100 protein-coding genes and 9 pseudogenes (2 of these 109 only partly in view) are annotated in these 113,675 nt (G+C 63.4%); 57 read left to right on the top strand and 52 right to left on the bottom strand.

Annotation, left to right across the window (positions count from 1 at the left end; genetic code table 11):
• Positions 1-669 carry the beginning of an SLC13 family permease gene (locus B0G77_RS35210; protein WP_133666380.1) on the bottom strand. The gene continues 819 nt to the left of window position 1, outside the view, so 669 of the gene's 1,488 nt are visible here — the first part of the coding sequence; its start codon is at positions 667-669; its stop codon lies off the left edge, out of view.
• 2 nt (positions 670-671) lie between these two features.
• Positions 672-1,658: a patatin-like phospholipase family protein gene (locus B0G77_RS35205; RefSeq protein ID WP_133667010.1), complete on the bottom strand. Its 987-nt coding sequence runs from the start codon at positions 1,656-1,658 to the stop codon at positions 672-674.
• Positions 1,659-2,132: 474 nt separating this feature from the next.
• Here B0G77_RS35205 and B0G77_RS35200 point away from each other — a divergent pair.
• Positions 2,133-2,602 (top strand): annotated as a pseudogene (locus tag B0G77_RS35200) (GGDEF domain-containing protein); the annotation flags it as partial.
• Between the two features lie 66 nt (positions 2,603-2,668).
• Here B0G77_RS35200 and B0G77_RS35195 read toward each other — a convergent pair.
• From B0G77_RS35195 to B0G77_RS35185, 3 genes are all read right to left on the bottom strand, one after another.
• Positions 2,669-2,971 (bottom strand): antibiotic biosynthesis monooxygenase, encoded by a 303-nt coding sequence (locus B0G77_RS35195; RefSeq protein WP_133666379.1) that lies wholly within the window; start codon positions 2,969-2,971, stop codon positions 2,669-2,671.
• A 264-nt stretch (positions 2,972-3,235) separates the two neighbouring features.
• Entirely contained in the window at positions 3,236-3,577 is a 342-nt protein-coding gene (locus B0G77_RS35190; RefSeq protein ID WP_133666378.1) for a hypothetical protein, read from the bottom strand.
• A 129-nt stretch (positions 3,578-3,706) separates the two neighbouring features.
• Positions 3,707-4,675, bottom strand: a complete 969-nt coding sequence (locus tag B0G77_RS35185) for an AraC family transcriptional regulator (RefSeq protein ID WP_133666377.1) — start codon at positions 4,673-4,675, stop codon at positions 3,707-3,709.
• A 241-nt stretch (positions 4,676-4,916) separates the two neighbouring features.
• Between B0G77_RS35185 and B0G77_RS35180 the strand changes: the two genes are divergently transcribed.
• Together B0G77_RS35180 and B0G77_RS35175 are read left to right on the top strand one after the other, a co-directional pair.
• A complete protein-coding gene (locus B0G77_RS35180; RefSeq protein ID WP_133666376.1) occupies positions 4,917-5,969 on the top strand; it encodes an NAD(P)-dependent alcohol dehydrogenase in 1,053 nt (350 codons plus the stop codon).
• 292 nt (positions 5,970-6,261) lie between these two features.
• A complete protein-coding gene (locus B0G77_RS35175; RefSeq protein ID WP_166656329.1) occupies positions 6,262-7,227 on the top strand; it encodes a LysR family transcriptional regulator in 966 nt (321 codons plus the stop codon).
• A 21-nt stretch (positions 7,228-7,248) separates the two neighbouring features.
• Here B0G77_RS35175 and B0G77_RS35170 read toward each other — a convergent pair whose 3' ends face one another.
• The 7 genes from B0G77_RS35170 to B0G77_RS35140 are packed head-to-tail and all read right to left on the bottom strand — an operon-like array spanning position 7,249 to position 14,675.
• The gene (locus tag B0G77_RS35170; RefSeq protein WP_133666375.1) at positions 7,249-7,566 is read right to left on the bottom strand and encodes a hypothetical protein; all 318 of its coding nucleotides are present in this window, start codon (positions 7,564-7,566) and stop codon (positions 7,249-7,251) included.
• Positions 7,567-7,591: 25 nt separating this feature from the next.
• Positions 7,592-8,053: a dihydroneopterin aldolase gene (locus tag B0G77_RS35165; RefSeq protein ID WP_243751342.1), complete on the bottom strand. Its 462-nt coding sequence runs from the start codon at positions 8,051-8,053 to the stop codon at positions 7,592-7,594.
• On the bottom strand, positions 8,050-8,700 hold the full coding sequence (locus tag B0G77_RS44895) for a sarcosine oxidase subunit gamma (protein WP_133666373.1): 651 nt from the start codon (positions 8,698-8,700) through the stop codon (positions 8,050-8,052). The genes B0G77_RS35165 and B0G77_RS44895 overlap by 4 nt, the downstream gene beginning before the upstream one ends.
• Positions 8,690-11,689, bottom strand: a complete 3,000-nt coding sequence (locus tag B0G77_RS35155) for a sarcosine oxidase subunit alpha family protein (RefSeq protein WP_133666372.1) — start codon at positions 11,687-11,689, stop codon at positions 8,690-8,692. The genes B0G77_RS44895 and B0G77_RS35155 overlap by 11 nt, the downstream gene beginning before the upstream one ends.
• Positions 11,686-12,003 (bottom strand): sarcosine oxidase subunit delta, encoded by a 318-nt coding sequence (locus B0G77_RS35150; protein ID WP_133666371.1) that lies wholly within the window; start codon positions 12,001-12,003, stop codon positions 11,686-11,688. Before B0G77_RS35150 ends, B0G77_RS35155 begins: the two co-directional genes overlap by 4 nt.
• Positions 12,004-12,028: 25 nt before the next feature.
• Positions 12,029-13,273, bottom strand: coding sequence for a sarcosine oxidase subunit beta family protein (locus tag B0G77_RS35145; RefSeq protein ID WP_133666370.1), 1,245 nt, complete (start codon positions 13,271-13,273; stop codon positions 12,029-12,031).
• A 16-nt stretch (positions 13,274-13,289) separates the two neighbouring features.
• Positions 13,290-14,675: an L-serine ammonia-lyase gene (locus B0G77_RS35140; protein ID WP_133666369.1), complete on the bottom strand. Its 1,386-nt coding sequence runs from the start codon at positions 14,673-14,675 to the stop codon at positions 13,290-13,292.
• A 358-nt stretch (positions 14,676-15,033) separates the two neighbouring features.
• On the opposite strand from B0G77_RS35140, the gene B0G77_RS35135 reads away from it, so the two are divergent.
• Complete coding sequence (locus B0G77_RS35135) at positions 15,034-16,113, top strand: GlxA family transcriptional regulator (RefSeq protein WP_133666368.1); 1,080 nt, start codon at positions 15,034-15,036, stop codon at positions 16,111-16,113.
• A 60-nt stretch (positions 16,114-16,173) separates the two neighbouring features.
• On the opposite strand, the gene zwf is transcribed toward B0G77_RS35135, so the two are convergent.
• The 3 genes from zwf to lhpH all read right to left on the bottom strand — a co-directional run bounded on the left by zwf (position 16,174) and on the right by lhpH (position 19,794).
• Positions 16,174-17,649: a glucose-6-phosphate dehydrogenase gene (zwf, locus tag B0G77_RS35130; RefSeq protein WP_133666367.1), complete on the bottom strand. Its 1,476-nt coding sequence runs from the start codon at positions 17,647-17,649 to the stop codon at positions 16,174-16,176.
• 157 nt (positions 17,650-17,806) lie between these two features.
• On the bottom strand, positions 17,807-18,730 hold the full coding sequence (lhpI, locus tag B0G77_RS35125) for a bifunctional Delta(1)-pyrroline-2-carboxylate/Delta(1)-piperideine-2-carboxylate reductase (RefSeq protein ID WP_133666366.1): 924 nt from the start codon (positions 18,728-18,730) through the stop codon (positions 17,807-17,809).
• A gap of 56 nt (positions 18,731-18,786) precedes the next feature.
• Entirely contained in the window at positions 18,787-19,794 is a 1,008-nt protein-coding gene (lhpH, locus tag B0G77_RS35120; RefSeq protein ID WP_133666365.1) for a trans-3-hydroxy-L-proline dehydratase, read from the bottom strand.
• 195 nt (positions 19,795-19,989) lie between these two features.
• Between lhpH and B0G77_RS35115 the strand changes: the two genes are divergently transcribed.
• Complete coding sequence (locus tag B0G77_RS35115) at positions 19,990-20,709, top strand: GntR family transcriptional regulator (protein WP_133666364.1); 720 nt, start codon at positions 19,990-19,992, stop codon at positions 20,707-20,709.
• 144 nt (positions 20,710-20,853) lie between these two features.
• On the top strand, positions 20,854-21,066 hold the full coding sequence (locus B0G77_RS35110; RefSeq protein ID WP_133666363.1) for a hypothetical protein: 213 nt from the start codon (positions 20,854-20,856) through the stop codon (positions 21,064-21,066).
• 67 nt (positions 21,067-21,133) lie between these two features.
• Here B0G77_RS35110 and B0G77_RS35105 read toward each other — a convergent pair.
• Positions 21,134-21,774: pseudogene (locus B0G77_RS35105) on the bottom strand (C39 family peptidase).
• 511 nt (positions 21,775-22,285) lie between these two features.
• Between B0G77_RS35105 and B0G77_RS35100 the strand changes: the two are divergent.
• The 3 genes and pseudogenes from B0G77_RS35100 to B0G77_RS44890 all read left to right on the top strand — a co-directional run.
• Positions 22,286-22,648: a CHAP domain-containing protein gene (locus B0G77_RS35100; RefSeq protein ID WP_133666362.1), complete on the top strand. Its 363-nt coding sequence runs from the start codon at positions 22,286-22,288 to the stop codon at positions 22,646-22,648.
• Between the two features lie 8 nt (positions 22,649-22,656).
• The gene (locus B0G77_RS35095) at positions 22,657-23,118 is read left to right on the top strand and encodes a DUF3828 domain-containing protein (protein ID WP_133666361.1); all 462 of its coding nucleotides are present in this window, start codon (positions 22,657-22,659) and stop codon (positions 23,116-23,118) included.
• An 89-nt stretch (positions 23,119-23,207) separates the two neighbouring features.
• A pseudogene (locus B0G77_RS44890) lies at positions 23,208-23,449 on the top strand (porin); the annotation flags it as partial.
• 93 nt (positions 23,450-23,542) lie between these two features.
• Here the strand turns inward: B0G77_RS44890 and B0G77_RS35085 are convergent.
• Genes B0G77_RS35085 through B0G77_RS35075 form a run of 3 tightly spaced genes read right to left on the bottom strand, consistent with a single transcriptional unit; the run spans position 23,543 to position 26,944 of the window.
• Entirely contained in the window at positions 23,543-24,883 is a 1,341-nt protein-coding gene (locus B0G77_RS35085) for an FAD-binding oxidoreductase (RefSeq protein WP_133666360.1), read from the bottom strand.
• Positions 24,837-26,285 carry an ATP-binding protein gene (locus tag B0G77_RS35080; RefSeq protein ID WP_133666359.1) on the bottom strand — a complete coding sequence of 483 codons (1,449 nt, stop codon included), beginning with the start codon at positions 26,283-26,285 and terminating at the stop codon, positions 24,837-24,839. Before B0G77_RS35080 ends, B0G77_RS35085 begins: the two co-directional genes overlap by 47 nt.
• Complete coding sequence (locus B0G77_RS35075) at positions 26,282-26,944, bottom strand: response regulator (protein ID WP_133666358.1); 663 nt, start codon at positions 26,942-26,944, stop codon at positions 26,282-26,284. The genes B0G77_RS35080 and B0G77_RS35075 overlap by 4 nt, the downstream gene beginning before the upstream one ends.
• 159 nt (positions 26,945-27,103) lie before the next feature.
• On the opposite strand from B0G77_RS35075, the gene B0G77_RS35070 reads away from it, so the two are divergent.
• From B0G77_RS35070 to B0G77_RS35050, 5 genes are all read left to right on the top strand, one after another.
• Positions 27,104-28,546, top strand: a complete 1,443-nt coding sequence (locus B0G77_RS35070; RefSeq protein WP_243751341.1) for a TolC family protein — start codon at positions 27,104-27,106, stop codon at positions 28,544-28,546.
• A complete protein-coding gene (locus B0G77_RS35065; RefSeq protein ID WP_133666357.1) occupies positions 28,536-29,624 on the top strand; it encodes an efflux RND transporter periplasmic adaptor subunit in 1,089 nt (362 codons plus the stop codon). Before B0G77_RS35070 ends, B0G77_RS35065 begins: the two co-directional genes overlap by 11 nt.
• Positions 29,621-32,695, top strand: a complete 3,075-nt coding sequence (locus tag B0G77_RS35060) for an efflux RND transporter permease subunit (protein ID WP_133666356.1) — start codon at positions 29,621-29,623, stop codon at positions 32,693-32,695. Before B0G77_RS35065 ends, B0G77_RS35060 begins: the two co-directional genes overlap by 4 nt.
• A 291-nt stretch (positions 32,696-32,986) precedes the next feature.
• A complete protein-coding gene (locus tag B0G77_RS35055; RefSeq protein WP_133666355.1) occupies positions 32,987-34,798 on the top strand; it encodes a glycosyl transferase in 1,812 nt (603 codons plus the stop codon).
• A gap of 278 nt (positions 34,799-35,076) precedes the next feature.
• The gene (locus B0G77_RS35050) at positions 35,077-35,931 is read left to right on the top strand and encodes a helix-turn-helix domain-containing protein (RefSeq protein ID WP_133666354.1); all 855 of its coding nucleotides are present in this window, start codon (positions 35,077-35,079) and stop codon (positions 35,929-35,931) included.
• A 65-nt stretch (positions 35,932-35,996) separates the two neighbouring features.
• Here the strand turns inward: B0G77_RS35050 and B0G77_RS35045 are convergent, their stop codons facing one another.
• Complete coding sequence (locus B0G77_RS35045; protein WP_133666353.1) at positions 35,997-37,829, bottom strand: ATP-binding protein; 1,833 nt, start codon at positions 37,827-37,829, stop codon at positions 35,997-35,999.
• Positions 37,799-38,254, bottom strand: coding sequence for a molybdopterin-dependent oxidoreductase (locus tag B0G77_RS35040; RefSeq protein ID WP_243751425.1), 456 nt, complete (start codon positions 38,252-38,254; stop codon positions 37,799-37,801). The genes B0G77_RS35045 and B0G77_RS35040 overlap by 31 nt, the downstream gene beginning before the upstream one ends.
• Before the next feature lie 198 nt (positions 38,255-38,452).
• On the opposite strand from B0G77_RS35040, the gene B0G77_RS35035 reads away from it, so the two are divergent.
• A complete protein-coding gene (locus B0G77_RS35035; RefSeq protein WP_133666351.1) occupies positions 38,453-39,400 on the top strand; it encodes a phosphoribosyltransferase family protein in 948 nt (315 codons plus the stop codon).
• Positions 39,401-39,439: 39 nt separating this feature from the next.
• Here B0G77_RS35035 and B0G77_RS35030 read toward each other — a convergent pair whose 3' ends face one another.
• Complete coding sequence (locus B0G77_RS35030) at positions 39,440-41,095, bottom strand: ATP-binding domain-containing protein (RefSeq protein ID WP_133666350.1); 1,656 nt, start codon at positions 41,093-41,095, stop codon at positions 39,440-39,442.
• Between the two features lie 140 nt (positions 41,096-41,235).
• Here B0G77_RS35030 and B0G77_RS35025 point away from each other — a divergent pair, with 140 nt between their 5' ends.
• The 4 genes and pseudogenes from B0G77_RS35025 to B0G77_RS35010 form a co-directional block, all read left to right on the top strand.
• Complete coding sequence (locus tag B0G77_RS35025; RefSeq protein ID WP_133666349.1) at positions 41,236-41,865, top strand: glutathione S-transferase; 630 nt, start codon at positions 41,236-41,238, stop codon at positions 41,863-41,865.
• A 69-nt stretch (positions 41,866-41,934) separates the two neighbouring features.
• Positions 41,935-42,561 carry a glutathione binding-like protein gene (locus tag B0G77_RS35020; RefSeq protein WP_133666348.1) on the top strand — a complete coding sequence of 209 codons (627 nt, stop codon included), beginning with the start codon at positions 41,935-41,937 and terminating at the stop codon, positions 42,559-42,561.
• 12 nt (positions 42,562-42,573) lie between these two features.
• A complete protein-coding gene (locus B0G77_RS35015; protein ID WP_133666347.1) occupies positions 42,574-44,151 on the top strand; it encodes a tetratricopeptide repeat-containing glycosyltransferase family protein in 1,578 nt (525 codons plus the stop codon).
• 167 nt (positions 44,152-44,318) lie between these two features.
• Positions 44,319-44,765, top strand: a pseudogene (locus B0G77_RS35010) (Fur family transcriptional regulator); the annotation flags it as partial.
• Between the two features lie 70 nt (positions 44,766-44,835).
• Here the strand turns inward: B0G77_RS35010 and B0G77_RS35005 are convergent.
• The 3 genes and pseudogenes from B0G77_RS35005 to B0G77_RS34995 all read right to left on the bottom strand — a co-directional run bounded on the left by B0G77_RS35005 (position 44,836) and on the right by B0G77_RS34995 (position 46,686).
• Positions 44,836-45,304 (bottom strand): annotated as a pseudogene (locus tag B0G77_RS35005) (response regulator).
• Between the two features lie 259 nt (positions 45,305-45,563).
• Positions 45,564-45,819 (bottom strand): annotated as a pseudogene (locus tag B0G77_RS35000) (IclR family transcriptional regulator C-terminal domain-containing protein); the annotation flags it as partial.
• Positions 45,820-45,927: 108 nt separating this feature from the next.
• Entirely contained in the window at positions 45,928-46,686 is a 759-nt protein-coding gene (locus B0G77_RS34995; RefSeq protein ID WP_133666345.1) for a TetR/AcrR family transcriptional regulator, read from the bottom strand.
• 69 nt (positions 46,687-46,755) lie between these two features.
• Here B0G77_RS34995 and B0G77_RS34990 point away from each other — a divergent pair, with 69 nt between their 5' ends.
• The 3 genes from B0G77_RS34990 (at position 46,756) to B0G77_RS34980 (ending at position 51,120) form a co-directional block, all read left to right on the top strand.
• Positions 46,756-48,291, top strand: a complete 1,536-nt coding sequence (locus B0G77_RS34990) for an MDR family MFS transporter (protein ID WP_133666344.1) — start codon at positions 46,756-46,758, stop codon at positions 48,289-48,291.
• A gap of 312 nt (positions 48,292-48,603) precedes the next feature.
• Positions 48,604-49,872 carry a zinc ribbon domain-containing protein gene (locus B0G77_RS34985; protein ID WP_133666343.1) on the top strand — a complete coding sequence of 423 codons (1,269 nt, stop codon included), beginning with the start codon at positions 48,604-48,606 and terminating at the stop codon, positions 49,870-49,872.
• Positions 49,873-50,031: 159 nt separating this feature from the next.
• Positions 50,032-51,120: a TAXI family TRAP transporter solute-binding subunit gene (locus B0G77_RS34980; RefSeq protein ID WP_133666342.1), complete on the top strand. Its 1,089-nt coding sequence runs from the start codon at positions 50,032-50,034 to the stop codon at positions 51,118-51,120.
• Positions 51,121-51,199: 79 nt separating this feature from the next.
• Here the strand turns inward: B0G77_RS34980 and B0G77_RS34975 are convergent, their stop codons facing one another.
• Positions 51,200-52,615: a PLP-dependent aminotransferase family protein gene (locus tag B0G77_RS34975; RefSeq protein ID WP_133666341.1), complete on the bottom strand. Its 1,416-nt coding sequence runs from the start codon at positions 52,613-52,615 to the stop codon at positions 51,200-51,202.
• A 114-nt stretch (positions 52,616-52,729) separates the two neighbouring features.
• Here B0G77_RS34975 and B0G77_RS34970 point away from each other — a divergent pair, with 114 nt between their 5' ends.
• The 4 genes from B0G77_RS34970 to B0G77_RS34955 all read left to right on the top strand — a co-directional run bounded on the left by B0G77_RS34970 (position 52,730) and on the right by B0G77_RS34955 (position 55,326).
• Entirely contained in the window at positions 52,730-53,620 is an 891-nt protein-coding gene (locus B0G77_RS34970; RefSeq protein WP_133666340.1) for a DMT family transporter, read from the top strand.
• 239 nt (positions 53,621-53,859) lie between these two features.
• A complete protein-coding gene (locus B0G77_RS34965; protein WP_347814201.1) occupies positions 53,860-54,072 on the top strand; it encodes a hypothetical protein in 213 nt (70 codons plus the stop codon).
• A 71-nt stretch (positions 54,073-54,143) separates the two neighbouring features.
• Complete coding sequence (locus B0G77_RS34960; protein ID WP_133666338.1) at positions 54,144-54,455, top strand: flagellar transcriptional regulator FlhD; 312 nt, start codon at positions 54,144-54,146, stop codon at positions 54,453-54,455.
• 28 nt (positions 54,456-54,483) lie between these two features.
• Positions 54,484-55,326 (top strand): transposase, encoded by an 843-nt coding sequence (locus B0G77_RS34955; RefSeq protein WP_243751340.1) that lies wholly within the window; start codon positions 54,484-54,486, stop codon positions 55,324-55,326.
• Positions 55,327-55,417: 91 nt separating this feature from the next.
• Here B0G77_RS34955 and B0G77_RS34950 read toward each other — a convergent pair whose 3' ends face one another.
• The 7 genes from B0G77_RS34950 to B0G77_RS34920 form a co-directional block, all read right to left on the bottom strand.
• Positions 55,418-56,290 (bottom strand): hypothetical protein, encoded by an 873-nt coding sequence (locus B0G77_RS34950; protein WP_133666337.1) that lies wholly within the window; start codon positions 56,288-56,290, stop codon positions 55,418-55,420.
• A gap of 146 nt (positions 56,291-56,436) precedes the next feature.
• Positions 56,437-56,646, bottom strand: coding sequence for a hypothetical protein (locus tag B0G77_RS34945; RefSeq protein ID WP_133666336.1), 210 nt, complete (start codon positions 56,644-56,646; stop codon positions 56,437-56,439).
• Positions 56,647-56,675: 29 nt separating this feature from the next.
• On the bottom strand, positions 56,676-56,921 hold the full coding sequence (locus tag B0G77_RS34940; protein WP_133666335.1) for a hypothetical protein: 246 nt from the start codon (positions 56,919-56,921) through the stop codon (positions 56,676-56,678).
• Between the two features lie 134 nt (positions 56,922-57,055).
• Entirely contained in the window at positions 57,056-57,688 is a 633-nt protein-coding gene (locus tag B0G77_RS34935; RefSeq protein ID WP_133666334.1) for a response regulator transcription factor, read from the bottom strand.
• Positions 57,663-59,315, bottom strand: a complete 1,653-nt coding sequence (locus B0G77_RS34930) for a response regulator (protein WP_133666333.1) — start codon at positions 59,313-59,315, stop codon at positions 57,663-57,665. Before B0G77_RS34930 ends, B0G77_RS34935 begins: the two co-directional genes overlap by 26 nt.
• Complete coding sequence (locus tag B0G77_RS34925) at positions 59,312-61,462, bottom strand: ATP-binding protein (RefSeq protein WP_243751339.1); 2,151 nt, start codon at positions 61,460-61,462, stop codon at positions 59,312-59,314. The genes B0G77_RS34930 and B0G77_RS34925 overlap by 4 nt, the downstream gene beginning before the upstream one ends.
• 212 nt (positions 61,463-61,674) lie before the next feature.
• Complete coding sequence (locus tag B0G77_RS34920; protein WP_133666331.1) at positions 61,675-61,983, bottom strand: hypothetical protein; 309 nt, start codon at positions 61,981-61,983, stop codon at positions 61,675-61,677.
• A gap of 272 nt (positions 61,984-62,255) precedes the next feature.
• Here B0G77_RS34920 and B0G77_RS34915 point away from each other — a divergent pair, with 272 nt between their 5' ends.
• The 8 genes from B0G77_RS34915 to B0G77_RS34880 all read left to right on the top strand — a co-directional run bounded on the left by B0G77_RS34915 (position 62,256) and on the right by B0G77_RS34880 (position 69,710).
• A complete protein-coding gene (locus tag B0G77_RS34915; protein ID WP_133666330.1) occupies positions 62,256-63,152 on the top strand; it encodes a MurR/RpiR family transcriptional regulator in 897 nt (298 codons plus the stop codon).
• Positions 63,153-63,209: 57 nt separating this feature from the next.
• Positions 63,210-63,776 carry a D-alanyl-D-alanine dipeptidase gene (ddpX, locus tag B0G77_RS34910; RefSeq protein ID WP_133666329.1) on the top strand — a complete coding sequence of 189 codons (567 nt, stop codon included), beginning with the start codon at positions 63,210-63,212 and terminating at the stop codon, positions 63,774-63,776.
• A gap of 65 nt (positions 63,777-63,841) precedes the next feature.
• Positions 63,842-65,449 (top strand): ABC transporter substrate-binding protein, encoded by a 1,608-nt coding sequence (locus B0G77_RS34905; protein ID WP_133666328.1) that lies wholly within the window; start codon positions 63,842-63,844, stop codon positions 65,447-65,449.
• A gap of 55 nt (positions 65,450-65,504) precedes the next feature.
• Positions 65,505-66,575, top strand: coding sequence for an ABC transporter permease (locus tag B0G77_RS34900; protein ID WP_133667006.1), 1,071 nt, complete (start codon positions 65,505-65,507; stop codon positions 66,573-66,575).
• A 91-nt stretch (positions 66,576-66,666) separates the two neighbouring features.
• Positions 66,667-67,581, top strand: a complete 915-nt coding sequence (nikC, locus tag B0G77_RS34895) for a nickel transporter permease (RefSeq protein ID WP_133667007.1) — start codon at positions 66,667-66,669, stop codon at positions 67,579-67,581.
• A gap of 1 nt (position 67,582) precedes the next feature.
• Complete coding sequence (locus tag B0G77_RS34890; protein WP_133666327.1) at positions 67,583-68,461, top strand: ABC transporter ATP-binding protein; 879 nt, start codon at positions 67,583-67,585, stop codon at positions 68,459-68,461.
• Positions 68,458-69,240, top strand: a complete 783-nt coding sequence (locus tag B0G77_RS34885) for an ABC transporter ATP-binding protein (RefSeq protein ID WP_133666326.1) — start codon at positions 68,458-68,460, stop codon at positions 69,238-69,240. The genes B0G77_RS34890 and B0G77_RS34885 overlap by 4 nt, the downstream gene beginning before the upstream one ends.
• A 206-nt stretch (positions 69,241-69,446) precedes the next feature.
• Positions 69,447-69,710 (top strand): hypothetical protein, encoded by a 264-nt coding sequence (locus tag B0G77_RS34880; protein ID WP_133666325.1) that lies wholly within the window; start codon positions 69,447-69,449, stop codon positions 69,708-69,710.
• A gap of 34 nt (positions 69,711-69,744) precedes the next feature.
• On the opposite strand, the gene B0G77_RS34875 is transcribed toward B0G77_RS34880, so the two are convergent.
• The 3 genes from B0G77_RS34875 to B0G77_RS34865 all read right to left on the bottom strand — a co-directional run bounded on the left by B0G77_RS34875 (position 69,745) and on the right by B0G77_RS34865 (position 71,788).
• The gene (locus B0G77_RS34875) at positions 69,745-70,071 is read right to left on the bottom strand and encodes a hypothetical protein (RefSeq protein WP_133666324.1); all 327 of its coding nucleotides are present in this window, start codon (positions 70,069-70,071) and stop codon (positions 69,745-69,747) included.
• A gap of 83 nt (positions 70,072-70,154) precedes the next feature.
• Positions 70,155-70,628, bottom strand: coding sequence for a Spy/CpxP family protein refolding chaperone (locus B0G77_RS34870; protein ID WP_133666323.1), 474 nt, complete (start codon positions 70,626-70,628; stop codon positions 70,155-70,157).
• A gap of 173 nt (positions 70,629-70,801) precedes the next feature.
• On the bottom strand, positions 70,802-71,788 hold the full coding sequence (locus B0G77_RS34865) for a quinone oxidoreductase (RefSeq protein WP_133666322.1): 987 nt from the start codon (positions 71,786-71,788) through the stop codon (positions 70,802-70,804).
• Between the two features lie 81 nt (positions 71,789-71,869).
• Between B0G77_RS34865 and B0G77_RS34860 the strand changes: the two genes are divergently transcribed.
• The 3 genes and pseudogenes from B0G77_RS34860 (at position 71,870) to B0G77_RS34850 (ending at position 74,740) form a co-directional block, all read left to right on the top strand.
• A complete protein-coding gene (locus tag B0G77_RS34860; protein ID WP_133666321.1) occupies positions 71,870-72,760 on the top strand; it encodes a LysR family transcriptional regulator in 891 nt (296 codons plus the stop codon).
• 103 nt (positions 72,761-72,863) lie between these two features.
• Entirely contained in the window at positions 72,864-73,454 is a 591-nt protein-coding gene (locus B0G77_RS34855) for a GNAT family N-acetyltransferase (protein ID WP_133666320.1), read from the top strand.
• Positions 73,455-73,784: 330 nt separating this feature from the next.
• Positions 73,785-74,740 (top strand): annotated as a pseudogene (locus B0G77_RS34850) (aliphatic sulfonate ABC transporter substrate-binding protein).
• Between the two features lie 4 nt (positions 74,741-74,744).
• Here the strand turns inward: B0G77_RS34850 and B0G77_RS34845 are convergent.
• Positions 74,745-75,299 (bottom strand): putative glycolipid-binding domain-containing protein, encoded by a 555-nt coding sequence (locus B0G77_RS34845; protein ID WP_133666319.1) that lies wholly within the window; start codon positions 75,297-75,299, stop codon positions 74,745-74,747.
• A 210-nt stretch (positions 75,300-75,509) separates the two neighbouring features.
• Here B0G77_RS34845 and B0G77_RS34840 point away from each other — a divergent pair, with 210 nt between their 5' ends.
• From B0G77_RS34840 to cydB, 5 genes are all read left to right on the top strand, one after another.
• Entirely contained in the window at positions 75,510-75,779 is a 270-nt protein-coding gene (locus B0G77_RS34840; protein WP_133666318.1) for a hypothetical protein, read from the top strand.
• Between the two features lie 12 nt (positions 75,780-75,791).
• A complete protein-coding gene (locus B0G77_RS34835; protein WP_133666317.1) occupies positions 75,792-76,568 on the top strand; it encodes a class II aldolase/adducin family protein in 777 nt (258 codons plus the stop codon).
• A gap of 51 nt (positions 76,569-76,619) precedes the next feature.
• The gene (locus B0G77_RS34830; protein ID WP_133666316.1) at positions 76,620-76,805 is read left to right on the top strand and encodes a 4-oxalocrotonate tautomerase; all 186 of its coding nucleotides are present in this window, start codon (positions 76,620-76,622) and stop codon (positions 76,803-76,805) included.
• 494 nt (positions 76,806-77,299) lie between these two features.
• On the top strand, positions 77,300-78,709 hold the full coding sequence (locus tag B0G77_RS34825) for a cytochrome ubiquinol oxidase subunit I (RefSeq protein ID WP_133666315.1): 1,410 nt from the start codon (positions 77,300-77,302) through the stop codon (positions 78,707-78,709).
• Between the two features lie 33 nt (positions 78,710-78,742).
• Complete coding sequence (gene cydB / locus B0G77_RS34820) at positions 78,743-79,744, top strand: cytochrome d ubiquinol oxidase subunit II (RefSeq protein WP_133666314.1); 1,002 nt, start codon at positions 78,743-78,745, stop codon at positions 79,742-79,744.
• A gap of 222 nt (positions 79,745-79,966) precedes the next feature.
• Here the strand turns inward: cydB and B0G77_RS34815 are convergent, their stop codons facing one another.
• Together B0G77_RS34815 and B0G77_RS34810 are read right to left on the bottom strand one after the other, a co-directional pair.
• Positions 79,967-81,193 carry a Xaa-Pro peptidase family protein gene (locus B0G77_RS34815; RefSeq protein WP_133666313.1) on the bottom strand — a complete coding sequence of 409 codons (1,227 nt, stop codon included), beginning with the start codon at positions 81,191-81,193 and terminating at the stop codon, positions 79,967-79,969.
• Between the two features lie 34 nt (positions 81,194-81,227).
• Complete coding sequence (locus tag B0G77_RS34810; RefSeq protein ID WP_133666312.1) at positions 81,228-82,115, bottom strand: hypothetical protein; 888 nt, start codon at positions 82,113-82,115, stop codon at positions 81,228-81,230.
• 119 nt (positions 82,116-82,234) lie between these two features.
• Here B0G77_RS34810 and B0G77_RS34805 point away from each other — a divergent pair, with 119 nt between their 5' ends.
• A complete protein-coding gene (locus B0G77_RS34805) occupies positions 82,235-83,149 on the top strand; it encodes a LysR substrate-binding domain-containing protein (RefSeq protein ID WP_133666311.1) in 915 nt (304 codons plus the stop codon).
• A gap of 172 nt (positions 83,150-83,321) precedes the next feature.
• Entirely contained in the window at positions 83,322-84,182 is an 861-nt protein-coding gene (locus B0G77_RS34800; RefSeq protein ID WP_133666310.1) for a glycine betaine ABC transporter substrate-binding protein, read from the top strand.
• A 328-nt stretch (positions 84,183-84,510) separates the two neighbouring features.
• On the opposite strand, the gene B0G77_RS43605 is transcribed toward B0G77_RS34800, so the two are convergent.
• Positions 84,511-84,969, bottom strand: a complete 459-nt coding sequence (locus tag B0G77_RS43605) for a hypothetical protein (protein ID WP_166656328.1) — start codon at positions 84,967-84,969, stop codon at positions 84,511-84,513.
• Between B0G77_RS43605 and B0G77_RS34790 the strand changes: the two genes are divergently transcribed.
• Positions 84,943-85,677 (top strand): response regulator transcription factor, encoded by a 735-nt coding sequence (locus B0G77_RS34790; RefSeq protein ID WP_133666308.1) that lies wholly within the window; start codon positions 84,943-84,945, stop codon positions 85,675-85,677. The two genes, B0G77_RS43605 and B0G77_RS34790, sit on opposite strands and share 27 nt — an antisense overlap.
• 104 nt (positions 85,678-85,781) lie before the next feature.
• Here B0G77_RS34790 and B0G77_RS34785 read toward each other — a convergent pair.
• Positions 85,782-87,639 (bottom strand): annotated as a pseudogene (locus B0G77_RS34785) (hybrid sensor histidine kinase/response regulator).
• Between the two features lie 357 nt (positions 87,640-87,996).
• On the opposite strand from B0G77_RS34785, the gene B0G77_RS34780 reads away from it, so the two are divergent.
• Positions 87,997-88,785 (top strand): hypothetical protein, encoded by a 789-nt coding sequence (locus B0G77_RS34780; RefSeq protein WP_133666307.1) that lies wholly within the window; start codon positions 87,997-87,999, stop codon positions 88,783-88,785.
• 179 nt (positions 88,786-88,964) lie between these two features.
• Positions 88,965-92,459: an alpha/beta fold hydrolase gene (locus tag B0G77_RS34775; RefSeq protein ID WP_133666306.1), complete on the top strand. Its 3,495-nt coding sequence runs from the start codon at positions 88,965-88,967 to the stop codon at positions 92,457-92,459.
• On the opposite strand, the gene B0G77_RS34770 is transcribed toward B0G77_RS34775, so the two are convergent.
• On the bottom strand, positions 92,437-93,840 hold the full coding sequence (locus B0G77_RS34770) for an FAD-binding oxidoreductase (protein ID WP_133666305.1): 1,404 nt from the start codon (positions 93,838-93,840) through the stop codon (positions 92,437-92,439). The two genes, B0G77_RS34775 and B0G77_RS34770, sit on opposite strands and share 23 nt — an antisense overlap.
• On the bottom strand, positions 93,837-94,820 hold the full coding sequence (locus B0G77_RS34765) for a 2-oxoglutarate and iron-dependent oxygenase domain-containing protein (RefSeq protein ID WP_133666304.1): 984 nt from the start codon (positions 94,818-94,820) through the stop codon (positions 93,837-93,839). The genes B0G77_RS34770 and B0G77_RS34765 overlap by 4 nt, the downstream gene beginning before the upstream one ends.
• Before the next feature lie 298 nt (positions 94,821-95,118).
• On the opposite strand from B0G77_RS34765, the gene B0G77_RS34760 reads away from it, so the two are divergent.
• The 5 genes from B0G77_RS34760 to hutC (B0G77_RS34740) all read left to right on the top strand — a co-directional run bounded on the left by B0G77_RS34760 (position 95,119) and on the right by hutC (B0G77_RS34740) (position 99,193).
• Complete coding sequence (locus B0G77_RS34760) at positions 95,119-95,949, top strand: transporter substrate-binding domain-containing protein (protein ID WP_133666303.1); 831 nt, start codon at positions 95,119-95,121, stop codon at positions 95,947-95,949.
• 118 nt (positions 95,950-96,067) lie between these two features.
• A complete protein-coding gene (locus B0G77_RS34755; RefSeq protein ID WP_133666302.1) occupies positions 96,068-96,718 on the top strand; it encodes an amino acid ABC transporter permease in 651 nt (216 codons plus the stop codon).
• 10 nt (positions 96,719-96,728) lie between these two features.
• A complete protein-coding gene (locus B0G77_RS34750) occupies positions 96,729-97,391 on the top strand; it encodes an amino acid ABC transporter permease (protein WP_133666301.1) in 663 nt (220 codons plus the stop codon).
• A 15-nt stretch (positions 97,392-97,406) separates the two neighbouring features.
• Positions 97,407-98,276: an amino acid ABC transporter ATP-binding protein gene (locus B0G77_RS34745; protein WP_133666300.1), complete on the top strand. Its 870-nt coding sequence runs from the start codon at positions 97,407-97,409 to the stop codon at positions 98,274-98,276.
• A gap of 53 nt (positions 98,277-98,329) precedes the next feature.
• A complete protein-coding gene (hutC, locus tag B0G77_RS34740; RefSeq protein ID WP_133666299.1) occupies positions 98,330-99,193 on the top strand; it encodes a histidine utilization repressor in 864 nt (287 codons plus the stop codon).
• A 2-nt stretch (positions 99,194-99,195) separates the two neighbouring features.
• On the opposite strand, the gene hutC (B0G77_RS34735) is transcribed toward hutC (B0G77_RS34740), so the two are convergent.
• The 9 genes and pseudogenes from hutC (B0G77_RS34735) to B0G77_RS34695 all read right to left on the bottom strand — a co-directional run bounded on the left by hutC (B0G77_RS34735) (position 99,196) and on the right by B0G77_RS34695 (position 107,633).
• On the bottom strand, positions 99,196-99,915 hold the full coding sequence (hutC, locus tag B0G77_RS34735) for a histidine utilization repressor (RefSeq protein ID WP_133667005.1): 720 nt from the start codon (positions 99,913-99,915) through the stop codon (positions 99,196-99,198).
• A gap of 103 nt (positions 99,916-100,018) precedes the next feature.
• Complete coding sequence (gene hutH, locus B0G77_RS34730; RefSeq protein WP_133666298.1) at positions 100,019-101,644, bottom strand: histidine ammonia-lyase; 1,626 nt, start codon at positions 101,642-101,644, stop codon at positions 100,019-100,021.
• A gap of 8 nt (positions 101,645-101,652) precedes the next feature.
• Entirely contained in the window at positions 101,653-102,444 is a 792-nt protein-coding gene (locus B0G77_RS34725) for an ATP-binding cassette domain-containing protein (RefSeq protein ID WP_133666297.1), read from the bottom strand.
• Between the two features lie 24 nt (positions 102,445-102,468).
• Positions 102,469-103,222, bottom strand: a pseudogene (locus B0G77_RS34720) (ABC transporter permease subunit).
• A 16-nt stretch (positions 103,223-103,238) separates the two neighbouring features.
• Positions 103,239-103,961, bottom strand: a complete 723-nt coding sequence (locus B0G77_RS34715; protein WP_133666296.1) for an ABC transporter permease — start codon at positions 103,959-103,961, stop codon at positions 103,239-103,241.
• 169 nt (positions 103,962-104,130) lie between these two features.
• Positions 104,131-104,991, bottom strand: a complete 861-nt coding sequence (locus B0G77_RS34710) for a transporter substrate-binding domain-containing protein (RefSeq protein ID WP_133666295.1) — start codon at positions 104,989-104,991, stop codon at positions 104,131-104,133.
• Positions 104,992-105,286: 295 nt separating this feature from the next.
• Positions 105,287-105,964: an isoprenylcysteine carboxylmethyltransferase family protein gene (locus tag B0G77_RS34705; RefSeq protein ID WP_133666294.1), complete on the bottom strand. Its 678-nt coding sequence runs from the start codon at positions 105,962-105,964 to the stop codon at positions 105,287-105,289.
• Positions 105,961-106,800 (bottom strand): arylamine N-acetyltransferase, encoded by an 840-nt coding sequence (locus B0G77_RS34700; RefSeq protein WP_133666293.1) that lies wholly within the window; start codon positions 106,798-106,800, stop codon positions 105,961-105,963. The genes B0G77_RS34705 and B0G77_RS34700 overlap by 4 nt, the downstream gene beginning before the upstream one ends.
• A 158-nt stretch (positions 106,801-106,958) precedes the next feature.
• Complete coding sequence (locus tag B0G77_RS34695) at positions 106,959-107,633, bottom strand: hypothetical protein (protein ID WP_133666292.1); 675 nt, start codon at positions 107,631-107,633, stop codon at positions 106,959-106,961.
• 723 nt (positions 107,634-108,356) lie between these two features.
• On the opposite strand from B0G77_RS34695, the gene B0G77_RS34690 reads away from it, so the two are divergent.
• The 5 genes from B0G77_RS34690 to B0G77_RS34670 form a co-directional block, all read left to right on the top strand.
• Positions 108,357-109,793, top strand: a complete 1,437-nt coding sequence (locus tag B0G77_RS34690; protein WP_243751338.1) for a carbohydrate porin — start codon at positions 108,357-108,359, stop codon at positions 109,791-109,793.
• Between the two features lie 87 nt (positions 109,794-109,880).
• Positions 109,881-111,041 (top strand): hypothetical protein, encoded by a 1,161-nt coding sequence (locus tag B0G77_RS34685; RefSeq protein ID WP_133666290.1) that lies wholly within the window; start codon positions 109,881-109,883, stop codon positions 111,039-111,041.
• Positions 111,042-111,045: 4 nt separating this feature from the next.
• Positions 111,046-112,344 (top strand): iron uptake transporter deferrochelatase/peroxidase subunit, encoded by a 1,299-nt coding sequence (gene efeB, locus B0G77_RS34680; protein ID WP_133666289.1) that lies wholly within the window; start codon positions 111,046-111,048, stop codon positions 112,342-112,344.
• A gap of 62 nt (positions 112,345-112,406) precedes the next feature.
• Positions 112,407-113,429: an iron ABC transporter substrate-binding protein gene (locus B0G77_RS34675; protein ID WP_133666288.1), complete on the top strand. Its 1,023-nt coding sequence runs from the start codon at positions 112,407-112,409 to the stop codon at positions 113,427-113,429.
• A gap of 10 nt (positions 113,430-113,439) precedes the next feature.
• Positions 113,440-113,675, top strand: partial view of an iron ABC transporter permease gene (locus B0G77_RS34670; RefSeq protein WP_208116538.1) — the 5' portion only. The gene runs 1,363 nt beyond the window's last position; only the first 236 of its 1,599 coding nucleotides appear in the window; the start codon lies at positions 113,440-113,442; its stop codon lies beyond the right edge, outside the window.

Below are 113,675 nucleotides of genomic sequence, written 5' to 3'. Positions count from 1 at the left end.
ACCCTGCCCCGCACGGCGCGCGCTGGCTTCCTGACGGCCGAGCCACCACAGTCCGAAGGCCGCCATCACGATACTGGCAATGATGCCAAGCCCCGGCGCGGCAAACGGCGTCGTGCCGAAGAACGGCATCGGAATTGCGTTCTGGATCGCAGGCGTGCCGGGCAGCGCCGACATCGTGAAGGTCGAGGTGCCGAGCGCGATGGCGGCGGGCATCAGCCGGCGCGGAATATTGGCCGCCTGGAAGAGCGCCTGCGCCATCGGCGCAAGCACGAAAAACGCGACGAAGAGACTCACGCCGCCATAGGTCACCAGCGCGCCGCCGATCACGACGGCCAGCATCGCGCGGCGCGGCCCGAGCTTTTCCGTCATGAAACGGGCGATGGCCTGCACCGAACCGCTGTCCTCCATCAATTTGCCGAACAGCGCGCCCAGCAGGAACAGCGGGAAGAACTGCGCAATGAAGCGCGCGGCGCTGCCCATGAAGGTCAGCGTCCAGTGCGCGAGGACGGGCTCTCGCGAGATGGCGGCGGCCAGCATTGCCGCGATCGGCGCCAGCAGCAGCACGCTCCAGCCGCGATACGCGAACCAGATCAGGAGCCCGAGGCTGATCAGCATGCCGGCGAGGCCGAGACCGAGCATCGCGGGACTGAGGTTGGCAGCAGCGTCCATGGTCAGACTCCGTCGAACATCTGGTTGAGGTCGAGCGTCGAACGCACACCGAGGGCGTCACCGTGCTGCCGAAGAAATTCATCCGCGGCACGACGGCCCTCGTCGCGCAGCATCGTCAGGAAAGCCCACTCCGCATTGAGTTTCGATGAATAGCCCAGCGCCGTCATCGCAGGACTCGAGATGCGATGAATGCGCATCGTGGCCCAGTGGCGCCCTTCGTCGCTGCCGGCATCGGCCGCCTGACGTAGCAGCGAGATCATCCGCAATTCCTTGAGCAGCGGCGCATTGAACGCCACCTCGTTGAGCCGGCTGATGATGTCGCGCGCGCTGCGTGGTGTCTCGGCCCGCTCGACCGGATTGACCTGAACGAGCAGCGTGTCGTTCGACTTGCATTCGCGGATCAGCGGCGTGATCGTCGGATTACCGGCGTAACCACCGTCCCAGTAGGACTCGCCGTCGATTTCGACAGCCTTGAAAAGTGTCGGCAGACACGCCGACGCGAGCAGCACATCCGGCGTGAGTTCGGCATTGCGAAACACCCGCCCCTGGCCGGTGCGCACACGCGTGGCGGTGATGAACAGTTTGATCGGCGCATTGCGCAACTGCGCGAAATCAACCGTGTCGGCGAGGATGCGATAGAGCGGGTTCACGCCGGCCGGATGCATGTCATAAGGCGAGAACACGCGCGCCGCCAGATCGAGCGCGAGGAACAGCGGCGAATGATCGAGCGTCCAGCGGCCGAGCAGCACGTCGATGGGACTGCGGCGAAACGGGCTGAAGCGTGCGTCGTCGGAGACGCGCCGCCAGAATGCCTCCAGCGCCGCGCGGGCACCGGGAGGGCCGTTGCGCAGATAGCCGGTCACCAGCACGGCGGCGTTCATCGCTCCCGCCGAGGTGCCCGAGATGCCCTCGATCTGCATCCAGGACTCCTCGAGCAGCCGGTCGAGCACGCCCCAGGTGAAGGCGCCATGCGAGCCCCCGCCCTGCAGCGCAAGGTCGACAGGCAATGGCACCTGGTGCGACGGATGATCAGACGAAGCGGTTGATGCAGTCGATGCAGGTATCGATGCGGCCATCGTGTCTCCGGATCGGAGGGGTAATGTCACGAACTCACGCCAGCCAGCGCGGCGTACCCGAGGCGTTCTGAAGCACCGTCTTCGCAGGCCACAATAACGGCACGCATTGAAAATGCGCTATGACGGCTTTATTACGGTCAATAAAACAAAATCAGAAATCCGATTAACCTGTTTTACTGCGTGAAATACTGACGGGCACTTTGCGACCGCCCTGAGCGACAGATGGGGTAAGCCTGCGAGGTTCGCGCCCTATGGCAGGACGGATTCAATATAACCCGGTAATCCGGAAATCCACAACCGCACAAAATGACTCTACTTCGGCAACGAAATTGTCATCATCGCGTATTGCACGTGTCTTAAATCGCCCACCCGACCGGCCAGTCGCGCGACGTGTTGACGAAGCTGCGCAACCGTTCGTTCTATGTCGATGAACTGAACCGGCTCGAACGGAACGGGCCGTTCCCGGGGACGGTCATCATGGCCGACCTCAACGGGCTCAAGCGGGTCAACGACCAGCTCGGCCACGTCGCCGGCGACGCGCTGCTTCGGCGCGCCGGTGAAGTGCTGGCGAAGGCGCTCGAAACGCCTCTTCATGCGGCGCGTATCGGCGGCGACGAGTTCGCGATACTGCTGCCGGGCACTGACGAGCGCGGCGGCGCGGCAATGATCGACACGATCCGTCAGCTCGTGGATCTGAACAACCAGTTCCGGGCTCGACGCTCAGCTTCCCGATGGGTGCGGCGTCGTGCCAGCGTGGCGAACGTCTTGAGGCTGTCGTGCAGCGCGTCGATCTCCTGATGTACGACGAAAAACGCGCGCACTACGACAATCAGATCAGCGATCCGGGCAATGTGTAGCGGCCCATGCCTCGCCTCAAGCGGCGAGGCATGGGCCGGGCCGCGGTTTCGGCGCAGACGGGATAGCTAGCCGGGCAGCTTTGCCGCCAGCACGTCGAGTTTCCCGATCGACGGGGGCGAAGCGAAAAGATCGGCCGCCTGGGCCATCAGCGCTGCGGCCACCTTGCCCGACAGATGGGCGTCGCGGCCGGCCTCATCCGGAAAGGCGTCGAAGATACCGAACGTTGACGGTCCGAGGCGCAGGCCGAACCATGCGAGCGTCGCGGGCTCTTCATTGACAAGCGGCAATCCGCCCAGCAGGAAATTCTCGACGTCCTTCTCCTTGCCCGGCTTCGCTTCGAGCCGGACGAACAAGGCTGTTTTGACCATGACCTGTCTCCTGTGACAAATGAGTTGCAACAGGCGGTTGCGGAAAATCGCACTGCTGTGCAAAAAGTATAGGCGCTGGAGCCATGCCAGCATGGCCAATGGCGACGCGCGTTGACGCGCGGCCGCGGACTTGCCCATCTTCACGCGGCGGCAGGCCAGCATGGCGAATAAAGTTGCGCTGATCGCGAAAGCGATACGCGCATCGAAGAGACCCGCGAAGCTGCAAAGCAACAGCGGCGGCTCGCGCGGACCGCTCGCCGCCCATCAACCCGGTAAGGTCGCCCAGCTTCCTGCCGGACGGATCGCCACACCATACGTATCGACGATCCGCCGGTCCTGCTCCATCGCGGAAAACGGCTCCCACTCCAGACCGTTGACGTCTTCGCTCTTCGTATAGTCCTGCGCTGAATCGTCCTCGAATCCGACGTGCCGCAACTGGCCTGCCTTTTCGGGTGATTCATTGATCGAAAAATTGAGCAGGTCCGTGCGCCACATCGCGTACAGACCGGGCACGACCGCCGCAGGCGGCTGTCCCAGACGCATGCTGTAGTCGGCGATCGATTCGTCGAGGTTTGCGACTGCCAGTGCGATGTGGAAGCGTTTCATTGCCAGGACCTCATGGAAGTGTGAATGCTTCCATCGTATCGGCGCATGAGTCACGCAACCAGTTGTCGAATCATGCTGGTATCGGAATTACCCGTCTCCGGCAGCGTGGCCCGCCCGTTCCTCCCCGGCTCAAACGGCCGTCACGTCACGCGCGGTCGACGTCGGCAGTCGCGGCGCGGGCACATCGAAGGTCGTCCGCACCCGACGCACTTCTTCAACGGGGCTGCTGCCGAATAGCCGCTTGAACTCGCGGCTGAACTGGGACGCGCTCTCGTACCCGACGCGCGCAGCCGCCGCGCCCGCGCTCAGCCCATCCTGCACCATCATGAGCCGGGCGTGATGCAGCCGCGTCGCCTTCACGTACTGCATCGGCGAAGTCGATGTAACCAGCTTGAACTGGGCATGAAACACGGCGAGACTCATGCCGGCCTCGCGCGCAAGTGTCTCGACGTCGAGATCGCCGCGATAGTCCGCATGGATGAGCCGCAGGGCCTTCGCGATTCGGCCGAAATGATGCTGGTGCGTGAGCGCTGCGCGCAGCGCGTCGCCCTGCTCGCTTTTCAGCACGCGGTAGAAAATCTCCCGCACGATCGATGGTCCGAGAATGCGCGCGTCGAGCGGCGATACCAGCGCCTCCAGCAAACGAAGTATCGCGTCGCTCAACGGCTGGTCGAGCGCGGTCGAATAAATCCCCTTGGGCTCGGTGCGCGTCGCCCCTCGCGTGTCGTTCAACGCCATCAGCAATTTCGCGATGGTCGTCAGATCGACGCGAATCGAAATCGCCAGCAACGGCTCCTCTTCGCTGGCGTCGGTCTCGCTCTCGAACGGCAGTGGCACCGACAGGACCAGAAATTGCTGGGCGTCGTAGACGAAGACTTCATCGCCGAGATAGCCGCGCTTGCGACCCTGACAGACAATCACGATGCTCGGTTCGTACAACACCGGCGTGCGCGGGATCGGCCGGTTCGAGCGCATGAAGCGCACGCCGTCCAGACACGACTGCGTATAGCCCTCTGCCGGAGCGAGCGTGCCGAGCAGTTCAACCATCCGCTTCTGCGCGGGACTGACGAACGGGGCTGACGACCGGATCATTTCCATAACGTGCCTGCTGTATGTCTGTTTAGCGCCACCTCGCGTGCGGCGGGAGAATCCGGCTTGAAATCTAGCACCAATCGGCCGGAAATGTGCGCGCCCAGGAGAAACAGGCAAACCTTTAAGACCTTCAGGTCTTTCCCAGGATGACGACCGACCCTACGATGGGAACCCTGCCGCAAAGCCCTGCGCCATCTCTGGTCCTGTCCCCGGCAGGACCTGTCAATTCTTTCCAGCTGGAGGCCCTGTGAACACGACTTACGCCTATGCCGCTCGCGACGCTGAGTCGAGGCTTGCTCCGTTTGAACTTCAACGCCGCAAGCTGCGCGATCACGATGTGCAAATGGATGTGTTGTTCTGTGGTGTATGTCATTCCGACCTGCACACGGCGCGCAATGAATGGAAGAACACGGTCTACCCGGTCGTGCCGGGTCATGAAATCGTCGGTCGCGTGACGGCTGTCGGCCCGCAGGTCTCGCATTACAAGGTTGGCGATCTCGTTGGCGTTGGTTGCCTCGTCGATTCGTGCCGCACGTGTCCGAGTTGCATGGAAGGTCTCGAACAATATTGCGAAGTGGGTTTTGTCGGTACGTATAACGGCCAGGATCGGGTAACCGGCGAGAACACGTACGGCGGCTATTCGACTGAGCTCGTCGTGGATGAAGCCTTTGTGCTGCGTGTGCCGCAAAACCTCGACCCGGCCGGCGTCGCACCGCTGCTGTGCGCCGGCATTACGACCTACTCGCCGTTGCGCCAATGGGGCGCCTGCCCCGGCAAGAAGGTCGGCATCGTCGGGCTCGGCGGTCTGGGCCATATGGGTGTCAAGCTCGCTCATGCAATGGGCGCCCACGTCGTGCTATTTACGACATCGACGTCGAAAGTCGAAGACGCAAAGCGGCTCGGCGCGGATGAAGTAGTGATCTCGAAGAACCCGCAGGAAATGGAAGCGCACGCGAACAGCTTCGATTTCATTCTTAACACGGTGGCCGCGCCGCATGACCTGAATCCGTTCATCAGCCTGCTCAAGCGCGATGGCACGATGACGCTGGTGGGCGCACCGGAGCACGATCATCCGTCGCCGCAGGTGTTCAACCTGATCTTCAAGCGCAGGCGTCTTGCCGGCTCGCTGATCGGCGGCATCGCGGAAACGCAGGAGATGCTCGACTTCTGCGGCGAGCACGGCATTACCTCGGACATCGAGATGATCTCGATGCAGAAGATCAACGACGCTTACGAGCGGATGCTGAAAAGCGATGTGAAATACCGCTTCGTGATCGATATCAACTCGCTGCGTCAGTAACGCGAGCGCGCGGTTCGCGCGCAGTTCACGTTCCTGCCGGCAGGCCACGCGCGATTGCGCGTGGCCTGTTTTCGTTGCTGCACCACGCTGTATCGCCGCTCTGTCCCGGCGTGAGCACTAAAACGCGGTTTCTCCGCAATCCAGGAGAATCAGGCAAATCGTTCAGACTGTCAGCCATTCCCCGAACGGCGCCTGAGACCTACGATATCAACACTGCCCGGCCATCCGTCCTGCTTCATGCGGTTGACCGTCGCGCCTGCATCCAGTCTGACCTCTCAAGAGGAGCCTGTCCGTGATCGATCGTATCCAGGCGATGCGCACTTTCATTCGCATTGTCGATACCAACAGCTTTACGCGCGCCGCTGAATCGCTCGCCATACCGCGCGCCACCTGCACCACGATTGTCCAGAATCTCGAAGCGCTGCTCGGCACGCAACTGCTCGTGCGCACCACGCGACGTCTCAGCGTGACGGCGGAAGGCGCGGAGTACTACGAGCGCTGCGCGCAGATCCTCGCGGATATCGACGACATGGAATCGAGCCTGCGTCATGCCACCGACAATCTCAGCGGGCGTCTGCGTGTCGAAATGCCGGGTGCGGTCGGGACCGCGCTCGTGCTGCCCGCGCTCGACGATTTTCATACGCGCTATCCGAACATCGATCTCGCGATCGGTGTGAGCAACCGCGCGGTGGATCTGGTCGGCGAAGCGGTCGACTGCAGTATCCAGCTCGGCGAGCTTCCCGATTCCGGCCTCGCGGCGCGGCGGCTCGGCACGATCGAACACGTGACGTGTGCGAGCCCCGGGTATCTCGCGCGTTACGGGATGCCGACGAGCCTCGATGAACTGGAGAATCACATCGCGGTGAACTGCATGTCGTCGCGCAACGGGCGGTCGGTCGATTTCGATTTCGAGGTCGGCGGGTCCGCGCTGAACGTGAAGGTCAACGGCTACATCAAGATGACCGACGAACAGGCGTACCTGACCTGCGGCCTGCAAGGGCTTGGCCTGATCCAACCGGCGCGCATTGCCGCGCAACCGTACCTCGACTCGGGACAACTGCGCGAAGTGCTGCCCCAATGGAAGCCGGTGCCGATGCCGGTATCCGTGGCCTACGTGAAGAACCGTCAGATGTCGCCGCGCGTGCGTGCGTTTGTCGACTGGCTTGCCCAGCTATTCGAGCAGGCGGAAGGGGTGAGTCAGGATATGTCGCGGGTACGTCAGTTGTTGCGTGGCTTGCACCCGGACGAGGTGAGCTGAAAGCCGGCTTTCGGGCAGCGCTCAGGGCAGCGTTGCATGCGCGTCTGCATCAACGGCGCATGCGAGAGGAGCGAGGGCCGTCCCCCGCCGTGCACGCGCCCTCGCCTCGCCGACCACGCGCGCAAGCGTCGCCGCACTCATCCGTGCGGCGACGCCACGCACGTAATCGTGATGCCGGGCGTCGAGCGGTGCATCCAGATGTTGTGCCTGCAGGTAGCGGATAAGCGCGATTCTTCGATGTCCTAGCGCAATGCTTTGCTCGAGCAGCGCCACGGCTGCACCGGGATCGCCTGCCTCGTAGGCCTGTTTGACGAGTTGGGACGTCTGGGCGCGTGGCATGGTCAAGACCTCGCTTTCGTGTCGTTCAAACCGACGCGGTTTCGGCCCGCAAACGCGCCTGCACGCGCCACGCTTCGTAGTCGGCGCGCGTCCAGTCGAGTTCCACGCCAATACGTCGCGTGCCTTCGCGAATCTTCGGCTTGTGCAGCGCGATTGTCAGCGCATGGAGCGCCGGCCATTCGCTGAACGAAAGCACAGCGAGTTTTACCACGAGTGTTTCGAGCAGACGGGTATGCGGCTTGCGCGAAAGAAACGCCGTGACACGTTCGCAATACCGCTCATAGTCGATCATCGCGTGCGCGCTATCCTCCGACGGCTCGCCGCTATAGGCAAGGCTCGCGTCGATCACCAGGGGCTGCGGCGCTTCATGCTCGTGTGCATGAATGCCGATGCGCGCGGTGACGACGAGTTCGTCGATGAACACGCGCCAGCCGCGCCCAGCGCGCGGCGGCGGTGCAAAAGACGCAATGGACTCGACGGGTTTCACGACATCAGCGGCGCAGCCGCGTCGAGCATGATCCGGCAGAAATAGTCGGCGAAGCTGCGGCGTATCACAAGCTCGTATGTATCGTCCGACACCGGCACCAGCACGATCGACGCCTTGAAGTAATGACTCTGCGCGCATTGCCCCGGCGCGAGGACGCGCGGATGCAGATCGAGCGGACAGCCTCGCGCGATCACATCACGCACGTTCTCTCCGCTCACTTCGAGCACCGTATAGCCGCTGCCGACATCCACCGCCGACGCGAACTGTCCTGCCAGCGCCTCGCGAAGTTTCACTTCGAGCGTCGCTCCCTGCTGCTGTTGCGAACGCACGAGGAACTCGTCGGGACCAAGCCACAGCACGTCATAGCCGTTGCCACGGACAACCGTATTCGGTTTTGCAGGCGGACGGCAACCCGTCACGTTTGCCACCGCGCTCGCGAACGCCGCATCGGCAGGATCGCCGCGCAGGTTCACGAGTTCGAGAAACGGCCGCTCGCCCAAACGGAATTTCTTCGATGCGGCTGCGTGATTCGCCTTGAGCAGATCCTCCACGCCGACGAGCGGGGACTCCTGCCACACCGACCCGGCCGCGCGCTGCGCGATCGTCGAAGCCGCGTCCGGCGCCTTGCTTCTTGCTTCATTCCACATGTTGACGCACTCCTTCGGTATCGTAGAAAACCGGGCTCGAAATCTTCGCCGCGATCTGCTTGCCGTTCGCAAGCGGGATCGTCACGTTTTCACCCATCTTGCCGAGGCCGCCCTTGACGACAGCCAGTGCAATCGAGCGCTTGAGGATCGGGCTGTAATAGCTCGACGTCACGTGGCCGAGCATCGGCGCGGTATCGCCGGAGAAAGGTCCTGCAACGATCTGGCTGCCTTCCGGAATCACAAACGTCGAATCCTCCGACAGCAGGCCGACGAACTGCTTGCGGCCTTCCTTCGCGGTATCCGGGCGCGACAGCGAGCGCCTGCCAAGGAAGTCCTTCGACTTCGCGACCAGTCCGCCCATGCCGAGATCGTGCGGCGTGATTGAACCGTCCGTGTCCTGGCCAACGATGATGTAGCCCTTCTCCGCGCGCAACACGTGCATCGTTTCCGTGCCGTACGGCGTGATGTCGGATTCGGCGCCTGCCGCCATCAATGCTTCCCAGACAGCGCGACCGAGATTCGCCGGCACGTTCACTTCATACGCGAGCTCACCGGAGAAGCTGATGCGCATCACACGCACCGCCACGCCCGCGACAGTCCCTTCACGGTAGGTCATGAACGGGAAAGCTGCGTTGGCAAAATCGATGTCGCTGCACACCTTCTGCAACACCTTGCGGCTCTTCGGCCCCACCACGGCGAATGTCGCCCAGTGGTCGGTCACCGACGCAAGACGCACTTTCATGTTGGGCCACTCGGTCTGCAGCCAGCGTTCGAGCCACGTGAGCACGCGCGCAGCGCCGCCTGTCGTCGTGGTCATCATGTAGTGCTGCTCAGCGAGGCGCACTGTCACGCCATCGTCGAATACCATGCCGTTTTCGTCGAGCATCAGACCATAGCGGCACTTGCCTACTTCGAGCTTGCTCCACGGGTTCGTGTAGACCCAGTTCAGCAGTTGCGCCGCGTCCGGCCCCTGAATGTCGATCTTGCCCAGCGTCGATGCATCGAGAATGCCGACGCTGTTGCGCACCGCGAGGCACTCACGCGCGACGGCTGCATGCATGTCTTCGCCCTTCTTCGGGTAGTACCACGGACGCTTCCAGTTGCCCACGTCCTCGAACGCCGCGCCGTTTTCGACGTGCCATTCGTGGATACAGGTCTTGCGGATCGGATCGAGCAGATCGCCCAGTTCGCGCCCGGCGAAGGTACCGAAGGTGACCGGCGTGTAGTTCGGACGGAACGTGGTCGTGCCCGTTTCGGGAATCGTCTTGCCCAGTGCGTCGGCGAGGATCGCCATGCCGTTGATGTTGCCGAGCTTGCCCTGATCGGTGCCGAAACCCATCGCCGTGTAACGCTTGACGTGCTCGACGGATTCGAAGCCTTCACGTGCGGCAAGCAGAATGTCCGCGGCGGACACGTCGTTCTGGAAATCGACGAACTGCTTCGGACCGCGCGACGCGGCCTCCCGGCTTCCGACAAGCCACAGCGGCTGCATCGGCGTTTCAGCGATCTCGTTGGCGTTCGGCACCTGCGGGCGGGTCACGTTGAAGCCGACTGCCTTCGCCGCTTCGATGCCTGCATCGACAGCAAGGCGCAAGCCACGCGCGAGGCTGAATTCGCCTGCCGCAGCGCCGACGCTGCACTCCGGCTGCACCGCCTTGCCCGGCACGAAGCAAGCCTTCTCGTTGTTCCAGTGCGCCTTGCCGCCCGACTGCGCGAACAGGTGCAACACGGGGCTCCAGCCGCCTGACATCGCGAGCAGATCGCAGGCAAGATCGGCCTGTTTGCCGCCGACCTTGCCGTTCGCATACGACGCCACCTCGACCGAAGACACGCGCCACTTGCCGTCCGCCTTCGTCACGACGGCGTTGTTCAGGATCTTGATGCCATGACGCCGCGACGCGGCAGGCAGCGCACCATTGCTCTGCGCACGCGAGTCGACCACCGTGACCTTTGCGCCGCATGCCTTCAGATCGAGTGCGCACTGATAGGCATCGTCGTTGTTGGTGAACACGACGGCATCACGCCCCGGCAGCACGCCGTAGCGATGCACGTATGTCGATACCGCCGACGCCATCATCACGCCCGGCAGATCGTTGTTGCCGAACACGATCGGGCGCTCATGCGCGCCGGTCGCGAGAATCACGCGCTTCGCACGGATCTTCCAGAGCAGTTCACGCGTGCCCTTACGCATCGACACAGGCAGATGTTCAGTGAGGCGCTGCGTGACGGTGACGAGATTGTGATCCTGATAGCCGAAGGCCGTGCTGCGGCAGAGAATCTTCACGTCGGGCATGCGGGCGAGTTCCGCTTCGATCTTCTCGACCCATTGCATGGCTGGCCGGCCATCGATCTCCGCCTTGCACGACAGCAGACTGCCGCCCAGTTCGCGCTGGTCATCGACCAGAATCACGCGCGCACCGGATGCGGCCGCCGCGTGCGCCGCCGCGAGACCGGTCGGGCCGCCGCCCACCACCAGCACGTCGCAATGCGCGAAGCACTTGTCATAGCGATCGGCGTCCCGTACCTCGGGCGCCTTGCCAAGGCCGGCGGCTTCGCGAATCTTGTCCTCGTATTTCGGCCACCATTTACGCGGCCACATGAACGTCTTGTAGTAGAACCCCGCCGGCAGAAAGCGCGAGAACTTCTGGTTGATCGCCATGCGATCGTGTTCGAGACTCGGCTCGGCGTTCACGCTCGTGGCCACCAGCCCCTGATACAGCTCGACTTCCGTGGCGCGTGCGTTCGGCACGGTGTACGCGCCGCGCTCCAGCTGCACCACGGCATTCGGTTCTTCGACACCCGCTGTGACGATGCCGCGCGGACGGTGATATTTGAAACTGCGCGCGACAAACCGCACGCCGTTCGCGAGCAGCGCGGACGCCAGCGTGTCGCCCTGAAAACCCTGATACGTGCGCCCGTTGAACGTGAAAGTCAGCGGAATCGCGCGGTTGATGCGCCCACCGGCGCCGAGGCGGTCTTTCTGGCTCATTTGTTCCTGCCCTCCTGGGCGTCGCTATTCGTTGCAGACCCGGCAGACCCCGGAGTCCCGCCGAACGTTTCATAACCAAGGAACTGATACGACACCGTATCGCGCGTCGCCATGAACCAGCGGCGGCAGCCCTGCGTATGCATCCATTGCTCGCGATGCACGCCACGCGGGTTCTTGCGCATGAACAGGTAGTTGCCCCACTCCTTGTCGGTGAGCTTGTCGGTATCGAGCGGGCGGGCGATATCGGCCTCGCCGCCGCAGGAAAATTCGGATTCGGCGCGCGGCCCGCACCACGGGCATTCAATCAGCAACATGTGTTTCTCCGTCGTGTGCGTGGGTTTAGTGGGCGACAGCGGCTGCGCCGTGTTCGTCAATCAGATGGCCGGTGTAGAAGCGGTCCAGCGAGAACGGCGCATTCAGCGGATGCGGTGAATCGTTGGCGATCGTGTGTGCGAACACCCAGCCCGATCCCGGCGTCGCCTTGAAGCCGCCCGTGCCCCAGCCGCAGTTGAAATACAGGCCCTTGACGTCGGTCTTGCTAATGATCGGACATGCGTCCGGCGACACGTCGACGATGCCGCCCCATTGGCGGTTCATTCGCACGCGCGAGAACACCGGGAACATTTCGACGATCGCCTCGATTGTGCCTTCGATGATGTTGAAGCTGCCGCGCTGGCCAAAGCCCGTGTATTGGTCGACGCCCGCGCCGATCACGAGATCGCCCTTGTCGGACTGGCTGATGTACGCATGCACCGCGTTCGACATCACCACGGTGTTGACCACCGGCTTGATCGGCTCGGAGACGAGTGCCTGCAAAGGATGGCTTTCCAGCGGCAGGCGGATGCCGGCCATATCGGCGAGCGTCGACGTATTGCCCGCCGCGACGACAGCGACCTTCTTGGCCTTGATGAAGCCCTTCACCGTATCGACGCCTGTGACGCGGCCGCCGTCGCGACGAATGCCGGTGACCTGACAGTTCTGGATGATGTCGACGCCATGCTGGTCCGCGCCACGCGCAAAGCCCCAGGCCACCGCGTCGTGCCGCGCTACCCCTCCGCGACGCTGGATCGACGCCCCCAGCACCGGATAGCGGCTGTTGAGATTGATCGTCGGCTCGATTTCCTTGATCTGCCCGGGCGTGAGGAATTCGGCATCGACGCCATTGAGCCGGTTCGCGTTTACGCGGCGCTCCGTGTCGCGCACGTCCTGCAACGTATGCGCAAGATTCATCACGCCGCGCTGGCTGAACATCACGTTGTAGTTGAGGTCCTGCGACAGACCCTCCCACAGTTTCATCGCCTTTTCATACAGCGCGGCCGATTCGTCCCACAGATAGTTGGAACGCACGATCGTCGTATTGCGCGCCGTGTTGCCGCCGCCGATCCAGCCTTTTTCGAGGATGGCGATATTGCGCACGCCGTGCTCTTTCGCGAGGTAATACGCCGTCGCAAGACCGTGCCCGCCCCCGCCGACGATCACCACGTCGTATTCACGCTTCGGTTCCGGGCTTCTCCATTGACGCTCCCAGTTCTCGTGATACGACAACCCGTTGCGGAACAAACTGAATATCGAATAGCGGCTCATCTGGCTGGTCCTCTCTTTAGCATTCGATGACGTTCACGGCGAGACCACCGCGCGACGTCTCCTTGTATTTCGTCTTCATGTCGGCGCCGGTTTCGCGCATTGTCTTGATCACGTTGTCGAGCGTCACGTAGTGCGTGCCGTCGCCCTTGAGCGCCATGCGAGACGCGTTCAGCGCCTTGATCGCGCCCATTGCGTTGCGCTCGATGCAGGGAATCTGCACGAGGCCGCCGACCGGATCGCACGTCATGCCCAGGTTGTGCTCCATGCCGATTTCGGCGGCGTTCTCCACCTGATCGGGGCTGCCGCCCATGACCGCCGCGAGTGCCGCGGCGGCCATCGAACAGGCGACGCCCACTTCGCCCTGGCAGCCCACTTCCGCGCCGGAGATCGACGCGGTTTCCTTGTAGATGATGCCGATCGCCGCAGCGGTCAGCAGAAAGTCGACGATGCCCTGCTCGTTCGAGCCCGGCACGAACTTCACGTAGTAGTGCAGCACGGCGGGAATCACGCCTGCGGCGCCGTTGGTGGGCGCGGTCACGACGCGGCCGCCGGCGGCGTTTTCTTCGTTGACCGCCATCGCGTACAGATTGACCCAGTCGAGCATCGACAGCGGATCGCGCAGCGATTCTTCCGAGCGTGTGCGCAGCTGCGACGAAAGCTCCGCTGCGCGACGCTTCACGCGCATCGGACCCGGAAGTTCACCGCGCACCTTGCAGCCGCGCTCGACGCATGCGGCCATCGTCCTCCAGATCGCGAGCAGACCTTCGCGCACTTCTTCCCGCGAGCGGCTCGCGCATTCGTTGCGGAACGTGACCTCGGCAATCGACAGACCGCTTTCACGGCAGGCACGCATCAGATCGTCGCCGGTACGGAACGGATGGGGCACCTCGCCGCCCGCGCGCACGCCGTTCACGCGATCGCCTTCGCGATTCACGACGAAGCCGCCGCCCACCGAGTAATACTCTTTCTCGACCAGCAGTTGCCCGTTTTCATCGAAGGCCTGAAAGCGCATGCCGTTCGGATGTACGAGGCCCGTCGCGCCCATCAGCTTGCGATAGAACGCGAGGTGCTCTTTCTCCTCGAACTGCACACGATGCTTGCCGAGCAGGTTGAGGGTCTTCTCCCGGCGGATGTCGGCGAGACGCGGTTCGATCAGATCCGGATCGATCGATTCCGGCAGGTGACCTTCGAGCCCGAGCAGGACCGCCTTGTCGGTGCCGTGGCCCTTGCCGGTCGCGCCGAGCGAGCCATATAGCTCGACCTTGACGCGGCGCACGAAGCCGAGCAGATTCGCGTCCTCGACGTGAGACGCGAAGCGGCATGCCGCAATCATCGGACCAACCGTGTGCGAACTCGACGGACCAATGCCGACCTTGAACAGATCGAAGACGCTGACGTTCATGGAACCTGCCTTGTAGTGAATCGGTGGGCGTATCGGCCGGATCAGGGTTGGGGCGTGCCCCAAAGCGCCTCTTCCGGTGTGACGCCAGTACACCAGCGCGTAAAATTGGCCGATAGAACAAAAACGGCATCGACGTGGGATGGCGACGCCAAAGGCCGGCCGATGTCGTCAAAAGGGCGCTGCTGTTCGTTTCTACGATGGTTCCACGCGGAAAAGCGCAAGTCGCCGCACAGGCGATCGGCGACGCTAGGATCATCGCGCGCACATGCGGGAGCGCGCCGTTGCCTGGCGCCCCGCTTCTTCCGTAACTGCTGAACACCCGCTGGACACTTATGACGCACGCAGGCACAGCCTTGCCATGAAGACCCCTGAATCACTACTGCTCACCTCGATCGACGGCGTGCCGAAGGAGCGCATCCGCTTCGGCATCGTGTTGCTGCCGAATTTCACGCTGACGGCGTTTTCGGGCTTCGTCGACATGCTGCGCCTCTCCGCCGATGAAGGCGACTACAGCAAGCCGGTGCGCTGCTCGTGGAGCGTGATCGGCGACACGCTCGCGCCCGTGCGCGCGAGTTGCGGGATTCAGATCACGCCGTGGGAAACCTTCGCGACGGCCGAGCCATTCGACTACGTGGTGGTGGTTGGCGGCCTGCTGCATTCCGGACCCCAGGCAAACGACGAAACCCTGCGGTTCATCCGCCGGGCCGCGCACACGAACGCGACGCTGGTCGGCATCTGCACGGGCGTGTTTGCGCTGATGCGTGCCGGCGTGCTCGACGGGCACCGCATCTGCGTCAGCTGGTTTCACTACTGGGATTTCGTGGAGCGCTTTCCGTCGGTGAATTCCGATGCGCTCATCGCCGACCGGCTGTTCGTGATCGACCGGCGGCGCATCACCTGTTCAGGCGGCCGGGCTTCGATCGATGTCGCCGCCGCCATCCTGCTGCGGCATTTCGAGCATGCGACCGTGCAGAAGGCATTGAGAATCCTGCTGGTCGGCGAAATGCAGAAAGGCAACGCGCCGCAGCCGCATCCGCCCGGCCTCGAGCCTGCAACCCATCCGAAGGTCAAGCGCGCGATTCTGTTGATGGAGCAGCACGTCGGACGCTCATTGCCGCTCGAGGAACTGGCGTGCAAGCTGGATCTTTCGCCGCGTCAGCTGGAGCGGTTATTCAAGGCGGAAACGGGAAAGAGCCCGCAGGCGTTTGCCAAGCAGGTCAGGTTAAGGACCGCGGCGTGGTTACTGACCAGTTCCGACCGCACGGTCGCCGATATCGCATCGAGTTGTGGTTTTTCGGACGCTTCGCATCTTGGACGCGAATTCCGCAAGCAGTTCGGCGTGCCGCCCGTGATGTTCCGTGAGCAGCGCGGCGCGGTGCCAGCCGAAGAGGCTGCCGTGTTCGACGAAACCTTTCCTGGGCGCGTGGATGTGTACTGATCGTTGCGAGCCGCCGGCGGTGCGCGTTGCAAGCGGCGGCTCCCGTCAGTCATCTGTCGATCACGACTCTTCCGACCACGCGTTGTTCTCGCGCGCCATCAGCGCCGACGAAGCGGCAGGCCCGAACGTCCCGGCGGTATAGCCACGCGGCTTGTCGTTCGAGCGCTTCCATCCTTCGATGATCGGCTCGATCCACGTCCACGCCGCTTCCAGTTCGTCGCGGCGCATGAAGTGCGTCAAACGACCACGGATCACGTCGATCAGCAACCGCTCGTACGCTTCCGCCCGGCGCTCGGTAAAGGCCTGCTCGAGATCGAGATTCAGGTTCACCGGCAGCATTTTCATCCCGCTGCCCGGTTCCTTCGCGAGCATCTGCAGCTGGATCGACTCGGCCGGCTGCAACTGGATCACGAGGCGATTACCGTACTTGCGCGGACCGCTCGGAATGATCGAGAACGGCAGATCCGCAAACTCGATGACGATCTCCGACACCTTCTTCTGCATCCGCTTGCCTGTGCGCAGGTAAAACGGCACGTGCGCCCAGCGCCAGTTGTTGATGTGGGCGCGCAGCGCGACGAAGGTCTCTGCATGGCTGTCGGCAGGCACGTTGTCTTCCTGCAGATAGCCCTTCACCGGCTCGCCGCCCACCGCGCCAGCCGTGTACTGGCCGCGGACGGTGTCGCGGGCGATGTCCTCGTCGGTCATGCGTCGCAGCGAGCGCAGCACCTTGAGCTTTTCATCGCGTACCGCATCCGGGTCGAGCGACACCGGCGGCTCCATCGCGACGATGCACAGCAGCTGCAACAGATGGTTTTGCACCATGTCGCGCAGCGCACCGGTTTCGTCGTAAAAGCCCGCGCGGCTGCCTACGCCGACGTTCTCCGCGACGGTGATCTGCACGCTCTTGATATAGGGCGCCTGCCAGAGCGGCCCGAAGATCGCGTTGCCAAAGCGCAGCACCATCAGGTTCTGGACGGTTTCCTTGCCGAGGTAGTGGTCGATCCGGTAGATCTGCGTTTCCGCGAAATGCTGGCCGACCGAATTGTTGATCGCCTGCGCCGAAGCCAGATCGTGACCCAGCGGCTTTTCCAGCACGACGCGCGAATGGTCGTCGACGAGCCCGACCGCGGCGAGGTTGTCACAGATAGTCGTGAAGAGATCCGGCGCGGTCGCGAGATAGAAGACGCGCCGCACGCCGGGGCGCGACGCCTCGGCAAGACGCGCGTAATCGCCCGGCTGATCGACGTCGATCCGCACGTACTCGAACAGCGCCAGAAATTTGTCCCACGCAGACGCCTCCAGCGCCTTGTGTTCGACGAACGGCTTCGAGTGCTCTTCCATGAAGGCGAGATAGTCGTCGCGCGTCCAGTTCTTGCGGCCGATTGCGAGAATGCGGGTGTCGGTGGGCAGGTTGCAATGCAGATGCGCCATATACAGCGCGGGCAGCAGCTTGCGGGCCGAGAGGTCGCCGCCGCCCCCGAAAATGATCATGTCGAGCGGGAGGTCGGGCGTTGCTTGAGCAGTCTGGGTGGTCATAGCGCGGTTGCACCATCGTAAGGATGTCGGTCAGACGCGAAAAAACGCCCGGCGGCCGGGCATTTTTTTACGAACGCCTATGGTGCAACGTTTTGCGATTGTTTGCACGCGGTAAGCGCGCCGTGTGCACGGCATGCCTGCCTCACGACAAACCTTGTCAGCCAGCGCTTAACTGGTCACGCGCCACCCGGCCGGCGCCCAGGTCCCATGCCGCACAGCCGACCGTCTTGAACACGACCGGCGTGCCGGCAGGCACTGGCGGCGGCGAAGAAGCCAGCACCGCGGCGATGCCGGTCACGGTGTCCCACGTCACGCCAGCCTGGATGAAGTCGCCGGCCTCATGCTTCGCGCCGGCCAGATCGTCGACAAACAACGCGCTGCCCAGCACCGTCCGCGCGCCGATCTCTACTGCATCCGGCGTAAAGGCGCCGACACCGATGACGAGCCGGTCCGCGCGCGGCGCTTCGTCGTAGACAGCCTGTTTGCTGGTCGTCAACGTAATCACCAGATCGACAGAATCGGGTACTTCAGCGCTCGCCAGAGGTTGCACGCCGGGCACCTTCGCGCGGTGCGCGTCGCAGAACGCCTGCGTACGGGCCAGCGAATTGCCCCGTACCCGCACGAACGCGTCCGGAAACAGCTCGCCGATCGCCTCCAGATGATTCGCCGACTGCGTACCGGCGCCGATCAGCAGAATGTCGCGCGGCGCGGCCGGCATGAAGGTCTGTATGCCCAGCATCGTCATCGCCGCCGTCCGGCGGCCGGTGACCGTCGGGCCGTCGAGGATGAAGAGCGTCTCGCCGGTGTCCGGGTCGCTCGCCATCACCTGGCCATGGATCGTCGGCAGCGAGCGTTCGCGGTTGGACGGACACACGTTGACGAGTTTGTGAAGCGCGAGATCCGGCGCAGTGGCCGGCATCGACAGCATCACGCCGCCCGCATTCAGCGGCACCACCAGCCGCTCCGGGCTCGCGATCCGGCCCTGCGCGTAGTCGGTTGCGGCGGTCTTGAGCGCGTCGACGAGCAATGCGTACGGCGTAAGCCGCGCGGTCTCGGCGGCGTCGAAAATGCGGGTAGTCATGTCTGCCGGGTTCCTTTGGGGAGTTCAGTCAATGCTGTGGATGCACGGACACATGTTCAGCGCACCAGAAAACCGTAGGTCAACGGATCGCGCTCGTCGATGATCCAGTTCGCGAAGCCGCAAATGTACGCATTGCCTTCAATCTGCGGAATCACCGCATCGAAGCGGTCCAGTTTCGTTTCGGACAGCACGCGTCCCCGGAAGATCGTGCCGATGACCGATTCGTTCACGAGCGTCTCATCCTTGCCCAGCTCGCCGCGCAGATAGAGCTGCGCGACGCGTCCGGCCGTGCCCGAACCTGTGGGTGAACGATCCACTTCCCGATCGGCGAACACGCAGCAGTTGGCTTGTGTCGAGTCTGGATAACGCGGCGCGCTATCGATGATCGTGCCGTAGATATGGTTGATTTCCGGAATGTGAGGATGCTCGACCTTGAATGCCAGGTTCGCGGCGCGTTTCACTTCGTCGCCGAACTGGATGAGCTTCTCGACCTGCGCCTCCCGCACCTCCAGGCCGAAAGGCTTGCCCGATGTATAGAAATAGAACGCGCCGCCGAACGCAATATCGCCCGTGACTTCGCCGAACGACGGCGTCGTGACCGTCACGTCGCGCTGCCAGACGAAGGACGGCACGTTGACGAAGCGCACGTTGCCGGTGTGGTCCCCGTCCCATTGCACGAACGCCTCGATGAAGCCGCACGGCGCATCGATGCCGACGCGCGTCTCCGGCTCCGAGCGCTCAACCCAGCCGAGCGAGACAGCAGCCGTTGCGAGCGCGATCACGCCGTGGCCGCAGTGATCGCTATAGCCCTCGTTGTGAACGAAGATGATGCCGAAATCGGCGCCTTCGCTTACCGGTTCGGTCAGGTAGCCGCCGTACATGTCGGCGTGTCCGCGCGGCTCGAACATCAGCGCGCGGCGCAGTTCGTCGCCATGTTCCTTCAGCCACGTCCGCCTCTCGACGATGGTCTTGCCGGGAAACTTCGGCAGCCCGCTTGTGACGATCCGGAACGGCTCGCCGCCCGTGTGCACTTCAACCGTGCTGATGACGCGATTCAACTTCATGACGGCTGAACACTCCCCGCGAGGCGAAATACTTCGTTGATGGCCATTTTGTTCTCCTCCGTGCTGTTCTATACTGGCTCAGAATGTAGACCAGCTTTGGTTTTGCATCAACCAATTTCAATATTCTCGGCGAAATCTGGTTCAAATCTGGATCAGCCACCTCGCCGCCACGAGCGAACATGGTTACGCCCCGCGATGAACAGCACGTTTCGCCCCAAACAGATTTACGAGCAGGTGTCCGGACAGATTCGCGCCGACATCCGCAGCGGCCAGTTCGCGCCGGAATCGCGGCTGCCGTCGGAGCGGGAACTGGCGGCGCGCTTCGGCGTCGGCAGGCCGGCCGTGCGCGAGGCGATCGGCGCGCTGCAGAACGAGGGACTTGTCATCACGCGCCGCAATTCGGGCACGTACGTGTGTGCGGACGCGTTGCAGCGGTTGTCGGCGGCGCCGGCGGACGATGATGCATCGCTCGCCGATGCGGACATCAGCCCCACCGCCACCCTCGATGTCCGGCTGATCCTCGAACCGGCGATCGCCCGCCGCGCTGCCGCGCTGGGCCAGCGCGACGCGCTCGCCGAGCAGTATCTGGCGCAGATGGATTCGATCGTCGACGTGACGGATCCGGAGCAGCGGGTGCTGTGGAATAACAGCGACCGTCTGTTCCACCGGCAGCTCGCGATGATGACGGGCGACGCCCTGCTCGTGAAGATCGCCGACGAAGTGGCGAAAACCATGGACCAGCCGCTCTGGAAGCGGCTGAAAGACGACGGCATTTACGACACGGGACGCATCAGGCTGTATGTGTCGGAACACCGGCTGATCTACGAGGCAATCGTCGGCGGCGATGCCGACGCCGCGGCGTTCTATGTCGAGCAGCACATCAGGCGGGTACAGCGCGACATCGCGCCCAAATAGCGCTCAGCCCGGCTGGTCGCCACGCGCGCGGGTGGACCGGATCACAAGCTGCACGTCGCCGTTTTCAATCAGGCAAGGCTACGTCAGCGACATTTTCCTCGTATAATGGTTAACACCTAGGAAATAACCCTTATCGAGTAAATCATGTCCAGCCATCCTGTTTCCAGCAATCTCCGCAATTCCGCCGCCCGTCCGGCAAAGAAATCGTCGTTCAAGGCCAGGTGTCTCAGCTTCGCCCGCGACATGTGGCATTCGTATCAGCGCCACAGCCAATATCAGGTGATGCTTGCAGCCGGCCGCCAGTACGGTGCGCCTGAAAAGGTCATCTACAACCGCAGCAAGAGCCACCAGGGCTAAGCTACAAGGGCGAAGCCGCCCTTTCCTGACTGTGCATCCAGCGGTTCCCGACGGCCTTCCGGCGCGCTCAGCGCCCCGGGCGCGTGATCGTCATGCCTCGCCCGGCGTAGAACCGCGAAATCTTCCCAAACGGTAGATAAACATCCGACTGGTGGGGCGCCACGCCAGTCGGATTGTGAAACCACACGGCCTCGCGACCTCGTTCGTGCAGCAGAACCAGATGGCCGCCCTGCCGCCCATTCGGCCGCTCCGGGTAGCGAATCTCCGCGCTCACCGAAACGATGGCAAGCGTGTCGGCATCGATCCGCGCGGCGATTTCTTCGATGCCGATCGCAGGAAGCACCTCCACTTCAAGCCCAAACGCGCTCGCAAGCCAGCCCGCAAACGGCTGGTAGATCAGGCCGTCGACACCCCGTCGTCGCGCAGCCGGTACACCTCGTGCGCGAGCGCTTCGTCCAGCAGCGCGGTGCGCGACGCGTGTTCGATTCCCCAGAAATTCAATGCGGATTCAAGGCACGTCAAGCCGCATAGACGTTTCGCCCAGAACCGATACCGCTCCGGCTCGGTGAAGCCGCTGCGCTGCCACGTCGGGTCGTCGCAAGGATCAGCCCCGTCTTCCACAATCGGACGAACCCAGTCAGGACTTCCCCATTGCGAGTAATACGGCACACCTTTATTGCAAAGTGATTCTGTCGCCTTTTCGTCCATTCCGTGATTTCCCGCTACGCATTGCGCCATTTATTCAATCGGCGTTAATGATCTATTGTCCCGCCTTCCGTCGCGGCGCCCCGCGAGCACCGCGACGGAAGACGGGAAACCTGAATCAACATTCAAAAATCAGATAGACGCTGGAAAACAACAATGCGACTCCTTCAAGCTGGCGCGCTGAGCGGCGCCGATACGGCAAGCGCAGGTTGTATAGTCGTCGCGTTGATTTATAAGAAGAAAGCGGCGAAACAGCGGCGGCAATTTACAAGGCGCGGCTTCGAAAACGAAGGCATTGCCCTGACTTCGACGCTCGACAGCAATCCTAATCAGCGCGTGAGCAGTTTGTGAAAGCGTGAATGGCGGAGAATAGACATATTGCGTGATGTCGGCATCGCAAAGAATCCAGTTAACGTGCGAATTTTGCCAAAACGTCGTTAACAATTGTCAAGACGTGAGCGCAACGGGGTCGCATGTCTGTACGATGGGGATTTTAGTTTGCGAGGAACATTTGATGTCTTGGGATAAAGTCTCTCCTGTGAACTACCTGCAATGGCACGCTGAAGCATCGAGCCATGGTCGCTGCGCCCGATACGTGCGGGAGGCAATCCAGCGCGGGGGAATTTCGATTGCCCATACGTACTCTGCAAAAAACTATGGTGACTCATTGATTCGTGCCGGGTTTTACGAAGTCTCCGGCAGTCCGCAGAGAGGTGACGTGATTGTGATCCAGCCCATCGCCCGGCACCCAGACGGGCACATGGCGATGTATGACGGCACGCAATGGATTTCTGACTTCAAGCAGCAGCACGGCTTTTATCCCGGCCAGGCCTATCGGACCGCGAAGCCATCCTACAAAATGTATCGACACGACTGAGCCAGGCAATGAGGAAATATCTGACCTTTTTGATTGCCGCGCTCGTTTTGATTTTCGGCGTGGTTTCCCAGCCAGTAGCGATGGCGCAGGAACAACAGGTGACCCCTGAAGCAAGTGTCAGGGCGTTTTATACCTGGTTTATCAAACGGGATTCGGAGGATCGCGGATATCCGTTGATGGACAAGGAAATATACCGCTACGTATCAAAGGCGACTGTCGATCTGCTCCGCACTGAGTACAAGCAGAACAAATTCGCCGAGGGAGCCGAATACTTCACAAATGTCCAGGACTACGATGAACAGGACTGGATCGCCCATATCGCGACGCGCCCGGCAATCATGCTTGATGACGTAGCGGTCGTGGCGGTCACATTTGGATCGACAGACAAAAAGACCATCATTGCGTTTCTACGCAAACAGGATGGCGTCTGGAAAATCACCAAGATAGACGACACCCGAGATTATAAGTAACGCGTGCCCTAACTCCCCGCCGGGTGGGGCGATCGCGGCACTATACAACTTTATTTTTGCGACTATACGACTTTATCTTGTCTCACCTCAACGGCCCGTTTGCCGGCGTCACGTGGCAGGCCAACGGACCGCTGTCGCTGACCGGCGCGGTCTACTACGACCACATGAAGAATGCCGCGATCGGCGTTGGCGAAACGTGTAGCGGCAACCGCTACACGCTGGTCGCGCCGGCCGAATATGCGCTTTCAAGGTGTCAGGCGCCGCATCGGTTGAACTGCCGGGCAAGAGTAACCAGACCGGCATCTCGATCGGTCTGCGCAACATCTTCTGACGATGGTGCAGCCGCAGCGCGCGTCATGCGACGCAGGCGCTGCGGCGCTGAAACACGGCCACGCCCGCCTGCGCGCCGAATGACGCGAAGCGTTCACAGCATGCTGCGCGGCCGTTTCATCGTGCCGTCGAAAAAGCGCTGCAAACGGAACTCCGCCAGATCGAGCGACGGCTGGCCTTCGTCGATCCATTCGGCAAGCAGTTTGCCGACAATCGGCCCCATCGCGAAACCGTGACCGCAAAAGCCCGTCGCGATCATCAGACCACTCACCTGCGAAGGCGCATCGATGACGGGAATGCCGTCGGGCAACACATCGATGAGGCCCGCCCACGCCTCGGTAACCTGTGCGTCCTTCAATGCGGGGAACAAGGCCTTGAGTTTCCTCAACGCCCGCGGCGTGTGGCTGCGCTCGGGCTGCGGCTGCGGATCGCGCGGATGCAGCACACGTTCGGGCTGCGGCACCCCGCCCGGCACCCGCTCGCGCAAATCGCGCAGAAAAGCGCCATTCAGATGAAAGTGAAATGAGTCGCGCTGCGTCCACAGTTCCGGCAGGAACCACTTCAACGCACGCAGATGGCCAAGCGTCACGTCGACGTCGACCTGCATATCGTCGGCCAGATTGATCATGCCGTTCGCGCGCTGACGGATGCCGAGCCCGCTGCCCCAAAACGTGGACGCGGTGATCTGCGGCAATGCATTCGTGCGCATGCAGGTGCCGCGCACGACCTGCTGCGGTAGTTCGAGACCGAGCGTCGCGAGCAGCCGCCAGCTCGTCGCGCCTGCGGCGCAGATGAAGCGCGACGTGCGGATCGTGCCGCGCTCGGTGACGACGCCGGTAATCGCGCCCGCCCCGCGCTCGACCGCCACCACGCCACAACCTTCGAAGAAGAGCGCACCCGCCTCAACCGCACGCGCGGCGAACGCCGCTGCGACACGGCGCGGCTCGGCCTGGCCGTCGGTCGGTGTATAGAGCCCGCCAAGTGCTGTGCCCTGCATGCCTTTCACGTGCGCGTCGATCTGTGCCCGATCGAGCAGACGGGTATCGAGCCCGTACTGACGGGCCACGTCCATCCATTGCTGGAACGACGTCCAGTCGCGCTCCTCGCTGGCGACGTACAGGCATCCGCCCTGGCGCCATTCGAGATCGAAGTCCAGTTCCTTCTCGAGTTGTTCCCACAGGCGGATGCCGCTCATCATCAAAGGCACTTCGGCGGCCTCACGGCCCTGCTGGCGCACGAATCCCCACGCCCGCGTGGACTGCTGTCCGGCAATGCGCGATTTGTCGACGACCACGGCCCTCACGCCACGTCGCGCGAGATACCAGGCCGCCGCGCAGCCCATGATGCCGGCCCCGGCGATCACGACATCAGCGTGTTGGGGAAAGGTGTCATCGGCGCGCGTGAGCGCCGCGTGCAGCGGATAAGTCGTGGTCATCGGGGCTCGGGTGAGTGGCGTGATCCTGCGGCGAAATCTTCGCAGGCACATCGACCGACTGCAAGCCCATCACCGAAACCGACAGCCCGCGCACCGTCGCGCCGTCGCGCACATTGCGCAGTGCGAGCGTCGCATGATGCCGCTGTGCGATACGCGAGGCAATCGCCAGACCAAGGCCGCTGCCCTGCCCCTGTGCGTCCGTGCCACGATAGAACCGGTCGAATACGCGGTCGAGTTCCTCTTCCGCAATCCCAGGGCCGCTGTCCACGACCTGGAAGCCGATGGTGCGCGTGCCCCCGCCATCGCGCAGCAGAATCACGTCGACCCTTCCGCCAGCGGGCGTGTGGCGGATCGCGTTGTCGATCAGATTGTTGAGCAGCACGGTCAACGCATGCTGTTCCGCACGGACCGGGTAGGCGTCGTCGGGTGTCGCTGGCGCGAAAAGTTCGAGCCCGAGATCGATCCCTCTCGCTTCAGCCAGCAGCGAAAAATCGCCGACCGCCTGTTCGCCGAGCCGGCGCAAGCTGACAGTCGCCATCGGCGTCGCCGGTTGGGCTTCTTCGCGGGCGAGCGTCAGCAGTTGCTGCACGAGATGGATGATGCGATTGAGCCGCCCGCCGATGCGCTCGAGCGTCGGCCCCTGCGCGACGAGCGTGCCGTCGCGCTCGGCCGCCTGGAGCTGCAGCTTCAGCGCGGCGAGCGGCGAGCGCAGTTCATGGGCTGCATCGGCGATGAACGTGCGCTGCGCCTGCGACGCGACGCTCAGGCGGTGCAGCAGGTCGTTCAGCGCTTCGACGAGCGGCCGGATTTCGACGGGCACGCGGCCGTCGAGCCGCACCGGCTCGAGCGACTCGATCGAGCGGGTCGACAGCGCACTCGACAGCCCGCGGATCGGCGCCAGCCCGCGCGCGACGACGAACAGCACCAGCCCGATCGTGACAGGAATCAGCAGCCATAGCGGCCACAACGTGCGCAGCGCGAGCCGCAACGCCAGGTCCTCGCGCACGGACACGGGCTGTGCGACCTGAATGAAGCGGTCCGCCTGCTGCAGGCCGAACACGCGCCAGTGATATTCGCCGCGCTCGATGGTGCGGATGCCCGCCGGGAAACGCGTGAGTTCCGGCGCCTGCAACGATTGATAGACCTGGTTGCCAGCCTTGTCCCAGATCTGGATGACGATGCGGTCGTCGGAAATGCCTTCCAAATCGGGACGCGTGCGCTCAGCGCTGGCGGTGCGCTCGAGATTGCCCGGCAGCGAGAGCGCCACCGCGCGCAACTCGTAGTCGAACAGTTCGCTCGCCTCTTCGCGCGCGGTGTGAAAGATCCCATAGCCAGCGACAAGCGAGGCTGCTGCAAGTCCGAAAATGAGCCAGCCAAGCAGCCAGCGCCGGATCGATGTCATCCAGCCCTCTTCAACCGGTAGCCGACGCCACGAATCGTAACGATCTGCTCTGCGCCAATCTTGCGGCGCAGGCTGTGCACATGGACCTCGATCGTGTTGCTGCCGACCTCCTCGCCCCATCCGTACAGCTTTTCTTCGAGTTCGGCTTTCGTGAAGACGCGCGTCGGCTCTTCGATCAGCGCCTGCAGCAAGCCGAATTCGCGCGGCACGAGCGGCAGCAGTTCGCCATTCTTCGTCACCTCGTGCGATGCCGGATCGAGCGTGAGTTCCCCGTGTGCATAGACCGGCTGCTTTTGCCCTGTGCGCCGGCGCAGCAGCGCGCGTACGCGCGCGGCCAGCTCGTCGAGATCGAATGGCTTGATGAGGTAGTCGTCCGCGCCGGCGTCGAGGCCGCGGATGCGCTCCTCGACGGCGTCGCGCGCGGTCAGGATGATGACGGGCGCCGCGCCGCCCGCCTTGCGATAGCCGTTCAGCACGTCGATACCGTCTTTCTTCGGCAAGCCGAGGTCCAGCAGCACCAGATCATAGACACCGTTGCCAAGCGACAGATCCGCCGCGCGTCCGTCCTCCGCCCAGTCGATCGCGTAGCCCACGCGGCGCATCGATTCAAGCACGGTTTCGGCAATCATCTCATCGTCTTCGATCAATAGCAGACGCATCTCCATCCTCCTTTTCGGTATGCGTGCATTGTCGCGGTCTCAAGCTTAACGCGAGCTTAAGTATTACTTAAGCTCGTCCCCTCGAAAATCGGCATTTTGTCCGGACGCGCGTTCGCATGAAGCGAAGGTGCTTCCCTCCCTCAAGATCAGGAGCCGGATTTGCCCGTATTTCACGCCGATCCAGCGGTGCACGCGACCCGCGCCGTGCGTGGCCGGTGTATCACTGCCCTGCGCGCGACGATGCCGCTCTGTGCAATGCTGATTGCAGGTTGCACGTGGTACCACCGCGAACCGCTGGCGCCACGCGACACATCGACCTCCGCAAGCACGCTCGAGCGCATCCAGATCGACCCGGCCACGATGCCGCTGCCCGAACTGGCCGCCCACCGCTTCGATCCTTCCGACGGACTCGATATCGAAGAAGTCGCGATGCTCGCCGTCGCCAACAACCCGGATCTGAAGCTCACCCGCGACGATCTCGGCATTTCACGCGCGCAGGCTTTTTCGGCGGGCCTGCTGCCCGATCCGCAACTGAGCGTGGCGAGCGACTACCCCGGCGCGGAGGGCTTCACGCGCGCGTTCAATTATGGCCTCAGCATGGACGTGATGGCGATCGTCACGCGCGGCGCGAATAAAAAGTCAGCTGATGCGACTGTCGTCAAGACCGATCTTGGCCTGCTCTGGCAAGAATGGCAGATCGTCGCGCAGGCGAAGCAGCTCTTCCTGAAGGCACGTTTTCAGGAAGAGACCTTGCCGTTTCTCCAGCAGCAGCTCGAACTGTCGCGCACACGCTACGAGCGGATGGCCGAAGCGCAGCGCGCAGGCAACCTCACTGAAGACCAGTTGAGCGCCGCGCTCACCTCGTACAGCGACGCACGAAAGCAATACACCGACGCCGAACGTGCCGCCGAACAGACGCATCACGACCTGAACGCGCTGCTGGGTCTCGCACCCGACGTGCAGTTGCAACTGACCGGCGACATCGAGAGTACGCCAGTCGCCGACTCCACGATCGACTCGGCGGTCGCGGCGTTGCCGAAGCGCAGGCCTGACCTGCTCGCACTGGAGGCCGGTTACGAGGCGCAGGAGCAGAAGTATCGCGCGGCCATCCTCAGCCAGTTTCCGAGCCTGTCGGTCGGTTTCGTGCGGGCGCGCGATACGTCGAACATTTACACGAGCGGCTTCCAGATCAACCTGAGTCTGCCGATCTTCAACCGCAATCAGGGCAACGTCGCGATCGAAAAGGCCACGCGCCAGCGTCTGCGCGACGAATACCAGAACCGCCTGAACCAGGCGTATGCCGACGTCGCGCACATACGCGCCGACAGCGCGATCCTCGCGCGCCAGCTCCAGCAGACTGAGGGCGCATTGCCCGATGTCGATCTCGCCGCCCGCCACGCGTCGCAGGCCTACTCGGAGCACAACCTTGCCCTCGGCGCCTACACCGATGCGCAAAGCGCGGCGCTGACCAAACGCATCGACGTCGCCACGCTACGCGAGTCGCTCGCGGAACAGCGCGTTGGCCTGCAGGCGCTGCTCGGCAGCGCGATTCCCGATGCCTTCTCCGCCGACCAGACTTTGACTGAAACCCATGCGAAATAGCCGCTTTTCGATGCAGGCGCGCCGCGTCGCGATGTGCCTTGCCACCACGGCCGCCATGTGGAGCGCCCACGCTTACGCCGACGCCGAACCCGTCGTCACGGTACAGACCGCCCAGGTCCAACGCGGCGTCATCGCCCAACCTGTCCGCGCCTATGGCACCGTCGCCGCATCGGCTTCCAACGTGACGACGGTGAACCTGCCGTATATCGCGCGCATCACGCAGATGCGGGTGCAGCCCGGCCAGACCGTGACACGCGGTACGCCGCTCGCCATCGTGCAGGCAGATCCCGCTGCCGCACTCGCCGCCACCCAGGCGAGAAGCGCGGCGACGCTCGCGCAAGGCGAACTCGCGCGCACCCAGTCGCTGTACGACAAGGGTCTGGCCACCCAATCGCAACTCGCGACCGCGAAAAAAGCCGCTCTCGATGCGCAGCAGGCGCTCGCCGCACAGGACCAGATGGGCATCTCCGCAGGCCCGCATCCGCTGAACGCACCGATCGACGGTGTCGTCCTGCAGGTTTCCGTGGCACAGGGCGACCAGGTTCAGCCAGGCGCCGCGATCATGCAGCTTGCCGCCACCGGCAGTGGCAAGGACGCACGGCCAAACGTCATGCTCACCGTCGAGCCCTCGGATGCCGCCGCCGTGCATCCCGGCGACACGTTGACGCTGCGCGGCCTGTCCAGCGCGCTCGCACGAAGCGCGGTACCGGGCCGCGTCGTCATGGTCGGCGCCTCGGTCGATCCGCAAAGCCAGCTGGTCAATATCGGCGCAAACGTGCCGCTCGGCCAGACCGCGTTTATCCCGGGCACGCGCGTCAGCGCCGATATCGCGACGAACCCCGGCACGCACTGGATCGTGCCGCGCGCCGCCGTCCTGAAAGACGGGCAAGGCGAGTACGTGTTTCAGATCACGCCGGATCACAAGGCGCATCGCGTGAGCGTCGTCACGAAGGTCGAAGACGACAGCCGCTATGGCGTCGATGGCATGCTCAACGGCTCGCAGCCGCTCGTTGTCAGCGGCAACTATGAACTGAAGGAAGGGATGGCCGTGCAGATCGCCGGGAGCGCTGCCCGATGAATTTCGGTCAATGGATGCAGATGCATCGGCGCTCGCTGCTGTTCGTGGTCGCGCTGCTGGCGATCGCCGGCGCGTTGACCGCGTTTCGTCTGCCGATCTCGCTGTTCCCGAACGTGGCGTTTCCCCGCGCGGTGGTGTCGCTCGATGCTGGCGACCGCCCTGCCGAGCAGATGGCGACGCTCGTCACCATGCCCGTCGAGGAAGCGCTGCGCCGCGTGCCGAACGTGCGCGACGTTCAGTCGAAGACGAGCCGCGGTTCCGCCGAGATCTCGCTCAATTTCGACTGGGGCACTGACATGGCGCAGGCCACGTTGCAGGCACAGTCCGCGATCAGCGAAATTCTTGCGACGCTGCCCCCGGGCACGTCGATGCAGGTGCGCCGGATGGACCCGACGGTGTTCCCGGTGCTCGCCTACAGCCTCACTTCGAAGGAACAGTCGCTGAGCGCCCTGCATGATCTTGCGCAGTTCCAGATGCGCCCGCTGCTGTCGTCGGTGGAAGGTGTCGCGCGGGTCGAAGTGACCGGCGGCGCGCGGGACGAATTCGAAGTGGCGATCGATCCGGCGCGGCTTGCGGCGTACAAGCTGTCGCTCGCGGACGTATCGAAGGCGATCGGCGCGAGCAACGTGCTGATGGCAACCGGCCGCATCGAAGATCACGACAAGCTGTATCTCGTGATCGCCAACGCCACCATCACGCGCATCGACGAATTGAAGAATGTGGTCGTCGCGGCGACGGGGGCGTCGCAGGTCCGTCTCGGTGATGTGGCCACGGTCCGGCAAGGCGTGGTCCCGCAATGGATGCGCGTGACTGCGGACGGCCAGGACGCCGTGCTGATCAACATCTTTCAGCAGCCGGGCGCAAACAGCGTAGCGATGGCGAAGACGATCCGGACAAGGCTCGCCGCCTTCCAGCCTCAGATGCCGCCCGGCGTTCATCTCGCGAACTGGTACGACCAGAGCGAACTGGTGACGGCCTCGGCCAAAAGTGTTCGTGACGCGATCATGATCGGCGTCGTGCTTGCCGCGCTCACGCTGTTCGCGTTCCTGCGCAACCTGAAAATCACCGCGATTGCCGTGGCGCTCGTACCCGTGGTGATGGCCGCGACCATCCTGCTGCTCGACGTGTTCGGCATGGGTTTCAACATCATGACGCTCGGCGGGATGGCAGCCGCGGTCGGACTCGTGATCGACGATGCCATCGTGATGATCGAGCATATCGTGCGGCGCGTACGTGAAGCCGGTGCGAACGCCTTCCACGGCCGCGTGATGTCGGCGGCGCTCGAATTCACGCGGCCGCTGACCGGATCGTCGGCGGCGACGCTGATCATCTTCGTGCCGCTTGCGTTTCTGTCCGGCGTCACTGGTGCGTTCTTCAAGGCGTTGTCCGTGACGATGGCGAGCGCCCTCTTCATCTCCTTTCTCGTCACGTGGCTGGCAGTGCCGATCCTCTGCGACCGCTGGCTCAAACCCAAGGATGCGGAGGAGCATCGTGAGACACGTTTCGCGCAGTGGATGAACCGCCGTTACGCGTTCCTGATCGAACACGTCACCGCGCGTCCCCTGCTCGTGCTGGTCGGCCTGGTTCCGCTCGTCGTGGTCGCGGCTTTCGCGTTCACGCGCGTCGGCAGCGGCTTCATGCCGACCATGGACGAAGGCGGCTTCGTTCTCGACTACCACACCGAACCAGGCACCTCGATCACCGAGACCGATCGCCTGATGCAACAGATCGAGGCGATCATCCGTGCGAATCCCAACGTCGCGACGTATTCGCGGCGCACGGGCGCCGGCCTGGGCGGCGATCTGAACGAACCGAATCGCGGTGACTTCTTCGTGCGGCTCAAGTCAGGCAGCCGTGAACCGATCGAAACCGTGATGGAAGAAATCCGCTCGAAGGTCGAAACGCAGGTGCCGGGCGTCAGCGTGGAACTCGCGCAACTGATGGAAGACCTGATCGGCGATCTGACCGCGGTCCCTCAGCCCGTCCAGATCAAGATCTATTCCGACGATCAGGACACGCTCGACACCACGGCCAGAAAAGTCGCGGCGCGCATCGGCAAGATTCCGGGCATCGTCGATGTGGATGACGGCATCAATCCGGCTGGCGACGCCCTCGAATTGCACATCCGCCCGGATGCCGCGGCAGCAGAAGGTATGGATTCGCAGTCGATTGCACAGGCGGTGTCGGACATGGTCGAAGGTAACATTGCGACGCAGTTCCAGACCGGACCGAAGACAATCGGCGTACGGGTGCGGGTCGCCGGCGCATTGAAGCTCACCGACACGCAACTGGGCCAGTTGCAGATCCGCGCGCCCGATGGCCATCTGTTCGCGCTCAAGCGTGTTGCCGACCGCGTCGTCGTGACCGGCCAGCCGGAGATCAGCCGTGACAACCTGAAACGGATGGTGGCGGTAACCGCACGCATCGACGGCCGCGACCTCGGCTCGACGATTGCCGACGTGCAGCAGGCGCTCGCCGACGCGAATCTCCTGCCGAAAGACGTGTATTACGAACTCGGCGGCCTGTATCAGCAGCAGCAGATTGCCTTCAAGGGCCTCCTGACCGTGTTCGGTGCGGCGGTTGCGCTCGTCTTCGGGCTGTTGCTGTTTCTGTATGAGCGCTTCCGCGTGGCGCTTTCCGTGATGGCGATGCCTCTGCTTGCGACCGGCGCGGTGTTCGTCGGCCTGTGGATCACCGGCATCGAACTCAACATCTCCGCGATGATGGGCATGACGATGATCATCGGGATCGTCACCGAAGTCGCGATCTTCTACGTATCGGAGCTGCAGGGCCTCGTACGCGACGAAGGCATGCCATTCGATCGCGCGCTGATCGAGGCCGGCCGCAATCGTCTGCGCCCGATCGCCATGACGACGATCGCTGCCATCCTCGCGCTATTGCCGCTCGCCTTCGCACTGGGACAGGGATCGGCGATGCAGCAGCCGCTCGCCATCGCGATCATTTCCGGCCTCATCGTGCAGTTGCCGCTTGTGCTTCTGCTGCTGCCCGTGCTGCTGCAACTGTTGATGAGGCAGCGCACAGCGGGTGCTGGCGAGCCTGCAGGAGAGTAGTTCACTCAGTCGGGATGAGGCATTCCTACCCCTTTCTGTCGCATTGAAGTCCGGCTTTCTGCGCAGCAACCTGGATGCCCGATCGCGGGCGACAACAAGCTGATGCAGGGCTATTGAAAGCTAAATGTTGCTTATTCGTTGGCAAACTGTTTGCAAACCGATGGCCGGGCAGTGGACTGAAGGCCCACTTAAGGCTCGCTTAAGGAGGTGGATGCGACTCTTGAGGGTCTACAGACTCAGCGGTGCCGTTGCGTGGGATCCCAGCGCAGCCATCGCTTCGGAACAGCCCGGATGAGCAGCCACACGCCATCGACATTCACTCTGCATCCGTCTGAAAATCGCACCCGCACCGCCTGGCACATCTGCATCGTCGTGGCTTGCCTTGCGCTCTACCTGCTCCCCGGCATCGTGGGACGCGAGCCGTGGAAGCAGGACGAGATGTACACGTTCGGTATCGTGCAGCACATGGCGCAGACCGGCGACTGGATCGTGCCGACAAACGCCGGCGTTCCGTTCATGGAGAAGCCGCCGCTCTTCGACTGGTTCGCCGTCGGCTTCATGAAGGCGACCGCGGGCTGGCTGCCCGCCCCTGACGGCGCACGCCTCGCGACACTGCTCGCCATGCTGGTCACCTTCGCCGCCACGGCCGCCATCGCGCGCGCGATGTCGCCCCGGCGCGGCTGGCTCGCACGCGACACGGCCGGTTCCATGCTACTGCTCGCGGGCACCATCGGGCTTGTCAGGCACGCACACGACCTGTTCACCGATGTCGGCTTGATGGCGGCGAGCGCGGTCTCCCTCTACGCGTTGATCCGCATCGTGCTGCTTGCCGGCGACACCCGCCGCTGGCCCCTCTGGCGAGCCGCGCTGCTGCTTGGCGTGGGCGTCGCCGCAACGCTGATGACCAAGGGTCTGCTGATGCCTGGCGTGTTCGGCGTCGCCGCGCTGCTCGTGCCGGTGTTCGTGCCGGCGTGCCGTACGCGCCGCTATGCGTTCGCGCTGCTGCTCGCGGGCGCCGTCGCGCTGCCGCTGACGGTGATCTGGCCGGCACTGCTCGCCGAGCGTTCGATGCCGCTCTTCAAGACCTGGCTATGGGACAACAACGTCGGCCGCTTTCTCGGCTTTTCCGTTCCTGAACTGGGATCGGACAACACGCCTTCGACGCCATTCAAGGCGCTCCTGTTCTTCGCCTTTCCGGTGGGCCCGCTTGCCTTGATCGCACTCGCGCGGCGCGCGACATGGCGCCAGCCTGTCCTCGTCGTCGCCGCGCTCGTGACCGTCACGGGCCTCTCCACGCTGTGTCTGTCCGCGACGCTGCGCGAACTCTACCTGCTGCCGATCCTGCCCGCGCTGACGCCGCTCGCCGCCAGCACGCTGCCGCGTCTGCCGGCGCTGGTGCAGCGCATATGGGTCTGGCTGGCGCGTACCGTCGCGGCGGCGAGCCTCGTCGCGGCCTGGCTCACCTGGTGGATCATGCGCGGCCCGCAGTCGCTGCATCACTGGGTGGCGCCGCTGGGTCGCTGGCTGCCGCTTGACTGGGAGTTGCCAGCACGACAACCTGTCGCGGTATTGAGCGCCGTCGCATTGACGTTGGGCTGGATCGCGGTGCAGCCCGCCATCGACCGCAGCGGCCGGTGGCGCGGCGCCGCCAGCTGGGCTGCCGCGATGACGCTCGCCTGGGGTCTCATGGCCACCTTGCTGATGCCGTGGATCGACGCGGCCAAAAGCTATCGACCAGTGTTTCACCAGGCTGCGGCGGTATTGGCGCCCGTCATCGCGAAAAACGACTGCGTCGCGTCGAGCGGACTGGGAGAATCCGAGGCGCCGATGTTCGCGTGGTACACGCAGCGTCGCGTAGTGAGTATCGGCACGGGCGACTCGCAAGACTGCAACGTGTTGATTGTCCAGACACCGTCAGGCGCCGCGGCAATCTCGCCCGGCTGGCAGGCCTTCTGGAGCGGCGCACGCCCGGGCGACCGGGATCAGCTGTTCACCCTGTACCGGCGAGCCGCTCCGATGCTTTCGGCAGCCACGGCCGTGCCCGCAGACAGCCAGCGGCCAGCCGAGCCGCCTGCGCTGCGGGTCAAGAATGCGAAAGAATAACGATTGCCACGTACGTTTCATGCGCCATGGATAATTTCATCGTTAAAATAGCGCCCGGACTCGCACGGTAAGCCGAACCCGCCCGCGGTGCGGCAAACCCGTGAAACCGATCGTTTCATCCCGAGTCCGGTGACAGCGCAGAACTTGCGGCTTTTAGCTGTACATTTGCTCTCCCCCTGCGTGGCCGGTCGGCTCGCAAAGAATCCGCGCTGGATTTTTTCCGCGCCCGTAGCGTCCTTCTTCCAGATACAACTTAAATCGACGGACACGCACGCAGAATGGCCAACGAAGCAACCTCACCCGACTCGATCGCGGTCGCCGAGCGCGTGCGCGAGTTGATGAGCCGGCACGGCATCGGCAAACGCCAGCAGACCACCGAGCTTTGCCGCATTCTCGACCTGAGCTTTTCCCAAGGTCACCGCAAGCTGCGCGGCAACAGCCCCTGGACGCTGTCGCAGATCAAGAAAGTCGCCGAAGCATTCGGAGAGCCGGCTGCGCAACTGTTCGGCGCGCAGTCGCTCGACCCCGGCATGGTCGGAGCGATCGCGCGCGAAGCCGTGTTTTCGATCGGCGCGGTCGATCTGGCCTGCACTGCGTGGGTCGGCGTGCCGCTCGAAGCCGGCAGCCGGCCGGAATTCATTGCCTACTCGAAGCTGGACCAATGGCGCGTGGTGCGTTACGACGGCGCGCTCTATCAGAATGCCTTCGAGGTCCACAAGATCGAGATCTATCCGCGCCGCGCGGAGACGGACAAGCCGTTGATCGCGGTGGTCGACGACGATCAGGCGTCGGCCGACAACCTGCGCGATTACCTCGAACGCAGCGGTTTTGCGGCGATGGCGCTGTACGGGCTGTCGGCCTTCACCGATGCGCTGCAAAGCCAGGTGTTCGACGGGATCGTGATCGACTGGCTGTTCGGCAACCTGACCTCGGCAGCAGCGATCCGCGCGGTGCGCGCATCGGAGAATCCGGACGCGCCGATCTTCGTGTTGACCGGCGAACTCCTGACCGGCAAGGCGAGCGAATCGGAAATCAGCGACGTCATCCGCAACTACGATGTCGCGTGCTACGAGAAGCCCGCGAGAATGGCGATTCTCGTCGCCGATCTGTCGAAGCGGCTGAACCGGCGCTGAGTGCGAGCGCCCGCGGTCGGTCCGCGTGGTCGCAGCGCAGCCGCGCACGCCGCAAGAAAACCGCATCACACCCGGTGACGGGCCGCCAGAGCACGCTGCACTGCCGCGCGCAGGACTTCGTAGTGAAGCGGTTTCGCAAGGCATTCAAAAAACGGCCCCGCCGCGCCCGAGGCATCGGGTTCCGGCGCATACGCGCTGATCGCGATGATCGGCACGTGCCCTGAAGGCGTATGGCGCACGGTGAAGTCCTCAAGGAACGTATAGCCGTCCTTGTCCGGCATGTGCAGATCGAGCAGGATCACATCGCAGCGATGCGTGTCGAGCCACGCGAGCGCGGCGTCCGCATTGCCCATGGCCACTGCGTCGTATTCCATATGCGCGACCATCTCGCACAGCGATTCGCGCACCAGCGGATTGTCATCGATCACAAGAATCTGCGGCCGCGTCCCTTGATCTGATGCTTCTGCCGGCGCTGCGGGCACGACGTCTCCGACCACCGGCGTGACCGGAATCGCAACCTTGAAGGTGGTGCCCTCGCCGATCTGGCTTTCGACGCGGATCGTACCGCCGAACAGGTCGACGAGACCCTGCACGATGGCGAGCCCCATGCCGGCGCCTTCAAAACGCCTTGTGCGCGAAGCGTCGAGCTGCGTGAACTCCTGGAAGATCAGCGGTAACTGCGCGGGCGGCACACCCGGCCCCGTATCGCTGACGACGATCGACAGTATCGTCGGCCACTGCACCAGTTCGAGACGCACGGAGCCCCGCTCCGTATAACGGATTGCGTTCGTCACCAGGTTGTTGACGATCTGCCGGATCCGGTGCGGATCCGATTCGACGAGCCCGGTATGACCGCCCAGCCCGCTTTCGAAGCTGAGCCCTTTCGCACTTGCCGCCGGCGCATTCTGATCGGCAATCGATGCCAGCAATTCGCGCGGATCGAAACGCTCGTGACGCAGATCGAGCTTGCCCGCGCCGAGACGAGCGTAGTCGGTCAGATCCTTCATCTGCGCCTCGAGCTGGCGCGCGGCGCTTTCCAGCCGGCGGATGACCTTGCGGTCCGCTTCAGAATGAGAATTGAAACCGAGCAGTTCGATCGACGAGACGATCGCATGCAATGGCGTGCGCAGTTCGTGGCTGATCATGCCGAGAAACGCGTCCTTGGCGAGGCTTGCTTCACGCGCTGCGCGGCTCGCCTCGTGCTCCGCCGCAAGCGCCGCGTGTTGCTGACGGATCAGCCTGGTGCGCCGATAGCCATTCCGCACGAGCAGTACGCTTGCCGCCGCCGACAGCAGCAGCAACACGAGACCCGCGGCAAACAGCAGGCGCCGCTTCGCGATGAAATCGTGGTTGAGCGCTTCTCGATCCGAGACGTCCGCGAAACGGCGGCTTAGTGCGAGATCGTTGACCTCGTTCCAGTGCTCGCGCAACGCGATAACAATGCGACCGGCGCGCGCCGGTTCCTGCGCCAGGGCATCGAACTCTGGCTCGAGCGAAGCGAGCAGGTCACTCAGCGTGCGGATTTCTTCCGCCTGCACCCCGGCGAGCGGCGGATTCTGCGCCAGCATGCGCGTCGAACCGGACATCACGTTCAGCTTCGACTGCAGCACCTGATAGCGCAACTGAACCGCCGAATATTCGCTATCGGCACCGCTCTTGTAGAGCAACAACTGGTTTTCGAGGCGGGCGTAGGCAATCTGGAGCTGGGCGGCGTCCCAGTAGAAGCCATCATACGTGGCCGTCAGTTGCTGCGTGGCACGCGGATTGAGCAGGTTTGCGTAGAGGAAATAGCCGAGCGCGCCAAGCGGCGGCGCCAGCGCCGTGAGCCAGATGACGACGAACACCAGACGGCGCAGCGACAACCGCTTCATTTGACGACGATCGCCTTGATCTGCCATGCGAATTTCGCGTCACCAATGGCGCCCTGCAGTTCAGCGGGATACGCGTCGCGCGGATAGATGAGGAACAGCGGACCGAAATCGCTGACCTTCAGCCGCTTGCCGTTCATGCTGTACGCGACGATCACACCGTAGCGCTCGGCGTCCGCGACCGGCACCGTGCAGGTGTAGTCGTCGAGCGTATGGATTTCGAGTTCGCTGCCCCAGGCGCCGACAGTCTTCAGAACATCCGCGAGCGACGGTCCCGTAAACGTGGATTTCGGCGTCCAGGTGGTCGACGTCGTGATCGAATGCGCTGGCAGTGCGAGCAGGTCTCTCTCCGTGAAATGAAACTCCGTGTGCGCGGCGTCCGTCGTGTGTCTGATCTTGCCCTTCATGTCGAGCGTCAGTTCTGTCGCCCAGGCCGGCGCAGCGGCGAGCGTCATCGACAGATAGATCGTCCACAGCAGGGCATTCAGGTAGCGCATGTTCAACGGTCCTTTTGTTTCTATATATGTGTGGTCCCGTCCCGCCACGCAACAGGATTCCAGAACCCCCGGCATAATATCGCCAAACGCCGCGCGCATAGAAGATGGGCTGGCCACAGGCGCGTGCGGCCCCTCGCGCGAACAGCAAGACGAGTCATGAACAAACCGGTTCTTCCCCTGACGTATGAACAGCTCGATCACTGGATCGAATCGTTGCAACCTGCCCTGCTGGACGAGCAGTTCGTTGCCGCGGTAGGCATTCTGCGTGGCGGCGCGCCGCTCGCGTTGATGGCTTCGCATGCGGTGGGCGTGCCCGTCGCGTTCCTGCGCTACGATCGCGCAAGCCGTGTGGTGACATGGGACTCGTCGCTGCCGATGCCCGCGCCCGGCTCGAAAGTCCTGCTGTGCGAAGACATCGCAGGGCGCGGTTTCACGCTGCTCGACTGCATCGACTTCCTCGAACGACACGGACTGATCGTGCGCACATTGACAGGCGCCTTTGACGAACTCAGCCGCACGCGTCCTGATTTCGGTACCGACGCACGCGGCTATTTCGCGCTCTTTCCGTGGGAACGTCAGGCCTACACGGACCGCTATCGAGAGGACTGGACGAATCACGACGCGGGCCAGCGCGCGCCGATGTCCAACGACCATGAGTACGCGACGTACGCAATCGATCTCGACGGCATCCTGCTGCCTGATGTGCCCTCCACCCGCTACAACGAAGATCTGCAGGCCGCGTTGAACGAGCGCGATCTGCTGCTGCCGTTCGAATCGCTGCCTGGCATCGACCTGCAACGCGCTCGCGCGATCATCACCGGCCGGCCGGAGATGGATCGCGAACGCACGCAGGCGTGGCTCGACCGGCACGGCTTCGGCAAACTCGAACTGGTGATGCGCACGCCCGGCCTGCATGACCACACGCCGGCCGGCACCGCGACACACAAGGCGGCGGCCGTCCTGCGCTGTGGCGTGACGCACTTCATCGAAAGCGATCCGGTACAGGCCATCCTGATTGCACAGAAAGCGCCGCTGTTGCGCGTGATCTGGTGGGACGCCGCAGCGCTCAGCGGCACGCTGGTTGGCGCATCGGGCTGGCGCTGATCGCGCGCATCCGTCAGGCGCGCGACGAGGCACGACCCGTCACGCCGGCACGCGCAGATGCTTCGCCGCACGCTGCGAAGCAACGACGATCAGCTTCATCGTCGCCCGCGTCGCGCCGACGAACAGCTTGCGCGCAATGCGTTCGTCGAACTCCGCAAAGTCGACTTCGGTCAGGATCACACACGGCGCGGATTGCCCCTTGAAGCGATAGATCGACTCCAGCAGCACATCGCCTTCGCGGTACTCGGGGCTGCCGAACAGATCATATTTGCCGGTGAAACTGCGCAGCCGATGCGGTCCGAGCTGGTCCAGCGCCGTCAGCGCCGACCCTTCGCGGCCACGGAATGAGAGCACGGCGATGTCCTGCTTGCGAAAACCCAGGGAAAGCGCGTGCGTGATCGCACGCTTGGTCGCATCGATGCTGCCTTCGGCGCCGTGTCCTTCGTCGAAGGTGGAAAACGAAATATCCGAACCATCGAACGGGCTGCCTGAACTGAGTCCAGCCGCGAGCGGTGCCGACGTTCCGACCAGGTCGCGCACGTAGTCGAGGATGTCACGTGGACTGCGGTAGTTCGTCGTTTCCTTGATCGTGGCCCAGCCGGGAAGCTCGACCGGTGTACGCATGTACAGATTCTGCAGCGGGTCTTCGAGCCACCACCACGCCGCGCCGGGCCGCAGCAACCGTTCGAGCGCCGCGACCCACGGCTGCTGGAAGTCCTGCCCTTCGTCGACAATCAATACATCGTATTGCCAGCGTTCGTCGATCGACGCTTCGGCGAATGTGCTCTCCAACTGCTCGAACACGTTCGGCGTGTCGAAGTCCGGCGCACGGCCGGCATCGCGTGCGATCCAGTCGCACAGCTGATGATAGTTCGCGACCTTCGCCTCAGGCGGCGCCACGCGTGCGATATGGTCGGCAAGCGGCCGGTTGAAGCACACATACAGGGTCCGCTTGCCTTGCGCGACGGTGTCTTTCATGACCTGCACGGCGAGTTGCGTCTTGCCCGAGCCGGCGGTGCCGATCACGCGCAGCCGGAACGGCGCAAACTCGAGCCGCCGCGCCCACGTCGCAAGGCCACCTGCGAGACGCGTCACCAGCGTGCCGGCCTGGCCGACGAGCGCGCTCGCATCGGGCGTCAACGCCAGTTCGTCGGCGAGGAAATGGTGGATCTTTGCCGCGCATGGCAGGCGCGGTTCGTCCGCAGGCAGCGCCTCGCGGATGATCGCGGCGAGCCGGTCCTTGCGCGTCGCATCGACGATACGCGCCGGATTCACTCCGGCAATCGCGGCATCTTTTACGACGTGGTCCGGGCAGTACAGCAGTTCCTCGATGAAATACGTGTTCGCGCCGAACGCGGCAGTGAAGCGCCGATGCATGCCCTCGACCGTGCGCGCCAGCGCAATCGCCACATTGCGCTCGGTCTGCATGTGCACCTTGACGAGACCCTTGGGCGTCTCGCGCAGGAAGCCCGTTCTCTGCTCGATGATCATCACGCGCCCGGAAGGGCTGACGATCACGAAGTCCGCTTCGCCGAACACGGAAAAGCCCTGGTTGAGCCGTGTCCAGTGCACGCCGTGATAAACCGTGTATTCACCGGACAGCGCGCTTTCAAGCAGTGCGAGTGTCTCGCGCTCGCGCGACGCCGCGCCGGTGGCAGCGAGATTCTTCCAGTCGTCGGGGACTATGCGGGCCATGCTGTGCCTCGTCGCGTTGGGGTAGGCGTATTGTACGCAGAGCCGTTTCCGTGCCCGGTAAAAATAGCCGACATCGTGTATCGTTCCCGGTTCAGGGCCGCCGTGATGCGCGGCCTCCTGCTTTCAGGAGAAAACGGCGAATGATCACGATCTGGGGACGGGCCAACTCGGTCAATGTCCAGAAAGTCTTGTGGTGTTGCGACGAACTGGTGTTGCCTTACGAACGCATTGATGCTGGCTTGCAGTTTGGCCGCAACAACGAACCAGAGTATCTGGCGATGAATCCGACCGGCAGGATTCCGACGCTCGTCGATGGTGATTTCGTGCTGTGGGAATCGAATTCGATCCTCCGTTATCTGGTGCTCCAGTATGGACCGCCGTCGAACCTGCTCTATCCCGCGGAACCCAAAACGCGTGCAGGCATCGATCGCTGGCTGGACTGGACGCTCAGTACCCTGCAGCCCGCCGAGCGCCCTGTGTTCTGGTCGATCGTGCGCACACCCGCCGCCGAACGCGATCAGGCCACGCTCGCGAAAGACCTGCAGGCTGTCGGCGCACTGTGGAAGATGCTCGACACGCATTTGCAGGGGCGCTTCTTTTTCGAAACCGACTCGTTCACGCTCGCCGATGTGGTCCTCGGTGCGTATGCGAAGCGCTGGTTCGGTCTTGAAGGGATCGAACGCCCGTCACTGCCGAATCTCGAGCGCTGGTATTCTCGTCTTGCGACGCGTCGGGGTTTCAGGAAGTACGTCGACCTGCCGCTCACTTAAGCCAATCACCCGGGTGACTGACAGAGGCCGCTCCCGAAAACACTACGGGTCTTAACCGGTATCCGCACGATGACGATTACGTTGTATGCCTGGGGCACGCCGAATGGCCGCAAGGTCAGCGTTGCCCTCGAAGAAATGGAACTGCCGTACACGGTCAAGCCTGTCAACATCGGCATGGGCGACCAGTTCCAGCAGCAATTCCTGAGCATCAGCCCGAATAACAAGATTCCGGCGATCCTCGATACCGACAGTCCGGATGGCCAGCCGATCAGCGTCTTCGAATCCGGCGCGATCCTGCTGTATCTCGGTGAAAAGACCGGCAAATTCCTGCCGAAAGATCTGCGCCAGCGCGTGCCGGTGCTGGAATGGCTGATGTGGCAGATGAGCGGCTTTGGTCCGATGCCCGGTCAGGTCCATCATTTCGCCGCACTCGAATCGGAAATCGACCGTCGCTACGGACTGAAGCGCTTCTCCGAAGAAACGCGGCGTCTGTATGGCGTGCTCGACCGGCGGCTGCAGGACAACGAATTCGTGGCGGGCGAGCTGTCGGTGGCGGACTTCGCGATCCTCGGCTGGGCCTGGCGACACGAACGCCACAAAGTCGACCTCGCCGATTTTCCGAACGTGCGACGCTGGTATGAAGCGCTGTTTGCGCGACCGGGCGTGCAGCGCGGATTCGCTGCGAAGCTCGATTGAGGTGGCGCACGCATGACGCAGGACATCGCCAGGACGCTCGCCGCTGCGCAGCAAAAGTTTGTCGGCGGACAACTCGACGAAGCTGCGGCGCTCCTGAACGGCGTGCTCGCCACGCAGCCCGATCGCGGGGAAGCGCTTGAAGGCCTCGGCTACATCGCGGCGAAAAGCGGTGACTACGCGCGCGCGGCCGATCTCGTCACGCGCGCGTTGCAGGTCATGCCCGCTTCGCGCGATCAGATTTACTGGGCAGCCGAGGTATGCCAGCTCGCCGATCGTCACGATGAAGCGGCGGCGCTCTTCGAACGCTGCCTCGCGCAGGGTCCGGATCACCCGCCTTATCTGCATGGCGCTGCGCTTTCGCTGGCAAAGCTCGGCGAGCACGAACGCGCACTGGCCATGTTCGAGCGGCTCCTTGCACGCAATCCGTCGCTCTTTCAGGTCCATTACAACCGGGGCAACCTGCTCGGCACCATGGGCCGGTACGACGAAGAAATCGCCGCCTACAGGCAGGCAATCGCGCTCAAGCCGGATTTCGTCCGGGCGCATGTGAATCTGGGTGTGGCGCTGCGCGATCTTCACCGTTTCGGCGAGGCAATGCAGCAGTTCAAGAAAGCGGTGACGCTCGACACGAATGACGCCGGTGCACGCACCAACCGCGCGCAGACCAACCTGCTGCGGGGTGAATTCGAGCACGGCTGGCGCGAATACGAATGGCGCTGGCGCGACGGCACGCAGAGCCTCGAGTTCGATGCGGCGGTGCTTTGGACCGGCCAGCAGCCACTCGACGGCAAAACGGTGCTGATCAACCGCGAACAGGGGCTGGGCGACACGCTGCAGTTTGTCCGCTACGTCGGCCGGCTGGCTGACGCGGGCGCGCGCGTGGTGTTGCGCGTGCAGGACGTGCTCGTGCCGCTGCTACAGGACTATCCGGGCGTCGCGCAACTCGTCGGCGACAGCGACGCGATTCCTGCATTCGACTATCACGTGCCGCTCCTCAGTCTGCCGTTCGCGTTCAGGATGCGCGCCTCCGACATTCCGGCAACGGTTCCGTACCTACGCGCGGAGCCGGGCAGGCTCGCGCAGTGGGATGACGTGTTCGAGGCGCGAAGCGCAACGGGCCGGCCGCGCGTGGGCGTCGTCTGGTCCGGCAGCCGGGGCCATCTGAACGACCACAACCGCTCGTTGAAGCTCGCGCAGCTTACCCCGCTGTTCGACGCGAACGCAGCGTTCATTTCGCTGCAAAAAGATGTGCGCGACTGCGACCGCGACACGCTCGCGCAGCATGAGGCATTGCACGACGTGTCCGACCGCCTCGTCACGTTCGCCGACACGGCGGCGCTGGTTTCCCGGCTCGATGTGGTGATCAGCGTCGATACGTCGGTCGCACATCTGGCCGGCGCGCTCGGCAAGCCGGTATGGATCGCGCTGCCGTTTACGCCCGACTGGCGCTGGCAGCTGGAGCGCAGCGACAGCCCCTGGTATCCGCAGGCGCGCCTCTTCCGTCAAACGGTTCGCGGCGACTGGTCAAACGTGCTGAGCGATCTGAAGAATGCACTGAACGCGTGGCCTGCGTTGCCAGGCAACCCGTAGGCACTGGACGGCAAGCGGGAGGTCGCCCAAAGCGCAGCACACTCCACGAAGGCGGCCATCCCCGCCGATTCCGCTTGCCCCGTATAATCGATGCATGAAAAAACGCATCCTCACCGGCAGCGCACGACCACGCGCACGAGCATGAGCACACACAGGCGCCGTCGTCTGAGGCCGCCCTCGCCCTGGCGGAAGAATACTGCCGCGAGCGCGGCGAAAAACTCACGCCGATCCGGCGCAAGGTGCTGGAACTGCTGCTCGCTTCCGGAAGGGCCACCAAGGCCTATTCGCTGCTCGACGACATGCGCCAGATCCATCCCGGCTCGGCACCGCCCACAGTCTATCGGGCGCTGGATTTCCTGCTTTCGGCGGGCCTTGTTCACCGTATCGAGTCGATCAACGCGTTCACCGTCTGCCACGACCTGACGCAATGCCAGCATGGCATCCTCGTGGTTTGCCAGCAATGCGGCAACGTCACTGAACTGCATCAGCCGAAGCTGCGACAGGCGCTCGTTACGCAGATCGAGGATGCCGGCTACCGGCTTGCCAGCGACGAAATCGAACTCAAGGGTCTGTGCGCGGCGTGCCAGACCGCGGAAAGCGCCAGCAAAGGCTGATCGCCGCGGCCGTCAAGCCGGCGCGCCTTGCAACGTCTGCCGCAGCGCCTGCATCAGCGCCTCACCACTCTCAGCCAGCGGCCCGCGCCTCAATTGCGTCACGCAACAGCGTCACGAGCGCTTCCGGACGGGCCGGCTTCGTCATGAAATGCTGGAATCCCTCGCCGATACTTCGCAGACGGTAAGTATCTTCGGTATGACCGGTGAGCGCTACCGCCACCGACGGCGAATGGTCGCCGCGAATCTCGTGGTCGCGCAGGCGCTGGATCAGATAGAAGCCGTCCATGGCGGGCAGATCGATGTCGCAGACGATGGCATCAGGCAATAACCTGACGGCGGCCTCGACACCTTCTTCCGCGTCCGCCACCGCGACGACGCGCGCGCCTTCCAGTTCAAGCAGGCTCGCCAGCGACTCGCGGCTTTGCGCATCGTCCTCGACAAGCACGATCGTGGCGTGATCGAGTCTCAACTCTCCGTTCATTTTGCTTTGTTGCTTGTAGACAGGTTAGGCGGTCACGCGCAGCCATTGTATGGATCATCCCGCCGCCCTTCTGAAGCGCTTTCGGGAGACCGTGGATCTTGCCCTGAAAAAGAGCCTTGCGTTTTGACCTCGACGCAACAGTACACACAGCATTCTGACTCGATTTCACGGTACGAGTTGCGGTCATCTCGCGTCCTTGATATCACACCGCCTTACACGGACTGCGCGGCGGAAAAGTAACGTCGAGTTGAAGTGCGAGTGTGAATCAACGGCGATACTCCGGCCGTTTCTTACAAGGTCCGCGGTTGCGCGATCCCTCACGGGTTGCCTTCGTGATAACCCGGCTGCGCAAAAATCGCACGGCCGGCCTCTTCCAGCAAATCGACGTAACGGGATTTCGTGTCCGCCCCACATCGCCCGGAGACGAAACCCACAGGCCGGCGATCACGTGGCCAAACCGGTCGAGCACGGGAACCGCGATCCACTGAAGGCCCTTTTCCTGTTCCTCGTTGTCCTCGCCGTAACCCGTTCGCGTACGCGCGGCAGGATACTCAATACGGCTTCGGCGGAGGCCTGGTCTTTTGCGTCGATTTCTTGCATCAACCCTTGGTAGCACGTTGCGTGCCGCGTCAGGAAAAAGGCCCGTAAGCTTTCCCGACCCGCCAGTCGCGGGTCGCAGGCTCAGCGTTTGACGCCCTGCGGGCCTACGCCATTCACAAGTAGCGCGACCGCGTGTCGCGCGATGTCTTGCGCGCTGATCTGACGCCGCACCGGATCGTTGCGCCACACCTTCGATGTCGCAAGCGGCAGGATCGTCAGCCCGAGCAGCGACAGAAACACCAGCGACGGCTCCAGATCCGCGTTCAGCCGGCCTTCTTTCTGCCACTTCGCGATGCACTCGAGCGACGCCTTCTGATGGGCGTCGCCAAAGCGTTCGTGCATGCGCTGCTTCAGGAGGCCGCCCTCGCTGATCACTTCGCGCACCCAGAGGGGTGCAAACCATGGATGCTCGGTCGCGACATCGACCAGCCTGCGCGCCAGCTGCGTAATCGCCGCAACGGGATCGTCGGTGTTCGCCTGAAACGGACCGCCCATGGCCGCCCGCAACGGCAGAAAGCGTTCGTCGATCAGCACGTCCAGCAACTGATCGCGCGTTTTGAAGTAGTAATGGACCATCGCGGGCGTAACGCCGGCCTCGCGCGCGATCGCGCCTAGCGTCGTATCGAGGATGCCCTGCCGCGCGAACAGCGCGAGCGCAGTGTCGAGCAGCCTCGCGCGCTGGTCCGGGCCTCGCGCGCTTCCCGTGGGGCGCCCCGGCCGACGGGCTGCAACGGCCGCTGCTTCCGGCACGTCGGCCATTGCGCCTGCTGAGGCAGATACACCGTCAGTCGCTTCTGCCTGCGCCGCACGATCACTGAGTTTTGACTTTGCCATATCCATTTGACGAGCCGTCCTGTCTCGCATATATTAATCGTCAAGTTAATTAATTTCAAGATGCAGCCCCAGTCTATGGACCAGTCCACCTCCTTACCCGCTGAACATGGCAGCGCCGCCGCGCCTTCGTCCGCGAGCGCGCCCGCGCACCCGCCGATACGCATCCTGTTTCCCGCACTGCTGCTGGTCATGTTGCTGGCGGCGCTCGACCAGACCATCGTGTCGACCGCCCTGCCTACCATCGTCGGCGAACTGGGCGGGCTGGAAAGCCTGTCGTGGGTGGTCACCGCTTACCTGCTGACCTCCACTATCGTCGTGCCGCTGTACGGCAAGTTCGGCGACCTCTTCGGCCGGAAAATCGTCCTGCAGACCGCCATCGTTCTGTTCCTGATCGGCTCGGCGCTGTGCGGCGTCGCGCAGAACATGACGCAGCTGATCCTGCTGCGCGCGCTGCAAGGTCTCGGCGGCGGCGGGTTGCTCGTCATTACGATGGCGGCGATCGGCGACGTGATTCCGCCTGCGGAGCGTGGCCGCTATCAGGGCATGTTCGGCGGCGTGTTCGGTCTTGCCACCGTGATCGGTCCGCTGCTCGGTGGCTTTCTCGTCGAGCATCTGTCCTGGCGCTGGATTTTCTACATTAACTTACCGCTCGGCATGGTCGCCCTGCTCGTGATCGCTGCCGTATTCAAGCCGCACACGGCGCACGTCAGGCACACCATCGACTACATGGGCGCCGCGTTCCTCGCGTCTGCGCTGACCTGCGTGATCCTGTTCACGAGCCAGGGCGGCACGGTGCTGCCGTGGACCTCGCCAGAGCTGTGGTTCACGCTCGCGGTCGGTATCGTCTGTATCGGCGGCTTCATCTATGAAGAACGTCTCGCCGCTGAACCGATCATGCCGCTTCAGCTGTTCACGCAACGCACGTTCTTGCTGAGCAGCCTGATCGGTTTCATCGTCGGCGTATCGATGTTCGGCTCGGTCACGTTTCTGCCGATGTATCTGCAGGTCGTCAAAGGCTCCACACCTTCGCAGGCCGGCATGCAAATGTTGCCGATGATGGGTGGCGTGCTGGTCATGTCGGTCATAACTGGACGGGTGATCAGCAAGATCGGTAAATATCGGATGTTCCCGATCGCAGGCACGTTCCTCGTCGCCGTCGCGATGATCCTGCTCGCACGGCTGCAGATCTCGACCCCGGTGCACGTGATGTATCTCTACATGGGTGTGCTCGGCTGCGGACTCGGCATGGTGATGCAGGTGTTGATTCTCGCGGTGCAGAACACCGTGGAGTTCAAACACATGGGCGTGGCCACGTCTGGCGCGACGCTGTTCCGCTCGATCGGCGGCTCGGTCGGTGTCGCCGCGTTTGGCGCGGTGTTTTCGAACCGGCTTGGCGCGCGTCTCTCGGAACTCATTCCCGCCGGCACCGAGTTGCCGCAGTCGCTCGGCCCCACGACGATCCACCAGTTGCCGGCCGCATTGCGTGACGATTATCTGCAGGCCTTCTCGAGTGCACTACATACCGTATATCTCTCGGCGGCATGCGTGGTCGTGCTCGCGTTTGCATTGTCGTGGTTCCTCGAAGACGTACCGTTGCGCAAGCATCATTGATCAATAATCAGGCAGGGCCGGCGGAAAGTCCGGCCCGCGAGCCGTATCGCGCAACATTCCTCCGACCAAACCACCATGCCGCAGCGTGGTGGGTATCAAAAAGTCCACCGATCGATCGTTCTTCACACATGTCCCGAAGTCACCTGTCGGGTAGGTGACAACGGTGGTTGACGTTGGCGCTGAAACGACACATATTGCATTCAGCGGCCCTGCAACATGACATTGTGCCGGTCGCTCGCAGGGCAGATGTCGCGTATCAGGCAGATGCCCCTGATCGCCTTGACCGCGATCCGAAACTGGTGGGTCCAACACATGTCCACCCAGACTACTCCTGGCCAGAGTTTCCCGACGCCATGCAAACGCTGCGGCGGCGCACTGTATCCGCCCGACGATACCTGTCCGTGGTGCGGCGCAAGTCATGCAGTTGCGTATGGCATCCGCCAGAAAGCGGCAGGGCATGCGTTGCCGCCCGACGACCCCGATACGCATGTGCCTGGCGCCGCGCAATCCGCTACCCAGCATGCCGCGCATCATCCGCACCTCATGCTGCCCGACACGCCAATTGCGCCGCTCAGCATGCCGGTGCCGCTGTGGAAAAGCCTCGGCAAGTGGATTTTCACCAAGGGTCTCGTGGTGGTCCTGCTCTTCGGCGCGCTGCTGTACGCGGGCTATGCGTTGTTTGGCGACCACAAGGACTCCACGACTGACGAACCCGCAACGAAAACCGCAACGGGCACCATCGTCCCGTACGAACCGGCCTCTGCCCCCAGCGCACGACAGGGCGTTGCGTCGATTTCCCCATCACCGACCACGCCCGCGCCTGCCCCTCCGGTAGCGCATGTTCCTTTGCCTGTTGCGCCCGCAGGGCTCGCGCCAGCGCCCGTTGTCCTGCCGCCGCTGCCGCCGCGCGGGATAACGAAACATCGGGACGTGCCCGAGGCCCTGCAGGCGGCGCGCGCCAGCCTGCAGGCGAATGATCTGACCGGCGCTCAGGCAGTGCTGGCTGAAGTGCTCGTCGCCCAGCCGGACAATGCGGATGCGCGGCTCATGCAGCAGGACCTGCTACAGCGCCAGACGAAACGCGACCACGCGATGAGCAATGCGAACGTGTGCGCGGCTGACCGTCTGTGGAGTTGCGTGCGCCACAACGCCACCGACGCGCTCGCGATCGATGCGACCAACCCCAACGTGAGAGCGCTACTCGAACGTTCGATACGCGAAGCGGGCTGGAACACGCCAGCCCTGCCGACCGCGCGCGGTGGCGCACAGGCGACGGCGCCCACGGCGCCCACCATCGCCACGGCCAACCCGCCTCCGGCCAGGCCCGCGAAACGCGGCAACGCGAACGCACAGATTCCGGTCGCAAACACCCCTGCACCAGCCCCGGCGCCGACGCCGACGCCGACGCCGACGCCGACGCCGGCGACTGCGACTGCGACTGCGGCTGCGGCTGCGGCTGCGACATCAGGCACGGACCCCAACAGCGTCGACGCCAGAATCCGCGCGATTGTCGAATCCGGCTGGAGTCATCCCGCGCCACGCGCCGCGACACCGGCATCTGCCGCACCCGCCGCGCCCTGAACCTGCCACTGCACCGGAGACTGCAAAACGACGACACGCGAAACAACCGCATCACCGACGAACCTGTTGCCCATGACATCGAAGACCTGACTCATCCGTGCATCGCGCCTCGCGCGTGGCTGCGCGAGCATCCCCAACCACACAGACAAGGTGGAGACCATGTTCAAGAACATTCTGGCGGGACTGATCGTACTGGCGCTGGCTTCGTCAACCGCGCTGGCGGCCGATGCGCACTACAAGATCGTCACCGGGCCGGAGCGCGGCACGTACATCCAGATTGGTGCGGATCTGGCGAAGTGGGTCGCCGACCCGGCCGGCATCGAGCTGGAGGTGATGCCGTCGAAAGGCTCCGCCGAAAACGTGCAGCGCATGCGCTTCGAGCCGGGTGTCAAGCTCGCGCTGGTGCAGTCCGACGTGTATCAGGCCTACGTGGACATGGCGAACAGCGGCAATGCCGATGCGGGTACAACGATTCGACCGTTGCGCCTGATCATGCCGCTCTATGACGAGGAAATCTATTTCGTCGTGCGTGCAGATTCGCCGCTCAAGAGCATCAACGATATCAAGAACCAGAACATGAGCGTCGGACTGATCGGCAGCGGCACGGCGCAATCGGCAACGACGCTCTATCGCCTGATGTTCGGCCAGCCGATTCCCGAGCAAAACGCGCAGCACCTGTCCAACGAGGACGCGCTCGCCGCGTTGATCGTGGGGAAGATCGATGTGGCAATCGTCGTTGCGGGCCAGCCAGCGAAGCTTTTCACCGACATGAATCCCGAACTGTTGCAGAAGATCCGGCTTCTCAAGCTCGATCCAGCTGCGCCGGAAACCGCACGAGCGAAACAGGCCTACTATCCGGCCACGATCCGCACATCAAGCTATCCGAACTGGATAAAGGACGATGTGCAGACACTGACCGTCAAGGCCTTTCTCGTCACATACGACTACAACCTGCGCGACACCGTCGGCAAACTTGACCGCTTCGCCGACTCGCTCTGTACAAACTTCGACAACCTCCAGGAACACGGCCATCCGAAGTGGAAACAAGTGAAGCTCGAACTGCCCGATCTCGGCAAGGGCTGGAAATACTATCCGCCGATGGAAAAGCGCCTGCGTGCCTGTATCGCGCACAAGAGCGCCGGGGCGACTGCTACCCCTGCGGCAGCAACACCCGAAGAGACCGTCCAGAAAGCCAGCAAGCCCCCGTGCTCGGAGCAGGAAAGGCTCCTGCTGCTGTGCGGGAAGTAAACGGGTGCAAGCGGAAGCAGGCGGATGCGAGGGAAAGTTGCGACGGTTTAACGCGCCACTTCCCCCGCCGGCCGTCACGCTATGACCGCGCTGAGCGCTCCATCGCGCGCTGCAGCGCCTCGTACACTTTCGGCCGGTTACATTGCGACGCGTTGAACCGTAAAAATCCCGCCGCCGATTGCGACACGCTGAACACATTGCCTGGCGCGAACACGACGTTGTCGGCCAACGCGTGACGCGCGACGTCGGCAGCGTCGAGCGTGTCTGGCAGTTGCGCCCAGATGAACATGCCGGCGCGCGGACGCGTCCAGATCTGCAGTCCCGCCTGCCTCAGACGCCGCACCGTATCGCCCATCGCGTCGGCGAGTTTTGCACGCACGCTCTCCAGATGGCGCCGATACGTGCCGTCCACCAGCAGGCGGTGGACGACGCTGGCCGCGAGCTGCCCGTTGCCGAACGACGTCGCAAGTTTCAGATCGATCAAGGGTTCGATCCAGTCCGCGCGCGCCGCGATGTAGCCGCATCGCACCGCCGCCGACAGCGTCTTCGAGTAGCTGCCGATCGTCACCACGCGCGCGAGACCGTCGAACGCAGCGAGGCGCGGCGCAGGCTCGTCTTCGAAGTCGGCGAAGATGTCGTCTTCGACGATCAGCAGATCGTGCTCCGCGGCCAGTTTCAGCAGACGATGCGCGATTGTCGGCGCAAGCGTGGCGCCGGTGGGATTGTGGATCGCGGAATTCGTCACATAAAGCCTCGGCCGATGCTCGATCAGCGCGCGTTCGAATCGTTCGAGGTCCGGTCCCGACGGTGTGTACGGCACGCCGACCGTGCGCACGCGATGCGCACGCAGCAGCGCCTGAAAGTTGAAATAGCAGGGATCGTCGATCAGTACCGTGTCGCCCGGTTCCAGCAGGAAGCGGCACACGAGGTCGAGCGCCTGCGTGCCGCCGTCGGTCAGAACGATCTGCTCCGGCGCTGCGTCGACGCCATGCTGCGACAGCCGCCACGCGACCTGTTGACGCAGCGCGGGCAAGCCGGGCGGCGATGCATATTCGGCGAGCGGCGCGTCCGGGTCCCGGGCAATCGCCCGCAACGCGCGGCGCATGCCGTCCTCCGGCATCCATGACGCCGGCATCCAGCCACAGCCAGGCTTGAGCGCCTTGACGCCGATTTCGAGCGACTGGCGCGTAAGCCACAACGGATCGACTTCGCGATCGAGCTGCGGCCCGAGATCCGCCAGCGCAAACGGCGGCGCGTGGCCGGATACGAAGAACCCGGACCCGCGCCGCGACACGATTGCCCCTTGCGCGACCAGCCTGTCATATGCATCGACCACCGTCGACTTCGACACGCCGAGCGAGTCGGTCATGGCACGGATCGACGGCACGCGCGCGCCGGGCATCAGCGAGCGGCTCGCGATCCGCTCGCGCAGCGCGTCCATCACGAGCGCGACGCGCGTGCCTGTCGTCACGCTGTTGCTGCCATCTTCCGCCATCTGTACTGCTCCTTGATCGGTACAGTTTGCCTGAATTGTACTGATCCGTAGCTTACCCTGCGCGCTCGCCCGGCGCATCATGTGCGTTCCATATTTATCGAAGACCCGGTCCCAATGCAAAAAACAACGAACGGCTGGCTCAGCGGTTTCGTCGGCATGCTGATCTTCAGCGGCTCGCTGCCCGCGACGCGTATCGCGATTCAAGGATTCGATCCGGTCTTTCTGACCGTGGCGCGCGCCGCCATCGCCGGCACGTTAGGGCTCGCGTTGCTTCTGGTGTTTCGTCAAACGCGCCCTGCGAAGCGCGATTTCCTGCCACTGGCGATGGTGGCGCTCGGCGTCGTCGTGGGCTTTCCGCTGCTCACCGCGCTGGCACTGCGGCACATCACCGCCGCGCATGCGGTGGTGTTCATCGGCCTGTTGCCGCTCGCAACGGCGATCTTCGGTGTCATGCGCGGCGGCGAGCGCCCGCAACCGGCGTTCTGGCTATGCTCCGTCATCGGCAGCGCCACCGTGGTCGCGTTCGCCTTGCGCAATGGCGTCGATGCGTCGCCGGTCGGCGACCTGCTGATGATCGCGGCGATCGTCGTCTGCGGCCTCGGTTACGCGGAAGGCGCACGGCTGTCGCGGCATCTCGGCGGCTGGCAGGTGATCTCGTGGGCACTGGTGCTGTCGTTGCCGGTGATGCTGCCGCTGACATGGTGGGTGCGTCCGGCGTCGTTCGACGGCATCAGTCACGCCGCGCTCTGGGGTCTCGCGTACGTATCGCTTTTCAGCATGCTGATCGGCTTCGTGTTCTGGTATCGAGGGCTCGCGCTGGGCGGTATTGCCGGGGTTGGACAATTACAGCTGTTGCAGCCCTTCTTCGGCCTCGCGCTCGCCGCGCTGTTGCTGCACGAAGCGGTGCCGCCGGAGATGGTCTTCGTGACGGTTATCGTCGTCGCTTGCGTGGCGGGTGCGCGGCGGTTTGCGAAGCGCACACCGGTGCACAGACCGGCGGCTTGAGTGGCGGCCGTCCCCGCGCCTAAGGATTTCCTGACCGGAAGTTCAGCAAAGCCCTGACCTGTTTTCTTCATGTCCTGACTGCGCTGCGATTACTAGCCACATAGGATGAAGACACGTCAATCATCCCGTGTTCGCGCGCCGCCATGGTTCCCTATCTGTCCGAGCGAGAAAATGCCGTCGAGCACATCAACACGATGTGCTCTCGCCTGTTCGATCTTTGGTGCGAACGCAGGAGCATCATGCCGCTCACTTTTCTGTTGCGCGGCTGGCCGCTCGTGAGCAGCGACCCCGAGCCCCTACGGCGCCTCGGTAACGCGATCCGCGACCTCAGACGACAACATCTCCACGAGCTGAGCGCCGACGCATTTCAGCAACTCTGCGAGTTATCCGATTGCGTAGAGGACCTGCTCGCCCTGTGGTCCGTCACGAACCGGGCGACCGCCACCGGATAGCGCGAGCAGGGGCGCGCGAGGCGCGCGACGCAACAGGCAGACGGAACAGACGTTGGCAGCAGGAGGCAGAGATGGGCACAACCGACTCACTCGACTTCGTGCGGGATTTCAATCTCGCGTACCTGTCGCTGGTCCAGAGCCTGTTGCGTGAAGACAGGACAGCGGGCATGGCGCGCTTCTGCCTGACGCCTGAAGTCGCTGACATCCTGATCGGGCTTTCGGCCGCGCAGCTTGGGAAGCTGGCCGTCGCGCCACACGTGCTGTGTCATTTTCGCTTCCACGCGCAGCCCACGCTGGCAGCCCTGTCGGATTCGCCACACCCTGCCGGCGCAGCGTTGGCAACTGGATCGTCAGTCTGCCAAACCACCGCTTTACCCCTGTAAGCGAATCGTCTGGTGAGGGGGAAACGGCATGCACTTCAACGAGATCAGCGACGAAGAATGGGCCCTGCTTGCACCTCTTCTGTCGGATGCAACCGTCGCGCACGGCCAGCGCGGCCGGCCACGCACGCAGGTTCGCCTGGTGGCGAACGCAGTGCTGTGGGTCCTGACGACGGGCGAACCCTGGTCGAGGTTGCCGGGGACCTATCCATCGGCGCCGACCTGCCGGTGCCGGTTCGAGGGGTGGCGCTCGACTGGCGCATTGGCCCAGATGCTCAAGGTTCTCGCGGATGCGGGACGCACCTTCTACCATGGCGCGGATACGTTCCTCGAAGGCGCCAGCACCCCACCGCGACGGATCGGCCGCCAGCTCCGTGAAGAGGGGCTTCGCCAGGTATTCTGGAAAAACCCTGCTACGTGGCAGGCACCGGGCAGCACGCCCGTGCGTGCCCACACCGCGGATTCGTTCACTGAAATGACGAGGCAGCTCGCGGGTCCATCGAGTGCCGGGCTCGTTCGTGTCGAATCCCACCCGCCCGGGAACACCGTCCGGTTCGCCCAGCCGCCTGCCTCACCATGGATGGGCCTCGCGTCGCACGGCAAACGCATACTCGATCCGCGCGGCTACGTCATCTATATCGCCGCCGACCCGGTGGCGGATGCCCGGTTCCGCGGCTGGGCCGAGATCGCTAAGGACGCACAGCGCGTCGCGCGTTCCGGTCTTGTCGGTCCGCGCTTCAAGAGCCGGGAAGCTGCGCAGCAATTCGCCCTCGAATGGGCGCGGCAATGGATCGACGACGAGACCGGTCTCGACAGGGATGACCTCGACGAGGCAATCATCGACGTGTGGCAACGAAACGTCCGCTCCGGCTAAGCGGCGCATTGCGCAAGCGCGCCTTGCCCATCGCGGACGCCGCCCCGAACCGATCCCGAAAGCCGCGACGGGTAAGCGGTCCTAGGCGCCGTCAACTCACCCAGTACTCGTCCGGAATCCTGCGGTCTGCTTCGGAGAGGAAGGGGTTGTCGAGATGAAAGGTCTTCCGGTTCGCAAGCTTCGTGCGCGTCAGCGCATCCTGGATGTAGGGATGTGAGTTGAAGAGTCTTATGAAAGAACCATCGCTATACGCGGCAACGAGCCCCTTTCCGATCGTCTCCGCCATCGCTTCGTGCCCCGTGGCGACATAGAAAATGAAATCGGATCGATACTTCAGCAGCAACCGGTTCTCGACGACGAGATCGGGCTCACGGTGCCGACGTCCTTCCAGTTCGGCAAACGCTTCCACGACGCCTCGCGGAAAATAGTCGACCCGGCCGCTCTGGGTCATCTCGAACATCGTTTCGTAGGTCGAGGTCTGCACATTCAGCCCTGCAGCCTTCAGGATTTCGGTATCGATCCATCCGAGCCCCTGCCCCCCCGTAAGGGTCTTCAGATCGGAAAGGTGCTCGATCCGGTCGAAGTCCGGCTGACGATCCTTTCTTATGACAAACACCCGGTAACCGATCAGCCCGCGATGAATCGGAATCCGGACCACGTTCAAGCCGCGCTCGGCTCGCGCCTCCATGCTCGTCCAGTGCAGATTGATCGTATCGCCGCCATTCGCCAGTTCGGCCAGCGCGCGGCCGCGCTCCATGACGATTTCGGTCTGCCGTGCGGTATAGCTGGCGTTAGCCGTTTTCATCGCCAGATCGAGGACCGCCAGCGCAAACGCGGCATGCACGTCGCCCCCGGGGCGGATGCGCGGATAGACGATATCGAAGCGGATTGCCGGCGCGGCAGGCACGCCAAGCGCCACGCCTGCCGCACTCAGCGCAGCCAGTACAAAACGCCTGCGATGCATGGATGGTTGGGGGTGTCGACACAGGAGCGACGCGCCGGAATCGGCGCACGTCCCTTCAGATTCCCGCCTCATGAGTCTCATCGTGCCACGGCGCAGGCCTGCTGGCAAACCGTACAATCCCGCTGTCCCGGCTCGCCACGGACACGTCAATGCACGACACCAAACATCGCGTTGGCTCCCTCCTCCGGCGTCAGCCCCGCATTGAAATAGCCCTCGAGCCTCACTGCGGTCGGGTGATCCAGGACGAATGGTGGCCGGATGAAGCCGACGGCGAATGCGTGGTCGTACCATGCGCTCATCCACGCGCGCAATTCTGTCTCGTGCATCGACAGTTCCCCAGACTGTTCTCTAACCATGCATGCCTCCCTTTGCCGGAATCGCCACGTCAGGCAACGAGCGGCTCGAAGCTCATCCTGCACAGGGTGTCCGCGGGCGGGAACATATGCCAGGTGCCGTCGCCGTGCCGGAAGAAAAACAGCACGAGCGGCCCGGCGGGCCGCCTGACCTCGACGCACACCCGGCGTGTCAGACCGTCCTGCGAACGGTGCAGCGACAGCACGCGAACCGGCTGCGCGCCCGCGGTGGCCAGCAGTTTTTCGCGCAGCCCACGCAATGAGCCTGTCGCAACCATGTCATCCCCTCCTCGCGGCCTCTGGTGCCCATAGGAGGATCGTGCGGCAACGCCGGCGATTTATCAGTCGGCAGCGGCGGATTGTGGCTTCGGGAAACGCTGGTTAAAGCTTCAGGATTTCCTTAAAGCCCACCTCATTCCGCGACCAGACCGTGTCTGATCGCATAGCGGATCAGTTCCGCGTTGTTGTTGAGGCCGAGCTTCTGCATGAGGCGCATCTTGTGGGTACTGATGGTTTTGGCGCTGAGCGAGCACGATTCGGCAATGTCGTTGATGCTCTGGCCGGCCGCAAGCATCCGCAACACCTGGAATTCGCGGTCGGACAGAATCTCATGCGGCGGCGCGTCGCCGGAATGGGTCTCGAAGACCATCGCATCGACCAGCTTCGGGTCGATAAACCGTCCTCCGGCGGCCAGCTTGCGGATCGCCGCGAGCAGCACGTCCGGATCGCTGTCCTTCGTCACATAGCCTGTCGCGCCAGCCCGCAGTGCACGGGATACGACCTGTGCCTCGTTGTGAATGCTCAGCACCAGTACCGGCAAACCGGGTTGCTCGGCACGCACGCGCCGGATCAGATCGACCCCGCTGATGCCGGGCATCGTCATGTCCAGCAGCATCAGATCGAACTGGCCCGCGCGCAGCCTGTCGAGCACTTCCGAGCCCTGCGACGCCTCGGCAGCGACGACGATGTCGGTTGTCGTGGCGATGATCTGCTTCAGCCCGCCGCGCACGATCGCGTGGTCATCGGCTATCAGGATATGGATCATTTTCCCCCCCGCCCTCGAGCGGAATGCGAATGGAAATGGCTGTGCCCGTGCCGGGCGCACTGTTGATCGACATCGTCCCTCCGATCAGGCGGGCGCGCTCCTGCATGCCGAGCAGGCCGTAGGCACTGCTTCTGCCCGCCGTCGCCGGATCGAAACCGCAGCCATCATCGCTGACATGGAGTTCGAGCGCCGCCGCAGTGCTGGTCAGCGTGACGTCGGCGCGCGTCGCCCCCGCATGGCGGCTGACGTTGGTCAGCGAGGCCTGGACGATACGAAACACGGCCGTGGCGTGAGAATCCGGCAGCGTCGGCTCGCCCCCGTTGATGCGCAACTGGCAGGGAATGCGGTTGCGCCGTCCGAAGTCCTCGACCAGCCACTCCAGCGCCGAAACGATCCCGAAGTTCAGGGCGGCCGGCCGCAGATGGTTCGCGACATTGCGCACCATCCAGATCGTTTTCTCGACAAGTTCGCGCATGTCGTCGGTCTTCCGTTTCGCCTCGGGGTCGCCGCCAAGACGCATCTTCAGCAACGAAACGTCCATCTTCAAGGCCGTCAGCAACTGGCCCAGTTCGTCGTGAATTTCCATCGCGATGCGCTTGCGCTCTCCTTCGCGGATGGCCTCCATGTAGGCGGACAGTTCGCGCAACTGCTCGCGCGACTCGAACAGCTCCTGCTCGATGCGCATCCTCGCCGAGATGTCGTTCAGGCCGACGTAGATCGCCGGCGCGTCGCCGTACGTGGCTACGCGCGCAGTCGCCATGACCCAGAACGTCGTGCCGTCCGCGCGCCGCAGGTGGACTTCCGAGTTGCTGAAGCTCCCCTCCCTGCACAGGTGGGACACCAGCCTATCGCGGTCCGCAGGATCGACATAGAAGTCGACGATGTTGGTCAGTGTGCCCGCGCGCGCTGCGATCCCTAACAGTTCGCGCAGCGGTTCGTTCGAATACAGGATGACTCCCTCTGGCATCGAAGTGATGCAAAGCGGGATGGGGCTCGTCTCGACGATGGTGCGAAAGCGTGCTTCGCTCGACTGCAGTTTCGCTTCGGCCCGGCGGCGCTCTTCAATCTGGGCGGAAAGGCTTGCATTCGCCTGCGCAAGCTGTTGCGTGCGCTGCTCGACCCGCTGTTCGAGTTCGTCGCGCGCTCGCGACAACGCCGCTTCGGCCTGCTGGCGTATCGCGACTTCGTTCAGAAGCTGGCGGTTCTGCGCGACCAGTTGACTGTGCATCGCGCGCATCGCCAGATGGGTCTCGATGCGCGCCATCATTTCGTTGACCTGCACCGGCTTGGTCACGTAATCGACGCCGCCTGCCGAAAAACCCTCGATCATGTCTTCGCTGTCCGTCAGCGACGTCATAAAGATTACCGCGATATCGCGCGTGCGCTCATCCGCCTTGAGCCGCCTGCAGGTCTCGAAACCGTCGATACCGGGCATCTTCACGTCGAGCAGGATCAGGTCGGGCCTCGAGAACAGCGCACGCTCGAGCGCCTCCTCGCCGTCGAGCGCAACGAGTACCCGAAAACCCCGGTCCATCAGGCTATCGACGACCACGCCGAAATTTGCCGGCGTGTCATCTGCGATGAGGATGGTCGGGCGTTCACCGGAATCCGGGATCAGATCGCTCATGATTCAGGCTCGCAGCTCATATGCCGTTCCACCAGCTGGAGGATCGCCCGCGACTGGTAGCCCCGCGCGAGCGCGCAAAGCTGTGCCGTGAGTGGCAGATAGCGCGAATCGATCGCTGCCACGCGCTCGGCCCACAAGACGATTTCAGACATGTCGCCCAAGCGGGCGAGGCGATGAAGTTCCTCCATCTGCTGCCGAGGCACAGCCGGCGCGGACACGGCAGGCACGTCAGTGCGCCCCGAAGGCGCCTGCGCCGCATAGGTCCACTGCAGATCAAGCAGTGCGGCAATCTGCGTCAGCAATGCTTCAAGGTCGACCGGCTTCGAATGGAAGGCATTCATGCCAGCGGCTATGCTTATCGCCTTGTCGGATCCCGACGGGCTGGCGGACATCGCAACGATTGGAATGTGCTCGAAGCCCTGCACTTGACGCAGGTTACGCGTCAACTGAAGGCCGTCCATTTCGGGCATCACGATGTCGGTGAGAATCAGGTCCGGCGTTTCGTGCTGTGCCTTTTCGAGCCCCTCGCGCCCGTTTTCAGCCTCGACGGTGTCGAAGCCGAGACGGCTCAGCAAGTCCACGGCGACCGCGCGGTTGACCGCGATGTCGTCAACGATCAACACCTTCCTGCGTGGACCCTCGTAGCCCGTCGCCATGTGCGCCGGCGGCGCGCCGGCACTCGCGAACGAGGTCGGCAAAACGCTCGCCGGCGCGAGTTCGAACCAGAATGCGCTGCCCTGCCCGAGATGACTCTCGACGTCGATCTCTCCTCCCATCGCGCGCACGAATTCCCGGCTGATCGCGAGCCCGAGGCCGGCGCCTCCGGCGCGTCGTTCGCGCGGGCCCAACTGCTCGAATGGTTCGAAGATCGTCTCCAGCTGGCCCGGAGCGACGCCGATGCCCGTATCGCGTACTTCGAAACGGACCTGGTTCGACACGGACTTCGAGATATGCAGGCTGACGCAGCCGCTATCGGTAAACTTCACCGCGTTTGCCAGCAGGTTGAGCAACACCTGCCGCAAGCGCCGCTCGTCGGCACGCACGCCGGAGGAAGCGTCCGGCGTGATTTCGCAATTGAATTCGAGGCGCTTCTGCTCAGCTTTCACACCGATGATCTCGCGAATGACGTCGACGAGCCCCGCTAGCGGCACATCGCAGACCACGACACGCAACTTGCCTGCTTCGATCCTCGCAAAATCGAGCGTGTCTTCGATCAAGGTCAGCAGATGTTCGCCACTGCGACGCATGATCGCGATCCTTTCACGCTGAAGTTGGTTCAGCTCGGCGTCGCGTCCGAGGATCTGCGCATAGCCAAGAATGCCGTTCAACGGCGTGCGCAGTTCATGACTCATGTTGGCGAGGAATTCGCCTTTGGCGCGGTTGGCCGCTTCCGCCAGATCGCGCGCTTCGCGTTCGGCCGCGGCGTCCCGCTCGTCGAGATAGGCACGATGCAATCGCGCCCCCATCGCATTGAACGCCGCCACGACGCGATCGAGTTCATCCGGCTCACGCGGCTCGCGACGCTGAAGAACGAAAGGCAGAGGCGCCTCACGGAAATCATAGCGCTCCACGGTTCGTGCGATGGCGGCCACATGGCGCATCACGAGGCGCGACAGGATGTAGATGGTGAACAGCGAGACGAGAAAGGTGTTGGCGCCCTGAGTCGCCAGAATCACCACGGCGGTTCGCAGCAGATCGTGGTAGAGATCGACGAGCGTCGCTTCGACGTAGAGTGTGCCGATCTTCCGGTCCTTGCCCTGCAGGTGGTACACGATCGGAAACTCACGGGCGATGACCGGACCTGCAGAGCGCCCGCCAGCACTCACATAGCTGGATGTGCCCGCTTTCCCGGTCTCGCGGATTTCCACGGCATGTATGTCGTCCAGACGCAGGATGCCGTTGAGTTCCAGTTGAAGTTGTGCGGTATCGAGCCGCCAGAGCGCTTCGGCGAGACTGTCGCGACTGCTGCGATCGATATCCGCAAGGCGATATTCGATCTGTGCCACGCCGCGTTGGAAGTCGCCGTAAAGCTGCACTGCGGTCAACAGCAGCGTCACCGCGCAGCTGAACAGCAGCACCGTCACAAGCAGGCGCAATACGACGCTACTCCGAAAGCGGCTGACTGAACCCCACCACGTTTTGCGCATGTCGTCTGCCATACGTCCCCGCGAGTGCTCCGGTTCTTGTTTCGTCTATTCTGCACTCGTTGCCGAAGCGGGGTCTACGCACGCCCTGCCCGGTGCAGCGCAAGGGTGGCCGGTCGGCGATTCCCCTCGCCGGACGGTCAGCGTCGTTCCGATTCCCCATGATCGACAGTGCCCGCGCTGGACCTGACGGACCGCCTGGATATGAGGAATTTTTAGTCGCGCACCACTGGCAGCCTTCGTATCCCCGGATACAGCAGGACTTCATCGATGCATGACGCCAGTTCGCAGAATATCGGCCAGGTGCTGCCGCCCAGTGCGCCGGGATGCGACCTGCTCAGTTCCCGCAACGCGTCCGCCAGACGCCGCACGGAAGCCGGGCCGCTATCCCGCAGCGGCCAACAGTGCATCAGGTAGCCAAGCGGTATGACGCTTCTGCTTTCGCACCACGTATCGAACAGACGCAGACACACGTCGTTCACCTGCTCGACTGCTTCCTCGTGGTCGGCTGGATGATCGGTCATGGTGCGCCCGCTGGAAAAGATGATCTCTATAGTCAATCCTAGGCAGGCTGACCATTCCACACAGTCAGGAAGGCTGGAAAATGCGCAGCAGGTCGGCTGAATCTCCCGTCAGGAAATCCTGAACGCCCATGCGCGAGCACGGCGAACTGCTCTAAGCTATCGAACCAACGCCTTCAATTAATTATTTAAGTTGGCGCTGACTATATTGGCTTTGTTAGATGTATGTCAGCTCAAGAACAAATGATAGATAAATAACCAGACCTGCCGCCACGATGCCGACCGCCTTCACGCAGACCGTCGAATCGCGCTTTGCCGATCTCACCCCGACGGCGAAGCGTATCGCGAGCTACATGCTGGCGAACATCGAACGGCTGGGCCTCGAAACCGCCGACCAGATCGCGCAGCAAACCGGTACGAGCGGGATTTCTGTCGGACGTTTTCTGCGCTGCGTCGGCTATCGCAACCTCGACGACCTCAAGCGGGAACTGCGCGGCGCCCAGGAACGCCCGTGGATGATCACCGACCGGCTCGACGAATACCGCCGGTTATCGGCACAGTCGGGCCACGCCAGCCAACCCGGCGAAGTCGCGGCCGCGGGCGAGAACGGCGCGCTGACGCGCTCACTCGATCTCGAGCTCGAAGCCATCCAGTACGTTTACCAGCTTGCGCGCACACCGGCCTTCGCGCGCATCGCCGGGCGCATCTCCAGCGCGGACGCGGTGTACATCCTCGGTATTCAATCGACGCGCGGCATCAGCAACGCCTTTTCCAGCTACCTCGAATACATCCGGCCGCGTGTGTTCTATTCCGACGGCATGTCTGGCTCGTACGTCGATTCGCTGAACTCGGAGTTCGCATTGCCGTATCTCGTCGTGACCGATACCCGCGCATACTCGCGCATTGCCCGCAACTACTGCGAGGCAGCCGCGCGGCGCGGCCTGCCGTTCGCGCTCGTAACCGATCTCTACTGCCCGTGGGCGCGCGATTTTCCGTGCGACCTGCTGCAGGTGAAAACCGACGTCGGCCAGTTCTGGGATTCACTCGCGCCGCTGACTTGCCTGTTCAATCTGCTGATCACATCGATCGTCGAACGGCTTGGCCCGACGATCGACGAACGCGTCGCGCGCAATCGCGAATTGCAGCGCGAACTCGATCAGTTCGATCTTTAGCCCTGGTCTTCAGCCCGGCATACGCGCCCAACACACAGGATTCAAACACCCATTTCGATGACAGAACAACACCGACTCATCCCGATCACATCCGCGAGCCACGGCGTCGACATCGACCTGGTCTACGCGACCGACCGCAATCTGACCGGCAAGGCGATCTACAGGACGGCGCATTGCCTGCTGCTCGAACCCGCCGAAGCGGGCCTGCGGCGGGCAGTCGAAATCGCACGCGGCATCGGCACCACGCTGCGGATTTTCGACGCCTACCGGCCACCTCAGGCACAGCAGGTGCTGTGGGACTTTCTTCCCGATCCGACTTACATCGCAGACCTCGCCCGTGGTTCGAATCACAGCCGCGGCACTGCGATCGATCTGACGCTGCTGGACGCGAATGGCCAGGAGCTCGACATGGGCACGTGGTTCGATGCCATGACGATCGAGTCCGAGCATTTTCATCCGGACCTGCCCCAGCATGTGCAGCGCAACCGCCTGTTGCTGCTGGGCGTCATGCATGCGGCGGGCTTCACGCACATCAAGAGCGAATGGTGGCATTACGAGTTGCCTGGCTCACGCGTTCTGCCGCTCATCGACAACAGCGAAAGCGGCCCGTTTCGTCTCATGTAGTGGCGTTCGATTTCCGGCATCCGAGGTTCCCTTGCAGGCTCTACCCCCTTCCTTACGGAGCGAGTATGAAACTGGTATTGCGCAATGCGCTGGCAGCGGCAGCAGTCGCTTCAGCCCTGACCCTGACCTTCACGGCGGCTGGCCCGGCCGAGGCGGCCACGCCGAAGGACATGTTCGTCATGGCGACCTTCCTCGACGAATTCACGACGCTCGACCCCGGCGAAGTGTATGAACTGGTCCCGGAAGAATATGTGGCGAACACGTACGACCGGCTGGTGCGCGTCGATCTGAAGGACCCGTCGAAATTCAATGGCGATGTTGCGCAATCGTGGACCGTCAGCCCGGACGGCCTGACGTTCACGTTCAAGATCCACCCGGGTCTCAAGTTCCACTCGGGCAATGCCTTGACGGCGGATGACGTCGCATGGTCGATCCAGCGCACGGTCCTGCTCGACAAGGGCGCGGCAGCAGTGCTCCAAGGCATCGGCCTCACGAAAGACAACGTGCTGCAAAACGTCAAGAAGGTCGACGACTCCACCGTCAGCGTCACGACCGACCAGAAATATGCGCCGACGTTCGTGCTGAACGTGCTTGGTGCGTGGCCAGCCTCCGTGGTGGACAAACAGCTGCTGCTGTCGCACCAGAAGGGCAACGACTTCGGCAATGACTGGCTGCGGACCAACGAGGCTGGCTCGGGCGCCTACAGGCTCGTGAAGTGGACGGCCAACGACAGCATCGTGCTGCAGCGCTTCGACGGCTATCGCGTGCCGCTCGCCATGAAGCGCATCGTGTTGCGGCATGTGCCCGAAGCGTCGAGCCAGCGCCTGCTGCTGGAGAACGGCGACGTTGACGTGGCGCGCAACCTGAGTCCGGACGACCTCGCCGCCGTGACGAAGTCGGGCAAGGCGCACGTGAGTACGGTGCCGCAGGCCACGCTTCTCTATCTCGGCCTGAACGTCAAGAACCCGAACCTCGCCAAACCGGAAGTCCAGGAGGCCATGAAATGGCTGATCGACTATAACGGCATCCAGAGCAACGTCGCGAGAACCACCTACAAGGTGCACGAAACGTTCCTTCCGGAAGGGTTTCTCGGCGCGCTGAACACCGACCCGTATCAGCAGAACGTCGCGAAGGCGAAGGAACTGCTCGCGAAAGCCGGCCTTCCGAATGGCTTTTCCGTGACCATGGACGTGCGCAACGGCTATCCCTACGGCGAGATCGCGGAGGCCGTGCAAGCCAATCTCGCGCAGGGTGGCATCAAGGTTCAGATCATTCCCGGCGACAACAAGCAGACGCTCGCGAAGTATCGCTCGCGCTCGCACGATATTTATATCGGCGAATGGTCGGCGGATTATATTGATCCTCATAGCAACGCGCAGGGCTTCGCGTGGAACCCGGACAACTCCGACAAGTCGGCCTACAAGATGCTCGCGTGGCGCAATTCGTGGGACATTCCTGACCTGACCAAAGAGACGAATGCAGCGCTGGCGGAATCGTCGACGGCGAAGCGCGCCGATCTGTACCAGACGATGCAGAAGCAGATGCTCGCCCGCTCGCCCTTCGTGATCATGTTCCAGCAGGTCTCCCAGGTGGCGGCGCGCCCGGGTGTGACGGGTCTCGAAGTGGGGCCGATCAACGACCTCGTGTCGTATCGTGATCTGAAGAAGCAGTAACGCGTCAGGCGAAGGCGAAGCTGCCATGGCTTCGCCTTCGCCCGAGGAGCTCATCATGTCGACACCCGTCACGACTCTCGATCGCCTGCGCGCCCTTTCAGCCGAAAGCGCCAGCATGCGCTGGACGTTGCGCCTCGCCCGCTGGGTCGTCACGCTCGTGATCACCTTCAGCGGACTGCTCGCAGTCACGTTCGTGATCGGCCGCAAGGTGCCGATCGACCCCGTGCTGGCGATTCTCGGCGATCGTGCCTCGGCGACAGCGTACGCGGCGGCGCGCCTTCAGCTTGGTCTCGACAAGCCACTCGCGGTGCAGTTTCTGATCTACGTGCGCGACGTGCTGCATGGTAATTTCGGCATGTCGCTGCTGACTGCGCATCCCGTCATCGAAGACATCCAGCGCGTGTTTCCCGCGACCCTCGAACTGGCGACGCTATCGACGATCATCGGCGTGCTGATCGGCGTTCCGCTCGGCGTGATCGCTGCGGTTCGCCACAACCGCTGGATCGATCACGTTGCGCGCTTTGTCGGGCTGGTCGGCAGCTCCGTCCCCGTGTTCTGGCTCGGCCTGATGGGCCTCCTGCTGTTCTACGCGAAGCTGCACTGGGTCGCCGGTCCTGGACGCGTCGATCCGGTGTTCGATGGTCTCGTCGACACCCATACTGGCAGCCTGCTGGTCGATTCGATCATGGCCCGCGAATGGGACGTGTTCTTCAACGCGTTTTCTCACATTGCACTGCCCGCGGCGATTCTCGGCTACTACTCGGTCGCCTATCTGAGCCGGATGACGCGTTCGTTCATGCTCGAACAATTGAGCCAGGAATACATCACGACCGCGCGTGCGAAAGGCTTGCCCGAGCGGCGCGTGATCTGGCGCCACGCATTCGGCAATATCGCGGTGCCGCTGTTGACCGTGATCGCCCTCACCTACAGCTATCTGCTCGAAGGCTCTGTGCTGACCGAGATCGTCTTCGCGTGGCCCGGCATCGGTTCTTATCTGACGGGCGCGCTGCTGAACGCCGACATGAACGCGGTGCTCGGCAGCACGCTCGTGATCGGCATCACGTTCATCGCACTCAACCTGCTGACCGACGCGCTCTATCGCGTGTTCGATCCGCGCGCCCGCTGATGACAAGGAGGTCTGATTCGTGCGTCCACCATCCGATCCCTATTCGCAGACCCCGCAAACCGCGCAAACCACGCAAACGCAGGACTGGCCGATGAATGCCGCGCCCCGACATTGGAAAGACTGGCTGCTGAGCGATACGCCCGCGTCCCGCAAACAGGCCGCGCTCGGCCTCGCGTTCCGCCGCTGGCGGCGCTTCGCGGGCAATCCGCTGTCCGTCTTCGGCTTTGTGATTCTTGCGCTGCTGATCGTCGTCGCGGCGATCGGTCCGCTGATCGCGCCGCACGATCCGTTGCAGCAGGTGCTGACCGATCGGCTCTTACCGCCGGGTTCCGCCGCGCACTGGCTAGGCACCGACCAGCTCGGACGCGACATTCTTTCGCGCCTGATATACGGCTCGCGGCTCACGCTTTCGATTGCGATTCTCGTGGTGGTGATCGTCGTGCCGGTGGGCCTGCTGATCGGCACGACGGCTGGCTTCTTCGGCGGCTGGGTCGACAACGTGCTGATGCGCATCACCGACGTGGCGCTCGCCTTCCCGAAAATCGTGCTTGCGCTGGCGTTCGCCGCCGCACTCGGCCCCGGCGTCATCAATGCGGTGATCGCGATTTCGATCACCGCGTGGCCGGCGTACGCGCGTCTTGCGCGCGCCGAAACATTGCGCCTCGTTCAGGCCGATTTCATTCACGTCGCGCGGCTGCAGGGAGCGTCGCGGCTGCGCATCCTGTTGCGCTATATCGTGCCGCTGTGCTCGTCATCGGTGATCGTGCGCGCGACGCTCGATATGGCCGGCATCATTCTCACCGTCGCGGGCCTCGGCTTTCTCGGGCTCGGCGCGCAGCCGCCAAGTCCGGAGTGGGGTTACATGGTTGCATCCGGCCGCAACGTGCTGCTCGACTCCTGGTGGGTGGCAACCGTTCCGGGCTTTGCGATCCTGCTGGTCAGTCTCGCGTTCAACCTGCTCGGCGACGGTCTGCGCGACGTCTTCGATCCGCGTCATGGAGGTTGATATGCAAACCGGCACGACACAGCCGCTGTGCGAGGTCGACGACCTGCGCATTGGCTTTCGAGGTCACGACGGCGAGCTGACCGAGGCCGTGCGCGGCCTGTCGCTGACGCTCAGCCGGGGCGAGCGACTTGGCATCGTCGGCGAATCCGGCTCGGGCAAGTCGCTGACCGGGCGGGCGCTGCTCGGCCTGTTGCCGCCTTCTGCGCAGTTCAGTGCGAAAACCATGAGGTTCGACGCTCAGGATCTGCTGGCGATGCCTGCGCAAAAGCGTCGACGGCTGTGCGGTCAGCAGATGGGCATGATCCTGCAGGACCCGAAATACTCGCTGAATCCGGTGATGACCGTCGCGCAGCAGATGCGCGAAGCGTTCGCGCTGCATGGTCCGAAGCTGGGTCGCATCGAGATGCGCGAGAAGATCGTCGCCGCCCTCGCCGCGGTGCACATCCGCAACCCGGAGCGCGTTGCCGATGCCTATCCGCACGAACTGTCCGGCGGCATGGGGCAGCGCGTGATGATCGCCATGATGGTGTCGTCCGGCCCGCGCCTTCTGATCGCCGACGAACCGACCAGCGCGCTCGATGTCCTCGTGTCGATGCAGGTGCTAGGCATTCTCGACGAGATGATCGAAAAGCACGATACGGGCCTCATCTTCATCAGCCACGACCTGCCGCTCGTGATGTCGTTCTGCGACCGCGTTGTTGTGATGTACGCGGGCCGCGTGGTGGAAACCTGCGCTGCGCGCGAACTGGTTCACGCGCAGCATCCCTATACGCGCGGGCTGCTGGCGGCGAATCCGCCGCTCGTGAATCCGCCTGACGAACTGCCGGTGCTGAAGCGCGACCCCGCGTGGCTCACACCATCGACCGGAGCACCCGCATGATCGATGTCCACGACATGACCGTCCGGTTCAAAACAAAGACCGGCTACTTCGAAGCCGTGCGCGACGCAAGCTTCCGCGTCGGCGAAGGCGAAGTGTTCGGGCTGGTCGGCGAATCGGGTTCCGGCAAGTCGACCATCCTGCGCGCGCTCACCGGCCTCACGCCCACTGCGCGCGGCCAGATGAAAATCGGCTCGCACGTGCCCGGCGAAAAGATCGACCGCTCGTTTCGCCGTGACGTGCAGATGGTGTTTCAGGATCCGTATGGATCGCTGCATCCGCGCTTCACGGTCGACCAGACATTGCGCGAGCCGTTGGCGATCAACCGCATCGACCGGCAGGACGACCGCATCGTCGAGGCACTGCGCGAAGTCGGGCTGGGACCGGCGTTCCGTTTCCGCTATCCGCATCAATTGTCGGGCGGTCAGCGCCAGCGCGTAGCGATTGCCCGGGCGCTGATCGTCGCGCCGCGCGTGCTGCTGCTCGACGAACCGACCTCCGCGCTCGATGTGTCCGTGCAGGCCGAAATCCTCAATCTGCTGCGACGGCTTCACGTCGAACGCAAGCTGACGATGATCCTCGTCAGCCACAACCTCGCCGTGATCGGCTTTCTCTGCTCGCGCGTGGCGGTGATGCGCAATGGCGAAATCGTCGAAGAGCTGGGCATTGATGCGGTCCGCGCGCAGCAGGTTCAGCACGACTACACGCGCAGCCTGCTGCTCGCGACGGGTGGCTATCAGCGCAAGGTGGTCGACGTGATCGGCGTGGACGCCGCGCTTTAGCGCTCACGGCGCATCGACTGCCGCTGCCACCGCCTCGCCGCAGGAATCGGCTTCGCGAACGCACCCGGCAGCGGGTAGATGAACTGGGCGCGTTTGGCGTAATGCGGCCAGCCTGTAGCAGATCCCCACAGTGCGTGACCTCCCGTGCAAGTCTGAAGGCCGAAGACATTGCTGTATCCTGACGCCCTCGCTTGAACGGAGGATCCATGAAGCTTTCGACATACCTGGCACTCATGGCGTTTTCGCTGTCCATCGTATCGGTTGCCACGCACGCGCAGATCTCGCAGACGTACCGCTTCGGCGAAGGTCAGACTACGATGCAGCCGGGCAACGCACACCCCACGCAGCCGCGACCACCAACTGCACCGGACCAGCAGCCACAGCCGAAAGCGCAGACGAAGCACGAGCTCAAACATCATCGTCACTACCGGCATCACGTGCCTGCACAGGATATGTACTCGCACGGCTGAAATGCCTGACCCTGCCCGTGCGAAGCGCACCCGGTCAGCGCGGCTGCGGACGAGGCTGTGGCGGCGGTGGATTCGGCCGGGGTGGTGGCCGATGCGGCGGCCGCGCCAGCGGCGGCGGCCTGTAAAGATGGTGGTACAACGGCCGGTTCCAGCCCGGTCCGTAATAGCCGTTGTAGACGACGGGCGGCGGCGGCGCGTAATAGCCCGGCGGCCCCGGCGGCATATACACGACGGGCGGCGGTGGCACGACAGCCAGGCCCGGCAGCCCGATGGAGATATTCACATCGGTTCGCGCCTCGACGACCTTGCTGCCTGCCAGCGCGCACACACCGAGGATCATTGCGGCGGCACGACGTTTCATCGTGAGTCTCCGTGATCGCGGATGCAGATGATGCGCACGGCCCATGCATCACCTTGCATGAAGCCTGCACGGAATGACGTCGCTCACTTCTGTCCGGTAGATGGCTTATGCGCCGGCCTGTGCGTGTCCGGATGCCGGAAGACCTGATCGGCGATCTTCTTCTGCGCATCCGGCATGCTGCCGTATAACGGCTCGAACGCAGCCAGCAGCGTTTTGTTGCCATCGGCATGCGCCTGCGCGATATCGCCCCACGATTTCAGGTTTTCGACAGCTGTTGCGCTTGCCGCAGCATTACGGCGCGCCTCGAACAGACCATGCATGGTCTGGGCGTTGTCGCGCATCGCATCGGCGACTTTCGCCCACTGCGCTTCCTGGTCCTTCGTGATCTTGAGTTGCGCATGAAGATCGCTGATGCGCTCTTCGACGTGACTCTCGCGCTGCGCCATCGAGACGGAAGCCGGCTTCGCACCGGCTGCGGAAGGAGAGGATGCCGCAGGGGTCTGTGCCCACACGTTTGTCACAAGCGCGAGTGCTGCTACAGCAAGTGCAGTTTTCATGCGTTCCCCCTGGCGTGTCCGGTTCACGTACCAAGGTATATACCACGACGATGACACGCGCAAACGCAATCGCCTGCAACCTGCTCACGCGACAGGTCGTTAATCATGTGCAGGGAAAGCAGGCGATGCGTCGCGCATCGTGTATCGCGCATCGTGTATCGCCCGCGCGATCATCAAGGCATCAGGATGACTGATCCCTTCGTCCCGCCCGTCTCCATCAGCGTGTGCGCCTCTGCTGCGCGTTCGAGCGGCAGCCGTGTGCCGGTTTCGACCTTCAGTCCATCCGCCAGTTTGCCGAGCACGATTTGCGCAGCCGCGCGGTATTGGTGGCTGTCGCGCATCAACCCGATCACACTCGGGCGCGCGAGCGCAATCGAGCGTGCGGGACCTAGTTCGTCGATCGAAATCGCGTCCACAGGACCCGCGACCTGGCCGATGCTCGCGACAACGCCAAACGGTTTCACTACCCCGAGCGTGCGCTTGAGCGTATCGCCGCCAATGCCATCGATGGCCAGATCGACGCCTGCGCCGCCACCGAACGCACGCACCGCTTCGACATAGTCTTCGTTGCGATAGAGCACTGCCTGGTCGAGCCCATGCGCCGTGGCAAGCGCAGCTTTTTCAGGCGTTCTAACCGTGCCGATCACGCGTGCCCCCAAGGCTTTCGCCCATTGCACGACGATGAGGCCCAGCCCGCCCGCCGCAGCGTGAACGAACACCGTGTCGCCCGCCTTGATCTCCCGCACGCGATGCAACAGCATCCAGGCCGTCACGCCGCGCACGAGCCCTCCCGCCGCAGTTTCATCCGGCACGCGATCGGGCAACCGCAACACGCGCTCGACGGGCAGGTTGCGCAGGTTCGTATAGCTCCCGGTCGGCAGACCCGCATAGGCCACGCGCTGGCCCGCAACCACATCGGTCACATCCGCGCCCACCGCTTGCACGACACCCGCGGCTTCCACGCCGAGCACGCCCGGCAGTTCCGGCAACCGATGCAGCCCCGTGCGGAAGTAAATGTCGACGAAATTGACGCCGACCGCCGTCTGGCGGATCTGCACTTCGCCCGGGGCGGGCGGCGGCACTGCGCGTGAAAACACGCGCAGTGCATCGGCGCCGCCGTAGTTGTCGATGCCAATCTGATATGCGCCCTGCTGTCCCATCGTTGCACTCCGGTCTGGTGATGAGAGCGATCATAGGTTCGTGCATAATCCAGCGGAACCCCCTATTTCTCACCAGCTCCTGTGCAGAATTCCACCGAAACCGCGCAATCCGCGACAGCGCCGCAATGGGACGACATCCGTTATTTTCTGGAGGTGGCGCGCGGCGGTAGCCTGTCGGAAGCGGCGCGCACGCTGGGCGTCCAGCACTCGACTGTCGCGCGGCGCATCGGCGCGATGGAGAAAGCGCTGGGCGTACGTCTCTTCGACCGGTTGCCGCGCGGCTGGCCGCTGACCGAGGAAGGCCAGACGCTGGTCGAGCGCGCCGGGCGCGTCGAAGAGGAAGCACATGCGTTCGTGCGCGCGGCGCGCGGCGTGGTGACATTGCACGGCACGGTCCGTCTGTCGGTGCCGCCGGTGTTCGGCAGCCACTTCCTCGTGCCGCGTCTCGCCGGCTTCAGACGCGCGTATCCTGGTGTATTGCTCGATGTCGTCGGCGAAACGCGCGCAGCGAATCTGTTCCGGCGTGAAGCGGATCTGGCAGTGCGCCTGTCGCGACCGCAGGAACCGGGGCTGGCCGCGCGACGGCTCGGCACGATGCGTTTCGCCATGTATGCGACGCCGGAGTGGGCCGGACGGCCACCTCGCGAATGGGAATTCCTCGGCTACAACGACGTGCTCACGCCACAACAGCAGTGGCTCCAGCAGTTCGCCGATGAACGGCCCTTCGCACTGGTTGCGAACGATCTCGTCTCGATCTATAGGGCATGTCGCGCGGGCCTCGGGGTCGCCCTGCTGCCGCGCTTCATTACACACGGCGACGACACGCTGGCTGTGCTCGACACCCAACCGGTCTGCGATATCACGCGCGAAATATGGCTTGCGGTGCATCCGGATGTGCGCCGCTCGCCGCGTGTGCAGGCGGTTGCACAAGCAATCGCCGACGCCGTGCGCGAAGCGGAAGACAACCTGTGAAGCGCCCGCCTCCAGCGCGGATCATTTTGGAGCCGCTTCAATTCGGCGTGCCTCGCAGGCATAGTTGAGGTATTCAGCCACGCGCGTGATCACAGGAAAAGGCATGAACCAGGCATCCCATTCCACAACGAATCATTCATCCCCGACGACAGGCGCCCCGCACCTGCGCGATGCAATCGAAGCGGACCTGCCCGCGATCCAGGCCATCTACGCGTATCACGTGCTGACTGGCGTTGCGTCGTTCGAAGAGACGCCGCCCACGGTCGACGAATTGCGCACACGCCGCGCATCGGTGCTTGGACACGGCCTGCCGTACATGGTCGCGGAGATCGACGGCGTGGTCGCAGGCTACTGTTATGCGACGCCGTACCGGCCACGCGCGGCGTACCGCCATACCATCGAAGACTCGATCTACATCGGTGAATCGTTTCGTGGCCGCGGCCTCGGGCGCGTCCTGTTGCAGGCCTTGATCGAGCGCTGCGAAACAGGACCGTGGCGGCAGATGATCGCCGTCATCGCGGACGGTGGAAGCGGCGGTTCGCTATCGCTGCATGGCAGCCTCGGGTTCGAGCTGATCGGCACCTTGAAGGCCGTGGGCTTCAAGCACGGACGGTGGCTCGATACGACCTTGATGCAACGCAGGCTCGGTACGGGTGCGGATACCTTACCGGCGGGCGTGGCGAAGAAGGACTGACGGCGCACGCAATGCGAGTCCACCGCGGCCGGGCAAAAAACCGACGGGGCCAGACAGAAAAAAATAGCGCGATTTTCCGCACACGGCGCTTCAACGCTCGGCGCAGCCACGGCGCACGTCATATCCAAATCTCCATTGCTTCGTTTGCGTTGCGGGACGCCCATGCGACGATCCTCGTACCGCAGGGGCGTCCAGTATCGATCGGGAATTCTCCGTCAATCGCGCACGATGCATGCCGCGGCATGCGGCATCCTGGATCACACGACAGGCAAGGAGATCTTCTCGATGACATCGATCAAGGTAAGCTCGTTACGTCTTCTCATACCCGGGATGGCGCTTCTGACGGCTTTCACGTCAAGCCCTGCCGCGGTCGCGCAGAGCACCGATTCCGCCAGCGACAAGGTGCTGCGCATCGGTTATCAGAAAGCCGGGCTGCTGGCGGTCCTGAAGGCGCAGGGCTCGCTGGAACAGAAGCTGACGCCGCTTGGCTATAGCGTGAAATGGTTTGAGTTTCCGGCGGGTCCGCAACTGCTCGAAGCGTTGAACGCGAACAGCGTCGACTTCGGCTATAGCGGCGCCCCGCCGCCCGTGTTTGCGCAGGCGGGTGCGGTGCGTTTCGTCTACGTCGGTGCAGAGCCTGCCGGGAACGGCAACGAAGCGCTATTCGTCAAGCCAGATTCGCCGCTACGCACGCTCGCCGATCTGAAGGGCAAACGCATCGCGCTGCAGAAGGGCTCAAGTTCGCACTATCTGCTGCTCGAAGTGCTGCGCCGGGCCAACCTGCGCTATGAGGACATTCATCCGGTCTACCTGCCGCCCGCCGACGCACGCGCGGCCTTCGAAAACGGCGACGTCGATGCATGGATCGTGTGGGATCCGTACTATGCCGCCGCGCAGCAGGCGCTCAAGGTGCGCCGCTTGCAGACTATTCGACAGGCCAGTCCGTACACAACTTCTATGAAGCGACCCGCAATTTCGCGCAGCAACATCCGGATCTCGTTGGCGCGATTCTCGGCCAGTTGCGTAGCACAGGCCTGTGGGTCAACGCGCATCCAGCCGAAACCGCCGCGCTACTCGCGCCCAGAGTTGGCCTCGATCAGGCGATTGTCGAAAAATGGGTACGACGTGTGCCGTACAACACGACCGCGGTCACCGACGATATCGTGAGCGGACAGCAGAAGGTCGCCGACGCGTTCTACGGCGCGCATCTGATTCCTCAGAAGATCGCGGTGAAGGATAACGTCTGGCAGAACCGCGAGGTCGCCGCGAGCCTGGCCGCTAAATGAAGCTTCACGCAGGCGGCGTCAGGCGTCGGAAGAGCGTCGGGTAGTCGAGCACGAGGCCGTCTTCATCGATCTTCATGTTCGCTGCGAAGTTACGGAAGATTCCTTCGTAGCGATATTCGCGATTCAGTTCGATGCATGAATAGGCCTGCTCGACGCGCGTCACTTCGAGATCGGGCGTTGAGATATAAGCCACCTGGATCAGCTTGCGCTCGCCTTCGGCGAGCTGCAGGCGGCGGATCGGCAGCGTGTTGGTGAACGGTGTCGCGGCGATATCGATGTCGATGCACCCTTCGATCGCATCGAGTGTCCTGCCACTGCCGTCGCGCCAGTGGCCCGCGCCGTTGCCGTGCAGTTCGAGTTCAACGCCGCCCGCAACCCGCAGCGACGCGTGCGTCACGCGCCATTGCGGGTCACAGGTAACGGTGTAAAAAAGCCCATAGGATCGCCCATACCGCTGTCCGACGACGGCGCTTTCGATATGGAAGCCCTCGCTTCGCGCATCGAACGCCAGATGTTCGATGCCCTCGCCTTCCTCTGATGCCCAACGCACTTCACGCATGTCGCTACCTCCTCTGGACGATTGAATCCAAACGCACCCTGTCGCTGCTGACTGGTGGGAGACGGGTTGCGGCAACGGTGGCTCCCAGCGCCATCGTAACCCGACCGCCAGGGACACGTTGACGGTCTTCTCTGGTGGCCGCCCGCAAATAGCCACTATCGCCGAATGCTGTCACCGGCGCCTGTGTGCTCGCCGCGCTTTTGTTCTGCGATGTTCGTCTTGACGGCACTCGCCGTTGCAGACTGCGGCGTCATCATCACGTTGGGCGCCATTGCGCTGTCGGTTATGCTGCAGCAGTTCGCCGGCTGCGGCGGATGGCCGTCGATGAGCACGCCGTTCGTCATCGCGACGTGGAGCGCGCACTGGCTCGCCCGCCGTCGCGTGCAAAACGTCCGTGCCGACGTCGCGGCGGGCACATCGTGCACGCGGCCGGGACCGCCCGCCACAACAACCGGACAGAAGTCGCGCCACACCATCTGAGGAGACGCTGGAATGTCTTTCGCCCATACCCCCGCCGGCCACGTTGCCGGACCGGCTTCGATCTCCGACGCGGAACGGAGCACCCGCGTCGATCTCGCCGCCGCCTATCGACTCGCCGCGCTCAACGGCTGGGACGACCTCATCTATACGCATATTTCCGCGAGCGTGCCCGACGAGCCCGGCCATTTCCTGATCAACCCGTTCGGTCTCGCATTCGATGAAGTCTGCGCGTCGAATCTGGTGAAAATCGACATCGCCGGAAACATCGTCGGCGCGAGCGAGCATCCGGTCAATGCCACGGGATTCGCGCTTCACGCGGCCGTTCATGCCGCACGTAGCGACGCATTCTGCGTAATGCATCTGCACAATACGGCGGGCATTGCCGTGTCGGTGCAACGCGCCGGGTTACTGCCGGCTTCGCAGCATGCGCTGCGTTTCTACGGCCAGCTTGCATACCACGACTACGAGAGCCTTGCGTTCACGCCCGCCGAAGGCGAACGCCTCGTCGCGCATCTCGCCGACAAGCCAGCGATGCTGCTGCGCAATCACGGTACGCTAACGACCGGACGCACCGTCGCCGAGGCCTGGGTATTGATGGCAACGCTGATCAAGGCCTGTGAGATCCAGCTGCATGCGCAGTCCGGCGGTGGCGACCTGGAGTTGCCGTCTGAGGCAGTCGCGGAGCGTACGGCGGAACAGTTGCGCGACGGCGGCGCCGTTGAAGGTGTGATGGAATGGCCAGCGCTGTTGCGCAAGCTCGATCGTATCGACCGCTCGTATCGCGATTGAACGACATCTTTCCAGCTTTCCCGTTTCACTTAACACAAAGGAGGAGCTTCAATGCCCACATTCCATGTCGAGCTGTTCGAAGGACGCAGCCTCGAACAGAAACGTCAATTTGTCGAAGCGATCACGAAGACCACGTGCGAATCGCTCGGCGTCGAGCCCAGTTCCGTCGAGATCATCCTGACGGAGGTCAAACGCGAGCACTGGGCGACGGCTGGGAAGCTGTGGTCGGAGGCGTAGGCTGATCGACGGTGGCGCGCGAGGTTTCGTTTGCCTCGCGCGCTGCGCCCCATCCCCGATGATTCCACCCATCAGACGCGCAAACGGGTGACACCTGCACCCTCATGTTTCTGAATTCGCCGGCTTGCGCTCACGACAGGCCGCACTTTCGCATCGCCATCAATCGGGATGTCACAGCAACGGTTGACCGCTCGCGTGCCACGCTGAAAGTCACGCGACTGATGTGCGTAAACGACACATATTGCAGCGCGGTCTATTGCCGCAGTTCCCCGTGCGACACCTCGCCGCAGAGTGCAAAATCCTCTGCTCCAAAGTTGATGCCGATCAACGGGTTAGTGAGATAGAAACATCGGGTACCCGCCCGAACCGCGTTAAATCGTCGCATCACGCGCCGCAGCAAACTCGCGTGCATTTCCCTATCCTTGCGTTCATCTGCACACCACAGTGCGCGTCGACAGCGGTCGTTGCGCGTAGTCTGATTCCGTACCCTTCCTATGAACACCGCACTCTCGGCATTCGATCTCGCCCGGCTTCAGTTCGCGTTCACCGTTTCATTCCACATCGTTTTTCCGGCGCTCAGCATTGGGCTCGCCAGCTTCATCGCCGTGCTCGAATGGCGATGGCTCAAGACCGGCAAGGCGTACTACAAAGACCTTTGCCTGTTCTGGTCGAAGATCTTCGCAGTGGCCTTCGGCATGGGCGTCGTCTCCGGCGTCGTGATGAGCTACGAGTTCGGCACCAACTGGGCGGGCTTCTCCAGCTTCGCCGGCCCGGTCACCGGTCCGCTTCTGATGTACGAAGTGATGACCGCCTTCTTCCTCGAAGCGGGTTTCCTCGGCATCATGCTGTTCGGCTGGCAGCGCGTGAGCCCGCGCGCGCACTTCGGCGCGACACTGATGGTCGCCATCGGCACGTTGATCTCGACGTTCTGGATTCTCGCGTCGAACAGCTGGATGCAGACGCCGCAAGGCTTCGACGTCGTGAATGGCCAGGTTGTGCCGCTCGACTGGTTCAAGATCATCTTCAATCCGTCGTTCCCGTATCGCCTTGCGCACATGGCGATTGCGGCCTTCATCGTCGCCGCGCTGGTCGTCTCGGCAACGGGTGCGTGGCATCTGTTGAAGGGTCGGCGCGACCCTGCGGTGAAGAAGATGTTCTCAATGGCGCTGTGGATGCTGTTGATCCTCTCGCCGATCCAGGCGTTCGTCGGCGACCAGCACGGTCTCAACACGCGCCAATATCAGCCGGCGAAAATCGCTGCAATCGAAGGCTTGTGGGACACCGAAAAAGGCGGCACGGCGTTGAACCTGTTCGGCATCCCCGACATGCAGGCGGAAACGACGCGCTATGCGGTTTCGATCCCGCACCTGGGCAGCCTGATTCTCACGCATAGCTGGGACGGCGAGATTCGCGGCCTGAAGGAGTTCGCGCCCGAGGACCGCCCCAATTCGACGGTTGTGTTCTGGAGCTTCCGCATCATGGCCGGGCTCGGCGTGCTGATGATCGTGATGTCGGCGGCGGCGTGGGTGCTGCGGCGTGGCGGGCGGCTGTTTGACGCGAAGTGGTTCCACAAGCTCGCCATCGCGATGGGCCCGACCGGTTTCATTACGCTGCTCGCAGGCTGGGTCACCACTGAGGCCGGCCGTCAGCCGTGGGTCGTATATGGCGTGATGCGCACGACACAGGCGGTGTCACCACTGACGACACAACAGGTCGGGATTTCGTTGATGGCCTTTGTGGTTGTTTATTTCCTCGTGTTCGGCACGGGCATCTACTACATCCTGAAGCTGATGCGCTCGGGCCCGTCACTACCCGGTCACACGCCCGATGGTCTACCCGATACGCCCGATCGCACTGCACGTCGGCCCCTCTCTGCCGCCGACCAATTGATCGACGCTGCTTGAGAACGCAAAAAACCCTGTATTTCGAGGCAAAAAATGGACGTAACAGTAGTGTGGGCTGCGATCATCGCACTCGGCCTGTTCATATATGTGGTGCTGGACGGCTTCGACCTTGGCATTGGAATCGTGTTTCCGTTCTTCCCCGATGAAAAGGAACGCGACCTGATGATGAACACAGTTGCCCCCGTGTGGGACGGCAACGAAACATGGCTGGTGCTCGGCGGCGCCGGGTTGTTCGCGGTGTTTCCCGTCGTCTATTCGACGGTGTTGTCCGCGCTGTACCTGCCGCTCATTTTCATGCTCGCGTGCCTGATCTTCCGTGGCGTGTCGTTCGAGATCCGCGCGAAAGCGAATCGCACGAAACACCTGTGGGACCTTGCTTTCATCGGCGGGTCGGCGGGCGCGGCATTCTTTCAGGGGATCACACTCGGCGCCTTTTTGCGGGGCATTCCGGTCGCGGACGGCAGCTACGCCGGCGGCGCGTTCGACTGGCTCACGCCGTTCAGCCTGTTGACCGGTCTCGGCCTCGTGGTCACGTATGCGCTGCTCGGCTGCTGCTGGCTGGTGGCGAAGACCGAAGGCGACCTGCAACGGCGCCTGCATCGCATCGTGTGGCCGCTCACGATCGTGCTGCTTGCGTTCATTGCCGTGGTCAGCCTGTGGACGCCCCTCGCGGATCAGAACATCGCGCAGCGGTGGTTCGATTCGGGTCTTTTCTACCGCTTGCTGCCTGTACCGTTCCTCGTCGCGATCTGCGCATTCTTCATGTACCGCGCGGTGCGTGAGCGCCATCACAACACGCCGTTCGCGCTCGCGCTCGGGCTTGTTCTGCTGGGCTACGCCGGACTGCTGGTGAGCCTGTGGCCGTACGCGATCCCATCGAGCCTGACGCTGTGGGAAGCCGCTGCGCCGAGGTCTAGCCAGATGTTTACACTCGTGGGCGCAGCGGTGATCATTCCCATCATCATCGCTTACACGACGATGGGCTACTGGGTGTTTCGCGGCAAGGTACGGCACGGCGATGCGCACTACCACTAGCCGCTCCGGCAGGTGGGGAGTGCGGCCGGCACCTTCTGTACGACGTCGTTCGTTTGTACCCGGGTATTTGGTCAAGGGGGAGGCGAAACCGAACATCAAGCCGGCCACACCGAGCCTGACGTTGGTGGCCAACCTGCCGAAACACAAGGAAGTGTTTCAGGACGATGACGAGGTCGATTGATCCCTTTGTGATGATCGTCGCCGTACCCGTCAAAATGACCTTCAGCCGAGCAAACGCATTTCGAATGGATAGTCCGAAAGCAGTTCGACCTGGCCATCGTCGCGCACGTACACCTGCTCTTCGAGCTTCACCCCTTCCCCGCCCGCTTCGTGACCGATGTAGCTCTCGATGCACAGCGTCATACCCGGCTCGATCACGCCGTCATACCCCTTCGCCTCGTTGTCCTCTCGATGAACGATGTACGGATACTCGCCCGTCATGCCCACACCATGCGCGAGCGCAAAATAGCGGCGCGCCTGATAGGGGCCAGGAATCTTCCATGCCCCGGCGATGAACTCCTGAAACGTCGTGCCAGCGCGGACGTTTTCCATGTTCGAATGGACCTGTTCGTACGCGAGGCGATAGAGGTTCCTCTGCGCCGGTGTAGCCGGGCCATCGCCGCACAGGAAGGTGCGCGAAAAGTCCGCGTAGTATCCGAATCGTCCCACCACATCGGTGTCGAGCCCGACGAGTTCGCCAGCCTGGATCTTGCGCGGGCTGCTTTCCTGGAACCACGGGTTCGTGCGCGGACCTGAACTGATCAGACGCGTTTCGACATAGTCGCCATCGGTTTCGATGATGTGCTTGTGCAGGTGCGACCAGAGTTCGTTTTCGCTGATGCCGGGCACGAGTGCCGCTTCCAGCTTGCGCACGCCCTCTTCCGCCGCGCGCAGCGACGAGCGGATCATCTTGATCTCGTTCGGCACCTTGATTGCGCGCGCACGTTCGAGCGGTTCCTGCGCGTCGGAGATCTGATAGCCGCGCGCCTGCAGCGCAAATGCGGCGGCCGACGTCGCGCTTTCAATCGCGATCCGTTTGCCGCCACCGCATTGCTTGACGAGATCATCGATCTCATCGGCCCAACGTTCGGTCACGCGTCCGAGCATGTCGTCGCAGAAGTAGTACGAGATCGCTGTTGCGGGGCGCACTTCGTCGACGGTGTCGAGCCCTTCGGCCAGAAAGTCGCAGCCCGCGTATTCGAACAGCACCACTTTGCCTTCGGCCGGAATGAACGCGTAGCGTGCGGGATTGCGCATCGAATAGACCTGCATGTTGCGCGAGCCGGTGGCGTAACGCATGTGCGTCGGGTCAAAGAGGATCGCGGCGGTCAGGTCGCGCTTCTTCAGTTCACGGCGCACCGCGGCAAGGCGGTCGCGCTGGATCTGCGCGATCTCTTCGGGCGTCGGTTCGCAATCTTCGGGGCGATGCGTGGGGCGGAGAATCGTCATGATTAAGAGGAATGGGAAGAATGGTTACAGGAACTCAGTCGACAAGGCCGTCTGCGCGCACCAGCCGCTGTTCGGCTTCGATATGCATTTCCGAAACGCGTCCATAAAGCTGTCGCGTGCGTTCGAGCCGGCCGATCACGCCCGGCTTCTGCGAGTACGCGAAGATGGCGGTATGCCGCTCGACAGCACCGCCGACTTTCGTCACGCGATGCAATGAGAAGCGGCCCTTGAACAGTTGCAGATCGCCTGGGCGCAGCGTCAGTACGTTGATCGGATCGCGCGTCTCGCCGCGCACCACGCGGCCTACCGCACCGAGGCTTTCGCCTTGCGGCGAGCGGATGTTCGGGCAGTATTCAAAGTCGCCGCCCGTTTCGGGCTGTTGCGTCATCATCGACACGATGAATTCGTTGGTGTCGTAGTGCCACGGCTGTTCGGTGTCAGGCGGCATCACGTTGATCACGAGGCCCGCGTACGGGTCGGCGTATTCCCACACACGTTCTTCACCGAGGCACGCCGCGATAAAGCGCTTCATCGCCCGCGCAACGTAGATGCGATGCACGATGCTGTCGGCAGGAATCACGTCGCGGGTAACGAAGCCGCTCGTGCGGTCCATGAAGATGCGGCGCGGATCGTCGGCGGGCAACGACGGATCGTCAGCAGTGAAATACGCATTGACCTTGCGGGTCGAGTAGTAGGTTTTGGCCGACAGTGCCTGTCCTTCCTGCTTCGCCCGCTCCAGCGCTTCGGGGCGCAGAAAGTCGTGCAGAACCGCGCTGCCGGTTTGCGCCAGGCGGGCGCGGCAACCTTCGATCAGCTCACGCATGCGAGGGTGGTCCGGATCGTGCATGGGGTAACGTTCGGTATCGACGATATCGCCCAGATCGAGGCATTCAGCGTCGGCAAGAGGAAGAGAAACAGACACGGTGTGCTCCTGATGCGTGATTTTGACGAGTGGAAGGACCGATCGATATGGACAACAATGGACCAGTCGACGCCTGCATCTTTTGTTCACCAATTTATTCTGGAAAGCGAGTAATTCCGATGGGATCCATCAGACAACCCGATTGGTCGAAGCTTTCATCGCTGGATCCGGAACTGGTGCGCGCCTTCGTCGCGGTGGTGGACAGCGGCGGCTTCACCGCGGCGGCGAAACGGTTGCACCGCACGCAGTCGACGATCAGCCTGCGCATCCGCACGCTCGAAGAGCGGCTCGACACGCACATGTTCCTGCGCAACAGCCGGCGGCTTGCGTTGTCGCAGGACGGCGAAAACTTCCTGATCTACGCACGACGCATCCTTCAGGTGCAAAACGAGGCCATTGCTGCACTAACTCGGAGCAGCCGCGAAAATGTCATCCGTTTTGGACTGCCTGAGGATTACGCCGAGCTCTGGTTGCCCGGTCTGCTGAAGAAGTTCTATGAATTGCGGCCCGGCGCGCGGCCCCATGTGCATTGCCGCATGTCGCTGGAACTGCTGGAGCGGTTGCAGGCGGGCGAACTGGACCTCGCGCTCGTCGTCCGGCATGGCGCGCAAGCGGGCGGGCGGCATCTCGGGCGAGAAGACGTCGTATGGGCGGCACACGGGGACTTCAAGCTCGCAAGAGACGCTTCCGTGCCGCTCGCGCTCTTTCCGGAAACCTGCTGCTACCGGCAGCGCGGCCTCGAAGCACTGACCGGCCTCGCCCGTCCCTATCACGTCGTCTACACGAGCCAGAGCCCGACAGGCATCCGCATCGCGGTGAATCAGGGCGCGGCCGCGACGATCATCGATCGCTGCACGCTTCCTGACACATGGCGCGTGCTGGGTGCTGAAGAAGGCCTGCCGCCGTTGCCACCCGCCGACCTCGAACTGCATCGGTCACCCGCGATGCGTGCGCCCGAAGTCGACGATCTGGTTTCACTGATCGAGACGATGGTCGACGAACGGCGGCGGGCATCGCTCGAGTTCTGCGACTGATCGGCTTCGCCGATTGCTGCAATCGGAAATACTCGCTTTGCAAAAGAAATTGGTCGTCCAAACATGGCCCCGTGCCGTTGGACGACCCCGCCGCCTATCGTGACATCTCGTCACGTATAGCGCAGTCCCCAACGGGCCGACCCTCCCCCGCACACGGAACTGGAACCTGAACATGATCAAGCTACTGAAGGCTGCATGGCTCTGCAGCGTTGTGCTCTACGGCGCGATTGCGCACGCGGCGGCACCCGACAAGACACTGACGATCGGCGTGAACAACTGGGCGGAAAACATTGCCGTGGCCAACCTGTGGAAGGTGCTGCTCACGCAGAAAGGCTATTCGGTGAAGCTGCAACCGGGTGACAAGGCGATCATCTATAGCGGCGTGGCGCAGGGCAAACTCGATCTCACCTTCGAGGTGTGGCTGCCGTCCGCCGATGGCCGTCCTTACGACAACGTGAAAGCTCACGTCGACAAGATCGGACCGTGGTTCGACAAGGCACAACTCGGGCTCGCCGTGCCCGACTACGTCAAGATCGATAGCGTCGACCAGTTGAACGCCGCGAAAGACGAGTTCAGCCACGACGGCCAGCCGACCATCTTCGGCATCGAATCGGGCAGCGGCCTGATGGGCCTCACGTCCAAAGCAAAGCAGGATTACGCGCTCGACTACAACGTGCTGCCATCGTCGGAGGCAGCCATGCTGTTGACGTTGCAACGCGCGGAGCAGAACGGCAAGCCGGTCGTCGTGACGCTGTGGAATCCTCACTGGGTGTGGGCGAAATACAAGCTCCACTATCTGAAGGACCCGAAGGGCACGTTCGGCACACCGGATTCGATCTACGCGATCTCGGCGAAGCGCTTTTCGAGCGACTTCCCCGACGCGTCGCGCTGGATGAATCACTGGAAAATGAACGATCAGACGCTCGGCGACCTGATGAACGAGATCCGCGCGGCAGGCGAAGCACAGCCGGAAAAAGGCGCGGAGAACTGGGTCAAGAAGAATCAGACGCTCGTCGATGCGTGGATGAAGTGATCGCGAAGTGAGCGATCTCACGCCGTCGAGATGGAGCAGCCGGGCGCGCGCCTCTTTCACGGGCCGCGCCCGGTTTTACGTGTGAACGATCACGGGCCGTCGCACGGTGCGACCGATTGTCCCGATTTCCCGCGACTTCCCCCCAGATTGCCCCGATAAGCGCCTTCCTCGAACGCGCGATCTGGCGCGCTGCGGTAGCATCGAAATCCATGCAGCGCCTGGCTGCGGCTGTCGCCTCCACGCCGCGCGCCAGGCTTCGCAATTTTTCGTTTTGCCACCTCATGCGTCCCACTTCAATGACCGTCATGCACCGTAACGCTCCGTCCGATCACGCGCCCGCACGCCGCAAATTGCCAGGCTGGCTATGGTTCGTCGCGCTCTGGTGCGGCGGCGTCGCCGCGGCGGTATCGCTCGGTTTCGTGTTCAAACTGTTCATGAACGCGACCCTGTTCGCCGTCACCCGCTGAGCGTGACGCGGGCCCGGCCGCCGCTCGCCAATCCGCGTCGCATATTCTGCAACGCACCGCGCGTTCGGCTTCAAAATCGGTTCAATCCGCTCGTCTACGTTGCAGGCCATACGAATGCTGTCTGACCGGTCAACTGCAGGCGGCGCAGGGGCGTCCACGCAGTTCGACGTATCGCCGGGCGCGCATTTGCTCGTCGCATCGGGCAGAATGGAAAACCTGCGGCGCCGTTCGATCCACGAGCGGCAAAAACAACAGCTGTAGAAGAACCGGCAGCGCCCACACGCGGAGACATCATGAAGTTTCTTGTGGCCGATGACCATGAACTGATCCGCCAAGGTGTCAAAGGCTTGTTGCGCGGACTCGATCCCGACGCCCAGTTCGACGAAGCCGACAGTTGGGAAACCCTCGCTGCCGCCGCACGGCCCGATGCGAATCACGATCTCGCAATCGTCGATCTGCACATGCCGGGGATGGAGGGCGCAGGCTCGCTCGACATCCTGCTGAAGGCGAATCCCGCGCTGCCCGTCGTCGTCCTGTCCGCCGAAGAGTCGCCCGACGAAATGCGCGCGGTGCTAGCCGCTGGTGCGCTGGGCTTCGTGCCGAAACGGCAGCCCGCGAGTGTGATGCTCAAGGCCATTGAACTGGTGCTGTCGGGCGGCGCCTATGTCCCGATGGAAGCATTGAGCCTGCTCGGCACCCGCGACGCGCAGGGGACGGCCACTGCAGGCGCGCCCTCCAGCGTCGACGCCAGCGTCGCCGTGGCCACGCCGCCCGCGCCCGAACGGGTGCCGCAGACGTTGCAGCCGCACCAGCAGCATCTGCTGGAGAACCTGTCACCGCGTCAGCAGGACATCATGCGGCTCGTGCATCGCGGCTGGACCAACAAGATGATTGCACGCGAACTGGGCGTCGCCGAAGGAACGGTCAAGGTACATCTGTCGGTGATCTTCCGGGCGCTTGGCGTGCACAACCGCTCGATGGCGATCGCGGTCATCAACGGCTGGCTCGAGGCAGGCAGGACGCTTTGATCATCCTTCGATTGCACTTTGAAGGCCTGCGGCAGCCCACGCAGAGCGTCATGGCGCCGTAGCGCAAAAAGCGCAACGCTCCCGCTCCCAACGGCGACACCTGCTCAAGGCAGGTAGTCGTGTCCGCCGACCGCCGTGGCATCGCGCCCAGCGGGCGCAGCGGCATCCGGGTCACCGGCGGCTACTTTCTGTAGAGCCGATGTGCCCTGCTGCTGCCACAGGCTCTCCAGCGTGCGGCGTAGCCGCGCTGGCGTCACAGGCTTGTGAAGCACGGGGATACCCTTCGCCGCCAGCGCCTCCAGTTCGGGCGACGCCATATCGCCGGTGATCAGCAACGTCACCACCTTCGGCTGGCCCGCATGCCGCAATGCCTCGCGCACGGCCGACAACGCCTCGGCGCCGGTCCGGTGGTTCGCCAGCTGGTAGTCGCACAGCACGGCGTCCGGCAGGAAGCGTTCGTCCACCGCCCGGAGCGCCTGAATCTCGTCGGGCACGCCACGCACGATGCAACCCCAGCGGCTGAGCAGGCTCGACAGCCCTTCGAGTATCGACGGATCGTCGTCGATACACAGCACCCGCCGGCCTTCCGCTGACGCCCCGCCCACGGCAGAGTCGCTCAGGCTCGACACAATCCCGTCAGGATCGCCCGCCTGCACAGGAAAACGGAACACCGAGCCGCGTCCGGGCGCCGAACGCAGCTGCAATTCGCCGCCCATGAGGCCGACAAGTCGGCGCACGGTCGGCAGGCCCAAACCGTGCCCCTGGCGCGCGTCGCGCTGCGGGTTGGCGACCTGATAGAACTCTTCGAAGATCCGCTCCTGCTCCTCGAGCGGGATGCCGATGCCCGAATCGCGCACCTCGATGTAACCGCCCGAGCGTCGGCCGCAGCGCCGCAAGCCCATCCAGATGGCGCCTTCCTCGGTATATCGGACCGCGTTCGACAGCAGGTTGCTCAGCACCCGTTCGAGCAGCACCGGGTCGCCGTGCACCACCATCGACGTCGGCGCGATGCGCAGCGCCAGCCCTTTCGCCGCGGCCTGCGGGCGGTACTGGTTGCCGACCCGCTCGAACAGTTCAGCGAGCTGGAAGTGCAGCCGGATCACCTGCGTGACGCCGCTCTCCAGCCGCGCCAGATCGAGCACCTGGTTGAACAACTGGTTCAGCGCCTCGACGTTGCGCACGATGTGGTCAGCGGTTTTTGCGTGCTGGGCGGGCGCGGCGGCGCCGTCGTTCAGCGACGCCGCGAGCAGGCCAATCGCATGCAGCGGCTGGCGCAGATCGTGGCTGGCCGCCGCAAAAAAACCGGGTCTTCGCCAGACTCGCCTCTTCCGCGACCAGTTTCTGCGCCGCCAGCGATTCGGCCAGGTATTGCTGGTCGACGCGCGCCTCGACCACGCGCCGGAACAGCTTCCGGTAACTCACCGCATAGACGTTGATCGCGCAGAAGAAGAACGCGAGGACGATCGCGAGGATCGTCCGGTCGAACGTATGCTCGCTGAAGTGCAACGCGATGGCGGGCAGCAGGAGGAATGGGATCGCGGTGGCGAAATTGAGCAGGTCGAAGCCGTTCGACATGAATACGCCCGCCGCCAGCGTGACAAGCATCACGGTATGCAGCAGCGGCAGATCGGCGTTCGGACTTTGAAACGCAAACCAGATCGACACACCCGGTGCCGCGTACAGCAGAACGCCGCGCAGCGCGTGCAGGTTGACCCAGGTGCGGGGCGTTACCGCGTCGGGGTGGCCGCGCTTCCAGAGCCAAAGCGCAAGGCCCCCGCAGTTGGCCAGCGCGTAGAAGCCGAAACACAGCGCGAACAGATGCGGCGAAGGCATGTGCGCCCAGTAGATCGCCACCAGCACGACGATCGAAAACCAGTGCGACACGAACGCAATGGGGTCCTGCGCGTACAGAACCCGTACGAGGTCTTCGTCGATGGCGCGCTGGATAGGATCTGCCCGCATCGTGCGGTCTCCTGGTCGGTTCCGGCAATTTCGATGAACGGGCGCAAAACGCGGCGCGAACGGATGCGACGGACAGCTGTGCGGGCAGCAGCGGAAGGACACCAGCCGCTGACGGCGGACAGTGCAGCCCGTGCTGCGTTGTCACGCGTGGCCTTGCCGGCGACGGTTTACCCGGCAGTTTACCCAACGGCTATCACTTAATCCATATAGGCGAAGCCGCCCGCGAAAACCATACTGCCTGCAACTTCCCAGCGCGGATCAAGGCCTTTCAAGGCTTTTCACGCAGCCCGCAACCAGGGCTTCCGGCAAATTCGCCGCTAACCGCGCTCTATGCCCCGTTTTTCGATGGAGGCTTTCATGGGCGCTGTAGCGAGCCGCGAGCTGGCACGACATCTCGACGACGCAATCCTGCCGGAACTCTGGCGCCGTCGCACGCAGTTGTCGGACGACGAGATGGTATCGATGTACGACCTCGTGCGGCGCGCGCTGCGTGCCTACCATCCCGTCGAGTTGCAGGCGCTCGGCGAGGACAAGGAAGAACTCGTCGCCCAGTTCATCTACACGAAGGTGCTGCGCCTCGCCCCCGGCCATTCCGAGTCCCAGGCCTGCCCGGAAAGCGCGCCGTCCAACAGCTATGCGCTCTGCGCGTATTTCCGCCGCTATCTGATCGACTGTCTTCGCAGTGCAAGCCATCAACGCAACGTCTCCATGGAAAACGAAGGCATGGAACAGGAGATCGACCTGCACGCGCACGCGCTGGACGACCCGGTCGACAGCGTCCTGATGGACTACGGCCTCGACGAGCGCCGCGTACGCCGCGCGGCGCGGGACTTCATCGCGAGCCTCGGTGGGCCGGAGCAGGTCGTGCTGGCCGGCAGCCTCGGCTGGTGTTCCGAAAGCAAGGGTGGCCTGTCGGCCGTAGCCGCCGAATATCGCGTGCCTTCGTACCACTATCGTGCGGTCAAACTCGGCGTCACCATGAAAAAGACGGCCAATGCCGAGGATTTTTCCAATACCAAGATCGGCCGCTGGTTCTCCGACGTGCTCGGTATCGAGATCGCGCCCGACAATCGCGACGCGATTCTGGTCGCGTTGAACCTGCTCGCGGCCGAATCGAGCGCACTCGAAATGAACGAAGCCGCCTGATCACAGCGCAGCCTGCGCGCGGCGTGTCACGTCCGGTCCGGCCGCGTGAACGCCGCGTGTTTTTTTCCGTCGCGGCTGGCTGCGCCGTCTAAGATGAATAAGCTCCGGAGCGCGCCTCCGCTCGCTCCCGTCCCGCCAGGGTTTCCCCCATCCTGCGCCTGCGAAAACAAGGTGAACGTATGAACCGCTTGTCCAGCGCCGTTCAGGCGATGAAACCGCATTACCAGGTCCTGGTTGTCGGGTCGGGTTATGGAGGCGCCATCGCGGCTAGCCGCATGGCGCGCGCCGGGTGCGACGTCTGCCTGCTCGAACGCGGCCGCGAGTTCATGGCGGGCGAGTTTCCTTCGACACCGCTCGAGGGCGCCGCGCAGATGCAGTACAACACGGAAGAAGCGCATCTGGGGTCGCCGCTAGCGCTGCTCGAAGTGCACGTCAATGCCGAAGTCAACGCGGTGGTGGGTTGCGGACTCGGCGGCACGTCGTTGATCAACGCGAATGTCGCGCTCAAACCGGATGAACGTCTGTGGCGGGATCCGCGCTGGCCCGCCTCCGTGCGCAACGACATCGATGGACTGCGCACCGGTTACCAGCGCGCATGGGATATGCTGCAACCGTCGCCGGTACCGGACGATTTTCCGCGCCTGCCCAAGCTCGACGCGCTTCAAGCCTCCGCGCAGACGCTTGGGTGGGCAAAGCAGTTCTCACGCCCCCCCGTCACTGTCACGTTCAGGAACGGCAAAAACGCAGCCGGCGTCGAACAGGCTCGCTGTATCGGCTGCGGCGACTGCAACTCCGGCTGCAACCATCTCGCGAAAAATTCCACCCATATGAACTATCTGCCGGATGCGGTTGCACATGGCGCGCAGATTTTCACGGGTGTCGCGGTGCATTCCGTGGTGCGCGACAACGATCCAGCGAAGTGGCGAGTGCAGTATCAACTGGTTGGCCTCGGCCGGGACATTTACGATGCACCTGACCTGTCTGTCACCGCCGACGTCGTGATCATCTCGGCCGGCACGCTCGGTTCGACGGCGCTCCTCTTGCGCTCGAAGGAAGCCGGCCTCTCCGTCTCCGAAGAGCTCGGCAAGCATTTCTCCGGCAACGGCGACGTGCTCGCCTTCGCGTTCAACACAGACAAGGAGATCAACGGCGTCGGCTGGGGCACGCACACGGACGGCTCGATTCCGGCCGTGGGTCCGACCATATGCGGGTTGATCGATCATCGCGCCACCCCCGATGTGAAAGACGGCTTCGTCATCGAGGAAGGTTCGCTCGCGGCGCCGATCGGGGGAGCCATGCTGGAGTTGCTCGGCGGTTCGGATCTGTTCGAAGGCGTGAAAGTGCCCCACCTGCCCGGCGAAGGTGCCCTCGACGCTCAAGGCCGCATTCTGGAAGGTTTGCTGCGCGGCCCCTATCACGGCGCCATGCGCAACACGCAGACGTATCTGGTAATGGCCCACGACGACGAAGCGGGCGAGATCCGCGTTCAGAATGGCCGCCCCCGCATCAAATGGCCGAAGGCGGGTGAGCAGCCGATCTACAGGACCGTGGAGAACGCGCTGATCACGGCTACCCAGGCGCTCGGCGGCACCTACCTGCGCAACCCGATTTCCACCGACCTGTTCAAGGACCGGCTCGTCACCGTCCATCCTCTCGGCGGCTGCGGGATGGGGGAAGACGCAAGACACGGCGTGGTCGACGAGTCCGGCCGCGTGTTCACCGGCGCGGCGGACAACGCGGTGCACGACGGCCTGTACGTGATGGACGGCTCCGTGATGCCGATGTCGCTCGGCGTGAATCCATTGCTGACGATCTCCGCGCTCGCCGAGCGCAACTGCGCCCGGCTTGCGAAGCGATACGAATGGACCATCGATTACCGCGCCGTCGACAGGTCCGCTCCTGAGCCGGTCACGAAGGTCGGCCTGCGCTTTACGGAACACATGGTGGGCGATTACACGCCCGCCGGCGCGGGCGATGCGGTCAACATGAGCTTCACGGCGACCATCATCTCGGACGATCTCGACGACATGATGAAGAACCCCAGCCACGAAGCGCAGATGGCAGGCACGCTCACCTGTGCCGCCCTGTCGGCGCAACCGCTGACGATCTCGAATGGCCGCTTCAATCTGTTCGTCGTGGATGAAAATCATGTCGACCGGCGCGACATGAACTACCGGATGACGCTTCAGTCGGCCGAAGGCAAGCCGTACTACCTGTTCGGACAGAAGATCATCACGCACACGAGCCCGAGCGAACTGTGGAAGCAGACCAACACGCTCTATGCCGAGATACGTGACTCGGAGGCCGGCGACGCCGCGCCCATCGGCCGCGCGACACTCATCATCACGCCGGAAAATTTCCTCAAGCAGTCGACCACTTACGACATCACCAACGCGCCAGACATGGAAACGCGTCTCGCGTGGGCCACGAAATTCGGCAAGTTCTTCGGCGGTGTGCTGCTCACCGAATACGGCGGCGTCTTCGCCCCGCTCGACTATGTCGATCCTTACGCGCCACCGCGCGTCAAGCGCCCCCTGCGTGCTCCACTGCCGCAGGTCTCCTTCTTCGATACCGAAGACGGCAAGAGACTGCGGCTCACGCGCTATCAAGGCGGCGATAGAGGTCCGGTGCTGCTGATTCACGGCTCCGGCGTATCGAGCCGGATGTTTGCGACGGACATGATCGGCACGAATCTCGTCGAATACCTGTGTGCGCTCGACTATGACGTGTGGCTGGTCGATCTGCGCACGAGTATCGAACTGCCGAGCGCGGCGGAGCCCACCAACGGCGATCTGGTGGCGAAATACGACATTCCTGCGGCCGTCGCCAAGGTGATCGAGCTATCGGGCCAGGCCAGCATCCAGGTCGTCGCACACTGCTTCGGCGCGGTTGCGCTGACGATGTCCCTCCTGTCCCGGCAGGACAGGCTGAAAGGCGTGCGCTCGGTCGTGCTGTCGCAGGTGTCGGCGCATCTCGACCCGCCGCTGCTGGGCGAAATCAAGGCCGGACTGCATGTGCCGCAACTCCTCGAGCATCTCGGCATCAAGGACATGACGGCCTTCACGCAGCACGCGAACTGGCCGAAGAACCTGCTGGACGAAGCGCTGCGCGTGTATCCCGTCGAGCATGATGAAGAATGCGACAACGCCATCTGCCATCGTGCGACGTTCATGTACGGCCTGCTATACGAGCATGCGCAGCTCGACGAGCTGCTGCATCAGAACCTGCAGGAATTGCTTGGAGTGCACGATGTCGCGCTTTTCAGCCACCTGGCAGCGATCGTCCGCGCGGGGCATCTCGTGAACGCGGAGGGCGAAGATGTCTACATGAATGATCTCGACGGCTTGAACCGGCCGATCGCCTTCATCCACGGAGCCGAGAACCGCGTGTACGCACCCGCCAGCACTGAGAAGACGTACAACATGCTGGTCGGCGCGTTTGGGCCGGACAACTACGAGCGCCATGTGATCGACGGCTACGGGCATCTCGACTGCATGTTCGGCAAGAATGCCGCCGCCGATGTCTATCCGTATATCGCCAGGCAGCTGAACGCTTATGCCAGGCCTGGTTCTGGTCCTGGCGCCTCTGCTGCGGCGGGCGAAACCATGCGAGGCGCGGCGTGCGGGCCGCGTTCTGTCCTGTTGCGCATGCTTAAAGCAGTTTTCCCGGATTGAGAATCCCGTTCGGATCGAGCGCGCGCTTGATCGCCCGCATCGCGGCCAGTTCTTCAGCCGAGCGCGAAACCGGCAGGAATTCGCGCTTCAGCAGGCCGATGCCATGCTCCGCCGAGACGGAGCCGTGCAACGGTCCGAGCATCTCATAGACGAAGGCATAGACGGCGTGGTGTTCGACGCCCGGCACCGAATGGCCATCGACTGTCAGATGCAGGTTCGAGTCGCCGATGTGGCCGAAGAAATATGAACGATTCCCCGGCCATTTTGCATCCAGCGCAGCGCGGCAATGGTCGACGAAACGACCGATCTCGCCGATCGGCAGGCTCACGTCGAAATTGACCGGATCGAGCCGCGATGGAAACTCCGCGGTGCACTCGCGGATCGCCCACAGCGCCCGCGCATCGGCGACCGATTGTGCGATGACGGCATCGCGGATCACCTCTGTTTCCAGCGCTTCGGTGAGGACGGACGCGAAGCGTTCGCCGTCGTCGGTGGCATCGAAGCTCGCATGTTCGATCAGCGCGTACAACGGATGAGCCGTTGAGAACGGCGAGCGGGCTCCCGCAATCAGCGATACGCCGAAGTCGAAGAAGTCCGGCCACATGATTTCGAATGCACCGATGTCGTTCCCGAAGCGGGTCGACAGGCGGCGCAGCAGGTTGACCGCTGCGTCGTAGCTGTCGAGCGCCACGAGCGCCGTATGTCGCGACACGCGCTGAGGATGCAGACGCAACACCGCCCGCGTGATGACACCAAGCGTTCCCTCCGAACCGATGAACAGCTGCTTGAGGTCGTAACCGGTGTTGTTCTTCACCATCTTGCTCATCGAGCTCAACACCGAGCCGTTCGCCAGCACCGCTTCGAGGCCGAGCACCTGCTCGCGCGCGGTGCCCGACTGGATCACGCGATTGCCGCCCGCGTTCGTCGCGAGATTGCCGCCGATCTGGCACGAGCCGCGTGCGCCGAGATCGAGCGTGAGTTCGAAGCCCGCTTCCGCCGCGGCTTCCTGTGCGGTTTGCAGTGTGGTGCCGGCGCGCACTGTCATCGTGGCCGATGCGCTATCGATCTCCTCGACTCCCGACAGGCGATCCAGCGACAGTGCCATATCCGTCGCACGCGCAATCGCGCCGCCGGCCAGCCCGGTCATGCCACCCTGCGGCACCACGCTCTGTCGTGCGTCATTGCAGATCGCCAGCGCACGCGCGACCTGTTCTGTCGTGCGCGGCAGCAGCAGCGCGGCGGGCCGCGTCGGCTCGTGCCGCGTGTAGTCCGTCATCGACCGCTCACCGATCTCTTCACCGGTGCGTACCCCGTCGTCGCCCAGCGCGTCTCGCAAGGCCGCAAGCGTCGCAGCCAGCGCTGCGCTCTGTTCCGTCGTCATGCCGTGGTTCCCTGCATTGCGTGTTTCTTTCTGTAGCCCATCGAATCGTTAATGCGGCCGAGTATGTAATCGCCCGCCGCGACGGGTTCGTAACGTCGCTCCACCTCGCTCACGCCGAGATCGTGCGGATCGACCATCGCACCGTAAGTGGGATCATAAAATGTCGCGATCGAATAGCGCTCGCGGCCCGACGCATTGATCACGCGATGCAACGTTGAGCGGAAACGATCGTTGGTCCAGCGGGCCAGCAGATCGCCGACATTGACGACGAAGCTGCCGGGTATCGGCGGCGCCTCGACCCAGATGTCGTTCGCGATTTCACGGACCTGCAGACCGCCTACCTGATCCTGCCACAACAGCGTGATGCAGCCATAGTCCGTGTGCGGCGCGACGCCGAACTGGTCTTCGTCGGATTGCGGAGGCTGGGGCGGGTAGTAGACCATCTGCGTACGTTGCATCCGTTTCGTATAGCGGGACGCGAAAAAATGCTCATCGACACCGAGCCCGACGGCGACCGCGCGCAACAGATCGCTGCCACACGTGGCCACCGCTTCGTAATAGCCGTACAACGCGGGACGCAGTTCCGGCATGAAATCCGGCCAGTTGTTCGGACCGCGCAAGGCCTGACCGGCAAGCACATCGGGATCGTCCTCCGGCAATTCCAGCCCGATGCTGAAAAACTCCTTGTAATCGGGACGTTTCGCCTGGTACATGGTGGCGTCGCCCAGCGCATTGAAGCCGCGATGCCGCTGGTTCACGGCCGCGCGTCGTTTCGTCTCGACGGGGAACGCAAAGAACCGGCGCGCGGCCTGCTCTGCGGCATCGATCGCAGCCTGCGGCACGCCATGATTGATGATGTAAAAGAAGCCGATCGTCGTGCAGGCGTCGTGAATTTCGCGGCCGACGCGAACAAGCGCCTGCGGATCGCCGGCTCGCACGCCAGCAAGGTCGATCATCGGGATCCGGGTGACGGGGGACATCGCAACGCTCCGTGAATGGCCGGTGCGGCGCACCGGCGGATGAGTGGTATCGATGATGGCGCACACTGCGCGGCCGCGCTCTGAGGCCACCTGCGTTTCCAGCGATTCACAGCTGTATATACCGCCAAAACCTCCTTCGCAAGTTGCGCTGCAGCGCCATCCGCGCCCGAATAATCAGACCGTTAACCGCTTCACATTCTTTATTTATTTCGCACCAAAACTGCGGTATATACTGCCCCGAATGAGGCGCGCCGATGATCGTTTCCGCGCGACACCGCTTTGCCAACCGGAGAATCCCATGAGCATCCTTGCAGGCTGGAAGTGTCGTCTGATGGTGTTGACGTTGTGTGCCGCGAGCATCGGCAGCGCCTGGGCGGACGATCAACTCGCGAAAGTGAAAAAGGCCGGCGAACTCGTCGTCGGCACGGAGATGCAGTTCGCGCCGTTCGATTTTCTCGAGAACGGCCAGCAGGCGGGCTTCAACAAGGATCTCTTCGCCGAGGTCGGCAAGGAACTCGGCGTGAAGGTGCGCTTCATCGACCTGCCGTGGCCGAGCGTGCTGCCAGGTCTCGAAGCCGGCAAGTTCGACATGGTCGGCGGCCCGCTCACGGTGACGAAAGCGCGGATGGAACGCTACACGTATACCCTGCCCGTCGCCGACGCGACCGACGCCCTCCTGAAGCGCGCCAACGACACGAGTGTCAAGCAGTCGTCGGATATCGCGGGCAAGACGGTCGGCGCCGGCAAGGGTTCCGCGCAGCTCGACCAGTTGAAGGCATACGCCGCCACGCTGCCGAAACCGCCTGAAATCCGCGAGTATGTCGACAACAACCAGGCCTACGCCGACCTGGCCGCCGGCCGCATCGCCGCCGTCGCGAACTCGATGACGAACATCGCCTACGTCGCCAAACAGCGCCCCGAAGCCTTCGCGGTCGTGACGCCGCCCTTCGGCGCAAAGGTGTACTTCGCTTACGCGCTGCGCAAGGACGCCGACAGCAAGCCGCTCGCCGACGCATTCAACGCCGCACTGGTCAAGATGCATGACGACGGGCGTCTCGCAGCGCTGCAAAAGAAATGGTTCGGCGTCGCGATGGATGCGCCGACCACGATGCCCACGCCGAATTACTGATGCCCTGAAGAGGGCGATGTGCGCGTGGATCCCATGTACGAGCCGCAGCACGCGTGCCGGCTCATGAGGCTCCGGCACGCATCGCCAACCCGTTCTGTCCGTTTGCTGGTGCCAGGCCATGTTCAGCACGACCGTCTTCATCCAGGGTTTGCCACTGCTCTTTCACGCGGCCATCGCCACGGTCGGGATTTCGCTGACCGGGCTCGTGATCGGCTTCTTCGTCGCGATCGGCGTGTGTTCGGCGCGGCTCTCCGCGTATCGCGCCGCACGCATGTTCGGCGGCGCGTACGTGTTCTTCTTTCGCGGCGTGCCGATGCTGGTGCAGCTGTTGCTCGTCTATTACCTGCTGCCGTTCGTCGGTATCAACGTGTCGCCGCTCGTGGCCGCGATCAGCGCGGTGTCGTTGTGTTCCGCGTCGTATATCGCGGAGATCCTGCGCGGCGGCTTCCTGAGCATTCCGCCGGGACAGCTCGAAGCCGCCCGCATGCTCGGCCTCTCGCCGTTCGACATGCTGCGGCGCATTCAGGTGCCGCAGGCGTTCCGGCTCACGTTGCCTTCGCTCGTCAACGAAATGGTGCTGCTGATCAAGGCTTCATCGCTGATTTCGGTGGTCGGCGTGGCTGAAATCACGCGCACCGCGCAGAACATCGCGGCCAGCACGTACCGTCCGCTCGAAGCGTATGTCGCGGCCGGACTGATCTACTTCGTCATCTGCGGAGTGCTGGCGCTGGTTGCGCACACCGCCGAATACCGTTTGCAGCACGCCTGAGGCCTCTGCGATGCAGCAATTCGACCCTGCCGTCATCACGCACAACATCCAGCCCATCGCCGCCGGTCTTGCGACCACGCTCGGCACGTGGGCCGCCGGTGTCGCAATCGGGCTCGTGCTCGGTTTTCTGATCGCCGTGCTGCAACTCTTCAGCGGACGCTGGACGCGCGGCATTCTGCGCGCGTATATCGAACTCTTTCGCGGCACGCCGTTTCTGGTGCAGCTGTTTCTGCTTTACTACGGCGGGCCTTCGATCGGTCTCACGCTTGAACCGATGACGGCCGGCATACTCGGACTCGGGCTCTATGGCAGCGCGTATTTCGCTGAAGTGTTCCGCTCCGGCTTCCAGTCGGTGCCGCCCGGACACCTCGAAGCGGCGTCCTGTCTCGGGATGTCGCGCTGGCAGGCCGTGCTGCGTATTCAGGTGCCGCAGATGCTCGTGCTGATCGTGCCTGCCCTCACGAACCTGATCATCGTGCTCAGCAAGGAAACCGCCGTGCTGTCGATCGTTACGGTGCCCGAACTCACCTTCGTGCTGACCGGCATCGGCTCGGCAACCTTTGCTTTCGTCGAGACGCTGCTCGTCCTGTGCTTCTGCTATCTCGCACTCGTCGAACTGACGTCGCGCGCCGGCATGTGGGCGGAGCACCGGCTCGCCCGTTTCATGGCATGAACCAAAGGCATATCAATGAACGCGATGACCGACATGCCCTCCTCCCTTTCCTCCACGGGCACGACCCAGCCACGCAACGCGCCGCTGATCGAAGTGCGCGACCTGCGCAAGCGCTTCGGCGAAAACGAAGTGCTGCGCGGCGTCGATCTGGACATCGCGAAGTCGGAGGTGGTCTGCATCATCGGGCCGTCGGGCTCGGGCAAGAGCACGCTGCTGCGCTGTCTGGCCGCGCTCGAGACCTACGATCAGGGCGACGTGCGGATCGAAGGCGAACTGCTCGGCTATACCGAACGCAATGGCAGGCGCATGCGCGCATCGCAGGGCGAGATCAATCGCGTCCGGCGCAACGTCGGCATGGTGTTTCAGCAGTTCAACCTGTGGCCGCACATGACGGCGCTCGGCAATGTGATGGAAGCGCTGCGGCGGGTACGTCACCTGTCGGGCGACGACGCGCGCCGGCGAGCACTCGCCATGCTCGAGACGGTCGGTCTCGCGCACAAGGGCGATGCCTATCCGGCGAAGCTTTCCGGCGGCCAGCAGCAGCGCGTCGCCATTGCGCGTGCGCTCGCGATGGAGCCGCACATCATGCTGTTCGACGAGCCGACTTCGGCGCTCGACCCGGAACTCGTCGGCGAAGTGCTGCAGGTGATGAAGCAGCTCGCACGCGACGGCATGACGATGGCCGTGGTGACACACGAGATGGGCTTCGCCGCGCAGGTCGCCGACAAGGTTGTGTTCATCGACCAGGGGCGTATTGCCGTGGAAGGCAATCCCCGCGATGTCTTTCATGATGCGGAGCAGCCGCGTCTGCGGCAGTTCCTGCAGAACTACTTCGATCGCAATGGGTTCTGGACACGCAGCGGCGCCGACGGAGAACCCGTATGAGCCGCGGCGCGCTTCTTTTTTTGCGCCGCGGCCGGGTGTAAAGAGGTCACTCGATGTCCCCATCCCCTACCCGCCCGAAGCGCGCCGGCAAGCCTGATAGCGCGGCGCCCGTCGCGGCGAACCAGGCCACCACGTGCGCAGCCGCGCGTGGCGGCGGCGCGCAGGGCGGCACGTCCAGCGCGAGAGTGGCCGCGCCGCCTGCTGCGCGTTACGAGCAGGTGAAGAACTACATCCGCAATACGATCGAATCCGGTGCGCGACGGCCCGGCGACCGCATTCCGTCCGAACTCGATCTGGTCGCCGCGCTCGGCGTGTCGCGCATGACCGTCAACCGCGCGCTACGCGAACTCACCGACGAAGGTTTGTTGACCCGCATCTCGGGCGTCGGCACCTTCGTCGCGCAGGCGAAGCCGCAGTCCACCCTGCTGATGATTGCCCACATCGGCGACGAGATCCGCTCACGGGGCCATGAATATACGTATGAGACGCTGCTCACACAGCGGGAAACCGCGCCCGCGAACGTATCGAACGCATTGGGACTCGCGCCGGGCGCGTCGGTGTTTCATGTGATCTGCGTGCATCGCGAAAACGGGCTGCCGGTGCAGCTTGAAGACCGCTACGTGAATCCGGCCGTTGCGCCGGACTTCATCCTGCAGGACTTTTCGGTGATCCGGCCTTCGGAGTATCTGTTCACGAACGTGCCCGCGCACGACGTGGAGCATATCGTCGATGCGGGTTTGCCGACGCGCGCCGAAGCAGCGTTGCTTGAGATCGCGGAGGGAGAGCCTTGCCTGACGCTCGTGCGGCGAACGTGGACGAGCGGCGTGGCCGTCACGTTCGCGCGTTTCGTGCATCCGGGTACGCGTTACCGGCTCGGCTGCCGGTTTGCACCCGTTACATCACATCGTCAGGACTGACCTCAAACGTTCCCCGCGAGGTGAAAGCGCGAGGCCGGATGCCATAACTGCACCGACGTCGCCACGTCGACGCCAACCCACGTCCTGCGCCACAACATCAGGCACGGCTCGCCGATCTCCATCATCAGATGCCTGCGCACGTGCGCATCGGGTTTCTGCGCGTAGATGCGAAACTCCGCGCGCTGGATCGGCGCGAGCCGCACCATGTAGTGGTTCGGTGTCTCGACCGTGAAATCCTGCTCCAGATACGCCGGAAACACCTTCGGGTTCACATAGCGGTCTTCGTACTGGATCGGCTCGCCCTCTTCCTCGTGCACGATTCGCGAATGGAACACCGGCCCCGTGGACAGGCCAAGCGCATCGAGCGCCAGCGGATCGTCGCCCGGCTCGAGCGTCAGCACGCGGGCGGTATGGCGATGGCCGCGGGCCGCGATTTCGTCGGCGATATTGCGGATCTCGAGTACAGTCGATTCATAGTGCCGCGGCGCGACATACGTGCCCGAGCCCTGCACGCGCGTCAATACGCGCTCGGTGGTCAGCTCACGCAACGCGCGCGACACCGTCATGCGCGCCACGCCGAACTCCTTCACGAGTTCGGCTTCGGACGGAATCAGTCCGCCCGGCTTCCAGACGCCTTCGGCGATGCGATTCACGACGTAGCGCTTGATCTGCTCGTAAACGGGCATCGCTTTTGGCGATGAGGCGCTGCCGTTGCCCGCCATCCGATCCTGACCTGTTTGTGGTTGCCCGTTCAAATTCACGTCGACCTCGTGGGTTGCACGCAATATGCCAGATAGCCGGCCGGTCGGCCAGCGGCTGGCTCAATCAACCAATGCTGGCCACCGAATGTGGATCGTTCGCTGCGATGCTCGTGGCGTCGTCCGCGGCCAGCGTCGCCTTGTTCGCGGTATCGAATGCATGATTGCCGGCCGGCGGCGACACAGGTTTGCCGGGATTGGGCAACAACGGCGGCGCCGCGTCAGCGATCAGGCGGAAGGCGGCGGCCATGTCGTCGGCAAGCGGCCGGTCGTCGCGATAAGTCGGCACGAGGCTGCGCACGCGCCGCCACAACGCATCCATAAGTGGTGCGCGCGGTGCATCGATGGTCTGCAGGTCGTAGGCCTGCGCCGCCGCAAGCAGTTCGATCGCGACGATCCGGCCCGCGTTGTCGACGATCTCCAGCGCTTTCAGCGCGGCCGGTGTCGCGTGACACAGATGATCTTCCTGCAGGGCCGACGTAATGCCGCCGTCGAGGCTCGCCGGCGCGGCGAGCCGACGGTTCTGCGCGACCAGCGAGGCCGCTGTGTACTGCGCGATCATGAAGCCGGAACAGGTGCCGCCCGGTTGGGCGAGGAACGCCGGCAAGCCGCTGACGAGCGGATTCACGAGCCGGTCCAGACGCCGCTCGGCCATGGCCGCAACCTGCGCGATCGCGGTCGCGAGGCCGTCCATCGCGAGCGCAATCGATGCGCCTACCGCGTGCGCCTGCGAATACACGCGCGGTGCGTCCGGCGTGCCGGCGACGATGGGGTTGTCGGTGATCGAAGCGAGTTCGCGGTTGACCACATCGGCGGTTGCCGAGAGCACATCGCGCGCCGCGCCGTGGACGTGCGGAATGGTTCGCATGCTCAGCGGATCCTGCGTGCGCTGGCCGACTACCGACGCGAGCATGCCGCTGTCGGCAAGCGCGTTGCGCATCCGTTCGCCCACTACATTCAGACCCGGCGACACGCGCAGCGAAAGCGAATCGGCATCGAACGCGGCGAGCTGCCCGCGCAGGTTTTCGAAGCTCATCGCCGCGACCGCGTCGGTCCAGTCGAGCAGGCGTTCGGCGCGAGCGAGCGCCAGCGCGGCGAGGCCGGTGACGCACGGCGTGCCGTTGACCAGGCTCAAGCCCTCTTTCGCTTCGAGCACCAGCGGCTCGAGGCCGAGCCGGCGCAACGCTTCGCGGCCGGTGATGCGTTCGCCGCGGTGCCGCGCATGGCCTTCGCCGATACACACCAGCGCAATGTGCGCCATATGGCTCAGGTAACCGACGGAGCCGAACGCCGGCACTTCCGGCAGGCAATCCGCATCGAGCAATGCCACCAGCCGCTCGGCGATCTCCAGCCGGATACCCGAATGGCCGTGCGCGAAGTTGTTGACCGCTGCGGCGATGATGGCCCGCGTCTCCGCGACGCCGAGCGGCGCGCCGACGCCCACCGCGTGGCTCATCAGGATATTGCGCGACAGCGAGCGCTGCTCGGACGGCGACACCATCACATCGCACAGCGCGCCGACGCCGGTATTCACGCCATAGGCGCGAATACCGCGCTCGACGATCTGTTCGACGAGCACGCGCGCCGCCGCAATGCGCGAGCGCGCGTCGGCCGAGAGTTCGAGCGGTTCGCCCGCGGCAATTGCGGCGACCTGACGCCAGTCGAGGGGATAATCGGAACGGATCACAGCCATGATGATGCTCAGTTTGTAGTGCGGGAATGGTGGCTCGACACGAACTGCCTGAAACGGTCGGATTTAAGTTCGCCGAAGACCTCATCCGGTGTGCCGTCGGCTTCGACTTCCCCTTGATGCAGGAACATCACCCGATTCGACACATGGCGCGCGAAGCCCATTTCGTGCGTCACCACCAGCATCGTGCGGCCCTCTTCAGCGAGCGAGCGCATGACGCGCAGCACTTCGCCGACCAGTTCCGGATCGAGCGCGGAAGTCGGCTCATCGAACAGCATGACTTTCGGATGCATCGCCAGCGCGCGCGCAATCGCGACGCGCTGCTGCTGACCGCCCGACAGGTGCGCCGGATAGTGTCCGCGTTTCTCCGCGAGGCCGACCTTCGCGAGCAGCGCTTCGGCTTCTTCAATCGACTCGGCGCGGGACCGCTTCAGCACGCGCATCGGACCTTCGATCAGGTTTTCGAGCACCGTCATATGCGACCAGAGGTTGAAGTTCTGGAACACCATGCCGAGCTGCGAACGGAAGCGGTCCACCTGGCTTTTATCGCGCGGGTGCAGCTTGCCGTCACCGCGACGCTTCATCTGCAGTTCCTCGCCGGCGAGCGAGACCGAGCCATCGTCAGGCGTCTCCAGCAGGTTCAGGCAGCGCAGGAACGTGCTCTTGCCCGAGCCGCTCGCGCCGAGGATCGAGATCACGTCGCCTTCGTGCGCATCGAGCGAGATGCCCTTGAGGACGTGGTGTTCGCCGAACGACTTGTGAATGTTCTTGACCGACAATGCAACGGGTGCCTTAGCGTTCATGTGATTCTCCAGAATGACTGCCGTTCAGGGTGCGGCACGACGTGCTTCGGTGGTGGCGGAAACCGGGCGGGCCACGGCTGCTGCGGGCGCATCGCGCAGATGACGCGACAGGCGGCGCTCGAGCAGACCCAGCAGACGCACGATGACGAAATTCAGGAACAGATAGATGAGGGCTGCGCAGATAAACACTTCGGTCGTGCGATAGGTCTGCTGGATGATCTGCTGCGCGACGCCCGTCACTTCCCACACGGTGACGAGACTCGCGAGCGCGGTGGACTTCACGAGCAGCACGGCCTCAGTCGAATAGGCGGGCAGACACTGGCGCAGCGCGATCGGGCCGATCACCCGGCGCAGAAGCGCAAATCCCGACAGACCGATCGAATAGCCCGCTTCGATCTGGCCAACCGGCACGGCCATCAGTCCGCCGCGAATGATCTCGGCCGTATACCCAGCGGTACACAGCGCGAGCGACAGCACCGCGCAGGTATACGGATCGCGCAGCACCGGCCACATGAAACTCTCGCGGATGATGCCGAACTGCCCCCATCCCGTAGTAGACGAGGAACATCTGGATCAACAGCGGCGAGCCCCGAAATACGAGGATGTAGCCGCGGGCGAAGCGGTTCGGCAACCAGTGCGGCGACACGCGCATCGTGACGATCACGAGCGATAGCAGACCGCCCAGCACCAGCGAAGTGAAGAACAGGCCCAGCGTGGTCGGCACGGCGCCGAACAGTTGCCGCAGCGTGTCGAGGAGGAAATCGAAATCGAAATGCATGATGGCGGCTCCCTCGTCAGTTGCGCGCGAAATTGCGCTTGAAGGATCGTCCGACGCGCGCTTCCGCGTGGTTGAAGACCCGGTTGGAGATGCCCGTCATCACCAGATAGATCGCGCCGCCCACGACGAAGAACGTGAAGTATTGATGGGTGGAACCTGCGGCGATCTGGCTCGTGCGCAGCAATTCTGCGAGGCCTGTCACCGAGATCAGCGCCGAGTCCTTGAGGCTTAGCTGCCACACATTGCCGATGCCCGGCAGCGCAAAGCGCAGCACCTGCGGAATCAGGATACGGCGCGCGACCAGCAGCGTGTGCATGCCGGTTGCGCGAGCCGCTTCGAGTTCGCCTTTCGACACCGCCAGCACAGCGGCGCGATAGACCTCGGCCTGATACGCACCGGAAATCATCCCGACCGCCAGCGCGCCGATCACGAACGGCGGCACGCCGACGAAGCCTTCGGCGCCGAACCACTGGCCGACCGTGGTCACCAGCGTCGAACCGCCAAAGTAGAACAGATAGATCACGAGGAGTTCGGGGACGCCGCGAAACACCGTCGTGTAGAAATCGCCGATGACGCGCAAGCTGCGATAGCGCGACAGCTTGGCCGCCGCAACCAGCGCACCGAATACCGCACCGACCGCGAGTGCCGCGAGCGTCAGCGCGACGGTCATCAACGCCGCGAGCAACAACACGCCACCCCAGCCTTCCGGCCCGAAGCCGAGCATCTCGATCAGAGCCATTCGCTACTCCTCAACCAGTACGATCGATGATTCGACGATTCGCGCGGCGGACGCCGCGCGAATCGCTACAACCTTGCTGCATGATGTTACGTACTGCCTGTTGCTGCGGTGCTACGCGATGCGGCATATATCGTGTATGGGCCGCATCGCGGCTTCGCCGTGACCCGTATCAGGGCGTGACGTCGGTCTTGAACCACTTGTCGGACAGCTTCTTGATCGTGCCGTCGGCCTGTGCAGCCGTGATCGCCGCGTCGAACTTCGTCTTCAGGTCCGAGTCCTGCTTGCGGAATGCGAGGCCTTCGCCCGGGCCCCAGATCGGGCCGCCAATCTTCGGTCCAGCCAGTACGATCGACGCGTTTTCTTTCTTGTCCATGTTCGCGGCGTAGTAGGTCACGTCGTCGAAGGAAGCATCGATGCGGCCCGCAACCAGGTCCAGATCGCGTTCCGGCGACGTCTTGTAGACGCGGATGGTCGCGATGTCCTTGAAGCCGTCGTTGATGAACTTAGTGTAGACGGTGCCCGACTGGATGCCGATCGTCTTACCCTTCAGTTGCTTGCGCAGTGCGTCGACGGTCGGCTGGTCCGTTTTCGGGTCGCCGGTCAGTTTGACGGGTTGCGCCGTCGGCGAGGCCTTCGGCAGGACCTTCGTGTCGGTCACGGCGAAGGTGGCCGGCGTCGCTGCGTACGGCTTCGAGAACGCGATGATCTTTTCGCGTTCCGGCGTGATCGAGATGGCGTCCATCAGCACGTCGAACTTGCCGGCCTGGAGGCCCGGGATCATGCCGTCCCAATCTTGCGCCACGAGGTTGCACTGGATATTGATGCGTGCGCAGAGATTGGCGACAAGCTCCGGCTCGAAGCCGCCCAGCTTGCCGCCAGGCAATGTCAGATTCCACGGTGCGTAGCCGCCTTCGAGGGCGATCGTGACCGTTTTCCATTCCTTCGCCTGCACCGGTGCCGCGAGTACTGCCGCTGCGCCGAGGACGGCGCCCATCAAAGCCTTTGCCAACGTAGTGCGCTTGACCTTCACGTCGAATCTCCTTTTGTCGAGGGAACACCATCCAACCGGTCAGGCGCTCCGCCGCCCGTTGAATTTGTATAGACAAGTCTGCACGAGTCAAAACGCCACCGCAAGAAATTTTGCGATAAAACCTGCCGATCTTGGGGAAAGCCCTATGGTCAAGGCTTTCGAAGACGTTTCAAGCGCTGGCGAAGGTTGCAAAGTTGTGCAGATTCGCGCCGGATTGGGGCGTTTTGTCTAGACAGGTTGGTGCAAAAGATGGGAGAGGCTCCGGATGGGGAGCGGCTGATGAGGAATGGGCGGCCTACCAGATCCCCGGCACCAGCCGATACCGCACTCGCGCGGCGTAATCGGCGTAGCCAGGCAGTTGCGCGATGAGCATGCGCTCTTCCATCACGGCCCGGGCGCCGAGTCCCGCGACCAGCAGCGGCGCGCAGGCGAGGCCCCACCATGAGCCAAGCAGCAAGGGCAAACCGATAAAGAAAAGAATGGCGGCCGAATACATCGGATGGCGCACCCACGCGTACGGCCCGGTATCGGCAACCTTATGCCCGCGCTCGCTCTGAATTTTCACGACTGGGGCGGCGAAGCTGTTGGCGCGAAACACGAACCCCGTCATCCAGATACACAGGAATATCGCTAGCGCGCCGGCCACGTTCAGCCAGAGTGGCACCGACGACCACCGGAAACGCGCCGCATCGAGCGCCATCAATACGAGCCACGCACACCAGACGATCGCGACCAGCGCCATGAACACCTTGTCCCAGAGACCCTGCTCCCGCTGTATAAAAGGCTTGAGGCGCTCCTCGAGCAAGGCCGGATCGTCCTTCGCAAGGCGCAGGCCCATCCAGATTCCAAGCGCACCCATTTCGAGCAGATACCACCAGCCGGCAGGCCACGCCACCGTGCCCGCCGCGCCGAACAGCAAAGCGCCGATTCCCGCGAGCCACAGGACCGTCTGGATAACGAGGCGCGCGATCATCGCTTCACAAAGTCCGGCACGCGCCCCTTGACGCGCGCGAAGACGCCTGCGATATCGATATTGCCCACCTCGATTCCGAAGTCATCGCGCAACAGGATTGCCAGTTCGTGCGCGTCGGCGATCCTGCGCTCCCTTACGCCGCCGTCTTTCGAACGTAGGGTCAGGCGATCATCGAACAGGATGGTACGACCATCCCGCCCGACGCGCGTCACGACCAGGTCGGTGGTAAAGAACGACGCGGGATGCGTCGACGTAAACCAGTTGCTCACCTCGTAATCGATCCACTCCGCGCGGCACAGGTCGAAGCGATACACCTTCGTCCACGTATCGCCGGTTTGAATCTCGAGATCGAAAGCGCCATGCGATGCATCGGCGAGGCGAAACGGCTCGAGCGTCGTCTGCTGGGGTTCGCCGGGGACGATGCGCAGCGGCGACGTCAAGGTTACCGCGCCGAAACCGACGTCGGCCATCCAGGGCCCGTCGTCGAAATCGACCCGCAGCAGCATGTGCGTCTTCGGCGTGACCGCGTCGGGCGCGCGTCCCCACAACACACGCGCGATCAGCGGCGTCACACGGAAATCAAGCTGCATCAGCACGTGCGCCAGCAACGTGTTTTGTTCGAAGCAGTAGCCGCCGCGCCGCCGCTCCACCAGCTTGTCCACCACGGCGGCCAGGTCGAGCGATACGCGGCGGCCAGTCAGCGGGTCGAGATTCTCGAACGGGATGGTCTGCGCGTGCAGCCGCTGCAGTTCGCGCAGCAGGTCGAGCGTCGGGGTACACGGGCCTCGATAGCCGATGCGCGCGAAATAGCGGTCGAGGTCGAGTTCGTTGTGCATCGGGGTCTCCTGCCCGGTGTGGGTCACGGCTGCGATCTGCGGTTGGAGTCGCGGCGCGAAACGAGCGCGTCGTGGGGGTCGACGATAGCGCGTGAGCGGCGAATCCGCGCATGAGGTCTGCGCGTCGCCTGAATCGGCCAGACGACGCGCAGCCGTCGTTATTGAACACCCTCTAGCGCGGTCGTTGCAATCGACGGCACCGAAATACCATGACTCGATGCAAACTGCACCGCCGCGCTCAACGTCGACATCAGCGACTGCAACTGCCCCGGCGCGGACTGGGCGATATACGAGGCCGCCTGCGCGGTCTGCGGGTTAAGACCGGACTGCAGCATGGACGTCGGACTCATCTGCCCGAGACTGCCAAGTCCGGACTTCAGGCTCGAATACTGGCTCACGCCCTTGCCTAGAGACGAGAGCCCATCCGTGAAGGCCTGCTTGTTGACGGGCGCGCCCGACGGCGTGCCGCCGCTCGCGAATGCCTGGGTGAGGGTTTGCGACAGCGACTGCTGTGTACTGCCGACCTGCGACAACGTACTTGCCGACGGCGTGCCGCCGCTCAGCATGCCGGCGGCCTGCTGCGCCTTGTCAGCGGCGCTGCCCATTCCCATCGCCGAGGCCAGACTCGACTGCCCGCTCAACACCTGCTGGTTCGCACCGACATAGCTTTGCAACAACTGCGTCACGCCGCCCGACGACGGCGCCGTCGCACTGTTCGACGAATTCCCGCCGCCAATACCGAACTGCTGAAGGTTCAACTGCGCGTGCGACGCGCCGCTCACGAACAATCCGGCACTGACGATCAGCGAAAGCGAGAGGCTGCGTTGATTCATGTGTATCTCCTGGTAGTGACTTTTCGAGGCAATCGTGCGCTTCGACAGCACATCGACGGAGGCGTTCGACCTCCATGCCTGTCGGCCAGTGTGCGCGGCGCCCGTGACACATGTCAGTTATAGCTCCTGGCGCAAAAACTGCCGGCGGATCCGTCGCATCAGGCAGGTTGAACGAAGATCAACCTGATGAGGAGTACTCACGCTATCAATGAGTCGATTCCAATGAGCAGAACTGTTCCGCGCGAGTCTTCACGATGCCGCCCCTCAACTGGGCTCTGCCCATCACGTGCATAGCCTCGATACCGCCCGACAGAATCCCGGTGTGGCGCCTTGGCGCCCGATGTCCTGGTCGATGATGCCGTTCAGGTATGTCGACTGACCCATCCTGCTTGATGCCTCCTCATCAACTTTCAGTTTCATTACTCAAACATGACAATTGATAGCCGTACGTAATTTGACACTTAAGTCATAGTAATGTTGATGCGAATCATTCTCATTTGTGTTGACTACTGCATTCCGCATGCGTACGATTTCGGCATTCGCAGTATCGGAAGTGGCCGGAAGCGGCTGCGATCAACGACGTGACGGGCACAGGTAGCGTCGTACCGATCGACATGAAAAAAACAGCAAAAAAGGATTTCGATGAAACTCATATGGCCTACAGGACACGCCCCACGCAAGCGTCTCCGCAAGCCAGCCCTTGCATGCGTCACTGCAACGCGCATGCCCTCCCTGCGCCGCGCTGCACTCTGGACCGCCTTTGCATGCGCATCGCTGACCACCAGCGCCGTGTTCGCCGCGGCCAGTCCCGACGCCACCCCGGAAGCACCTGAGGCAGACCTGAATATTCAGGCGCAGCCCACTGGACAGTGGACGGGATTCTGGACGCGTCAGCAGATGCTCGGCGACATAGGCGGCCTGCGTCCCTGGCTCGGCCAGTATGGCGTAACGTTCGGCCTCGTCGAGACCAGCGAATATCTGGCCAACCTGCGCGGCGGTCTCGCAACGGGAGGCGCCTACGACGGCCTGACAACCGCTACCGTCAGCGTCGATACGCAAAAAGCTTTTGGACTGCCGGGCGGGCTGTTCAATATCAGCGCGCTGCAGATCCACGGCACCAACCTGAGCACGAGAAAGCTCGGCACGCTGAACACGGCGAGCGGCATTGAAGCCGAGGCGACGACCCGCCTGTGGGAGATGTGGTACCAGCAGTCATTCCTCAACAAGCGCGTCGACGTGAAGATCGGTCAGCAGAGCATCGACCAGGAATTCATGACGAGCCAGTACTCCGCGCTCTTCGTCAATACGATGTTCGGCTGGCCGGGCGTGCCGTCCTACGACATGCCGTCGGGCGGCCCGGCGTATCCGCTGGCCGGACTCGGCGTGCGCGTGCGCGGCCAGATCACGCCGTCGTTGACGGCGCTGGCCGGCGTGTTCTCCGGCGATCCGCTCGGCAACAATCCGGATAACATCAGCGGCACCAATTTCAACCTGCATAACGGCACGCTCTGGATCGGCGAGCTGCAATATTCGATCAACCAGCCGGCCGATGGCGAGATGGTCGGCATGAGCAAGAGCGGCCTGCCAGGCACATACAAGATCGGCGTCTGGTACAACAACAATCGGTTCAACGACCCGCGTTACGACAATCTTGGGATACCGCTCGCGAACACGGCGGCATCGACCGGCATCCCGCAGACGCACCAGGGCAACTACAGCTTCTACGCGGTTGCCGACCAGATGGTGTGGCGCCCGGACCCGGACGAAGCACGCAGCATAGGCGTCTTTGCGCGCGTGATGGGCGCGCCGGGCGATCGCAACCTGATCAGCGCGAGCGCGAACCTCGGCGTCGTGATGAAGGCCCCGTTCGCCGGCCGCGATAACGACAGCGTCGGCCTTGGGCTCACCTATATCAGGGTGGGCAGTCACGCGCGCGGTTTCGACGAGGACAACGTCGTGTTCAGCGGCGGCCCGTACACGGTGCGCAGCAGCGAAACCGTGCTCGAAGCGACCTATCAGTATCAGGTCACACCATGGTGGCAGTTGCAGGCCGACGCGCAATACACGTTCAACGCCGGCGCTGGACAGAATCCGAACGATCCGACGCAGAGCCTGCGCAATACCTTCGTGATCGGCCTGCGGACCAACATCACGTTCTGAACGCTTTTCTTCAACCCGAACCCTGCCCATCTGACCATGACGACATTCGACATTCGACGTTCGACAGGCAGGCACGGAGATACATACATGAAATACCCCACGCGCAAGGTCGGCGGATACACGGCGAGCACCGCACGCGCTGCGCTCGCCGTGACGGCCACCGTCGCCGCGCTGCTCGCCACGGGCGCAGCACAGGCGGAGCCGCAAGGCTTTCTCGAGACACTGCATCGTCACACGACCCTGATCAACACCGTGCCCGAGAACGGCGACCAGAATCCGTACGCAATCGTCGTCGCGCCGGTTTCCGCCGGCACGGTCAAACAGGGCGACGTGCTGGTCGGCAACTTCAACAACTCGACCAATCTGCAAGGCACAGGCAGCACCATCGTCAACTACCACCCCGACACCAGGCAGATGTCGACGTTCGCTACCGTGCCCCGCGACCTGAAGGCATGCCCGGGCGGCGTCGGCCTGTCGACGGCGATGACGATGCTGAAGTCGGGCTGGGTGATCGTCGGCAGCACGCCGAGCAACGACGGCACGACCGGCACCAAGGGCGCCGGCTGCCTGATCGTACTCGACCCGCAGGGCAAGGTCGCCTCGACCATCGTCAGCCCGAATATCAACGACCCGTGGGGCAACATGGCTGTCGTCGATAACGGCACGAGCGCGACGCTGTTCGTGAGCAATGCGGGCTTCGGCGTCGGCGGCGCGGATGGCGATCCGCCGGTGTTCAAGCAGGCCACCGTACTGCGCCTCGAGCTCGACATTCCAGAAGGCAAGCCGCCCGTCGTGAAGCGGGAAACGGTGATCGGAAGCGGCTTCGGCGCGCAGGCCGACAAGGGTGTGTTCCTCGTCGGCCCTACTGGCCTTGCGCTGTCCGCCGACCAGAAGCTGCTGTACGTCTCGGACGCGATCGGCAACCGGGTCAACGAAATCGACGAGCCCCTGACGCGCGACACCAGCGGGGGCGTCGGCCGCCAGCTGACCGCCGATGGCCTGCTGCACCGTCCGCTCGCGATGGTCACCGCGCGGAACGGCCACCTGCTTGTGACGAACGCGCTCAACGGCCAGGTCGTCGAGATCGATCCGGCGAGCGGCAAGCAGATCTACGCGCGCTGGATCGACACGGACAAGGCCCAGTCGCCTCCGGGCAACGGCGACCTGTTCGGCATCGCGATGACGCCGGAGGGCGACGGTTTTTACTACGTACAGGATGACGTGAACACACTCGTACTCGCGAAATAAGATCATGCCAAACGAACACACTCCGCCGTCGCGCCCAGCGCGGCGCGGATTTCTGAAAGCAGGCGGCGTCGCGGTAGCGGCCGGCGCGGGCCTCGGTGCGAGCGGTCTCGCCCACGCGGCGCAGGCCGCATCCGGCAAGCCACACACGAACGATCCGCAGCACGCTGTCGAGCCGTTCTTCGGCGCGCATCAAGGCGGCATCGTCACGCCGCAGCAAAGCCACACCTACGTCGCCGCGTTCGATCTCACGACCGGCAAACGCGACGACGTCATCAGCCTGCTGCGCGAATGGACCAACGCCGCTGCACGCCTCACGCAGGGCGCACCGGCTGCATCGCTCGACACGGCCGACGACAGGTCGGCACCGGATTCCGGCGACGTGCTGGGCATGGGCACCTCGGGACTGACCATCACGTTCGGTTTCGGCCCTGGCCTCTTCACGCACGAAGGCAAGGATCGTTACGGCCTCGCGAACCGCCGTCCGGCAGCGCTCGTCGATCTGCCGCGCTTTAATGGCGACCAGCTGATCGCAGAGAAAACCGGCGGCGATCTTTTCATCCAGGCATGCGCGAACGATTCGCAAGTGGCGTTTCACGCGGTCCGTCAACTGGCGCGCATGGGCTATGGCGCGATCCAGATGCGCTGGGGCCAGGCTGGTTTTGTGTCGGGCCCGCGCGGACAGACCCCGCGCAACCTGATGGGCTTCAAGGACGGCACGAACAATCCGTCGACGCAAAAGCCGCCGCTGATGAACCAGTTCGTCTGGGCCAACAGCGCAGACGCGCCGTGGATGCAGGGCGGCACGTACACGGTTGTGCGTCGGGTGCGCATCACGCTCGAACACTGGGACCAGATGGAACTCGGCTTCCAGGAACAGGTGTTCGGCCGCCACAAGTACAGCGGCGCACCGATCGGGAAGAAGAACGAATTCGACGCGCTCGACCTGAATGCGCAGGACAAGGACGACAACCCGGTCATTCCGGAAAACTCGCACGTGCGGCTGTCGAACCAGGCGACCAATAACGGCGCGCAGATTCTGCGCCGCTCGTATTCGTACAACGACGGCACGAACTTCTACATCGAACGGTGGCCGCCATGGCGCCAGGAGACGGAATACGACGCGGGTCTGATTTTCATTGCACATCAGAGCGACCCGCGTACGGGCTTCATTCCGATCAACGAGAAGCTCGCGAAATTCGACATGATGAACCAGTTCACGACGCACATCGGCAGCGCGGTGTTCGCTGTGCCGCCGGGTGCGCGCGAGGGTTCGTTCATTGGCGCAGGTCTGTTCGAGGCGTAAGCTTCGGCAGCCAGAAACGCGCGACAGGCATCGACATATCACAATCAGGAGGATCAAGAATCATGGCTTCATCCCGTTTTGGCACGCGTTTGCGCGTGTCCTGCATCGCGGCGGCATTCACGCTGTCACTTGCCGCGGTCAGCGCGCACGCCGCGTCGATTACGCTGTACAGTGCGCAGCACGAGCAGGTCGTCAACACGCTTGCGAAGGATTTCGAAAAGGAATCGGGCATTTCGGTGAAGATCCGAAGCGGCGAAGGCCCGGCGCTCGCCGCGCAGCTGGTGGCCGAAGGCTCGGCCACGCCCGCTGATGTCTACTTCACGGAAAACTCACCCGAACTGATGCTGCTCGAAGAAAAGGGGCTGCTCTCCAAGGTAGACGCGGCGACGCTCGCAACGATCCCGGCACGCTTCAATTCGCCGACGGGACAATGGGTCGGCGTGACCGCCCGAGAAAGCGTGCTCATCTACAACACGACGAAGGTCCAGCCGTCGCAATTGCCGCCGTCGCTGTTCGATTTGGCGAAGCCCGAATGGAAGGGCAAGGTTGGCATTGCGCCTAGCGACGCCGACTTTCTGCCGCTCGTGAGCGCCGTGCTCGCGCTCAAGGGCGAAGCGCAGACACTTCAGTGGCTGAAGGGCCTGAAGGCGAACGCCCAGATCTTCGACGACGACGAAGGTGTGGTGGCTGCCGTCAATCGCGGCGGCGTGGCAACCGGTCTCGTCAACAATTACTACTGGGCCCGTCTGCACGCCGAACTCGGCGACAAGAAAACGCGCACCGCGATCTATCATTACGGCAATGGCGACGTCGGCGGCCTCGTCAACGTATCCGGCGCAGCGGTGCTGAAAACTGCGCACAACGCAGCCGGGGCGCAAGCGTTCCTCAAGTACCTCGTCAGCGAACGTGCGCAGACGCTGATGGCGAAGAACCACGTGAGCTTCGAATATCCGCTGCGCGCAGGCGTTGCGCCGGACCCGCTGCTCAAGCCGTTCTCTGAACTCACGCCGCCGTCGCTCACGCTCGAGCAGCTCGGCGACGATAGTCAGGCGGGCAAGCTGCTGCGCCAGGCGGGGCTTCTGTAATGGATCGGATGTGAGCGAGGTCATGATCGCCGCGCCTGCGGCTCCCGCAACGGCGCGCGCCAGAAAGCGCGCGCCGCGCGGCCTGCTGGCGGCAGCTGCATTCAGCGCAATGCTGGTGCTGCTGCCGCTGGCGTTTACCCTCTATCGTGCCGCGACCTTGGGGCTCGACGACACGATCGAACTCGTGTTCCGGCCGCTCGTCGGCGAACTGCTGGTCAACACGCTGCTGATCACCGTCAGCGCGAC

Source organism: Paraburkholderia sp. BL10I2N1, assembly GCF_004361815.1.
In the GTDB taxonomy this organism is placed as follows: Bacteria; Pseudomonadota; Gammaproteobacteria; order Burkholderiales; family Burkholderiaceae; genus Paraburkholderia.
Note: the sequence above shows the minus strand (reverse complement) of the source record. Positions and strands in the feature narration are given on the sequence as shown.

Excerpts from the sequence above, each read along its gene's own strand:
- B0G77_RS34725 (WP_133666297.1), bottom strand. The coding sequence starts at position 102,444 with ATGAACGCTAAGGCACCCGTTGCATTGTCGGTCAAGAACATTCACAAG.
- B0G77_RS34790 (WP_133666308.1), top strand. The coding sequence starts at position 84,943 with ATGAAGTTTCTTGTGGCCGATGACCATGAACTGATCCGCCAAGGTGTC.
- B0G77_RS34900 (WP_133667006.1), top strand. The coding sequence starts at position 65,505 with ATGTCGACACCCGTCACGACTCTCGATCGCCTGCGCGCCCTTTCAGCC.
- B0G77_RS34840 (WP_133666318.1), top strand. The coding sequence starts at position 75,510 with ATGTTCGTCTTGACGGCACTCGCCGTTGCAGACTGCGGCGTCATCATC.
- B0G77_RS35190 (WP_133666378.1), bottom strand. The coding sequence starts at position 3,577 with ATGAAACGCTTCCACATCGCACTGGCAGTCGCAAACCTCGACGAATCG.
- B0G77_RS34775 (WP_133666306.1), top strand. The coding sequence starts at position 88,965 with ATGAACCGCTTGTCCAGCGCCGTTCAGGCGATGAAACCGCATTACCAG.
- B0G77_RS34905 (WP_133666328.1), top strand. The coding sequence starts at position 63,842 with ATGAAACTGGTATTGCGCAATGCGCTGGCAGCGGCAGCAGTCGCTTCA.
- B0G77_RS34890 (WP_133666327.1), top strand. The coding sequence starts at position 67,583 with ATGCAAACCGGCACGACACAGCCGCTGTGCGAGGTCGACGACCTGCGC.
- B0G77_RS43605 (WP_166656328.1), bottom strand. The coding sequence starts at position 84,969 with ATGGTCATCGGCCACAAGAAACTTCATGATGTCTCCGCGTGTGGGCGC.
- B0G77_RS34975 (WP_133666341.1), bottom strand. The coding sequence starts at position 52,615 with ATGGCGGAAGATGGCAGCAACAGCGTGACGACAGGCACGCGCGTCGCG.
- B0G77_RS34830 (WP_133666316.1), top strand. The coding sequence starts at position 76,620 with ATGCCCACATTCCATGTCGAGCTGTTCGAAGGACGCAGCCTCGAACAG.
- B0G77_RS34930 (WP_133666333.1), bottom strand. The coding sequence starts at position 59,315 with ATGAGCGATCTGATCCCGGATTCCGGTGAACGCCCGACCATCCTCATC.
- B0G77_RS35075 (WP_133666358.1), bottom strand. The coding sequence starts at position 26,944 with ATGCGTCTGCTATTGATCGAAGACGATGAGATGATTGCCGAAACCGTG.
- B0G77_RS35055 (WP_133666355.1), top strand. The coding sequence starts at position 32,987 with ATGAGCAGCCACACGCCATCGACATTCACTCTGCATCCGTCTGAAAAT.
- B0G77_RS35085 (WP_133666360.1), bottom strand. The coding sequence starts at position 24,883 with ATGACCACGACTTATCCGCTGCACGCGGCGCTCACGCGCGCCGATGAC.
- B0G77_RS35185 (WP_133666377.1), bottom strand. The coding sequence starts at position 4,675 with ATGGAAATGATCCGGTCGTCAGCCCCGTTCGTCAGTCCCGCGCAGAAG.
- B0G77_RS35170 (WP_133666375.1), bottom strand. The coding sequence starts at position 7,566 with ATGCCACGCGCCCAGACGTCCCAACTCGTCAAACAGGCCTACGAGGCA.
- B0G77_RS34695 (WP_133666292.1), bottom strand. The coding sequence starts at position 107,633 with ATGAATCAACGCAGCCTCTCGCTTTCGCTGATCGTCAGTGCCGGATTG.
- B0G77_RS34755 (WP_133666302.1), top strand. The coding sequence starts at position 96,068 with ATGTTCAGCACGACCGTCTTCATCCAGGGTTTGCCACTGCTCTTTCAC.
- B0G77_RS34800 (WP_133666310.1), top strand. The coding sequence starts at position 83,322 with ATGATCAAGCTACTGAAGGCTGCATGGCTCTGCAGCGTTGTGCTCTAC.
- B0G77_RS34985 (WP_133666343.1), top strand. The coding sequence starts at position 48,604 with ATGTCCACCCAGACTACTCCTGGCCAGAGTTTCCCGACGCCATGCAAA.
- B0G77_RS34950 (WP_133666337.1), bottom strand. The coding sequence starts at position 56,290 with ATGCATCGCAGGCGTTTTGTACTGGCTGCGCTGAGTGCGGCAGGCGTG.
- B0G77_RS34915 (WP_133666330.1), top strand. The coding sequence starts at position 62,256 with ATGCCGACCGCCTTCACGCAGACCGTCGAATCGCGCTTTGCCGATCTC.
- B0G77_RS34965 (WP_347814201.1), top strand. The coding sequence starts at position 53,860 with ATGCCGCTCACTTTTCTGTTGCGCGGCTGGCCGCTCGTGAGCAGCGAC.
- B0G77_RS34845 (WP_133666319.1), bottom strand. The coding sequence starts at position 75,299 with ATGCGTGAAGTGCGTTGGGCATCAGAGGAAGGCGAGGGCATCGAACAT.
- B0G77_RS34825 (WP_133666315.1), top strand. The coding sequence starts at position 77,300 with ATGAACACCGCACTCTCGGCATTCGATCTCGCCCGGCTTCAGTTCGCG.
- B0G77_RS34945 (WP_133666336.1), bottom strand. The coding sequence starts at position 56,646 with ATGGTTAGAGAACAGTCTGGGGAACTGTCGATGCACGAGACAGAATTG.
- hutC (WP_133666299.1), top strand. The coding sequence starts at position 98,330 with ATGTCCCCATCCCCTACCCGCCCGAAGCGCGCCGGCAAGCCTGATAGC.
- B0G77_RS35135 (WP_133666368.1), top strand. The coding sequence starts at position 15,034 with ATGAAGACCCCTGAATCACTACTGCTCACCTCGATCGACGGCGTGCCG.
- B0G77_RS34675 (WP_133666288.1), top strand. The coding sequence starts at position 112,407 with ATGGCTTCATCCCGTTTTGGCACGCGTTTGCGCGTGTCCTGCATCGCG.
- efeB (WP_133666289.1), top strand. The coding sequence starts at position 111,046 with ATGCCAAACGAACACACTCCGCCGTCGCGCCCAGCGCGGCGCGGATTT.
- B0G77_RS34765 (WP_133666304.1), bottom strand. The coding sequence starts at position 94,820 with ATGTCCCCCGTCACCCGGATCCCGATGATCGACCTTGCTGGCGTGCGA.
- B0G77_RS35050 (WP_133666354.1), top strand. The coding sequence starts at position 35,077 with ATGGCCAACGAAGCAACCTCACCCGACTCGATCGCGGTCGCCGAGCGC.
- B0G77_RS34700 (WP_133666293.1), bottom strand. The coding sequence starts at position 106,800 with ATGCACAACGAACTCGACCTCGACCGCTATTTCGCGCGCATCGGCTAT.
- B0G77_RS34805 (WP_133666311.1), top strand. The coding sequence starts at position 82,235 with ATGGGATCCATCAGACAACCCGATTGGTCGAAGCTTTCATCGCTGGAT.
- B0G77_RS34855 (WP_133666320.1), top strand. The coding sequence starts at position 72,864 with ATGAACCAGGCATCCCATTCCACAACGAATCATTCATCCCCGACGACA.
- B0G77_RS34815 (WP_133666313.1), bottom strand. The coding sequence starts at position 81,193 with ATGACGATTCTCCGCCCCACGCATCGCCCCGAAGATTGCGAACCGACG.
- B0G77_RS35045 (WP_133666353.1), bottom strand. The coding sequence starts at position 37,829 with ATGGCAGATCAAGGCGATCGTCGTCAAATGAAGCGGTTGTCGCTGCGC.
- B0G77_RS34770 (WP_133666305.1), bottom strand. The coding sequence starts at position 93,840 with ATGACGACGGAACAGAGCGCAGCGCTGGCTGCGACGCTTGCGGCCTTG.
- B0G77_RS35080 (WP_133666359.1), bottom strand. The coding sequence starts at position 26,285 with ATGACATCGATCCGGCGCTGGCTGCTTGGCTGGCTCATTTTCGGACTT.
- B0G77_RS35030 (WP_133666350.1), bottom strand. The coding sequence starts at position 41,095 with ATGGCCCGCATAGTCCCCGACGACTGGAAGAATCTCGCTGCCACCGGC.
- B0G77_RS35115 (WP_133666364.1), top strand. The coding sequence starts at position 19,990 with ATGAACAGCACGTTTCGCCCCAAACAGATTTACGAGCAGGTGTCCGGA.
- B0G77_RS34835 (WP_133666317.1), top strand. The coding sequence starts at position 75,792 with ATGTCTTTCGCCCATACCCCCGCCGGCCACGTTGCCGGACCGGCTTCG.
- lhpI (WP_133666366.1), bottom strand. The coding sequence starts at position 18,730 with ATGACTACCCGCATTTTCGACGCCGCCGAGACCGCGCGGCTTACGCCG.
- B0G77_RS44895 (WP_133666373.1), bottom strand. The coding sequence starts at position 8,700 with ATGTGGAATGAAGCAAGAAGCAAGGCGCCGGACGCGGCTTCGACGATC.
- B0G77_RS34865 (WP_133666322.1), bottom strand. The coding sequence starts at position 71,788 with ATGGGACAGCAGGGCGCATATCAGATTGGCATCGACAACTACGGCGGC.
- zwf (WP_133666367.1), bottom strand. The coding sequence starts at position 17,649 with ATGACCACCCAGACTGCTCAAGCAACGCCCGACCTCCCGCTCGACATG.
- B0G77_RS34875 (WP_133666324.1), bottom strand. The coding sequence starts at position 70,071 with ATGAAACGTCGTGCCGCCGCAATGATCCTCGGTGTGTGCGCGCTGGCA.
- B0G77_RS34705 (WP_133666294.1), bottom strand. The coding sequence starts at position 105,964 with ATGATCGCGCGCCTCGTTATCCAGACGGTCCTGTGGCTCGCGGGAATC.
- B0G77_RS35155 (WP_133666372.1), bottom strand. The coding sequence starts at position 11,689 with ATGAGCCAGAAAGACCGCCTCGGCGCCGGTGGGCGCATCAACCGCGCG.
- hutH (WP_133666298.1), bottom strand. The coding sequence starts at position 101,644 with ATGGCTGTGATCCGTTCCGATTATCCCCTCGACTGGCGTCAGGTCGCC.
- B0G77_RS34935 (WP_133666334.1), bottom strand. The coding sequence starts at position 57,688 with ATGATCCATATCCTGATAGCCGATGACCACGCGATCGTGCGCGGCGGG.
- B0G77_RS35040 (WP_243751425.1), bottom strand. The coding sequence starts at position 38,254 with ATGACGCTCGCCGCTGCGCCGGCCTGGGCGACAGAACTGACGCTCGAC.
- B0G77_RS34960 (WP_133666338.1), top strand. The coding sequence starts at position 54,144 with ATGGGCACAACCGACTCACTCGACTTCGTGCGGGATTTCAATCTCGCG.
- B0G77_RS35020 (WP_133666348.1), top strand. The coding sequence starts at position 41,935 with ATGACGATTACGTTGTATGCCTGGGGCACGCCGAATGGCCGCAAGGTC.
- B0G77_RS34780 (WP_133666307.1), top strand. The coding sequence starts at position 87,997 with ATGGGCGCTGTAGCGAGCCGCGAGCTGGCACGACATCTCGACGACGCA.
- B0G77_RS34995 (WP_133666345.1), bottom strand. The coding sequence starts at position 46,686 with ATGGATATGGCAAAGTCAAAACTCAGTGATCGTGCGGCGCAGGCAGAA.
- B0G77_RS34885 (WP_133666326.1), top strand. The coding sequence starts at position 68,458 with ATGATCGATGTCCACGACATGACCGTCCGGTTCAAAACAAAGACCGGC.
- B0G77_RS35100 (WP_133666362.1), top strand. The coding sequence starts at position 22,286 with ATGTCTTGGGATAAAGTCTCTCCTGTGAACTACCTGCAATGGCACGCT.
- B0G77_RS34745 (WP_133666300.1), top strand. The coding sequence starts at position 97,407 with ATGAACGCGATGACCGACATGCCCTCCTCCCTTTCCTCCACGGGCACG.
- B0G77_RS34990 (WP_133666344.1), top strand. The coding sequence starts at position 46,756 with ATGGACCAGTCCACCTCCTTACCCGCTGAACATGGCAGCGCCGCCGCG.
- B0G77_RS34715 (WP_133666296.1), bottom strand. The coding sequence starts at position 103,961 with ATGGCTCTGATCGAGATGCTCGGCTTCGGGCCGGAAGGCTGGGGTGGC.
- B0G77_RS35015 (WP_133666347.1), top strand. The coding sequence starts at position 42,574 with ATGACGCAGGACATCGCCAGGACGCTCGCCGCTGCGCAGCAAAAGTTT.
- hutC (WP_133667005.1), bottom strand. The coding sequence starts at position 99,915 with ATGGCGGGCAACGGCAGCGCCTCATCGCCAAAAGCGATGCCCGTTTAC.
- B0G77_RS34970 (WP_133666340.1), top strand. The coding sequence starts at position 52,730 with ATGCAAAAAACAACGAACGGCTGGCTCAGCGGTTTCGTCGGCATGCTG.
- lhpH (WP_133666365.1), bottom strand. The coding sequence starts at position 19,794 with ATGAAGTTGAATCGCGTCATCAGCACGGTTGAAGTGCACACGGGCGGC.
- B0G77_RS35095 (WP_133666361.1), top strand. The coding sequence starts at position 22,657 with ATGAGGAAATATCTGACCTTTTTGATTGCCGCGCTCGTTTTGATTTTC.
- B0G77_RS34880 (WP_133666325.1), top strand. The coding sequence starts at position 69,447 with ATGAAGCTTTCGACATACCTGGCACTCATGGCGTTTTCGCTGTCCATC.
- B0G77_RS35060 (WP_133666356.1), top strand. The coding sequence starts at position 29,621 with ATGAATTTCGGTCAATGGATGCAGATGCATCGGCGCTCGCTGCTGTTC.
- B0G77_RS35035 (WP_133666351.1), top strand. The coding sequence starts at position 38,453 with ATGAACAAACCGGTTCTTCCCCTGACGTATGAACAGCTCGATCACTGG.
- B0G77_RS35150 (WP_133666371.1), bottom strand. The coding sequence starts at position 12,003 with ATGTTGCTGATTGAATGCCCGTGGTGCGGGCCGCGCGCCGAATCCGAA.
- nikC (WP_133667007.1), top strand. The coding sequence starts at position 66,667 with ATGAATGCCGCGCCCCGACATTGGAAAGACTGGCTGCTGAGCGATACG.
- B0G77_RS34685 (WP_133666290.1), top strand. The coding sequence starts at position 109,881 with ATGAAATACCCCACGCGCAAGGTCGGCGGATACACGGCGAGCACCGCA.
- B0G77_RS34955 (WP_243751340.1), top strand. The coding sequence starts at position 54,484 with ATGCACTTCAACGAGATCAGCGACGAAGAATGGGCCCTGCTTGCACCT.
- B0G77_RS34920 (WP_133666331.1), bottom strand. The coding sequence starts at position 61,983 with ATGACCGATCATCCAGCCGACCACGAGGAAGCAGTCGAGCAGGTGAAC.
- B0G77_RS35065 (WP_133666357.1), top strand. The coding sequence starts at position 28,536 with ATGCGAAATAGCCGCTTTTCGATGCAGGCGCGCCGCGTCGCGATGTGC.
- B0G77_RS34940 (WP_133666335.1), bottom strand. The coding sequence starts at position 56,921 with ATGGTTGCGACAGGCTCATTGCGTGGGCTGCGCGAAAAACTGCTGGCC.
- B0G77_RS35195 (WP_133666379.1), bottom strand. The coding sequence starts at position 2,971 with ATGGTCAAAACAGCCTTGTTCGTCCGGCTCGAAGCGAAGCCGGGCAAG.
- ddpX (WP_133666329.1), top strand. The coding sequence starts at position 63,210 with ATGACAGAACAACACCGACTCATCCCGATCACATCCGCGAGCCACGGC.
- B0G77_RS35110 (WP_133666363.1), top strand. The coding sequence starts at position 20,854 with ATGTCCAGCCATCCTGTTTCCAGCAATCTCCGCAATTCCGCCGCCCGT.
- B0G77_RS34870 (WP_133666323.1), bottom strand. The coding sequence starts at position 70,628 with ATGAAAACTGCACTTGCTGTAGCAGCACTCGCGCTTGTGACAAACGTG.
- B0G77_RS35140 (WP_133666369.1), bottom strand. The coding sequence starts at position 14,675 with ATGAACGTCAGCGTCTTCGATCTGTTCAAGGTCGGCATTGGTCCGTCG.
- B0G77_RS35025 (WP_133666349.1), top strand. The coding sequence starts at position 41,236 with ATGATCACGATCTGGGGACGGGCCAACTCGGTCAATGTCCAGAAAGTC.
- B0G77_RS34925 (WP_243751339.1), bottom strand. The coding sequence starts at position 61,462 with ATGCGCAAAACGTGGTGGGGTTCAGTCAGCCGCTTTCGGAGTAGCGTC.
- B0G77_RS34980 (WP_133666342.1), top strand. The coding sequence starts at position 50,032 with ATGTTCAAGAACATTCTGGCGGGACTGATCGTACTGGCGCTGGCTTCG.
- B0G77_RS34760 (WP_133666303.1), top strand. The coding sequence starts at position 95,119 with ATGAGCATCCTTGCAGGCTGGAAGTGTCGTCTGATGGTGTTGACGTTG.
- cydB (WP_133666314.1), top strand. The coding sequence starts at position 78,743 with ATGGACGTAACAGTAGTGTGGGCTGCGATCATCGCACTCGGCCTGTTC.
- B0G77_RS35145 (WP_133666370.1), bottom strand. The coding sequence starts at position 13,273 with ATGAGCCGCTATTCGATATTCAGTTTGTTCCGCAACGGGTTGTCGTAT.
- B0G77_RS34750 (WP_133666301.1), top strand. The coding sequence starts at position 96,729 with ATGCAGCAATTCGACCCTGCCGTCATCACGCACAACATCCAGCCCATC.
- B0G77_RS34690 (WP_243751338.1), top strand. The coding sequence starts at position 108,357 with ATGCCCTCCCTGCGCCGCGCTGCACTCTGGACCGCCTTTGCATGCGCA.